The sequence below is a fragment of the Sorangium sp. So ce131 genome (assembly GCF_051519095.1).
Classification (GTDB): Bacteria; Myxococcota_A; Polyangia; order Polyangiales; family Polyangiaceae; genus Sorangium.
The window spans coordinates 6,387,501-6,502,843 of the sequence record NZ_CP150455.1; the positions used below are offsets into that span (position 1 = coordinate 6,387,501).

Here is a 115,343-nt window from a genome sequence, read left to right on the forward strand (position 1 = left end):
CAGCTTGCGTCCCCTACGGTCGAGCGGCGTCGTGTTGCCTTGGAGCCGTCCGCCTCCGCGCGGTTCGCTCGGGACACCTCGCGAGGCGTGGGACCGCCCGGCGGCGCCCTCTCGCGCCTCTGAAGCCCATATGCGGTCCGGCCCGACAGGCTTTCTCGATGAGCTCGGCTAATCCACAGGGCGCGGCGCACAACGCGCCGCCTGCAAGCCGCGCTTGCGCGCGAGGACGAACGTCATGACGAACCGCTCCGGATTCCAGAAGGCGACGCTCGGGCGGACAGGGCTGCGCGTCAGCCGCCTCGGGCTCGCGTCGAACGGCGTCTGCCGCAGGGACGTCGAGTGGGCAGTCGACCAGGGCATCAACTACCTCTACTGGGGCTCGCTGCGCCGCCCCGACTTCGGCGCGGCCGTGCGCCACCTCGCGCGATCCAGGCGGGCCGAGCTGGTCGTGGTCGTCCAGACGTACACGCGCGTGGCCGCGCTGGTGCGCCCCTCGGTGGAGGTCGCGCTGCGCCGGCTCGGCCTCGACCACGCCGACGTGCTGCTCCTCGGCTGGTGGAACGAGCCCCCGGACGCGCGCATCCTCGACGCGGCCCGGCGCGTCTGCGAGGCGGGCAAGGCGCGGCACCTCATGATCTCCTGCCACCAGCGGGCGACGTTCCAGCGCTACATCGCCGATCCGACCTACGGCGCCATCATGGTGCGGTACAACGCCGCTCACCCCGGGGCGGAGGCCGAGGTCTTCCCGCACCTCGGCGCCGGCGCGGCGCGCAGCGGCGCCGGCGTCAGCGCCCTCCTGCGGCCCGGCGTGGTCGCGTACACCGCGACGCGCTGGGGGGCGCTGCTCGATCCGCGGCTCATCCCGCCCGGCGAGCGCGCTCCGCGAGGCTCGGATTGTTACCGCTTCGCGCTCACCCACCCCGCCGTGGACATCGCGCTGTGCGGCGCGAAGACGACCGACGAGCTGCGCGAGGCCCTCGCGGCGCTCGAGCGCGGCCCCATGTCCGCCGAGGAGCTCGCGTGGATGAAGCGCGTCGGCGCCGGGGTGCGCACGGCGTCCGCGAGCCGATCGGGCAACCCGCTCATCTACCTCCTCGATCGATGGACGCGCGCGGAAGGCCCGGGCGGCCCCGCCGCGCCAGAGCCGCACGAGACGCTGAGCGACGAGGACCGGCGGGCCATGAACGGCGTCCCCGTGAACGGCATGCACGACTGATCGGTCGGCGGGCGCATCGGCACCCGCGGCGGCGGGCGCGGCTCCGCGCTCACCGGACGCGGCACGTGACGTGAGCGCGCCGGCCCGCGCCGGCCGCCGCACCTGAGCGCGCCCGCGCGTGTCGGCCACCCACACGTGTCGCGGGCGCGCCGGCGCGGGCCAGCCGGCGGCGCGCCCCGGCGCGGTCAGGCGCGCGTGTCCTTGCCGACGATCACGCGCGGCGACATCTCCGTCAACGTCGCGCCGCCCTTCACGCCGAAGTCGAGCGTGCGGACCGGGAACGGGATCGTGATGTCGTTCGCGTCGAACGCCTCCTTGACGCGCATGACGAGATCGCTCCGCGCGCGGAGGTAATCGTCCTGCGTCCGGAAAGGGATCCAGATGCGGAGGGTGAAGTTGATCGAGCTGTCGCCGAACGCCTCGTAGAAGAGCTCGACGTCCCGCGTCGTGTCGCGCCCCTCGACCTGCCGCGCGGCGTCCAGGGCCACGCGTCGCACCTTCTCCAGGTCGTCGCCGTACGAGACCCCCACGGCGAGATCCACGCGGCGCGCCCCCGTGTCGGTATAATTGATGAGCTTGGTCGTGAAGATCTCCTTGTTGGGGATCATCACCGCCTGCCCCTCCAGCGTGCGGATGGTCGTGGTGCGGATCCGGATCCGCTCGGCGATCCCGAGGGTATCGTTCGTCTCGATGAGATCCCCCTCGCGGAAGGGGAAACGCACGGCGAGGTAAACGCCGGCGATGAAGTTCGCGGCGAGGTCCTGGAAAGCGAAGCCGAGCGCGAGGCCGACGATGCCGGCGCCGGCGAGGAGCGACGTCGCGGTCTTCTCGAGGTCGAGGATGCCAAGGGCGATCATGAGGCCGCCCGCGATGACCGCCATGCTGGCGAGCCAGGAGACGAGAGAGCTCACGCTGTGGGGCGTGTGCAGGCGCCCGAGCGCCCCGTAGACGAGCCGCCGGGCGACCCGCGAAAGACCCCAGGCGACGGTCACCACCACGAGGGCGACGACCATGTTGGGGAACATGACGATCAGCGCGTCGACCCACTGCGACACCTTCGTCACGAGCCTCGCCGAGATGTCCGAGAGATCGGCCGTCGTCCGCGTCACGAGCACGAGGGCGACGCATACGCCCAGGGAGTGACGACGTCGAGCCCCTCGCGCAGCGCGGCGCGGCGCGGCGCGGGCCGCGCTGGTCTACGATGACGGATGTCTACGCGGAAGTGCTCCGGCGGATCGCGCCGCCGTGACGGCCGGGTCTTGGGGCGCCCGTCGCCTCGCCCCGGGGCGCCCGTCGCCTCGCCCCGGCTACTTTACCTGCGGAAGCCTGCGCTTCGCCGGCCCCATCCTGCGACGGTTGAGCCTCCGTTTCCGGCGCTCTCGGCAGCGAGACACCGCCGCGACGTCAGGCAGCCTACAAGGCTTCCAGCCGGGCAGCAAAACCACGGGAAGAAGAGAATTCGTATGGGACGGAGATTTTTCATACGTCCTGTGACGATTCAGTAACAAGTCAGAAGCACTCGGCTGGTAACGTGCGTGTCGTGCAGGGGGAGGCCGTAGAACGTGAGTGAGCTTGTTCATCTAGCGCCGTTGCCGACACCACTTCACTGGGAGGTGCCGCCCAGGAGCTGGAGCGCCGCCAAAGCATCGAGCCTGACCGTCACGACGGGCGCCAAGACGGACCTCTTCCTCGATCCGGAGGGCGCCACGGCGGCGCTGAACGCGCCGCGCCTGCTCGGGACCCCGCACGGAGATTTCCTCGCCAGCGCGCGGGTGACCGTGGGCTTCTCGGCGCCGTACGACGCCGGCGTGCTGCTGCTCTGGGCGCACGAGCGCGCGTGGGCCAAGCTCTGCTTCGAGCTCTCCCCGGAGGGCGAGCCCACGGTCGTCGCGGTGGTGACCCGCGGCCTGTCGAACGACCGCCACGTCCTCTCCGTCGACGGCGACCACGCGTGGCTGCGCGTCTCCCGGCTCGGGCGGGTCTGCGCGTTTCACGCCTCCACCGACGGATCGACGTGGCATCTCCTCCGCTGCTTCTCGCTCGGCAGCGCAACGGAGCTCGCCGTCGGCTTCTCGGCCCAGTCGCCGATCGGCGACGGGTGCACCGCGGTCTTCGACGACATCCGCTTCGCGCCGCGCCGCGTCGGCGACCTCCGCAGCGGAGACGCCGCGAGCGACCTCCCGCCGCGCCGGCACGGCGCCCCCCATGACGAGGACGCGGTCGCCGAGCGCGTGCTGGCGCGCGCCAGTCAGATCCCGCCGTTGACCGGGATCACCTTGCCGCTCACGTAGGTGTTGTGGAGGGCGAGCCAGGTGATGGCGCGCGCCGCCTCGTCCGGCTTGCCCAGGCGGCGCAACGCCGAGAACGCGAGGTAGTCCTTGCGAAGGTCGTCGCCGAGCGCCGACGACAGCCCGGCGTCGAGCAGGCCGAGCGCCACCATGTTGACCCGGACCTTCGCGGGGCCCAGCTCCTTCGCGAGCGCCATGGCCGTCGCCGCGATCATCCCCTGGCTCGCCGCGAACGCGACCGGGACCGGCAGCGACTGGGCGCGGTCGAGCCCCCCGACGAGCACGATCTCCCCGCCGCCGCGCCGCGCCATGAACGCGCCGAGCTCACGCGCGACCAGGAAGGCGGCGCGGGCGTTCGCCGCGTAGGACCGATCCCACGCCTCGTCCGAGAGCTCCAGCGCCGGCGTGGCGTCGAGCGTGCCCGCGCACTGGATCGCCGCGGCGGGGGCCGGCTCCTCCGCGCCCATCCGGCCGACGAACGCGCGGAGCGCGGCGGCGTCGGTGAGGTCGAGGCGCGCGGCGCGGAAGCCGAGCTCGCGCGAGAGCTCGGCGGCGCGCTCCTCGCGACGGAAGTAGGTGAACGTGGCGCTCGCGCCGCGCGCGGCGAGCGCGCGCAGCACCGCGGCGCCGACCGCGCCCGTACCCCCGAAGACGACGGCGTGTCTCATGTGAGGCCCTCCACGTACGCGAACGCCTCGGCGGTGGCGTCGACGAACCGGTCGAGCGTCTCGCGCGGGATGTCGAACCGGGGCTGCAAGCGGAAGATCCTCCAGTCGTGGCCGCAGGTGAAGCAGAAGAAGCCGCGGCGATAAAGGCGGTGGCACACGAGCGGCGACGCCACCGACTGGTGCGCGAGATCGGGGAAGCCGAAGTGCTCGAAGGAGAGCCACGGGTGGTCCGGCGGGTTCAGCTGGACGCCGAGCATGAGGCCGGCGCCGCGCACCTCGCGGAACAGCGGGCTCGACCCGAGCGCCGCCTCCAGGCGCTCGCGCAGGTACACGCCCGTCCGGCGGATGTACTCGATGAGCTCGCCCGTGATCAGGTCGAGCGCGGCGAGCCCCGCGACCATCGAGAGCGCGTTGTAGCCCATGGTGTTGTTGTGGCTCTCGCCCGCGGCGAACTCCCTGCCGTAGGCGCGCACGAACAGGTCGCGCTTCGTCATCATCGCCGAGAGCGGCAGGAGGCCGCCCCCGAGCTGCTTCGCCATGAGGACCACGTCCGGGCGGCGCGGCCACGCCTCGGTCGCGAGGAAGCCGCGCCCCGAGCGGCCGATGCCGGTCTGCACCTCGTCGGCGATGAGGAGCGCGCCGTGCTTCGCCGTGAGATCGCAGAGCGCCTCGACGAACGGCGGCGGCAGCTCGCGCACGCCGCCCTCGCCCTGGATCGGCTCCACGAGCACCGCGGCGACGTCGCCGCCGGCGAGCACCCGGGCGAGCGCGTCGACGTCGCCGAACGGGATCGACGTGGCGCCTTGCAGGAGGGGCACGAACGGGTCGCGGAGGTAGCCCTCCGCCATGAACGAGACGCTGCCGTAAGAGCAGCCGTGGTAGGCGCCGGCCAGACCGACGAGCACGGGCTTCCTGGTGAGCGCGCGCGCGAGCTTCAGCGACGCCTCCACGGCGTCGCTGCCGGTGCACCCGAAGAAGACGTTGTCGTAGTGCCCGGTCCGCTCGCAGAGGCGGCGCGCGAGGCGGCCCGCGAACGGGTTGACGCGCGACGGGTACCAGGAGGGCGCGTCCGAGTCGAGGAAGGCGCGCACGGCGCGGGCGACGGCCGGGTTCCTGTGGCCGAAGGCCTGGGTGCCGTGGAAGTCCTCGATCACGAGGCCCTCGCTGTCGACGAGCAGGCCGCCCTCGGCGCGCACGACCCGGATCGGCTCGCGCGCGAGCTTCGCCCGCTGGGCGATGAGCGGGTTCACGAAGGCGCGGTACTCGTCGAAGCCGTCGCGGAGGATGTCGTCGTAGGCGTCCACGTCAGAGCCCCCCGTCGGCGACGAGCTTGGCGGCGCTCATGAGGGCGCTCTCCTCGGACGAGAGGAACACCGCGAGCTCGGCGAGCTCGTCTACACGGCCGAGGCGCCGGAGGCCGGAGTGCGCGACGTACTCGGCCTGGCGGTGCTGCGGGAGGCCCTGCGCCATGCCCTCCTCGAGCAGGCCCGGGCCGAGGAGGTTCACGCGCACGCCGTGCCGGCCGACCTCGCGCGCGAGCGCCTCGGTGAGGCCGCGCAGCGCGGACTTCGAGGCGGCGTAGTGGACCGGCGCCTCGATCACGCGCTCGGACGCGAAGTTGCCGATGTTGAGGATGACCCCGCGCTTCTCGCGGATCATGAACCGCAGCGCGGCGCGGCTCATCAGGTAAGCGCCCTTCACGTTGACGTCCATGACGAGATCCCAGTCCTCCTCCTCGAGCAGGGAGATGGGCAGGACCTGGGTGACGCCGGCGTTGTTGACCAGGACGTCGATCCCGCCCCACGCGCGGTGCAGCGCGGCGAGGGTGTCCCGGGCGTGGGCGGCGTCGGCCACGGAGCCCTTGAAGACGAGCGGCGCGGCGCCCGCCGCGGCGATCTGGCGGGTCGCCTCCGCGGCGTCGGCGTCGTCGGTCGAGTAGGTGAACGCGACGCGCGCGCCGTGCCTGGCGAACGCGAGCGCGATCGCGCGGCCGAGCCCGCGCGAGCCGCCCGTGACGAGGCAGCGCGCGCCGTCGAGGAGCCGATCCGGGGCGCTCACGTCGCCTCCCGGCGGGGCGAGGGGGCGAGGAGCGGCAGGGCGCGCCTCCCGCCGGATCGATCCGACCACGTCCTGGGCGCGCTCATGAACCTCGGCTCCTTCTCGCGGTACAGCACGTTGTAGTTGCAGACGGGCACCGTTCGGCCGTCGGCGTAGCAGTTGCTGTCGCAGCACTGGTAGGCGCGCTCGACGTCGAACGTCTCCTCGTCCATGTGGGAGTGGACGTAGACCGCCTTGACCGCGCGCTCGCTGATCCGCAGGGCCTCCTCCCGGCGGAGCGGCTTCCTCGCCGGGAACAGCGCGCGCAGGAGGCCGTTCAAGAGGCCGAGGGCGCGCTCGTCGCCGCCGCGAGCCCAGAGCGCGTCGATCGCGTCCTGCATCGCGCGCTCGAGGCGCGCGCTCGGCTCCAGGTAGAGGTGGTCCCCGAGGCAGCCGTAGAGCGCCTCGCGGCTCATGAACCGGGTGAACGGGATCGGCGGGCCGCCGCCCGGGTCCATGAGCAGGTAGGCGATCTGGTAGCAGAGCGGGTGCGCGCACGGCGACGGGATGAAGTCCTCCGGCGACAGCAGCCCGGACGTGGTCTCGGCGATGCGCTCGAGGACCTCGATCGTCGAGATGCGGCCGCCGCGATCGAAGCCCGCGCCGCTCTGGCCGGTGAACGTCATCGTGTGGACCTCGAGGTGGCGGACGCAGCCGAGCCGGAGGCCGAGGTCGATGATGCGGCCGATCTCGTGGTCGTTGTGGCCGCGGGTCATCACCGGGATGAGCGTCGTGTCCACGCCGGCGGCGTCGAGCCGCTCGAGGCAGGCGAGCTTCTTGTCGACGCTCCGCACGCCGTTCAGGGCCTTGTCCGTGGCGTCCTCGAACGTGTCGAACGAGAGCGCGACGCGCGCGCCGAGCTCCGCGAGGCGCCGGAGCAGCGCGTCGTTCCTGAGCAGGCCGAAGCCGTGGCTGCAGATGCTCACGCGGTGGATGCCCGCGTCCCTGCACATCGCGACGAGCTCGGGCAGCTCAGGGTGGAGCGTCGGCTCGCCGCCCGTGAGGTTGATGAGGTCGAGGTCGCCCCCGGAGCCGGCGACCAGGTGGCGGAGCACGTCCCCGAACTCGGCCTTGCTCATGAAGAACGCGCCGTCGTTCTTGTTGTGCACGTAGCACATGGGGCAGTCGAGGTCGCAGGCGCTCGTGATCGTGACGACCGGCATCCTGACGCGCTGGGCGTGGCCCTCGCAGGGGCCGCAGTCGAACGGGCAGCCGTGCTCGATCGGGCGCCGCGGCGCGGCCGGCGGGGACGCGATCGGCACCGCAGCGCGCGTCGCCTCGTACCAGGCCGCGCTGGTCGAGATCCTGACGTCGCGCGGGCCGTGCTCGGGGCACGCCTTGCGCATCCAGACCTCGCCTGACGGCGTCGCGACGACCCGGGCGCCGACGGCGATCTTGCACGCCGGGCACAGGCTCGTGGTCTCATGGATCAGCCGGTCGGTCGCCATGAGGGGAGGAGGATATCAGGGCCGCCCGAGCTGGTAAGCTTTCGTGCATGGCAGGCGCGCCGGAAGAGATCGTGGCCGTCGAGTCGCTCACGAAGACCTTCGGCGGCGTCGCGGCGCTGTCGGACGTGAGCTTCCGCGTGCGGGGGCCCGGCCTCGTCGGCATCCTCGGGCCGAACGGCGCCGGCAAGACGACGCTGCTCGACATCCTCGAGGGGCTCAGCGAGCCCACGCGCGGCGCGGTCCGCGTCTTCGGCGCGCCCGTGCCCCCCTACCCGCGGCGGCGGGTCGGCGTGGTCATGCAGAAGGAAGTGCAGCTCGAGCGCTGCACGACGCGGGAGTACGCGGGCCTCTTCGCGGCGATCTACGGCGTCAGGGACGGCGAACGCCGGATCCTCGAGCGCGCGCGGCTCACCGCGCGCGCGGCCGCGCCGATGTCGCGCCTCTCGGGCGGGGAGGCGGCGCGCCTCTTCATCGCCACCGCGCTCGTGCACGAGCCCGAGCTGCTGCTGCTGGACGAGCCCACGGCGCCGCTCGATCCGGCCAGCAAGCAGGAGGTCGGCGAGATGCTGCGCGCCGTCTCGCGCGAGCGGACCGTGCTCATGACGACGCACGACCTGCGCGAGGCGGACGGCCTGTGCGACCACCTGCTGTTCCTCGTCGGCGGCAAGCTGCGGGCGAGCGGCCCGCGGGACGAGCTCGTCGCCGCGGTGCCCGAGGGCCGCCGCACCGGCCTCGGCGTCGAGGACGCGTTCTTCCACTTCTGCGCGGTCCGGATGCGCCACGGCGAGGCGGAGGAGGCACGGTGAACGCGTTCTGGGCGCTCGCGCGCCTCCGGCTGCTCGACGTGCTGCGCAGCCCGACCTCGAGCAGCTTCGTGCTGCTCTTTCCGGTCGTGCTCCTCGTCGTGGTGGGGCTCGTGTTCATGAACGGGCACCCGTTCGAGGAGCGGACGATCGCGGTCCTCGCGTCGCCCCCCGGCGACGACCGCGCGCTCGCGGCGCTCGGCGAGGAGGTCGCGTCGGCGCGGCGCGTGCACGTAGGGAGCGAGGCCGAGGGGCTCTCGCAGCTGCGCGCGCGCACCGCGAGCGCGGTCCTCGTGCTCCCTCGCGAGGGCGCGGCGTGCCGCGTGATCGTGGGGCCGCGCGACCGGCTGTTCGGGCGCGGCATCGCCGCGTCGGCCGGCGCGCGGGCCGAGCTCTCCGTCGTGGAGCTCCCGCGCTGGGGGTACGTGCACTACCTCTTCCCGGGGATCCTCACGTTCAGCGTCATGGTCGCGGGCCTGTTCGCGACCGGCTACACGATGGTGCTCTACCGCCAGAACCGTTTCCTGAAGAAGCTCGCGACGACGCCCATGCCCAGGGTGACGTTCGTCGGGGCGCAGATCGCGGCGCGGTCCGTCCTCGTCCTCGCGCAGATCACGCTCGTCGCCGCGGCCGGGGCGCTGCTCTTCGACGTGCCGTTCACCGCGGCGTCGGCCCTCTGGGCGGCCTTCGTGTCGCTGCTCGGCCTGCTCGCGTTCATGGGGGCGGGCTTCGTGCTCGCCTGCGTCATCAAGACCGAGGACCTGGTGGTCGACATCGTGAGCGCGGTGAACTTCCCGGTCGTCTTCCTCTCGGAGATCTTCTTCCCGCTCGACGCCTTGCCGCGCCCGCTCGCCGTCGTGGGAGCCGCCCTGCCGAGCACGCAGATGGTGCGCCTCATCCGGGAGACGTTGCTCTTCGGCGTCACCGATCCCGGCCAGCTCGCCGGCGGCATCGCCGTCCTCGCCGGATGGACGGTGGCGACATTCGCGCTCAGCCTGTGGCTGTTCCGGTGGCACCGCTGAGGGCGCGGCGGCCGATAGCCGAGGTGCGCCGGCGCTCGCGCGGCCTCCATTTTTGCTGCTGCTTCAGAATTGCGCTCAGCGCGCTCTGACGCGCGTGTCGGTCGGCAACTTCGGGGGAAAAAACGCCGACTTGTGATTGGTTGGAGGGCGACGCCAACACAGGGAGACGGCCGTGCTCACCTTCGTCGCGCACGCCCGTTGTTCCGATCTCGTCGCTTGGAGGAAACGCATGTTGATGCAGTCGAGCGTTCGATCTGCCGCTTGCAGGATGGCCGCCCTCGTGTCGTGGGTGGCGCTGTTCACCGTCGCTTGCAGCGCCGACCCGGCGACGTCCGGGCTCGGCGGCGGCACGGGGACGGGCGGCGCGGGAGGCGCCGGCGGCGCGGGCGGGAGCGCGCAGCCTTCGGCGGGAGGCGCGGGCGGCGCGGGCGGCGCGAGCGCGGGGAGCGGCGCGCCCGCCGGCGCGACGGGATCGGCGGCGTCGACGGGATCCGCCGGCGCGGGCGGAGATCCGGGGGGCGGCGGCGCCGGGGCGGGCGGCGCGGGGCCGCTTCCGGACATCACGATCTGGATCGCGGGGGACTCGACGGTCGCCAATGGCCAGACCCCCTGCCCTGCTGGCTGGGGTGGTCAGCTCGACGCGCTCTTCGACGAGCGCGTCACGGTGGTGAACAGCGCCGTCGGCGGTCGCAGCGTGCGCACCTGGCTCTATCACGTGCAGACCACCATGGATGACACGGGCGAGTGCGCGCTCACCCGCGACTCGAGCGGCGAGCCCCTGCTCCAGGACAGGTGGGTTCAGATGCTCGGCGGCATGAAGCCGGGCGACTACCTGTTCATCCAGTTCGGCATCAATGACGGGTCGCGCACCTGTGATCGGCACGTGGGGCTCGACGCATTCAAGGCGAGTTATGGGATGATGGCTCTCGCGGCCCAGGAGCGAGGCGCCCAGCCCGTGTTCGTGACGCCCGTGAGCGCGATCGCCTGCAATGGCAGCACGGCCCGCGGGACGCGCGGCGGTTATGTAGACGCGACCCACGAAGCGGGCGCGGAGCACGGCGTGCCGGTGATTGATCTCCACGAGCTGAGCGTCGCGCTGTACAACTCCCTGAGCTTCTGTCCGGTACCTGGAGGCGATGTGAGCGCGACGACCGCGGGACCCGTCGGCGAGTTTTTCTGCGACGATCACACGCATTTTGCGCGCCCCGGCGCGGAGCAGATCGCCAGGCTCGTGGCCGGAGCCATTCGCGCTCAAGGGCTCGGCCTGGCTGCGTACCTCGAGTGAAGCCGCGCCGGCGCATGCGCGGGGCGGGGCCCGAAGCGCGCGCCGCGCGCTGGTATGATGTCGTCCTGGCCCGCCGGGTCCCCTGCCGGGAGGCGCGCGGGCGACCCACCGACGAGGCAGCGGGACGGTCGGCGGTCGCCGCCGGGACCTAGGTCGGGCGGAGCGCGCGGCCGTCGCGCCGCGGACTGCGATGAAGCTGGCGCCCTCGCGTCGTCAAATGATATCACCGGTACACGGCTCGCTTTGTAGCTAGGCTCGACCGTCCCAGCACCAAGGCATCAGCGCAGCATCGCACCTCTTCGCACCTGGTGTCTTGACGGAGACCGGAGATCGCTTGTTCACCCGCCGCGAGAGGCCTGGAGCGGGCGCGCCGAGGACCGCCACTTCTGGCCTCTTTGCAAGGACGTGATGGACAACCGGCTCACCTCGGTCTCGTGTACGACGCTGCTGAACGGCACGCCCATGCCTCTGGCGCTGCTCTCCGGCACGGGTGAGGTGGTCGCCAGCAACCCAGCCTGGGACGAATGCGTGGGTCCGCCCGGACCTCTGCTCGATCGCGTGCACGAGGACGATCGCGGCGAGCTGACGGCCCAGATCAAGGCCGCGCGCGCCGGCGCGGGCAGCGTCTCCGCAACGGCGCGCGTGGTGGACGCCCGCGGCAAGGCGCTCCCGCTGCGATGGACGTTGTGGCGGGCCGACGACACGGGGCTCTGGGCCGCCGTGAAGCCCGATCGCGAGGCGTGGGAGACGCAGGCGCGCGTCCTCGTCGACGTGTTCCAGACCATGGACGCGGTGATCTGGGCCTGCGACCAGGCGGGCACGCTCCGCGTCTCCGACGGCAACGGGCTCGCGCACTTCGGGATCAAGCCCGGCCAGATCGTCGGAATGAACATGCGCGATCTCTACGGCGAGGGCTCGCAGGTCCTCGAGCTGTGCAGGCGCGTGCTCGCCGGCGAGACGGTCCGCACGGACACCGTGGCCGACGGCGTGCACTGGATCGTGCACTATGCGCCGCGCCGCGGCGAGGACGGCGAGATCGACGGCGTCCAGACGTTCGGGATCAACCTGGCCGACCACGTCACCCTCGCCGCGCAGGCGGAGCTGCTCCGCACGTGCATCGACAGCATGCCGATCATCATCTGGGCGTTCGACAAGGACGGCATCTGCATGGTGGCGCAGGGCGGGGCGCTCGCGCAGGTCGGCGCCATCGAGCGGAACGGGATAGGCAAACACATGCTCGAGCTCTGCGGCGACGCGGACGACGTGCGCGAGGCCTTCCAGCGCGCCCTCTCCGGAGAGATCGCGCACGCCGAGCAGCGCCGGCACGACAGGATCTGGCGAACCAGGTTCGTCCCCCAGAAGGACGTCCTCGGCACGATCATCGGCGTCGGCGCCATCAGCGAGGACGTCACGCAGCAGCGCCGCGTCGAGCAGCAGCTGCGGGAGCAGCTGCGGCTCACCCAGGATCAGCAGGAGTCGATCGCGCGGCTGTCGAGCCCGATCATCGAGGTCTGGCAGGACGTGCTCATCGTCCCGCTGATCGGCGCGGTCGACGCGGATCGCGCGTCGATGGTGATGGATTCGCTGCTCGCGAGCGTCGTGGAGCGGCAGGCGTCGTTCGCGATCCTCGACCTAACCGGGATCGATTCCGTCGACACGACGACGGCGCAGCACCTGATCAAGATCGTCAATGGATTGACCCTGCTCGGCTGCCGGAGCGTGGTCACCGGCATCCGCCCGCCGGTGGCGCAGACGATGGTCGGGCTGGGCTTCGATCTGTCGCAGGTGTGCACGCTGCGCAGCCTGAAGGAGGCGCTCCGCTGGTGCATGCGCGAGGCGCGGCGCGGCTGAAGGCCCGCGCCGCGCCGGCCGCGCCCCGCGGCGGGGCGCGGCGCTCGCTCACCCGGGGCTCGACGGATCCGCGGGATCCGTGCCGGCGTCGCGCTCGTCGCCGTCGCGGACTCCATCGCTGTCGCGGTCGACGCCGCACCGCGCCCCCGAGCCGGGCGGCATGCACGTGTAGGTCACCGGCTGCCCGGTGAGGACGGAGAACCAGCGCAGCCCGAGATCGCTCACCGGCGGGGCCGCGCTGCGATCCGTGGTGAACTGGCCACCTCCCACGTAGAGCAGGCCGACCTCCTCGAAGAGGAACGGGAGCTTCGCCACGAGGTCGCACTCCTCGGCCTCGGCGCGCTCGACGAGGAGGTCGATCCGCGGCCAGGCCGCCGCCGCGTTGCGCGCGCCGAGCGTGACCTGCTGCCCGACGATCGGCGCGAGGTTCGAGTCGAACGCGAGCATGAAATCCACGGCCTGCCGGCGCAGGATCTCCCCGGAGGCGTCGAGCGGGAAGCCGTTCGGCGTGAAGCCGCTCTCCTCGAACCCGATCGCTTGGTGGAAGCGGAAGAGCGTGTCCATCACGCCGTCGTGCATGAACCCGAAGCCGCGGATCTGGTCGCCCATGAAACCGTTGTCCCCGGGGTGGAAGAGGCTCGGGACCGCGGCCATGCCGAACATGCCGATCTTCTGGTACAGGTTGCGCAGGTGGGGGTTCTTGAAGCTCTGGCCGTTCTCCTGTCCGACGCTCCCGCCGTCGGTGCCGAAGAAGCCGGGGAAAGGCTCGCCGGCGTCGGCGTTCGCCTCGGGATCGAGGCTGTGGCAGGACGCGCACGAGAACGTGCCGTCGACGCCCTCGCGGACGAAGTGGTCGCGCCCGGCCTGCTGATCGGGGGTGAGGGAGTTATCGAGGCTCCGGATCGGGTTCGGCGGATACGTGAGCTGGAGGATGAAGTCGGTGAACGCCTCCATGTCGTCGCCGGGGATGGGCGCGTGCCGGCCGAGCAGGTTCGTGAAGCCGACCTGGAATCGCCTGAACGCCGCGCGCTCGTCGAAGGCGCCGCTGTCCGGCTGCGCGGTGGGCTCGTCGTTGCCGCCCGTGCGGTCGCCGCGCCAGTGCATCGGCCCGTGGTTGGCCAGGCCGCGCAGGCTCTGGGTCGTCATCGGCCCCTTCATGGGCTTCAGCGTGGTGTCGGCGGGGAACGGCGGGTTGATGCTCGTGAACGGCCCGGGGTTCGTCTGGGTGATGTCGTCCGGATTGCCGAGGTCCCACGCCAGGCTGTCGAGGTCGCCGAAGACGTGGCAGCTCGCGCACGACGAGTCGCCGTGGCTCGACGTGAAGCTCGCGTCGTGGAGGAACACCCGCCCGCGGACCACGCTCTCCGGCTCGGGGTTGTGGAGCGGGAGGTGCGCGACCTCGGCGCGCGCGGCGGTGTTGATGATCGAGATGGAGTTGTCGAAGCGCGTGAGCACGTACAGCCGGCCGCGCGGCGGATCGAGCGCGAGCCCGCTCGGCCCGCCGCCGCTCACCGGGATCTGGCTCGCGAGGCTCGGCGTGAAGGTGTCGCTCTCCAGCTCGGCCGTCTTGAAGACCCCGATCTTGCTCGATCCGAACGCGGCGACGTAGAGCTTCGAGCCGTCCGGGGTCACCGCCATATCGAGCGGCGTGGCCAGGCTCTTCGCGTTCTCCGGGTTGGGCACGGGAGCGCAGCACGTCGCGTAGTCGATGTGTTTGTTCAGGTGCCGCGGCTGGGCCGAGCCGCCGCCCAGCACGGTGATCCGGCTCTCGTGCAGGTGTCCTCGGACGCTCGACCCGGCGAAGGTCCCCGGGCCCTCGAAGCGATCGAGGTTGAACGCCTCGGTGTTGGAGACATAGACCTTCCCGTTCACCGGGTTGACGACCATGTTGTAGAGGACGGTCCCCACGCCGGTGAAGAAGCCGGCGCCGCCGGGGCGCTGGCGCGGCGGGTTGGCCGCGGCGTCGATGGCGAAGACGTCCTTGTCGGGCAGCGAGAACCTGATCGCGTCGTCCCAGGTGCGGCCCGCGACGTCGACCCAGTGGGCGCCGTCGTGTTGCACGATGAGCGACGTGTTCGGCTGCGGCTCGCCGAGGAAGTTGGTGAGCGGCGGCGGCAGCCCGCCGCCCTCCTCCACGAGCACGCGGTGCACGGCGGTCGTGCGGTTGCCGGTGTGGAAGCCGGCGGCGTACACCGTGGCCCCGTCCGGGCTGACCGCGAGCGCCCTCGGGGTGTCGGTGAAGAGGGTGAGGATCGTGAGCGGCGCCCCGCCGAGCGAGGTGTCGTTCACGACGGCGTTCGCGTCGAACACCCAGACGTCCGCGCGGCCGATCCCGGGCGTCGTCAGCTGCGGATCGAAGGGCGCGTTCTGGCCCCGGTGGGCGGCGGTGATGAACGCGCGCGAGCGCCCGGGACCACCGAAGACGATATCGCGCGGCTCGTCCCCGACGAGGAGCGTGCGCACGACCCGCGGGCGCGAGGGGAACGAGACGTCGACGACGCTGACGCTGTCGGAGAGGTGATTGACGACCCAGACCTCGCTGTCGCTGCGCGCGGCGACGGCGACGGGCTCCAGGCCCACGCTCACGGAGGAGAGGTGCGAGAGGCCGCCCGGCGTGGCGCGGAATACCTCCAGGCGGTTGTCGGGTGTATTGGCCGCGAAGAGCAGCGCGCGGTTCGGCGAGAGCGCGAGCGGCCTTACCTGGCCGCTCTCGAAGAGGGTATACGAAGGCGCCGCCTCCGCTCCTCGCCCGGCGAAGAGGGTCACGAGGACGGCGGTGGCGATGAGAATGGCACGGGGAGCGCGTGGATGACGATGTGGGAGCATCCTGACCTCCTTAAGAACGGGGTAGAATGAAGTATCCCTTCAGCATAGAACCGCATAGCGGCGCCCGGGAATCAAGTATTTCGTGGATTCATCGAGACGCGAATGAATGGCAGCGCACGTTTCGCGGCGAGGAGGTGCTCGCGCCGCTCGTGTTGGTTGCTTGAGCCCCGGCGCGGCCCCGCACAGATCGAGGCCATCCGCTGCCGCTGGATCACCCCAGCATGCCCGCGGCCGCGTTCTCTATGCGCCGCCTGCCAGCGCAATTCGGTGGACCCCAGGCAGACGGCCCCAGTACGCTGATGGCATCCTTCCCAGGTGTCCGTGCCGCCTCAGCAACGCACCCTTGAGTTCATCAGCGTGCCAGCAGCTGCGGGCGGTCCTGCTGGGCTCCGCGCCTACAAGATCCGCATCGATGGCCCTGGCTATACGCCGCTGACCATCGACTGGGATCAGAGGCCCCTCAACATGCTCGCGGCCCTGCAGAGGCTCCCGCCCGATCCGAACATCGTGGCGGAGGTCGGCGCTGTCCTCGCTTCGCTCCTGAAGCCGGCCGGCTGGGATGCCCTCGCGGCGATGATTTGCCAGGCGCACTACGACAAGCAGCGCTTCTGCCTGACCATCGAGTCCGACGCGCCCGAGATCTACGCGCTCCCGTGGGAGCTCATGACGATGGGGACAGGCCAGCACCTCGCCGAGCTGCCTTCCGTGCTTGTTCGCCGTGAGTTGCCCGGAGGGTCCACGCCGCCGCCGCGGCCGGATCCGATGGAAGAGGAGGGCCGGATCGTGCTCGCCTGGTCGTCCGCCGGGGGCAGCGTCCCCCTCGAGGAGCACCGTGAGGCCATCCAGAGGGCATGTCGCTTCGGGCAGCCCGCGTTCGATCCCGGGCGCGACGTGGTGGAGCTCGTCTCCACGGAGACGCTCGCGCGAGTCCTCCGCGACGGCGGACGCGGCGCGACGCCGCCGGTGCGCGTGCTCCACGTGCTCTGTCACGGCGCACGCCTCCCGGACACGACGCACGGGTTCGGTCTCCTGTGGGGCCGGGCCCGCGCCGGTGAGGATGGGATCCTCGTGAGCGCCGGCGTCATGCGGCACATCCTCGGCGATCACGTGAGCCAGGTGCGCCTCGCGGTGCTCTGCGCCTGCTACGGCGGCCACACGGACAGGCCGAGCAGCCCGCTCGGGAGCGTCGCCCACGAGCTCCACCGCGCCGGGATCGCGAGCGTGATCGCGCCCTCCGCGCCGCTCTCGATGGACGGATCGACGCGCCTCGCCGAGATCTTCTACGAGGCGCTCGTCGGCGAGCCTGCCTCGGTCGAAGAGGCGTTCCTGCGCGCGCGCGCGGCGCTGTCTGTGCGCGACCAGCCGCTCGACTGGGCCTTCCTCCAGTACTTCGCGCGTCAGCGCGACGGCGACGACAGCCGGCCGCTTGCGATCTGCCCCTTCCGCGGGCTCCGCTCGTTCGACGAGCGCCACGCGCGATTCTACGTCGATCTCGGCGGCCGCCTCCCTGCTCTGAAGGGCCGCATCGAGGAGGCGTGGAACGGCCGCCGCCCGCGGCTTCAGGTGCTCGCGGGCGGCTCTGGCACAGGGAAATCCTCGCTGGTCCGCGCCGGGCTGATCCCGGTTTTGAAGGCGGCGGGATGGACGCTCGCAGGCATCCACAGGCCTGTCATCGAGGCGGCGGACCCGACGATCGCCGGCAGCCACAGGCCTGCGCCGCCGTTCATCGAGGCGCTCCACGCGCTCGCGAACGCGGCGGAGCGCGCGGAGAAGTCGGACGCCGCGGGAGCTGGTGCGGCGCTGCACGGTGCGCAGCAGACGCCCGAGGCTCCCGCGCGGTCGCTGCTGTTCATCGACCAGTTCGAAGAGGTCTTCACGGTCTTCCAGAGCCCGACGGATCGTCAGCGCTCTCTTGACCTGCTCGTCACGCTGTCGAAGCGACACGTCGTGCTGCTCGCGTTCCGGCTCGATTACGTCACGCCTTGCCAGCACCTCCGCGTCGAGGGGGCGCGCCGCCTCGATCAGGTGATCCTCGACGAGCGCCACACATCGTTCTTGACGTCGTCCGGGGTCGAGGGGCTCGAGAACGTCGTCGTGGAGCCGGCGCTCAAGGTCGGCTTCTTCCCCGAGCCAGGGCTCGTCACCCACCTGCGCGAGGCGGCCGCCGAGGAGCCAGGGGCGCTCCCGTTGATGGAGTACGCGCTCCTACGGCTCTGGGAGCAACGACAGGGCCGGCAGCTCACCTTGAACGCGTACTTCCATCTGAGCGGCGGCCCTGCGCCGGGCGGCGACACGCCGCGAGCAGGCCTGGCAGCGATCCTCATCGCCTCCGCGGACTCGTTGTTCGACGCCCTGCCTCCCGATCAGCAGAAGATCTGCCGGCGCCTGTTCGTGCAGCTGGTGAACCGTGGCGACACGCCGTCCCATCACGCCCGCCGCAGGATCCGGCGCGCGGACTGGGAGCCGGCCGATGCGGCGGCGCGCCGCGCGTTCGACGAGGTCGTGCGCCGCCTCGTGACGGAGCGGCGGCTCGTCGTCGCCGGCGCCGATGAGCGCGGGGCGTGGCTCGAGGTCGCGCACGAGGCGCTCCTGCAGCGCTGGACGAGGCTCCACGGCTGGCTCCAAGAGGACAGGGACGTGCTCGGCGTACTGCACGAGGTCCGTCGCCGGCAGGCCCTAGCAGAGCCGCTCACCGGCGCGCTCCGGCGCAAAGCGGTCGCCATCACGAGCGAGCGCCCCGAGGACGTGGAGCCCTCGCTGCAGGCGTACATACGCCGGAGCCGCTGGCTCGCGCTCGCGCAGGCGGCGGCGGGCGCTCTCTTGCTCGTTGGCGTGGCCCTCTCCGCCCAGCGGCTCTGGACCGAGCTCGACAAGAGCCGGCGCCTCAACCGCGACGCCGCTTATGTGGCGGCCGCTGTCCGCGCAGACCCCCCGGAGGGCGACGTGGATCCGGAGGCCGCGGCGCTCTTCCTGATGGAGATCGCGGATCCGGCGTCGGTGCCCGAGTGGCTCCAGGGGGCCTGGCGGCTCGTGAAGGCGCCGCTCGCGGTCGATCTCGTGACGGAGGACGAGCTGCCAGGATGGTACCAGCCGTCCGAGTTCGGGTTGTCGTTGAAGATCGAGATCAGGCCGGACAAGAGCGCGGTGATCAGGCGAGTTGGTTCTCCTGACTACGTGGTTCACCAGTGCGATCTGCCGCTTGTCACAGAAGGGCGAAGCCTCCTGAGGCTCCTGCACGGTGGCGACGATCGTCTGCAGCTCCTGCGTTGCAGGCGTGATGACGCACAGTGGGAGCTGCGCTTCGTCGATCTTTTGGAGCCCAGGCGCGAGAAGAGCCTCGGCGTCTTCGCCGATCCCCTCCCGATGGCCATCTCGGCGAACGGCGCCTGGATCGTCGGCGAGGTGAAGGAGGTAGGGCAGGAGAAGGACACAAACCGGCTCTATGTCTTCGATACACGCGCCGGGGAGACGGTGCAGCTCGACGGCGCCCCCGAAGCGGTCAAGATGGTCACGCTGAGCGCGGGCGGGGGCCATGTCCTCGCCGTTGACGCCACGAAGAGCGCGATGCATGTGTGGCCACTCCCGAGCAAGCCGGGCGAGCGCCGCGAGATCGAGGTTCCACAAGGGGCGACGGTGGAGAACGCAGCGCTCTCTCCTGACGGAACGGCAGTCGCCTTCGCGACGAACCGGGGAGCAGTGTGGCTCAGCCGAGCCGAGCGTTCGAAGCCCATCCGTATCCGGAGCGACGCTCCCGAGCCGCTGGGTGTGAGGCACCGTGTGGACATCGAGTTCGTGCAGGGAGGGACGCGTCTCGTGGCGCTCACGCATCAAGGTTCTTACGAGGCAGTGGACCCGGCGATCACGGTCTGGGACGTCGCCCGGCCCGGCCGGTACATCTTGCTCGGTGAGAGCGAGCGAGCGGGCATGCTGGCGACGAGCGAGCGAGGCCGTTACGTCGCAGCCCTCATGGGCGACCGCATCAACATCTGGGACATCCGGGATGTCGAGATGACGGGGGATAAGAGCGAGCATCGTCCCGCGCAACGACTCCGAACATGCGCTGACTGGAACAGAGCATTCAATACTCCTCTCCAGTGGTCGCCAGACGGCTCCTCGCTCTGGATGTATTGCGGGACCAGCGAGCAGCGATTGAATCGACGACCCTACGCGCGCGTCTGGTCCGTCGAGCGGCCGTCCGTGCTCTCGTTTGCAGATGCCTCGGTGAGCGGGCCCGGGCCGACGGTCGTCACCGCATCGCGCGCAGGCACGATCGAGCGCTGGATTGGCGGCAGCGGTAGAGCCATCGAGACGCTCTCAGGTCCGGCGGGGGAGGCGCGCCGAGTCGCCGTGAGCGAGGATGGCGAAAAGATCATCGCGCTCGTCCGCGCGGGCGATCACCACGAGATCTGGGGCTTCGAAAATGAGGCGTTGCAAGGCGCTCGGCTTGCTGAGCTCCCAGCGGTGGATGAGTCAACCGCCGTTCTTAACATCAACGATGGATGGGTGGGCGCGTGCTCCGAGGATCGCCGCCGTGTGCACGTGCTCCACCTTCCTGCTCGACCCAGCCTCGGGCCGATCGAGCTCAATGAAAAGAGGTGCGAGGGGGTCGAGCTCTCGTCTGGAGGCGGCTGGCTCTCCGTCCGAGTCCGCGACGGCGACGGCGACGGCGACACTTTCTCCGAGCATGCCGTTCGAGCATTCTCGACGGCGCGCCTCCTCGAGAACAGGCCTGGCGCCCCGGATATCGAGGCGGCGAGCGTGACGTTCGGCGCCGCCGATGATCCGGTCGCCGGGGTGACCCTCGACGGGGGCGTCTCTATCTGGTCGGCGTCGGATCCGTCGAACCCGACGCGGCTCGCCTCGCCCGTGGCCGCAAGAGACGACGGTCGCACGGACATGATCACCGCAGTCCTGAGTCCGAATGGAAAGTGGGTCGCCGCCACATCCGGAAGAGCGGGGGTGGCCGCACGCTCCAAGACGTCGCTCTTCGTCTGGAAGGCGGATGAGCCGTCTGCGCCTCCCGCGACGCTCGGGAGCGTGCACGATCAGGATGCCGCCGGGCGCGCCATGTTCACCCCTGACAGCAAGTTCGTCCTCCTCAGCGGCGAGGAGACGATGGTCTGGAGCCTATCCGATGTATCCACCGGAGGAACGGAGCTCGACGGTGCCCTCATGGGAGTCACGGCGTCGCCCTGGGATGACGGGAGGCACTGGGTCGTGACGTACCGCTACCGGGCGCCCATGGGCTCAGGAGAGCGGTTCTTCGCGGTGTCGAGCCTCGGCGGCGAGCCGTTCACCGCCGAGCGGGTCTTGAAGCTGGGGGACGCGTCCGTCCGCGTAAACATTCTCTCCGCAAACGGCGTCGTACAGACCCCCGCGGGTCCGTGGCTCATCGCCGGCGAATCGGGCGATCGCATCCTGTTCCCCCTGTCGAGCGCAGGCATCCCTTTCGTGAAGGAGAACATCGCGGCATCGACCAGCGCGTGCCTGCTGCCTCGCCAGCGCATCGACTACCTCGGCCAGGAGGAGGGCGCCGCCAACCGGGCGTACGCCGAGTGCCGAGCGCGCCCTATCCCGCGCCCGTGGCTCCGGTGAGCCACGCCGGCGCCTCGTGTTTCCCGGCAGAGGACCGACGCTCGATGGACTTGAATCTTTTTCTGGCCCACGCCGAGGACGGGGCTCAGGTATTCAGCGCGGAGCTCCCTCCCGAAGCGCTGCCGCCGGTGGACGCGATCGACGTCCGTCCCCGCCGCGCACGGCCTCCCATCGACGGCTACCTGGGCGAGCTGGAGGCCCCGCCCGACTCGCTGTCGGCGCAGCGCTGGGGCGTGATCCTGGCGGAGGGGCGCGCCGGCGACCTCCACCTCGACGCGCTCGCGCCCCTCATCGAGCTCCGGCAAGCAGCCCAGAAGGAGCCTGTCCGCATCTTTCGCGTGCCGTCAGGGACCGAAGGGAAAGCTGCGCTGGACTGGGTGAAAGATACGTACCAGACCCGGGCCATCGACGAGGAGGAGCGCCCGCGCTACCTGCTCCTCGCGGGCGATCTCGCGCAGATCTCGCTTGACCTCCAGCAAATCCTGGCGACGGTCGCCTTCCCGGGCAGGATCGCGTTTCCATGCTCGGCGCAGTACCGGGCCTACGCCGGCAAGGTGGTGCGGTGGGAGCACCCCGATGCGGCAGCGGAGAGCCCGCAGGCGCTCTTCGCGCTGCCGGCCGACGGGACGCCTGCGACCAGCGTCGGCTTGATCCACCTCCTCCGGCCGTGCCTGAGCAGCGCGATGGCCGCCTGGAGAGGGGGGCGCTTCGCGCAGCGCGAGCCGCGCGAGATCACGGGTATCGGCGAAGATCTGCGCGATGAGCTGCTCGAGGCGGCGAGCGCGCGGCTCGCGGGCGTCCTCGTCTCGGTGAGCCACGGGAGCGGCCCACCGCGCGACGGCTCCTGGCCGTCGCCCGAGGCGCAGCGGCGCGAGCAAGGCGCGCTCAGCCTCGGGCACGGCGTGCGCCTCGGGGCGGCCGACGTCGCGAGCGGGCCTTTCTTGCCGGGAGGGCTCTGGCTGATGTTCGCCTGCTTCGGCGCCGGGACACCGCCGCGGAGCGCCTATCACCACTGGCTCACGATGCGGCACGAGGCGGGCGCCTGCAACTCCCGGGATCTCGAGCGCGTGCGCGCGGTGCTCGCCGGCGCGGGGGAGCACGGGTTCCTCTCGGCGCTCGCGCTCTCGGCGCTGTCGAACCCCGAAGGGCCCCTGGCGGTGATCGGTCACATGGATCTCGCATGGACCAACAGCTTCCTCGACCCGACGACCGGAAGGAGCCGGAGCGGGCCGTTCTGGAACGCGGCTCGCGCGATGCTCAAGGGCAGCCGCGCAGGCGTGGCGCTAGACGCGCTGACGCGCGCGTGGCAAGCGGTGAACGACGAGCTCGCCGACATGGTCGACGCACAGAGGCGCGCGAAAGCGGCCGGGGCCGACGCTCCCTTGAACCCTGTCGCCTACGCCGACCGTTGGCTCGCGCGCAACGACCTGCGCTCCTTCGTCCTGTTGGGCGACCCCGCGGCGCGGCTCGCGCTCCGGTCGCCGGTCGTCCCGTAGAGCGACCTCGCGGCCCCGCGTGGCGCTGGCGGCCCTAGGCTCCTCGCTGCCGCTCGAGCCGCTCGCGCATCACGTTGGGGATCCTCCCCGCGGCCTCGATCGCCCTCTCGAGCGCGGCCTTCGCCTCCGCGTGGCGGCCGCGCCGGGCGAGGGCGCGCGCGCGCGCCTCGATGACCTCGATCTGCTCCTGCCCCACGGAGAAGCGCGCCGACCGCTCCTCGAGCTCGTCCCACGCCTCGTCGGTCGCGTCGCGCGTGGCCAGATCGATCATCGACCACTGCACCTCTTCCGAGGGGGGCATCTCCACGCCTTCACGCCCTGCCGCGACGGCCTTCGCCTGCTGGATGCGTATGGCCTCGATGATCTCCCGCGCCTTGCCCTCCTCGCCCCGGTAGAGGAGCAGCCGCGCGAGGAGGAGCTCCACCAGCGGCCGCGCCTCGTCCCCCCGCTGATGGCGCTCCAGGACCACGGCCCGCTCCACGTGCGGCATCGCTGCGTCGAGGTTGCCCATCAGATAGAGGTACTCGCCGAGGTTGAACTCCCCCACGAGCTCCAGCAACCCGAGCCCCAGCTCGCGCGAGATGGTGAGGAGGCGGCACAGGTCGAGGATCATCCCCTCGATGTCTCCCCGGCACGCGCGGAGGAGCGCCCGGCTGTTGATCGCCGGCCCGAGGTGCAAGAGATCGCCTCGCTCCTCGCACATGCGGATCGCCCGATCCAGCACCGCGCCCGCCTCGTCCAGCTTACTCAGGCCCTGATAGATGAAGCCCAGCAGGAACAGCGACACCACCAGCGTCTCGTAGCCCTCGTCGCCCAGCCCCTCTGCCTGCGCCGCCGCTCGCTCGAACTGCTGCGCCGCCTCCTCCTCGCGGCTCTCGCGGTGCAGCGAGCGCGCCACCCCCATCGAGAGGCGCGCCGCGAGCGCCGGAGGCAATCCGCTTGGCGCGAGCGCCCCCGCCTCCTCCACCCGCTGCTTGGATCGCCCGTAGTCGTTCATCCAGTCGAGCGCCGTGGCCTCGTCGAGCAGGATCTCGATCTGCTCGATCACGTCGCCCTCCTCGACCGCCATCGCGCGCGCGCGATCGAGATCCCCGAGCGCGTCGTGGTAGCGGCCCAGCCGGTAGCGCATCAGCCCCCGGCCCCGGTACGCCGTCCTCCGCCGCACCCCGCGCTCCGGGGCCGGCTGCGCGAGCGCGCGGCTGTAGTGGAGCTCCGCCTCCACGTAGGCGTGCCGAGCCCGCGCCCGCTCGGCGAGCTCCAGGTACACCTCCTCCGCGACGTCCGCGAGCCCCGCCTCGGCCGCGTGGTGCGCGATCTTGAACCACCGCTGCTCCCGGCCCTCGTGGGTCGCCGCGCGGTGGTGCTCGTACGCCGCGAGGTGGATCTGCCGCCGCTCGGACTCGGCGACGTCGTGCGCGACGGCCTCCCGCACCAGCGCGTGCCGGAAGCGCAGCACGCCCTTCCGATCGCCGACCAGCACGCCCGCCTTGAGCAACCGCTCGGTCCCGACGCGCGCGTCGAGCGGGAAGGCCGCGCCGTCGCCGCGGAGATCCAGCTGGTGCAGCACGCCCGCGATCTCGTCGACCGACACCTCGGCGCCGAGCAGCGAGACGAGCCGCGCGTGCGCCCCGAGCGCCGGCCCAAGCGCCGCGATCTCGCCCTGCGCCAGCGGATCCAGCGCCGGCAAGGAAGGGAGGCGGTCGAGCTCGTCGGTCGCCAGGTACCACGCGTCGCCCCGCCGGTGCCGGCGCAGGATCCCCTCGCGCTTGAGCCCGTGCACGAGCTCCACAAGGAGCAACGGCACCCGCTGCGAGCGCTCGAGCAGGCGATCGATCGCCGGCTCCGGCACGTCCCGCGCGGGCAGGAGGAGCCGCCGGCAGAGCGCCCGCGCGCTCTCGTCGTCCAGCGGATCGAGCCGCAAGGCCTCGCGCCGGGCGGCGCGCTCACCCCAGGAAGGGTGCGCCTCGGCGAACGCCGGGCGCGCCATCGCGCAGATCCAGAGCGGCGCCGCCCCGTCCGCGAGCGCCGCGTACTCGAGCGCCGCGAGCGTCGCGTCATGAGCGAAGTGCGCGTCGTCGAGGAGGACGACCACGGGCGACGCGGCCGCGCGCCGGCGCAGGCACTCGCCCGCCGCCCGGACGCGCGCCGAGCGCAGCGCGCCGGGCGCGGCCCTGAGCGCCTCGAGCTCGGGGAAGACCTGGACGCCGCTCTGCTCGTCCACCCATCCGAGCACCATCGCGAGCCCCGGGCCGAGCTCCTCGCCGAGCCCGGGGCCGAGCCGCTCCGCGAGCGCCGCACGGACGCCGCTCTCCGGAGGTTCCTCGGGCACGCCGAGCGCCTCGCGCACGAGCTCGAGAAGCGTCGCGTCGGAGGCGGCGCTCGTCGGCTCCCGCCCGCGCAGCTCGATGATCTGGGCGTGCGGCAGGCGCTCCCGGAGCTGCTTGCCGAGCTCGATGAAGAGGCAGCTCTTCCCGTGGCCGGGCCCGCCCGTCACGGAGACGACGGCGGGCTGCTTCAGGCCGAGCGCCTCCTCGGCGCTCTTCAGGAGCTGGTCGAGGATCTCGCGACGGCCGACGAACGCGCCGGGGTTCGTCGCGTCGCGCGGCTCGTCCTCGACGCCCGGCGGGAGCTCGTCGGCCGCGGCGGCGGGCGACCGCTCCGGGAGCGCGGCCGACGCCTCGGGCGTGAGGAACGGCCCCGTCGGCCCGGAGGCGGAGGGCCACCGCTCAGCGCGAGAGAACAGCGGGCTCAGGAACCGCTGCGCCCCGCCCGGGCGATGCTGCACCGACACGGGCGCGAGATCGATGAGGACCCGCTCGCAGAGCCCACCTCGCAGCAGCTCGTCGGCGGCCCGCTGCGCGCGGCGCGCGGGGCCCGCCGCGCCCTCCTGGCCGAAGACGCCCACGTAACGCGCGCCGGAGGCGTGCGCGAGCTCGCCGCCGAGCGCCCGGAGCCTGCGCTGCACGGCGATCCGATCGGCCGCGCTCTCGAAGAAGAGGAGCCCCATCGCGCGGCGCTCGATGCCGGCCACGGAGCGCGGCGCCTCGCGCTCGCTCGCCATGAGCTCGTCCCCGAGCGCGCGCTCGAGCGCGACGCGGAGCTCGGTCGCGCTCGCGAACCGCTCGCTCCGCTCCTTGGCCAGGCAGCGGTGCACCACCTCCTCGAGCGCCCGGGGCACGGCCGCGCGGGCCGACAAGCGCGGCGGCCTGCGGCTCCGGTGGTCCTCCAGCACCGCCGCGCGCGGCCCCCAGAACGGGGGCCGGCCCGCGAAGAGCTCGTACAGGATGACGCCCATCGCGTAGATGTCCGCGCGCGCGTCGAGATCCGCCCTCCCGGCGGACTGCTCCGGCGCCATGTACTCCGCCGTCCCGACGGCGAGGTCCTCGTCCTGCCCGTCGTACCGCCGCCCCACGACGCGGGCGATGCCGAAGTCGATGAGGGTCGCCTTGTCCTGATCGACGAGGATGTTCTCGGGCTTGAGGTCGCAGTGCACGTAGCCACGCGCGTGCACGGTCTCGAGGGTGGAGAGCGTCGCGAGCGCGAGCCGGGCGGCCTCGTCGAGCTCGGGCGCGGGGCGCGCCGCGAGGCGGGCGGCGAGCGTGGGCGCGGCGATGTGCTCGATCACGACGTAGGGCGAGCCGTCGTCCAGCGTCCCCCGCGCGTGCACGGCCGGCACGTGCGGGGGCCCGATGGCCGAGAGCGCCTCGATCTCGCCCTGGAGGCGCTGGCCCGCGCCGCGGCGCGCGGCGCGCGCGAGCTTGATGGCCACGCGCGCCCCGCCGCCCTCGGGCTCGGCCTCGAACACGACGCCGAAGCCGCCCTGCCCCAGCGTCCTGCGGGTCCAGTAGCCGGGGAAGCGAGGCAGGGCGACCGGGACGACGTCCGTGATGTCCGGCGGGATCGACGACGGGCCGGAGGTAGGCCGAGCGGACTGCGTGCACTCGGGGCACGCGCCCTGGTTCCGTCGCCCGCACGCCGGACAGCGCCCCGCTTGCGGGGTAGCGCGCTCCGGCTCCTTGCCTCGCAGGGCCTCCGAGCCCATTCACGCTCCTACGGGGCGGCCGGCAAGAACGAGGTCATCACGACGTCCGTGCGCACCCAGGGCGAGACCGAAGGATTCTCGAGACACCCCCTATAGTAGCCGGCCACGGCGTCCGTGTTGTTACAAAGCGCGTCGCAGGAGCCCGCGATCACCATCGCGCCGCACTGCTGGACGGTCGTGGCCCCGGTCGTCGGGTCGACGCTGAGGTGACCGGCCGCACAGTCGCGCTGCAGCTGGCGCGCGCGCGCGACGCCTGTTGGTGAGTAGCAGGCCCGCAGAAAGGGTGCCTGCGTCGTGGAGAACACGTTGCCCCAGAACGCGCCTTCCCTCACCGGAAAGCTCGTGCGCTCCGTCGGGGTCGAGGGCATCTCGTTGTTGCGCAGGGAGATCCTCACCGAGACACCGTACCAGTTCATCCGCGCGGCGAGGCAGGCCGTGATCTGGCTCTGAACATATGTGTTGTTGCCGAGGGGCGTGGTCGCCCACCAGCCCGCATATCCGAGCTCGCCGCGGTAGACCTCCGAGCGGACGACCCCGCTGCTGTCGGTCCATGAGAACGAGAACGTCTGGTCAGAGCGCAGCGCACAGCCCACGGTGTAGCGCAGGAGCTCCCTCGACAGAGCGCCACTTGGCCCCGGATCCTTGATGGCCGCCAGCGCGCCCGGGTTCAGCGCGCCCGGGTTCAGCGCGTTCGGGGTCATCGCGTTCGGGGTCATCGCGTTCGGGGTCATCGCGTTCGGGGTCATCGCGTTCGGGAGTTGACCGTTCTCGGTATCGAGCGCGCTCTCGGCCTCCCCGAGCAGCGCTTCCGGATCAGAATCAAGCTCGGCGCCGATGCAGGCGGTGGTAACCAGAGGTACGACGAGGATTGCAGCGAGACGCGTACAGCAAGGTTCCATGACGGTCTCCCCCTTTCATCGCTGGGTTCTTGAGACAAGGTCGAGCTATGGGAAAGTTTAAGTTACCATCTGGAAACGCTCCTGTATATGCCTTCGTAAGGCTTCATAAAGAAAACCTTGTCACTCCACCACAAAACTATTCCTAGGTTGAACCCACGCGGCGCACGCGGCTCGGCGCGCGCGGGACACGCGGGACACGGCGGACACGGCGGACACGAGACAGAACGCACGCAACGCGCGCGCAGGTGGTACGATGCCGACACACCATACGAAGAGGCGGTATGACCGACGAAGAGGACAAGACCAGGACCTTCGTGTATTCTGAAAGGTTCTCCGCGCGCGGCGAGCTCCCGCCGGGCACCATGGCCGGCGAGTACATCCTTGAGGAGTTCATCGCGCGGGGCGGCTGCGGCGCGGTCTATTCGGCGCGGCACCTCCGCTCGGGGAGGCGGGCCGCCGTCAAGGTGCTGGACGAGGCGGTGGTCCATGCGCACCGCGTGCTCGAGCGGTTCGCGCGCGAGATCGAGGCCTTGCGCAGGATCTCCCACCCGAACATCGTCGAGATCTACGAGGTCGGCGAGCTCGAAGATCACCGGCCCTTCTATGCGATGGAGCGCCTCGAGGGCCAGACGCTCGACGCCCTCATCAAGGCCGAGAAGCGGCTCCCGCTCCGCGATGTGCTGGCGCTGATGGATCCTGTTTGCGCGGCGCTGGGGGCGGCCCACGCAGCAGGGATCATCCACCGGGATGTCAAGGCCAGCAACATCTTCATCTGCTCGGATCCGCCGCGCACCGTGAAGCTGCTCGATTTCGGCATCGCCAAGATGATGGCTCCCGAGGAGAGCTCAACCTGGTTCACCACGGCCGGGCGTATGCCCGGGACACCCTCGATCATGGCCCCGGAGCAGATCCTGGGCGGACACATCGACGCGCGGGTGGATATCTATGCTCTTGGAGTACTTCTCCATCGCATGTTGGTGGGCCGATTACCATTCCATACCCACGACGCGGACGAGATGGTACGGATGCACCTCGAGGAGACGCCGCTGCCCCCGAGCGCGCGGGTCCCGCTGCCGCCCGAGCTCGACACGGTGGTGCTGCGGTGTATGGAGAAGCGGCGGGAGCGGCGGTTCGGCTCGGTCGGCGAGCTGATGAGCGCGCTCCGGGACGCCATCGGCACGCCCTCGTCGGGGGTGCAGATTGGCCCAGATCCGACGCAGCAGGCGGTGGCGGTGTACGTGGAGGTCCGGACGCGCGGCCGATCCGACGAGTTCGACGAGGCGCTGGCCGTCGACATCGGGCAGGTGCTCGACATCGCCGAGGCGCAGCTCTCGGGCGCGGGGTTCATCCTGGTGTCGATCACCGGCAACGAGGTGCTCGGCGTCCGCCTGCTCCCGGCGACGGCGGACGAGGAGCGGCGGGAGCGGCGCGCGGCGCTCGAGGTCGCGGCGGCGGCGCACGAGGCGCTCGCCCGGCGCACAGGGGCAGACCCCCGCGTGCACGTCAACGTGTGCGTGCACGTGGGCGAGGTGCAGGCGCGCTCGGCGGAGCAGCCCGAGATCACGGGCGGCGCGCTCCTGTGCGCGGGGCAGTGGGCGCCGGCGGCCGAGGTGCAAGGGGTGTTCGCGACGCCGAACGCGACCGAGGGCCTCGCCCCCCTGCCCTGACGCGGCGCGTCTGCGCCGGGCGCGGGCAGCGGGCCATCGAGGGAGGCGGCGCGCGCTCGATTTACCTCGGATTACCTCGGACTACTTCTGATTGCTCCTGATTGTTTCGGATTGCTTCTGAGCTCCGACGCCCGCGGCCATGCACGACTTGAGGCCTTCCTGCAGGTCGCGCAGCGTGGTGATGCGGCCGAGGTCCATGCCGAGCGACACGACGGTCTGAGCCACCGCGGGGCGGATGCCGGTCACGACCAGGCGCGCCCCGAGCAGCTCCACCGCCCGCACGATCCGGATCAGGTGATCGGCGGTGCTCGTGTCCACCGCGTCCACCGCGGTGAGGTCCAGGATGACATGCCGCGTCTGGCCGCCGACGATGGCGCCGAGCAGCCGCTCCATCAGCGCGGACGCGCGCTGGCTGTCGAGCCCTCCCATGACCGGGACCGTCAGCACGCCGTCCCACACCTGGATGATCGGCGCGACCATCGCGCAGAGCGCCGTCTCCTGCTGCTGGATGAGCTGCAGCTTCTCGCGCAGCGCCGCCTCGGTCCTCTCCCGCTCGGCGACCTCCTTCTTCAGCGCCGCAAGCGCCGCCGCGAGATCCGTGGCCGTGGCCCGCCCCTCCTCGAGCAGCTCGGCGAGCCGCGCCTCGGCCGTCTTGTCGGTCGGGCGGACCAGGAGCTCGTCGTACTCCGAGCCGTTCGTCTCGAAGGCCGTCTGTTCAGCCCAGCAAGGGACGCCGAACAGGCGCTCGGTCATGCCGGCCATCTTGCCGGCCGTCATGGCACACCCCCAGCTGACCCCGAGCGAGCGCTGGTAAATCGATTCCCAGTTGTTGTAGACGCGATACCGCGCCTCGCGGCGCTCGCGGTCCAGCGCCACGATGTCCCAGCGTCCCCAGCCGGCCGGCAACGAAATCTTGTTCACCAGCCGGAACCCCTCCTCGAAGCTCGACTGCGTGCTGAGGATGGACCAGTCGCCATCGACGCTTTGCCGCCCGCCGAGCTGGAGGCACAGGTTGAAGCGCTCGACGCCGACCATCGCCACCATGCCCGACATCAGGCCGGCCACCGAGCTCGGGATCCACATGCTCAGCGTCGGCATACCGGCCCACAGGTTCAGGCCCTTGTCTAGATCCCACTCGATGTCGAAGCCCGCGATCGTTATTTTGGGATTTTGCATACGTTCCGTCGTCGTGTCGCCAGCATGGCACACACGGCCCTGCCTGTTCCACGGTCGGTGATCGCGCCGCGCGGCCCCGCGCTCGAGGGGCGCCTCGGCATGGCGTCCGGGAGACGCGCGGCCGCTGCTCGAGCTCCCACCGAGTCCGCTCAGGTGAGCGAGCATACCGGCCGATCGATGACGCACGTGGCGCTGGCACCGACGCGGCGTCGTGCAGCTGTGATCCAGCAGCTCCACGCAGCGGCTTCGGCGGGGACGGTCGCCGCGACTGACATTCTGGCCGCGCCGTGTGGCGCACCGTGGCACAGGGGTTCGCGGAAGCACGCGGATACCGCTGCTTGCTCGTCAAATCGTCTGGCACTGCACTTGCTGATGCCGGCGTCCATGACTACTTTGGCGCGATTTGGGATGATTTTCGCCGCCATGTGGATGGCGGCGTGCGGGGCAGAAGACGGGACGGAGCGCGGGCTCGACGGGAGCTCGAGCCCTGAGCCCTCCGGCGGGGCGAGCTCGCCTGACGGCACGGCAAACGACAGCGGCAATCCAGCGCAGGCCGCATCGTCGGAGCTCCGTCTCCGCGTCCCCGACGGGACCCGCGTGACCCTCGACAGCGTGCGCGTGAGCTCGGGATCCCCGGCAGTCATGGACGTCGAGAGCGCGACGGGTCCGACCATCGTGGTGCCTCGCGTCGGCGCAGCGCTCGTGTCCGTGGTGGCCGTGGACGAGGACGGCGAGGTGCTCGACGCGAGCACGAGCGGAGCCGGGTGCGCCGTCCCGGCGCTCGGCGAGGAGCGTGTGCTCGTGGTGCCGGACGCCTACGCGAGCATCCAGGAGGCCATCGACGCCGCCGCCTACGGCGATACCGTCTTCGTCCAGCCGGGAGAATACCACGAGCACCTCCGCCTGCGCTCGGGCGTGAGGCTGGTCGGCGCGGGCGCGGCGGCGACGGTGCTCGACGGACAGGGGCTGGGCGAGAACCTCATCGATTACACGGGCGCCCAGAACGTGGTCGTTCGAGGCTTCACGCTGCGAAACGTGGGACGGACCGAGGGCTGCGCGCAGGGCGACGCGCTGGTCTGCAGCGGCGACTGGTACGCCGCCGCCGTCTACGCCGACGGCCACACCACGCCCTCGAACGACTGCGATCGTCCGTCGCTGCTCCTCACGCAGAACGTGATCGAGGACAACGAGATCGGCGTGATGCTCTACCATCACGCGCTCGCCGTGGTCCGGAACAACGTGTTCCTCCACAACGCGGACGCCTTCGTGGCGAATCACCTGCAGGATCACGCCGTCGTGGCCCAGAACGCGTTTTACGGGAACAGCGCACACGCGCTCGCCGCGGACGCCGCGGAGCTCGACGTCCTCAACAACGTGATCGTCGCGAACGGCGTCGCGCTCGATCAGGAGCACGTGCAGCGCGGGCGCGTGCGGTGCAACGTGCTCTTCGACAACGACAACACGGGCAACGTGATCGTGCCCGGCGAGGACGGGAACCTCCTCGTGGATCCGCGGATCTCGGGTCTGCTCGACGGCGACTTCCACCCGGCGGCCGGCTCGCCGGCGCTGACGGCCGGCTGCCTCGGCGAGGAGGGGGACCAGGGCGTCGCTGCGGGCGCGCACGGGGGGGCGCTAGGGGTCTGGTGAGGTGAGCGGACGACCGGTGTCCTTCTCCCCTCCTCCTTCGCCGCCATTCTTCCTCGCTGCCCCTCCCTTCATGCTGCCGGTACGCTGTGTGCCGTCCTGACCTTCACCACCACCAAGGAGCTCCGTTCATGAATCTGCTACGACCTCGCGCTCTCCTGCCCGCGCTGGTCATGCTCGCCTTGCCCGCCTGCGCGGACGACCCTCCGAGCGAGACCGGGCTGTCCTGCGGCCCCGGTACCAAGGAGGTCGCCGGCGCGTGTGTGCCGGCGGCGACGAGCCCAGGCCTCACCTGCGGCGAAGGCACGGCGGACGTCGACGGGCAGTGCGTCCCGACGGCGACGACCCCGGGGCTCGCCTGCGGCGAGGGCACGGCGGACGTCGACGGGCAGTGTGTCCCGACGGCGCTCGAGCCCGGCCACTTCCTGAGCCCGATGGTCCAGCTCCAGAACCTGCACGAGGTCGGGAGCCACACGGACGAGGTGCACATCCGCGAGGACAACCTGCTCCTCAACTGCAGCTACACGTTCAACGTCATCGACGCCGAGGACCCCGCCAATATGGAGGTGCTCGCGGGGGGTCTCAGGCACACCATCCCCGGCGACACCCGCACCCCCGGGTGCAAGCACCTCGCGTGGGATGGCGACCTCGTCTTCACGACGCACCTCGGCAACATCCGGAACCCGGCCTTCCTCAGCGGCTGGGACATCAGCGATCCCGAGGCGCCGGTGCAGCTCCCGGTCCTGCAGGAGGCGGGGATCAGCTACGAGGGCGTCGACGTCGCCAACCACCACATCTTCGTGGGGCTGCACGGGAGTGGCCTCGGCGTTTACAGCTACGACAGCGCGACCGGGTTCACGCGCGTCGGCAGCCTGGGCGGCTTCACCAACGCGTGGGGCATCGCCGCACGCGACAACCATGTGTTCGTCGCCGACGGCGTGGACGGGCTCGTCACGGTCGACGCGACGGACCCCGCGAATCCGGTCGAGCTCGGCCGAGTGGCCACCGGCGGCCAGGCCAAAGGCGTCGTCGTGGAGGGCGACTTCGCCTACGTGGCGGCGGGCTCGGCGGGCGTCGCCGTGGTGGACATCTCGGATCTCGAGAGTCCGGTCGTGGTCGGCCGCGCCGAGATGCCCGGGACCCCGCTCCGCCTCGCCTACTCCGAGGGACGCCTCTTCGTCGCCGCGTGGAACGACGTGCGCGTCTACGACGTCTCCACGCCCGAAAGCCCGGAGTTCATCGCGGCCGTGCGCATCCCGAGGGAGTTCGAGTACGACGACCCGAACCGCGAGCTCCCGACCATGCGCACCTTCGGCGTCGCCGCCCGGGGGCAGGACGTGTTCATCGGCACGTGGGAGAACCCGTATTCCTACCGCCTCGAGCCGGACCGCCTCGCACCCAACATCCGCCTGCCGGAGGCCGCTGCCCGGATCGACTTCGGCCCGGTCGCCGCCGGGAAGACGAAGACCCTGCCGTTCGAGGTCACCAACCAGGGGACCGCGCCGCTCACGCTGGTGGACACCTGGGTCAGCAGCCCGGCGTTCAGCGTCGCGCCGCGCCAGGCCCGGATCGAGCCCGGCAAGACGCTCGAGCTCAGCCTGACCTACCGCGCCTCGGCGGCGGAGCAGGAGATCGGCTATCTCCACATCGCCTCGGACGACCCCGCGGCCCCGGTGCGCAAGGCCTACCTCGTCGGCAACGCGCCCGGCGTGAGCGTCGGCGCGCCCCTGCCCGCGACCACGGGCACGATGCTGGACGGCACCACGTGGACCTCGGAGGACTCGGAGGGGAGCGTGCTCTTGCTCACCTACTTTGCCACCTTCTGCCCGGTCTGCGCCAACCACCTGCCGGACACCGAGGAGCGGTTCTGGCAGAAGTACAAGGACCAGGGGCTGCACATCGTGGCGCTGAATCCGAGGGAGTCGGTCGATCAGATCGGCCAGGTGCAGACGTACTGCGACAACATCAAGGTCACCTTCCCGGTCGGGCTCGAGGAGACCGCGAGCACGTACAGCGCGGTGACGTCCAACTTCCCCGGACCCAACCCCTTCCCGGTCGACGTGATCGTCGGGAAGGACGGCATCGTCCGGTACGCCACCCACGAGTACGATCCGGATGCGATGACGGCGGTCATCGAGCAGGCGCTGGCCGAATGATGAACCGCGCTTTGCTCCTGACGGTCGCGCTCATCACGTCCGCGTGCGACGACGGCGGCTCCACGAGCGGGACGGGGCACGCCGGCGGGGGCGACGGCGGCGCGGGGGGCGACGGCGGCGCGGCAGCAGGAACAGGCGGCGGCGCCGGGGGCGAGGCAGCAGCAACGGGCGGCGGCGCCGGGGGCGACGGCGCGGCGGGGGGCCCTGGCTCAGGAGCGGCTCCGGCGGGGCTGGGCGTGACCGGCGTGCTCGCGGACGAGGCGGGGCAGCCGATCGGCGGCGCCCCGGTGCTGCTGTGCAACACCACGGTCTGCTACACGGACAGCTCGGGGGCGGACGGCCGCTTCACCTTCCGGTTCGACGCGAAGCTGCCGGTCGACTTCGTGGTGAAGTCGATGGAGGACGTGGGGACGGCGCCGCGCCGGGGCGTGACCCTGCGCCCGCTGCGCTTCGTGGATGCGGTCACCGTCGACGCAGGGTCGCTCTTCGTGCCGGAGCTGCCCGCGGGCGCCGTCCCTGACCCGCGCCGCAGCGAGCCGCAGACCCTGGAGGTCGGCGACGGCCTCCGGCTCACCGCGCGGTGCGCCGACCTCCTCGCGCCGCTCGGCGCGTCGCTCCACGACATCGCGGCCCGGAAGATCCCGCCGGAGCGTGTTCCGCCCCTCGCCGAGCTCGGCGGAGAGGAGCTCGTGGCGGTCTACGCGCTGTACCCGTTCGGGACGAGCAGCGGCTCGCCCATCGAGGTTGAGGCGCCCTCGGATCTCGCGCCGGGGACGCCTGTGCGCTTCCGGAGCATGAGCAAGTACGACGGCAAGCTCTCGGCGGCTGTCGCCGGGGAGGCCGACGGCGCGGTCGTCAAGACGGCGCCGCTCTCCGGCATCGACGAGCTGACCTGGCTCGTGATCTCCAGATAGCCGCCTGCGGGCTCGCCGCCTGACCCACCGACCTCCACCGATCGCCGGCCCGGCCCGGCCGGGCTCTCCGACGTCCACGCCGGCGACCGAGCGGGCCCCTCAATGCGGGCGCGGCTTGCTCCTGCGGCGCGCCATGAGGCCGCCGCAGGTGACGCTGGTGATGAAGAGCAGCGGCCCGAGCGCGGAGCGCGACGAGGTCGCCGCCTGGCCCGGCGCACGGCAGGTGCAGCCGGAGACGACCAGGTCTTCGTAGGTCGGGTCGCCTGCGCCCCCGTCGCCGGCTCCCCCGGCGCCGCCGGTGCCGGCCGGGTCGGCCGGCTCCCAGAGGAGACGCGCGTGCGCCCGGCGCGCACCGTAGGGTTTCTGCGCGACGAAGCGCGTATAAGCGCTGAGGACCCTGCCCTCGTCGTTCGCGGCGAGGACGGCGAACCCCTCCATCTCGCGCTCCTGCGAGATGACGAACGGGGGCCCCGCGACCCCGGACGGGCTCACCGCCGCGCCGAAGAGATCCATCGAGCTCGGTCGGTCGGGGACCTCCATGGACCGCCACGCGACGAGGAAGTTTTTCCCATCGAACGCGACCGACTGGCACGCTCTGCCGGAGTAGATCGGCCCGCAGCAACCCGCCCAGTCACAGCCGCCCGCGACCGTCGCGATCAGGAACCCTTCCGGGTCCAGGCTCCGGCCGGCGGGATCGAGCCGGATGCCGAAGAGCCCGGTCTGAGCGTGCCAGATGACGAGGTGGTTGTCCCCGCCAGAGCCCAACGCCCCCGAGTAGGTGACGCTCCCGGGCGGCGTGATCAGCGTGGGCGCGCTGTCGAGCGGGAGCCCTCCGGCGCCCACCCGCCGCACGTGCAGGCCTTCGTAGGTTTGCAAGAGGACAAGGTAGCTCGCGCCGCTCCACGCGACGCTCGCGTCGACGACGCCGTCGCGGTCGACGACGCCGTCGCGGTCGGCGTCGGGTACGAACGCCGTCGCGGGGCTCACGGCCGCGCCCCGCTGGTCGAGGAGCACGCCCGTGAGCGCGCCGCGATCGCAGCCGTTGCCCACGAGGAGCGTGTGTGTCCCGTCGGAGGCCGCGCGCGGCATCAGGTAGTCCCGGCCCTGGTGGCAGAGGGGGAGCTCGATGGGCGCCCGGTCGAGCACCACCCCGCCCGGGCTCACGCGCGCGCCGCGGAGACGATTGAGGCTGTCCTCGAACTTGCGCGCCCAGAACACGAGGAAATTTGCCCCGTCGTGGACGACGTTCATGACGTCCGCCCGCTCGCGCGTGATCTGGATGCCCGCCGGATCGAGGACCGTCCCGTCCGCGGTGACGCGCGCGCCGTAGATGCCCCTGCCGTCCGTGGCAGGCGATCGGGCGTCGCTCCAGAGCACGAAGAAGATCTGCCCGTCCGAGGCGACGGCGCGCACCTCCTCGGCGTTCGCGTGCGTGGAGATCGTGATGCTGTCCGGGTCGACCGCCGCGCCCCGCGCGTCCAGGCGGATGCCCGCGACCCAATCGAAGAGCTCGTCCGGCTTGTGCTCCGCGGCCGTCCACGTGACGAGGACGCCCGCGCCGTTCGAGGCGAGGGCGGTCTCCGCGCCCGTGTCCAGCGGGGCGGCCGGTGGGATCGAGACGACGCCGCTTGGATCGATCCGCGCGAGGTTCACCCGACCGAAGTACCCGCTACCGGAGTCGGCGCTCCAGGCCACGGTGGTGCCGGAGCCGTCGAACGCGGCGCCGATCCCGTTGATGCGCTCGGATCCCGAAGTGGACTCGGGGACGACGATCGGCGCGGGGTCGAGCACGTTGCCCTCGGGCGTCACGCGCGCGCCGCGGATCGACGTCACGAGCCGGCCGTCGACCTCGGGCGAGTCAGACCACAACACCACGTGATTGCTGCCGTCGAAGCTCGCCGCGACGGTCTGCTCGCCGCACGCTGACGCGAGGGGGGGAGAGATCGGGAAGCCGGACGGGTCGAGCACCACCCCCGCGGGGCTGACGCGGGCGCCGTAGATGGCGGGTCCCGCGCTGCCCTGCGCGCCGCTCCAGGTGAGCAGGTGGCTCGTGCCGTCGAAGTCGACGGCCAGAGCGCCGCAGACAGGGCCCTCGACCGCAAGCGACCCGCCCGGGTCGAGGACAGCGCCGCCCGGGGTGACCCTCGCGGTGTAGATGCCGTCGGGGGCGAGGTCGGTGTCCCCGGCGCGGGGCCACGCGACGAGGTAGTTCTTCCCGTCGAAGGCGACCTCGGGGGCGCCGATGCCCGCGTCCACGGCCGAGATCGCGAAGCCGGTCGGGTCGAGCACCACGCCGCCCGGGTCTACGCGCACGCCGCGGACCTGCCCGCCGCGCGTGATGACCACGAGGAAGTCGTCTCCATCGGAGGCGACCGCGGGCATGGGGAAGGGCTCGAGGAGCCACTCCGTGGCGAGGTCGTCGAGGAGGACGATGCCGTAAGGATCGAGGACGGCACCGTCCCGCGCGAGGCGGGCGCCGTAGAGGCTGGGTCTCGGGGCGCGCTGGTCGATCCAGGCGACGAGGTGCGACGTCCCGTTGAACGCGGCGGCGGGCGCGGCGCCGGGCGCGGGGCTCAGCACGGGCGCGTCGAGCGCGAACTCCGGCGAGATCACCGGCTCGAGCACGACAGGGTCACCGGGGTCGTCGAGCGCGTTCGCCGGCGGGCCCCGGAGCGCGCCGGCCGGCTCCGCGGCCGGCGTGCACGAGGTGAACAAACCGGCGAGGGAAAGCAGGAATCCGGCAACAGGACGGGTAGACACCCCCGGGCGCGGACCGCGAGGCGCATGCTGGAACGCTGGACGCATGGGGCCGATGATACGCGAGGGTCGCCGGGGGACTCAGGGCCGGAGCGACCTGCTACGCCGCCTTGGGACGAGCATCGTCTGCCGACAAAGTGAGCACATGCCGGTCGCCTCGAGGAAAGCCGCGCGCCAGAAGGGAGGACGCGGAGCGACTGAGCTCCGGACCTGACGATCAGGTGATGGCGACGAGGACATGCGGCCACGTAGCTCCCTGGAGTCACCTCGGAGGTACCGGATGCGATCATGGACGTGGTTTTCACTCCTCGCTGTCCCTGCGCTCACGGCATGCGCGGCGGTCGCTGACGAGCCCCCGAGCGCGCGCGGCGGTGAGGAGGCAAGCGGGGACGGCGGTGGCGGCGGGGACGGCGGCAGCGACCTGCCCCGTTCCTGCGGCGCCCTCGAGCTCACGGAGCCCTCGCTGCGCCTCGCGGAGAGGGACACGAACCTGCTCGACCCGCAGTGGGTGATCGGGGCCGGGGCGGACGCCCCGCTCTATCTCTACGCCGCGGCCATGACGCCGTCCTCTGGTCGGGTCCTCCAGCGCGCCACCCTGGATCCCTGGTCCGAGCAGCCCGCCGCCTTCGGCGAGCCCACGCTGGTGCTGGACGGCAGCGGCGCGCCCGTCCTCGGCGACGCCTTCGCGGTGGCGCCGCTACAACCTCAGTACGATTCCAACTACGAATCCATCCTCTTTTACCGCGAGCGCAACAAACAGAAGCAGATAGACTACCTGCCGCCGATCTTCCAGTTCAGGGCAACGCCCGGCTGGAGCGACGGCGGCCCGCCAGCCGCGCCGGCCTGGATGCACGCCATCGGTGAGTATCCCGGAGATCGCGTCGTGACGCTGCGTCCGAACGATTCGGGGACGGCCCACCTCGCGATCTTCGAGCAAGAGGAGCCTGGCCCGCGGTACTCGCTGATGCGCACCCTCCTCACGAACACGGTGCACCACTCGAGCACGATTTTCACCCTCGGGTGCGCAACAACGCCCATCGCGTTCGACGCGGCATGGGATCAAGGTGGCTGGCTCTTCGGCGCGGCGCTGGGAGCGCCCACGGCGTGGGAGTCCGGGTGGCGGCCGTGCGATGAGAGATATCCGGCGGTGGGACCGGCAAAGACCATCTACCTGGGACGGCACCTCCGGGACGAGAGCGGCTCCGGCGTGATCACCTCGAACGAGGCGATCTCCGAGGCTGCGCCTGTCGCGCGCCTCCGCGTGGCCCCCCGGCCGGACGGCGCGTGGCTCGCCTGGAGCCTCGCGCCGGTCGGGGACGCGCCGGGCGCGCTGCGCGTCGCGCGCATGACCCCTTCGGCCAGCGTCGCGCTACCTCCCGTCACGGTTCCGTCGTGCTTCGCGCTCGTCCCGGGGTCGCTGGCCGCCGAGCAGGTGGAGGGAGATCTGGTGGTCGCGGTCGTCGAGACGTCCACCGATGGCAGCGACGCGATCGTGCTCCGCCGGCTCAACGCGAGCGGCGAGCTGACCTGGCTGCACACCGTGTACCCGACCGGGAAGGTGGAAGGCAGCCTGTCGATGGTCGCGCAGGGCGGCCGGGGGCTCCTGCTCGCGTGGGCGGAGCGGTCGTCGAGCACGTCCGCGTCGCAGCTGCGGGCGGCGCGCTTCGACTGTGCGGAGGAGTCTGGCACCGTTTCTGCTTGCGACGTCGAGGCGCCCGTCCCTCATTGACGGCGGAAACCGACCCAGGTTGAGCCTGCGACCCGCGGACCGACCCAGGTTGAGCCTGCGACCCGCGACCCGCGGACCGACCCAGGTTGCGGACCGACCCAGGTTGCGACCCGCGAACCGACCCAGGTTGAGCCTGCGCCGCGGCAACCCGACCCAGGTTGAGCCTGCGCCGGCAACCCGACCCAGGTTGAGCCTGCGCCGGCAACCCGACCCAGGTTGAGCCTGCGCCGCCAGCGGCAACCCGACCGAGGTTGAGGCTGGGCTCAGGTTGAGGCTGGGCTCAGGTTGAGGCTGGGCTCAGGTTGAGGCTGGGCTACCCAGGTTGAGGCTGGGCTAGTTACGTGCCTCACAAATCTGGCCAGGGATCCCGGGCTGAGCAACCTCAGCATGAGAGGGCGGCGGGCTCGATCGCAGGGCGAGATCGGTGCTGCGCGCCGTCACGGCGCGCGCCCCCCGCGCAGCGCGCGCCCGATGCAGTGCTTGAGGCCCGCCTGGAGGTCGGAGAGCGTCGTGATCTCGGCGAGGTCGAGCCCGAGCGAGACCATCGTCTGGGCGACGCTCGGCCGGATCCCCGTGATGATGCCCTCCGCGCCGAGGAGCCGGATCGCGCGGACGAGCTCGACGAGATAACTCGCGGTCTTCGTGTCGACGGCCTCGACCCCGGTCAGGTCGAGGAGCGCGTAGCGGGCCTGCGTGCGCACGACCGCCTGGAGAAGGCTGTCCATCACGTCCGCGGTCCTCGCGCTGTCGACCACGCCGATCATCGGGAGCGCCAGCACGCCGTTCCAGACCTGGAGGATGGGCGTCGAGAGCTGGCGGATGATTTGCTGCTGCCGCTCGATGAGCGCCAGCCGCTCCCGGAGTTCCAGCGCCGCGCGCCGCGACTCGGTGAGATCGAGGGTGATGCCGATCACCACGTCCACCTCGCCGCGCTCATCCCGGATCGGGATGAACCAGTTCTCGATGGGCCTGCCGTGGCCCTCCGAGACGTTGTGGACCTGCTCCCCGCGAAGGGCGCGGCGCAACCCCACGGTCTCGTGCTCGTTGAAGAGGTCGAAATTGTTCAGCCCGACGAACTGGCCCGGCTTCACGCCGGACGACGCGAGGCCCTTGCCGTCCAGGTAGGTGAACACGCCGTGGCGGTCGGAGGCCCAGACGATGATATCGAGGTTGTCGACGAGGGCGCGGAGGATCTGCTGCTGCTCCACGTGGCGCCGGGACGCCTCGACCTCGGCCGTCACGTCGCGGCCGATGCAGAGCACGCCGGCCGCCTCGCCCCGGGGATCGAGCACGCGGTGGTGAGCCCACGCGCACGTCACGCGGCCCCCGTCGCCCCGCGGATGACGCAAGCGCCGCTCCCCGCTGTCCTCCGCGAGCAGCCGCCGCCACACCCCCTCGTCCTCGGGCGTGGGGAGCAGCTCGGCGATGGACCGGCCGAGCGCTTCCTGCCCCGGGACGCCGAGCTGCCGCGCGGCGCCCTCATTCCACGCCGTGATCGCGAGATCCAGCCCGTACTCGACCACTGCGAGCGGCGATCGCGCGAGAGTGTCCACGTGTTCCCTCATGTTCAGGAGCGCCGCCCGCGGGCGCCGGCGGTCGTCCGGCGACGAGCGTACAATGCAGGGCCGGGGGGCGCTCGGCATCGACGGAGGTCGTCATGGCGGCCGAGCGGACCCAGGGGCGATGGAAAGCAAAACGATTCCAAGATGTCAAGGAATCGCAGCGGCGCTCCGGAGCCCGTGCCGCCGGACGAAGCGTCCGGTGAATCGTGGTCGTCGACGACGTCGCGTCACCGCTTCAATTGCAGGTACTCGAAGGCGCGACCGCCCGGGTGGCGCACGACGAACGCGCGACCGGAAGGCACCTCGGTCCGCGGCGAGAGAACGGTGGTCCGCGGCGAGAGGCGCTCCCAGAACGCGTCGAGATCGTCGACGACGAAGATGCCCGCGACCTGCCGGGGAACGGCGAGCGCCGCCTCGTCCGGAGCGCTGAGGACGACGATCGGCCCAAGCCATGTCAGGTGGAAGCCGGCGTGGTCGAACACCCTCTTCACGGAGAGGCCGAGCACCTCCCGGTAATGAGCGACGGTTGCGTCGTGATCTTCGGCGACAATGGGCGTAATCACATCGAGGATCTTCATGCCGCAGAGTCTAGCGACCGCTCTCGCCGGGACGTATACTCACTCGGGAGTGAGCGCGGCCGAGGATGCATGGCGGTGACACGCAAGACGACGTCGTCCAACTTCCAGAACCAGCAGGCGCTCGCCGGCGCATGCACCCTGAATGACACGCTGTATCGCGTCGGGATGCGGTGGAAGATGCAGGTCCTGTTCTTCATCCACGCCGGCGAGGGCAGCTTCGGGGCGCTGAAGAAGCGGCTGCCGAGCATCTCGGATCAGGTCCTCGGCAAGCGGCTGCGCGAGCTCACGGCCGAGGGGCTCGTCCTCAAGCTGGAGACGATGGATGCGGGCCCGGGCGCGCGCGCCAGCGCGAAGGGCTCGCCGCGGACGAGGTACGCCGTGACCCGGAGAGGCGCGGCGCTGCTGCGGATCATGGAGAGCCTCTGCGTGTGGGAGGCCGAGGGCTCCAAGCGTCGCTGACCCGCCGGGCCATCGGCGCCGCCGGCGCGGGACGCGAGGCGGCCGGCGCTCCTCGGCCCTGAGGTCTCGAGAGGTACTGGCGAGCGGATGGGCCCCACGGCTCCGGCGCCACGGCGAGGCGGTCACGCCGCCGCGCGGATAAGCGGCGAGCGGCGCGCGGCGCCCTGGGACCGGCTGCGGCGGCGGAACGCGCCCGGCGCCTCCCCGGTGTGCCGCTTGAAGGCGCGGCTGAACGCGAACTCCGAGTCGTACCCGACCTCGGCCGCGATGGCGGCCAGCGAGCCGTCGCCGCCGGCGAGCAGCTCGGCCGCGCGCTGCATGCGGAGCTCCGCGAGGTAACGGAGCGGCGGGACGGCGAGCTCGGCGAGGAAACGCCGCGCGAACGCCGCGCGGGAGAGGCCCGCCGCCCTCGCGAGCGCCTCGATGGTCCAGCGCTCCGCCGGCCTCTCCTGCATGAGCTGGAGCGCCCGGGTCACGCGCCGATCGAGGGCGCGCGCCGCGTGTCCCTCGCGCGCGCGCTCGTGGCAGTGCAGCGCGTAGGCGAGCAGCGGATCGAGCAGCGAGCGCGCCAGCCGCTCCTGGCCCGCGGAAGGGTCCTCGAGCGCTGCGCGCAGGAGGCTCACGACGGCCGAGAGGCCCTGCGCGCGCCGCGCGTCGGCGGCGGGGAGGTGCACCACGGGCGCGAGGGCGGCGAGCGGCCCGTCGGGCGCGGCGGCGTAGGAGGCGGAGAGCAGCTCGGCCGGCGCGGGGACGGCGCCGGGCGGCGGCGCGACGCAGCGGAGGCTCTGCTCGCGGGGTCCGGCGCCGCGCGGGCCGCCCCCGAGGAGAACGAGGTCGCCGGGCTCGAGATCGACGTCGCGCGCCCCGGCCTGGGAGAGGAGAAAGGCGCCTTGCACGACGACGTGGAGGCTCGGCGGATCGCCCGCGACCACACGCCAGGGCGGCGCCCCATGACGCCGGGAGACCGCCACGCCCCGAGGAAGCTGCCGCTCCGTCTCGTCCGCCATGGCGCATCGTGGCCCGGGCCGCGGCCGCTCGTCCAGCGCTCGCTCGCGGATCGAGACGCGCGGGCATGACTCCGCGCTTCGCGGTCATGGCGCGCGGGCGGGAGCGGCCGGAAGCTCGGGACCATGATGCGCTTCGATTCGAGCCCGAATGACGAACAGTTGCTCCCGCGCGCGTTGCCTGGACGGGTCCACAGCAGCCTCCTGAAGAGCCGGACGGTCCTCATCTTCGGGGAGATCACGAGCGAGCTGGCGCAGGCGACGACGGCGCAGCTGCTCGCCCTGGCGAGCGAGAGCGAGGAGCCGATCCGGGTCGTGATCCACTCGCCGGGAGGGCACGTCGAGTCGGGGGATACGATCCACGACGTGATTCGCTTCATCCGTCCCGAGGTCAAGATGATCGGCACCGGCTGGGTCGCCAGCGCGGGCGCGCTGATCTTCGTCGCCGCGCGGCGGGAGAACCGGTTCGCGCTGCCGAACACGCGCTTCCTCTTGCACCAGCCGCTCGGGGGCGTGCGCGGTCCGGCGTCGGACATCGAGATCGAGGCGGCCCAGATCATGGCCGCGCGCGAGCGGCTCAACCGCATCTTCGCCGAGGCGACCGGCCAGGATCCCGCGAAGATCGCGCAGGAGACCGAGCGCAACCTGTGGATGACGGCGCACCAGGCCCAGGAGTACGGACTCGTGCACCGCGTGATCGAGAGCGCGCTGGACGTCTGAGGGCCCGCGCGGGGGTCGGCGGTGAATTTGTAGTGTAAAATTACAGACTCCCGAGCTGGGTCGGGTTCGGCAACCTGGGTCGGGTTCGGCAACCTGGGTCGGGGTTCGGCAACCTGGGTCGGGGTTCGGCAACCTGGGTCGGGGTTCGGCAACCTGGGTCGGGGTTCGGCAACCTGGGTCGCAACCTGGGTCGGGGTTCGGCAACCTGGGTCGCAACCTGGGTCGGGTTCCGCCGGGTTCCGCAACCTGGGTCGGGTTCCGCAACCTGGGTCGGGTCGGGTCCCCCGTCCGCACGGGCGCGTGATAGATCGACATCGTGGTAACCAATCGGTGTAGCGTGGGGCCTCAACCTCCCGGCGCTCTCGGGGGGAGGCGACCATGCGCCTGAGCCTGATGGGCTTCCAGTGGCTCGATGTCCGGTGGTGGTGGGAGGAACCGCCCGCAGGGACACCGGTGCACCTGCGGGATCCGCTCGCCGCGCGCTCCTTCCTCCACCGGCTCGCCGCCGAGCCGGCGCACCTGGCCGCGTTGCGGCGCTTCGTGGCCGCCGGCGCTCCTCCGCTGTCGGCGCCGCCAGAGGACGGCCAGGTTCTGGACCAGCTCGCGCGCGCCGTGGCGGCGGGCAGGGTGCGGCTCACGGCGCTCCAGGCTACGCCGCACGCGAGCTGGGGCAAGATGGTCGAGGAGGAGCCGGCCACGCCGGCGGCCCAGCCGGCGCGCGCGCCAGCGCCGGAGCAGGAGGACGTCTGCTGGCCCTGTCTCCAGCGCGCGGCCGCCTCGGCGCAGACGCTCCGGGAGGCCGCCGCGAACGGCGTACCGTTCATCGCCGCGGGGTGACCCTCGGCCGAGGAGCCTTCAATGAATCCGCCCTCAGTGGAGCGCCTGCTCGATGCGCTGTTCGCCCTGCCGGAGGACAGCAGCCCCGCGCCCTCCGTCTACGCAGTGCTCGACGGCGCGCGCGACAGCCGCATCTATCGCGCGGTTTACGACAGCCGGCTCGAGCACGAGTGCCTCTTCGCCGGCGACATCCCCTACGACCTCGCCGAGGCCGCGCCGTACCTGGTCCAACTCGACCGAAAGGCGCGGTTCACCCGCTGGATCCTCGAGCAGGGCTGGGGCCGCAGCGTGGGGATCTTCGCGTGGAGCCGGGCGGATCTGGAGGCGCTCCGCCGCCACTTCCGGCGCCTCCTGCGCGTGAAGGACGAGGCGGGGAGAGCGCTCTATTTCCGGTACTACGATCCGCGGGTGCTGCGCGTCTACCTGCCAACCTGCACGGCAGGGGAGCTGCGGGAGATCTTCGGACCGGTGGGGCGGCTGCTGGTCGAGGGAGCCGAGGGGCAGCTGCTGAGTTACGCGCCGGGCGGGAAGCCGCTGCAGGTCCGGGAGCTGGTGACGCCGTGAGCGCGCGCTGCGTGTCCTCTACACCTGCTCTGCCAGACGCTTGCGCAGCCTCGCGAGCATCTCGGATCAGCGCAGCCGAAGGGAGGCGGTCGCCATGGCCCCACAGCGCCGCGCGCCGGCGCTCACGCCGACCGCGAACTTCCACGCCGATTCACGTTAGATAGATTACATAAACCGGCCTGGTTCGGTGTCGGGGCGCTCCGACGGATCACTCGACCTGGGTCGGGCGGATCGCTCCGAAAAATCGTCGCGGCGATGTCGAGGGAGGGACGGCGGCTCCGACATCCCTGTGTGGCGCCGGGAGCGGCGGCACATCACGAGGACGAGGACACCATGAACACCACCATCGAAGCCCTCCAAGGATCACTCACGGTCACGACCGCGCCCGCCCGGGGTTGGACCGCGCTCCGCAGCGTCGGCGCCGTGCTCGGCGGGCTCGTGTCGACCTTCATCGTCACCACGGCCGTGGACCTGGCGTTGCACGCCACGGGCGTCTTCCCGCCGCACGGCGAGCGGATGGCCGACGCGCTGTTCGTCCTGGCCCTCGCCTACCGGATCGTCTTCAACGCCGCCGGCTGCTACGTCGCGGCCCGGCTCGCTCCGGCGCGCCCGACGCGCCACGCGCTCGCGCTCGGCGTCGTGGGCGTCGCCGTCAGCACCCTCGGCGCCGTCCTGATGTGGGAGTTCGGGCCCGCCTGGTACTCGCTCGCGAACATCGCGATCGCGCTGCCGTGCGCCTGGGTCGGCGCGCGGCTTCGAGGCGCTCGCTCCTGAGGAGAGGGCGCTCAGAGAGCGGGACGCCTCGTGGGCACGGACGCGACCCTCATTCGAGTACAAGGGGAGCGCGCTCGGAGGTAAACAAACGGAAGACGAACAGGTGAGGAGCACCGGCGTGACGAGCAGATGGAGCGATGGTCTCGGGCTGTGTTGCGCAGCGGCCCTGGCCTTGGCGGCGGGTCAGGCGGACGCGGCGGATCCGCCGCCTGGATCCGCGCCGCAGGTCTCGCCAGCGCCGCAGCCGCGGCCCGCTCCGGCGGCCCCGACCGCGCCGGTGGCGGACGTGACGCTGCCGCCTCGGTCCGATCCGGCGGCCTCGACCGCGGCGCCGTCGCCCGCGGCGCCGCTTGCAGCGCCGTCACCCGCGGCGCCGCTTGCAGCGCCGTCGCCCGTGGCGCCGCTTGCGACGCCGTCGCCCGCGGCGCCGCTTGCGGCGCCGTCGCCCGTGGCGCCGCTTGCGCAGCCCGCGGGCGAGGCGGCGGGCGTGCCTTCGCCGACCCCGGCCGGCGCGGCGGGTTATCCGCCGCCCGGGTATCCCCCGCAGCCCTACAGCTGGCGCCCTGGCCCGTGGCAGCCCGGGAGCGAAGGCACAGGCGCGATGCTCAAGGGGCAGCGCGCCTGGTACGGATGGCAGCACATCGTCGTGCTCGGCGGGAGCGGCCTGCTCGTGCCCCTGACCGTCGTCCTCGACGCCCCGCCGCTCCTCCTGGCGAGCTTCGGCGGCTTCGCGCTCGGCGGCCCGATCATCCACTGGGGCCACGGCAACATCGGTAAAGGTTTTGCTAGCCTCGGCATCAACTTCGGGGGCGCGTTGGCCGGCGGCGCGCTCGGCGCAGCGCTCGCGAGCGGAGCCGAAGTCGGCCGCCACGTCGAGCCCGTCGCCGTCGGCTTTTTCTTCGGCGGCTGCGCTGGCCTGCTCGCAGCCAACATCGTCGACATCGCCGTCCTCGCGTACGAGGAGCACAAGCCGGAGAGCTACGATTACATCCGCCTCCGGCTCGCGCCCCAGGTCGGCTTCGCGCCCGGCGGCGCCACCTTCGGCCTCGGCGGCGCCTTCTGAGCTCGAGCGACCGGAGCTCGAACGAACATCGTTCAGCCGACGTGGGGAGTCCGATCCGTGGATCGGCCGGGCGCCGCCCCCTCGCAGCCAGGGTGCTCCAGGAGACCCGCTCCAATGAAGCCACGCTCGTGGTGGCGCCGGCGTCGCCGTCGGCGTTCGCCCGCGATGAGCACGATAGGATGAACACAATGCAAGGATCGCTCAAGAGGCCCTGGAAGGCCCGTCCGCCGACGGACCGCTCGGCTCGAGGTTCAATGCACCGTCTCTGGACGCTGGCGGTCGTCTGGAGTGCCGCGCTGGCGACGCTGCTCGGCTGCAGCGACGTCGCCGACCCGCTCGACGCGCGCGCCCTGCGGCGGCACTTCCCCGAGCAGGCGGACGCCATCCTTCAAGGGCCGGTCGCCTTCACCGTGGCGGGCGACGTGTTCGAGGCGATGCGGCCTGCAGATGCGCTCGCCGCTCCGGCCGGCGCGGCCGGGCTGCGCGCTCGTTTCCCGAGCGATGGCGCCGACGCCCTCCGCTTTCCCTTGCCGGACGGCTCCGAGGCGCAGGTGCGGGAGCTCGGCGCCGCGGGAGACGGCGAGGTCGCGGAGCGCGCGATGGCCTACCCGCGGGCGGGCGGGACCTCGTTCTGGACCGCCCTGGAGGACGGCTACGAGGAATGGCTGCTGCTCGATCCGAGCGCGGTGCGGCGCGACGCGCCCGCCGCCGCCTGGCTGGTCGACGGCGCGACGCTGCGCCAGGACGGCGAGGCCGTGGAGGTGGCCGACGCGCGCGGGGCAGCCCAGCTCCGCGTGACGGCGCCGGAGGCGTACGCGGCGGGCGGGAGGCCGATCGGGACACGCCTCGTCGCGCGCGGAGAGCAGATCGAGCTGTGGCTGGACGCCGAGGGCGAGACGGCGCTGGTGGACCCGCGCTGGAAGCTCAAGCGGAGGATGAGCACGCGCCGCGCCGGGTCCACCGCCACGCTGCTGCGGGACGGGAGGGTGCTCGTCGCCGGCGGGTTTGGCCCTGACGGACCGAACGCGAGCTCCGAGGTGTTCGACCCGGAGTCCGACACATGGTCGCCGCCCACCCCCATGATCACCGGCCGTTTCCGCCACACCGCGACGGCGCTCAACGACGGACGGGTGCTCGTCGCCGGCGGCGTCGAGCGTTCCATCCACGGCCCCGCGCTGAGCAGCGCCGAGGTGTTCGACCCAGTCTCCGGAACGTGGTCGCAGGTCCGTCCCATGTCCACCGACCGCTACGCCCATACCGCGACGCGGCTGCTGGACGGACGGGTGGTCGTCGCTGGTGGGGTTAACGTGTCTGACGCTGCCGACAACGATGGTCCTGAGGACAGCGGGAGCCCCGCTCCTGGTGAGAGGAGGACGCTCGACGCTGTCGAGGTGTTCGATCCGGTCTCAGGCGCATGGTCGGCGCTCGATCCCATGCCCACTGCCCGCCACGCGCACAGCGCCACGCTGCTGCGGGACGGGCGGGTGCTCGCCGCCGGCGGGTACAACGATGTAAACTCGCTCGACGCCGCCGAGGTGTTCGACCCGGTCTCGGGCGCGTGGTCGGCGCTTGACGCCATGCCCGGCGCCCGCAGTTTTCACACCGCGACGCGGCTGCGGGACGGACGCGTGCTCGTCATCGGCGGCTATGGCGATACGGGGCTGCTCGGCACGGCCGACGTGTTCGACCCGACCGGCGACTCGTGGTCGCCGATCGAGGCCACCATGGCGGTCGCGCGCACCGAGCATTCCGCCACACGGCTGCGGGATGGACGCGTGCTCGTCACCGGCGGCAATGACGGCACGGGACCGGTCTCCACCGCCGAGGTGTTCGATCCGGCCGAGGGGTCGTGGAAGCTGACCGGTCCCACGGTCGTCGCGCGTTTCCAGGCCGCCGCGGTGTCGCTGCGAGACGGACGGGTGCTCGTCGCCGGCGGCGCAGGCCAGCAAGTGGGGCTCGACAGCGCGGAGGTGTACGACCCGGCGTCCAGCACGTGGCTCTCCGCCGATCCCATGATCACCGCCCGCTCCCATCACTCCGCCACGCCGCTGCGGGATGGGCGGGTGCTCGTCGCGGGCGGGATGGGCGAGACCGACAGCGAGGAGATCCTCAGGAACGCCGAGGTGTTCGACCCGGTCTCCAGCGCGTGGGCCCCCGTCGCGTCCATGAGCACCGCCCGGTACGGGCATATCGTGGCGTCGCTGCCGGACGGGCGGCTGCTCGTCGCCGGCGGCGCCCGCACGTGGCAGGAGGCCGAGACGATAGAAAACACCACCGAGGTGTTCGACCCGGCCTCCGGCGCGTGGCAATCCGCCGCGCCCATGAAAACCGCCCGGGTCGGGCACCGCGTGACGCCGCTTCCGGACGGGCGGCTGATCGTCACCGGAGGGCATGGCCATGACGGGCCGCTCGACAGCAGCGAGCTATTCGACCCGAGCTCCGGCGAATGGCGTTACCTCCCGCACATGGCGAGCGCACGCTACGAGCATATCGCGGCGGCGCTGCCGGACGGACGGCTGCTCGTCGCCGGGGGTTATGGCGTCGAAGGCTCGAACGGCAGCAGCGAGGTACTCGACCTGGCGTCCGACACATGGCTGCCCTTCGGACGTATGGTCGCGGGCCGTGGTGAGGGCAGCGTGACGCCGCTGCCGGACGGACGGCTGCTCGTCGCCGGAGGTTTTGGCCTCGAAGGAGTGCTCGCCAGCGTCGAGGCGCTCGATCCTGCCTTCGGCACATGGCTGCCCCTCGCGCCCATGCCCATCACGCGCACAGCACACACCGCGACGCCGCTCGCCGGCGGCTGGGTGCTCGTCGCCGGCGGAGCAAGCGTGCTCGACGTGGATCCCATCCAGGTCGACAACGCCGAGACGTTCGACCCGGCCTCCGGCAGGTGGTCGCCCATGGAGTCCATGCACACGCCGCGTTACCGGCACACCGCCACGCCGCTGGCGGACGGGCGGATCCTCGTCGCCGGCGGCGTCGGCACTGGCTCGACGGTTCAACGTGCGGCCGAGCTGTTCCAGCAAATGCCAGACGGCAGCGCCTGCGCGACGGCGGCGGAATGTCGGAGCGGCTTCTGCGCCGATGGTGTCTGCTGCGACCGGCCCTGCACTATCTATCTCTGCGAGGCGTGCGCAGATCACCGGGGCGCCTCCGCGGATGGCGTCTGCACGCCGCTGCACCCCGATTACCCGCCTTACGCCTGCTCGCCTGGGACCGGGCAGCAGATGAGGCCCTGCAAATCGGTCCAGAGCTGCGTCGAAGGGTTCGTCTGCAATGAGGCGGGCGATTGCGTGCCGCCGCCCCCCAACGGGGGTTACCTCGACGCGGGCGGCTGCCGCCTCGCGCCCCGCGCGGCAGCGCAGCCGGGTGCGCGGGGCCCGCTGGAGGTCGGCGCGCTGGCGCTCGCGGTCCTCGCCGCCGCGCTGCGTCGGCGCCGCCGGATCCAGGCGCCGCCGGCGCGGCGAGCCGCTCCGGCCCGCCCGGTCACCGCGCGGGACCCGGGGGCGCGTGGCCCTGCGCTCCGCTCCTCTTGAAGAGCATCGAGACGTTCGCGGCGTTGAGCGCGGAGACGAACGCCTGCATCTCGGTCGCGTCGAGGTAGGTCACGAGCCGGCAGATCCGGCCGCCTCGCGCCTCGCACACGGTGGCGCCGCGCACGTGGAACACCTCCTGGTTGACGGTGTTGATGGTGCGCATCTCGCATATCGCGACCTCGCCCTGCTCCAGCAGATGGCCGATCTCGTGCTGCGTGCGCAGCCCGGCCGAGAGCATCCCCTCCAGCGCGCCCTTGATGGTGGCGGCGGTGCCGGTCACCTCGATGCCCGGGAAGTGGGCCTCGGCGTCGTCGGTGAAGAGCTCCTCGAGGAGCGCCGGGTTCGGCTCATCCATGGCTCGGTAAAAGATGCGGAGCAGCTCTGCGGGTGTCCTCGTCGTTGTGTCCACGCGATCCTCCACCTGGCGCCAGCGCGCGCGGTGAATGTAGCCCACGACGCGTGTCCTGGTCGAGGAGGGTCATCTCCTGTCGGGTCCGCCATCCCGGTCGGCGCCGCGCGAGCTGCCCCCGCATGCTCCACGATGCGCGCCGCGCGCGCGTCACTGCCGCCGCCGAGTCCCACCTTCCCTCGCCTCCGGCCGCAGGATCCGATGAGCCCGGTGGTCGGCAATCCGCGAAATACCCGCCCGGATTGCCGGACGCTGCTCTCGCAGCGCTGATCGCGGCCCCCGCCCAGGGCGAAGCGACCCCGGGGCGCCGGCGGCCGGACCGCTCGCCGGCGTAGCATCCGCGCGGCAACCTGGGTACGGAGGGCCATGCCGCGAATCCTCTCTCCCGGGCAGAACGTATGGTGCGAGCGGCCGGTGCGGTGCGCCGGCCTGCTCATCGACGGCGCCGATTACTACCGCGCCTTCTACGACGCGGCGCTCAAGGCGCGCCGCTACATCCTGCTGTCAGGCTGGCAGTTCGACAGCGACGCTTGCCTGCTCCGCGGGGAGGAGGCGGAAGGCGCGCCCGCGCCGGTGACGCTGCTCAAGTTCCTCGACAGCCTCTGCGAGAGGACGCCCGAGCTCCAGATCTACATCCTCGCCTGGGATTTCCACGTGGTCTTCGCGATCGAGCGCGAGTGGCTCCAGAAGATCGTCTTCGAATGGACGACGAACGAGCGGCTGCGCTTCCGCTTCGACAGCAGCCACGTCGACAAGGGATGTCATCACCAGAAGTTCGTCGTCATCGACGGCGAGCTCTCATTTCTCGGAGGGCTGGATCTCTGCAACGACCGCTGGGACACCCGGCGCCATCTGGAGGAGAACCCGCTCCGGCTGAGCCGCGGCGAGCCGCACAAGCCGTTCCACGACGTCCAGGCCTACCTCCAGGGCCGCGAGGTGAGCGGCAGCCTCGCGGAGCTCTTCACGGCGCGCTGGAGCGCCGCCTGCGGTGAGCCGATCGAGCTCCCGGAGCCCGGGGGCGCGACGTTCGGCGACGACTACGCGCCGGAGAGCGCGATCCGGCTCGCGTCCGGGCGGGTGGCGCTGAGCAGGACCGACCCGCGGGGCGCGCCCACCGGGACCGAGGGCTGCCGGGAGGTCTGCGACCTCTACGTGGATGCGATCGCCCGCGCGGAGCGGTCGATCTACATCGAGACGCAGTACTTCAGCTCGCGCGAGGTGAGCGAGGCGTTGATCCGGCGCTTGCAGAGGGGCGGTGGGGCGCCGCTGCAGGTCGTCATCGTGCTCAATATGCGCGCCGAGACGCTGAAGGAAGAGGTGGCGGTCGGGCTCGCGCAGGCGAAGGTCATCGACGACCTGCGCAAGGCGGCGGCGGGCACGGGCCATGCGCTCGGCATCTACTACACGGTTCCGGCGCACGAGGGCGAGGGCGAGCCGCCGCGCGCAACCTACATCCACTCCAAGGTGATGATCGTCGACGACCGCTTCCTCAACGTGGGTTCGGCCAACCTCACGAACCGGAGTTGCGCGATCGACACGGAGCTCAACGCCTCCTTCGAGACGGAGGATCCAGGCGACGCGCTCGGCCGCTCGATCTGCACAGCCCGGCTCGGACTGATGGCCGAGCACCTCGGCGTGGACGATCTCCACTGCGGCGCGGACCTGGTCGCCGAGTTCGACGACCGCGCGGCCCGGCGCGACGGGCGGCTCAGGATCCACCCGTCCCCGGACGAGAAACAGCGCGCGGCCCTGGCGGTCGTCGATCCGCAGGCGCTGCCGTTTGACCCGAACGCCGTCGAGGACGAGGAAGATCATCGATCGATCTTCACCCACGGGCTCGGCGCCCTGTGGCGGAGGCTCGTGAGCGACCGCGACGATAGGAAGTGACCAGAGTCACCCGAGGCAGCCGACCCAGGTTGATTAGGCACCCGAGGCAGCCGACCCAGGTTGATTAGGAGAGCAGCCGGCCCGACCCAGGTTGATTCGGCGGCAGAGCAGAGCCGGCCCGACCCAGGTTGATTCGGCAGAGCGGCAGAGCAGAGCCGGCCCGACCCAGGCTGATTAAAAAGTACACCCGGGCTGGAAACCCGACCCGAGTTGCGGCAACGGCCCGCGGCACCCCCGACTCGGCCCTGGTTGATCCGAATCCGGAATCCGCGACCCAAGCCGGATCTGAGTTACCAGGATCACACCTGACCCGGGTTGCGGCCCGTTCAGCAATCAGGACCGCCCGTCCTCGCGGCCCCGTCACTGACCTTCTCGCTGTTGCGCTCCCGCACGTGACCTACATGGCGAGCACCACATCGTTCACGCTGGCACCGTGAAATGTGCGCATCCACCAAGTCCCCGACGGGAATACCGCATTACGCAAGCCAGCACACCATTGTTCGAGCGACGCGCGGTACGAAGCGCGAAACGCTCGCACGGCGGACGCAGCGGTTCGCCATGCGCCCCCCTGCTCACGACCCACAGCGAACGTCGGATTGCGTTCACGCAGCGCCTCGAAGCTCGTGGCTCGCTGGTACGGCGAGATCTTGCTGACTCGCTCGGCCCCTAAGAAGCGGCCCCCCTGCCGGTTCACATCCGCATGCGCCCGCGCCTCCAGCCGCTCCAGCTCGGCGGCTACCTGACCGCGAAAGCCATCGGCGTTGCCTTGTTCGGCGTTGCCTTGTTCGGCGTTGCCCTGTTCTACAGCAGGTGGCAGCGCAATCGCGAGCGTCATTTCCTCGCTCCACTGCGGATTTTTCGGGTTGAAATATACCGAGGGTCGCGCCGCATGCAGCGCGCCACGTCCGATCTCATCTACATCCACCTTGACGCCAGGCCATTCCCTCGCACGCCGGACGAGACCAGCGGCCACTGGATTCGCGAGCACGTAGGCGATCTTCTCCACCACCGCCGCGTGCGTCAGGAGCCGTACCACGCTGGTGGTCTCGTGGTCCCATACCGCCCCTTCCCACTTGCGCAGCACCTTCGTACCGAGCGCGACGATGCGATGAAAGAACTGCAAGAAGCGCGGCAGGACGCCTTGCGCATCCGTCACCACGAGGTGCAGGTGCGTCGACATCGCGCAAAGGGCATGGATCTGAACGCCGTAACGGCGGGCTGAGACAGCAAGGACATAGATCAAGAGCTGGTTGATCGCCGCATCGGGCCGGAACAGGAGGTGCCGGCGCACGACGCGACGGGTGATGAGGTAGGTGGCGCCTGGAACGATCTCGCGAGGTTGGCTCATGGCCGGAGCACATAGACAAGCACTGTGCCGTGGGCTGGCGCGAACGATTTCGCATAGTTGCCCGCGCCCCCTGGGTGGCGGACGCGGATTTCCGCCGATTTCCGCCATGCTCACCAATCTGCGTTGGGTTGCCGAGCCCACAGCCGCAATCTGGGTCAGGTCGCTCGCGACGACGAACCTCGGTCGGGTCGCCCCGGGTCGGGTCGCCCCAAAACCTGGGTCGGGTCGCAACCTCGGTCGGGTTACCCCGCAACCTCGGTCGCGGTTACCCCGGGCCCCCCGAAACCTGGGTCGGGTCGCAACCTCGGTCGGGTTACCCGGTCGCCGCAACCTCGGTCGGGTTACCCCGGGCCCCCCGAAACCTGGGTCGGGCGCAACCTCGGTCGGGTTACCCGCCGGGTTGCCGCCGCCCTACGCGGCGCCGAGCGCCGGATAGTCGATGTATCCTTTCGGCCCCGGCGTGTAGAACGTCGCGCGGTCCGGGGTCGCGAGCGGCGCCCGCCTGCGAAAGCGCTCCGGCAGATCGGGGTTCGCGACGAACGAGGCCCCGAACACGACCGCGTCCGCCCCCCCTCGCGCGAGCATCGCCTCGGCGCTCTCCTGCGAGAACCCGGCCCCGGCGAGGTAGGCGCCCGCGAAGAGAGGCCTCAGCCTCTCATGGTAATCCTTCGTCGGATCCACGACCGCCACGTGCAGGTACGAAAGGCCCATCGACGAGATCACCCGGACGAGCTCCGTGTACGTCTCGACGGGCGAATCGTCCATGATGTCGTTGAACCCCATCTCGGGCGCGATCTTGATGCCGACCCGCCCCGCTCCGCGGACGGACGCCATCGCCTCGAGCGCCTCCAGCGTGAACCTCAGTCGATTCTCGAGCGAGCCCCCGTACCGGTCGCTCCGCCGGTTCGTCCCCGAGGACAGGAACTGCTCCGGCAGGTACCCCGACCCGGCGTGCAGCTCGACCCCGTCGAAACCCGCGGCGAACGCGCGCTCCGTCGCCCGGGCGTACTCGTCGACCACCCCTTCAACCTCGGCCGTGTCGAGCGCGCGGGGCATCACGAACGGCCTCATCCCTTCGTCCGTGTACGACGCGCCCTTCGGCTGCACCGCGCTCGGCGCGACGGGCGCCGCCGATCCGGGCAAGAACGACGGGTCCGAGATGCGGCCGGCGTGCATGATCTGCGCGTAGATGCGCCCGCCTCGCGCGTGCACCACGTCGGTCACGCGCCTCCAGGCGGCGGCCTGCGCGTCCGTCGCGAGGCCCGGCGTGCGGATATAGCCTTTGCCCATCGCCGAGGGGAAGATCCCCTCGCTGATGATGAGCCCTGCGCTCGCGCGCTGCGCGTAGTACGTGGCCGTGATCTCGCCGACGACGCCCGCGTCGTCCGCGCGGGAGCGCGTCATCGGCGCCATGATCACCCGGTTCGAGAGATCGATCGCGCCGAGAGGCAGGGGGCTGAGCAGGTGAGTCATTACGGTCTCCTTTCGTCTTCGAGGAGCAACCTGCATCGTTCACCGCCAGATAACAATTCGCGATTGAATGAACTTAGTTTTTCCTCCCGGGAAACAAACCCGCGTCAACGCACCGCCCAGTCGGCCTCTGCGAAGCGCTCGCGAAGAAAGTCGACCAGCGCCCGCACCTTCGGGGAAAGGTACCTGGACCGCTGGTGCACCGCGTACACGAACAGCGCGCGCGGCTCGTACGAGGCGAGCACGGCGCGCAGCTTCCCGCTTTGCAGGTCGGGCTCGACATAGAAGGAGGGCAGCAGCGCCAGGCCTGTCCCGCCGAGGAGCGCCTCGCGGATCGCCAGGCTGTTGTTGGTCACGAGCCTGCCCGACACCTTCACGGTCCTCGCCCCGTCCGGGCCGACGAACTGCCACTCTCCGCGCGGTCGCGCCACGGCGTAGACGATGCAGTCGTGCCCGGCGAGGTCCTCGAGCGTCTTCGGCACGCCGCGCCGCCGCAGGTAGGCCGGCGACGCGCACACCACGTGCCGCGCGCGCGCGAGGCGCTGCGCGGTGAGCGTCGCGGAATCCGGCAGCGCGGACGTGATCCTGATGACGACGTCGACGCCCTCCTTGACGACGTCGACGAAGCGGTCCGTGAACGAGAGCTCCAGCTCGATCTCCGGAAAGCGGCGGAGGAAGTCGGGGAGCAGCGGCGCGATGTGCATCACGCCGAACCCCGTCGGCGCGTTCACGCGGAGCGTGCCCGTCGCCGCGGCCTCGGCGCCGGAGAGCGACTGCTCGGTCTCCTCCAGCTCGTCGAGGAGGCGCACGCACCGCTCGTAGTACGCGGCGCCCGCGCTCGTCAGCGACACGCTCCGGGTCGTGCGGTTCAGCAGCCTCGTGCGGAGCCGCTCCTCCAGCGCCGCCACTTGCTTGCTCACCGCGGCGCTGGAGAGCCCTCGATCGCGCGCCGCGGCGGAGAAGCTCCGCAGCTCGACGACGCGCCGGAACACCTGCATGGCGTGGAGGAGGTCCATCGTTGCTCGCCCTCGCGCTGGCATCCTAGCGCGACGCGCCGGCCGCAGCCCGGCGGACGCAGGCCGCCGCGCCCTCGGCAGGAACGTAGCTGGCGGCGAGCGCACGCGATCGCCGCCCCGACGAGCTCCGTCCTGGCCCACCTCTTCATGACCTGCCTGCGGGCGTCAAAGGTCCTCGATGACGACGACCAGCCGCTCCCCGTCGCCGGGCGCGGCATAGCTGATGTAACCCGAGCGGTTCCGCTCCGTGTCCCACACGATCACATCGCCTTCGTACTCGGCGGAGGTGTCCTTGTCCTCGTAGGTGGGCCAGAAGGTGCCGTCCGGGCGCGGCTCGTAGGACAACATCACCTGCTTGCGGATCGCACCATCCGGCGCCTGTTTGTACACGGTGGCGCGGTAGAGCTGGGCGGCGGAGATCTCGCCGGCGTGCGCTGCCTGCTGGGTGGGATCGGTGAAGCCCTCGGCGTGGTTGATGGACAGCCCATAAAGCAGCTTATCGGGGTTGACGTAGGGCTCCGGGCCGCACCCCGCGCCCATGGGCTTGCGGAAGTTGCCGCCCGGCGAGTCGGCCTCCCACGCGTCCGCCTCCCACATCGGCTGGCCCTTCAGACCCCAGTAGATGTGCCCCGACGTCATGATGCTCCCCTCGCCGGGCAGGAACGTGTTCCCGAGATAATAATCCTCGTCCCCAGGGAACTGCGTGCGCGTCTCGGAGACGAGATCGCTCGACAGGTTGATGAGCACACACGTCGACGCGGCGTCCCAAGTCGGGCGGGCGAGGGCCACGCCCTTGGGCACGTAGACGCGGCCCGCTGCGTCGACCTGGAACCCGAAGAGGTTCTCGTCGAAGCTCCAGGGCCAACGGAACCTCGGCCACGCGAAGCCATACCTGTCGGGGTCGTCGAGGTCGATCGTGAACAGCTCATACCCGCCGTCGTCCTGGCGCTGCCAGAGCCACGCCGGACGGAAGGCCGTCTCCGCGCCGCCCATCGCGTCTCGCGTGTCGACGAAGTAGCCGTACTCGTGCGCTGGCAGCACGTGGTAAAGCAGCGGGAGCCCTCCAGCCGCGATGACGCGGGCCTCCACGTCGTTGGTCTCGCCGGTCGCCCACCCGAGGTTTTTTTGCCCGGGATAACGGATGAGATCGTCCGTGACGCCTGGGATGTAGGGAAAGTCGAAATCGCTCTCCACCACGTAGTGCGTGTCGGTCTCCGTGAACGGGTGATCCTTCGGCGTGTTGACGTAGCGCTCGTGCACGGCGCTGGACACGCGGTAGGTCGACCCCTGGAACTCGACCTGGCCATACGTCCTGATCGAGTAGCCCCCGTCCATGTAGGGTGGCGTGCTCGGACCGCTCCCGCCCCCGCCGCCGGCGCCCCCCGTGCCCCCGCTGTGGGCGCCTGTGCCGCCGCCGGCGCCCCCATCGCCGCCAGCCCCGGCAGTCATCGATCCACCAGCGCAGGAGGCGAGCAGCACGATCGATACCCGAGCGCCGAGACCGCGGATAACGCCCTCGATATGGCGAAGCATGTTTGACGTACAGTCTAGCCGAAACCGCGGATCTCAGCGTCGAAATCGGGCGCCGTCGGCCTCCGTGGCCGACTACCCCCGACTACCCCAACCTGGATCGAGTTGCCGCCCCCTTGCTCAACCTGGGTCGGGTTGCTGCGTCACGTCGGGGGCGCGTGGCGTCACCGGAGCCCCGGCCCCCGGTAATAGGCAATGAGCTGAAGCCATCGCTCATAGAGCGCCCGGTCGGCGCTCAGGCGCTGCTGCCACGCGCGGTCGGCCGCGAGCCAGGCGTCCTCGCCCGCGATGCCTTGCTGCGCGAGCACCTCGGCGCTCCTCGCCGGCTCGACAACGCGCCGGGCCGAGATCCACGCGTGCTGCTCGAGCGTGAGCGTCGGCGCGGCGGGCACCGGCGCCCTGAACGGCAACCCGCCGAGGGACTGCCTCGCATCCGCTCCTGAGGGTACGGAGGGCGCCGCCGCCTTGAACGGCAACCCGCCTTGAGGTGGCCTCACATCCGCGCCCGCGGGTACGGCGGGCGCCGCCGCCTTGAACGGCAACCCGCCTTGAGGCGGACTCACATCCGCGCTCGCGGGTACGGCGGGCGCCGCCGCCTTGAACGGCAACCCGCCGAGGGACTGCCTCACATCCGCGCCTGCGGGCGCCGGTTCGGCGGCAGCAGACCTCTTGAACGGCAGGACGTCGCGCTGCGCAGGCGGCGCGCCGCCCGACATCGGCGGCGCCAGCTCTTCTTCCCTTGGCGGCAGCACCCCGACGCGCGTCGTGGCGAAGGACGGCGCGTCGCCGGCAGCTGGAACCGAGGAGCGAGCGCCGGACACGGACGGAGGCGCCGGCGGGAGCGCCCCCTCCGCCGGCGCCACGAAAGGCGAGGCGGCCTGCGCCGAAGGCGGCGGAGACGGCAACCGCGAGGAAGGCGGCGGCGCGGGCGACGAGGACGCGGGCGGCGCCGGCAGCGGCGGCACGAACGGCAGCGCGCGGTCGTCGGTCGGCCGCACGGACGACGGCGCGCGCGGGGGCGCCGCGCCCGGCGGCGGGGCGAACGGCAGCGCTCCCGCCGGCGCCGCCGGTATGTGGAGCGCCATCGTCGAGGAGAACGGCAGCTTCGGCACGGGCGCGGCGGGAGGCGGGGGCAGGCTGCTGCGCGTCAGCCCGAACGCCCACCGGCCCGCAGGGAAACCCTCGGCGCTCACGCGCTCGCGGAGCTCCGCCAGGTGGGCGCGCTGCCGCTCGACCCAGTCGTCGGGCGAGAACGCAGAGACCATCCCCGTCGCGATCCAGAGCTCGAGCACAGCCTCGTGGCGGCGCGGCGGCGGCGTCGACCTCGCCTCGAGCTCGTCGACGATCGACAGCACCGTGAACGGCCTCCCGCCGCGCATGCGCACCTCCGGATCGAACCGGCGCGCGTTGCGCCGCAGGTGCGCCTCCCACCGCGCGGGGTCGGTGACGACCTTCTCGACCTTGCGCACGGGGATCGGCAGCGCCTCGGCCTCGACCGCCGCCTCGACCTCGGGAGGCAGCTCCACCTCCCACGGCTCCTCGACCGTCTCGCGCAGCCCCGCGCCCGTGATCCGCTCGAGCGCCTCGGCCGCCGCCTCCACGAGCGGCTCGTCGCCGGAGCCGAGCAGGCTCACCAAGAAGCCGAGCGCGCCGACGTGCCCGAAGCGCCCGAGGCCGCGCACGAGCTGCGCGCTCGGCGCCGCGGCCACGCCGGCGAGCAGCGGCCCGAGGTCGTCCCCGTGCCCGCCGAGGCACAGGAGCCACGCGGCGCCCGCGGCGCGCGCCGGGCTCGCCCGGTCCGAAAGCGTCGCGCGCAGGAGCGAGCGCGCCGGGCCGTGCCCGCGCCGCATCGCCGCCTCGGCGGCGGCGAGGAACACGGCGTCGCTGCCCGTGCGCGCGAGCACACCCTCGATCACCTCGACGGCGCCGTCGCGCGGGCCCGCCGCGGCGAGCGCGCGGACCGCGCGCTCCGCGAGCTCGGGCCGCTCCGACCACGCGAGCCGCGACGCCAGGTCGAACGGCACCGCCTGCCGGAGCGCGAGCACCTCGAGCGCCACGGCGGCGAGCGGCGCGCGCGGGCCCGTCGCGAGCTCGACCATCGCCGCGTCGATCTCGGGGTTCGGCGCGAGCCAGAGGCCCTCGATCCACCCCGGGTACGTCTCCGGCGCGCTGTGCTTCAGCGTGGCCACCGCCGCGTCGACCGTGTCGCGGCCCTCGATCGCGCCGAGCGTCAGCGCCACGGCGAACGCGCGCCCCGGATCCGGCGTCTTCGCCTCCGCGAAGTAGAGCGACACGAGCGGCAGCGCCGCGGCGCCCACGCTGGCGAAGCAGTCGAGGTTGTCGAGCAGACGCTGCTCGAAGGGCTCCTGGTCCAGCCACGTCTCGATGGCGTTCGGCTTGCGCAGATCGCGGTGGATGGCGATGTCCTCGAGGCAGTCGCGCCCGAGGCGCCGGAGCATCTCCGCCTCCTCGATCGCGGGCTCGTGCACGAAGCGGGGCGGCTCCTCGGCGGGCGGCTCCGGCGCGCGGTCCTCGCCCTCGCCGCCCTCGCCGGCCTCGCCGAGCTTCTTCTCTAGCTCGCCCGTCGCGGCCGCCGCCGCGAACGCCTTGAGCGCGTCGAGCGTCGCGGGCGGCTTCAGCTTGCGCGGCGGCGGCTGCGCCTCGCGCAGCGGGACGACCGGGTCGAGCGAGAGCTCCGGGACGAGCGGGCGCCGCGCGAACGCGTGCAGCGACGGGGTGCCCTGGCTCGCGCGGAAGGGCCGCTCGCGCGGCGGCTCGCTCGACCGGGGGCCGCCGCCCGTGAGCTCGCTCCGGCGCGCGAGCTGGATCTGCGCCACGGCGGTCGCGCCCAGCGCGAGCGCCGACGCGGCCAGATCGAGCCCGCCGATCGCCCGGTCGAGCGCCGGCGCCTCGCGGCGATCCCCAGCCTGCGCGAGCAGCGCGCGCGCCTCGCGCACGAGCGCCGCCGCCTCGGTCAGCCCGTCGTGGTGGACCGGCGCCAGCACGTCGCTGTCGAGCACCGCGTAACCGCACTGCACGGCCCGGCGCAGCCGCTCGCCGACGCCGGCGCGGTCCATCTGGAACGGGATCTCCGGCACCAGGGCGAGCGCGTCCTCCACCGCCCGCTGGGCCAGCACGGCCGCGTTCTTCCCGGGCTCGGCGGGCGGGGGCGCGCTCGAGGAGCTCATCGGGCCGGCTCGAGGCTGGCGAGGAGCGCGCCGCGCTCGGGCCCCTCGGAGTGGGCGCCGATGAGCACGCAGTCGCCCGGCGCGCAGCGCGTACCCCACCGGACCGTGGCCATCGCGAGCATGACCGGCGCGCTGGCGGCGCCGAGATCGCCGGTCTTGAGGAGCGGTTGCTCGCAGATCACGTCGGGCGTGAAGGCCTCGAAGGCCCGCGCCATGACGTAGCTCCACTCGTCGACGCGGTGCCGCTCGTTCACGACGTCGTTCATCACCCACGGGATCCGCCGCGCCTTCGGGCCGAGGGCCGCGGCCGCCCGCTTGACGGCCGACGTGATGCCGAGGGCGAGGCACGGCTCGTCCGACCCGTACGGCCGCGGCTCGGCCGCGACCGCGGCGGCGAGCACCTGCCCGAGGCGCGGCAGGGAGCCCGCGCGCCCGCGGGCCGCGAGCACGACGAAGCCCGCCCCCTCGCCCGGGATGAAGCCGTTCTCCGTGCGCATCGAGTGCAGGCGCAGCTCGCCGTCGAGCCACTCGAGCGCGTCGGGGTCGAAGAAGCTGTCGACCCCGCCCACCGCCACCGCGTCGTGCTCGCCGGCGCCGAGGCGCTCGAGCGCGATCTCGAAGGCCTGCGCCGCGCTGCCGCGGCACCCGAGCACCAGGGCCGAGCGCGCGTGGTCGATGGGCACCTGCGAGCGCGCCTCGAGGCCGGCGAGGAGCTGCGACTCGATGCGCGGGTCGAAGCCGGGGCGGCTCCTCGGCGGCAGCGCCACGATGACCGGCAGCGGGCGCGCCGCCCGCCGCCGCTGCCGCTCGGCCGACAGCCACGGAAAGGCGGCCTGCGTGAGCGCGGGGCCGCCGAGGGCGACGAGCCGATCGAGCCCGGTCACGTGGTCGCCGATCGACGGCAGGCGGCAGGTCACCATGGGCTCGCCGGCGCGATCGACCATGTGCGACTCGCGCGGATCCATCTTGAGCGCGCGTACGCTCATCGTCACCTGGAGCGCGGTGAGCCCGTTCGGCGCGCGCGCCCCGGCGCCGACGATCACCGCCTCGGCGGCCGGGAGCGCCGGGAGCGGCGCGAGCGGCGCGCGCGCCGGGGGCGCCGAGGGCCGCGCGTCAGGCGTGTTCGATGTCATGGCTCGCTCCCCTCCGCGGCTCGCTCCTGCGCCCGCGGCGCGCCGCCGCGGGCGCGCCGCGCGGGATCCGCGTCACTCGAGCGGCTCGGACCACCTGCCCAGGTCGAGCTTGCGATGCCCCTTGAGGGCGCGCGCGTCCTCGGGGTTCTTGTCCGGATCGAACGGGACGACCTCGAAGAGGTGCGCGAGGTAGACGTCGACGCCGGGGTAAGCGAGGCGGATCTCGGGCGGATCCGTGCGCATCTCGAGCACCGGGTACTCGCCCGCCGCGTCGGGCTCGCCGACGTAGAGGATGTCGCGCGACTCGCCGTCCTGCGCGCCGAGGAGGTAAGCCTCCCCGGGCAGCGCCTCCTCGATGCCCTCGAACATGGCCGCGAGCATCGGGTCGAGCTCGTCCGCCGCGATCTGCCGGAGCGTCCTCGGCGAGAACCGGGGCGACGCCGGATCCTTGAACAGCCGGAGGAAGCTCGCGTCGAACTCGAGGAACGCCGCGAGGCCCGGCGACAGCCGCTTCTTGGAGGGGAACGTGAGCTTCTTGAGCTTCGCCGCGGGGACCGGCTGCGGGTCCGGGATCGCGGCCGTGCCCGCGATCGCCTCGATCACCTTCTCGACGAGCGCGCGCCCGCGGAGCGGCGCGGCCTGCCCCTTCGCGGCCGGCTTCTTCTTCGCGCCGCCGCCCGCGCGTTTCATCGCCGAGAGCACCTTCGTGGCCGACGGCAGGTCGTCCCACCCGAGCGCCGCCTCCCCGGCGGCCATCGCCTCGATGAGCGGCGCGTGGTCCGTGCGGCCGAGCTTGACGAGGGCGCGCGCCGCGTAGAGCACGACGTCCCGGCTCGGATCGAGGAGCATCGCGGCGAGCGGCTCGGCCTCGCCGCGCTCGACGCACGCGTCGGCGAACCCGAACCGCTCCTCCGACTCGTCCCCGAACTGCCCGTCCTGCTTGCGCGCGAGCTCGTCGACGGCGCCCCGCCCCGCGCCCAGCGACGTGATCGCCGCCTCGCGCGCCTTGGCCCAGGCGCGGGCGACGCGCCCGTCGATCGGCGAGTCGTCCGTGACCCACTTCGGCGCCTGACGCGTGGCGAACAGCGCGTAGTCGTGCCGGCCGCGGGCGAGGCAGGCGACCGCGTGCGCCCGCCGCTGCTCCTCGCCCTCGGTGAACGGGTTCAGCGCGTTCACCGCGCAGAAGCGCAGCCACGCGTCGTCCGACAGCGCGGGGACCTTCGCGAGGTCCGGCGCGTACGGCTGTGCCTTGTCCCCCTCCCCGCCGAGCGCGCCGGTCAGCGCGCGGAGGAACCCCTCCGAGTAGCCCGAGGACGTGAGGTACCCGAGGACGCCGCCCGCGCGGCCGCGATCGCCCGCCTTGGCCAGCGCCACGCCGAGCGTCAGGAGCGCCTCCGGGTTGGTGGGATCCCACTCGAGCGCGCGCTCGGCGAAGCGCACGGCCTCCTCGAAGCGGCCGAGGTGCACGAGATCGTCGGCGACGGCATCGAGCACGCGATAGACCGACGTGGGGTGCCACCGCGGCGTGAGGCGCAGCGCGGTCAGGTGGACGCGGAGCGCGTCGTCGTACCGGCCCTGGCGCGTGAACGCCGTCCCGACCAGGCCCTGCAGGAGCACGAACGAGTCCCACGCGACGACCGTCTCCGCGAGCTTGTCGGCGGCCGCGCGCGCGTCCTGGCCCTCCCCGGAGAGCGCCACGTGCACCGTGCGCGAGAGCGGCGCCTCGCCGAGCAGCCGGCGGCGGCTCGTCGCCGCGCCGAACGCCTGCACGGTGACGTCGTTCGCCAGAAAATCGCGCCAGGCGGCCTCGACGCCCGCAGCGTCCGCCGTGTTCACGAGCGCCATCCCACGCTCCTCCTCCTCGCCCCTCGTCCCGGTCCCGACGGCATCCCACGCGGCCCGCGGCGTTCACACCACCCGCTTATGGACCACATGGACCCACTCTAACATCTCGTACTTCCTGGGCAAAGGAATCGCCGCGCGCCACGTGAGCTCGACGCGCATCGCGTCGGCGTCGATCAGCACGGTATCGAGGTGCGTGCGGTGCTCGGCGCGGGCGCCGAGCGCGAAGCTCGTGAACCCGAGGTGCACGCGCGGCAGCGCGAACGCCCACCGGCCGCCCGGGGTCGCGCCGGTGATCTCGATCGGCTCATCGCCCCGCAGCGGCGCCGGCGACCACTGGTCCTCGGGCACGCAGACGTGGAATCGATTGTCGAAGTCATCCGGCAGGAGCGGCATCTTCGTCTCCATCCATTCCGCGCCGTACGTCCCCGCATACGAGGCGCGAGGCTGCCAGTGGCGATGGATGGCGCCGAGGCCGGCCGGCACGTTGTGGCGGCCCCCGATCGGGTGCGCCGGATCCTCGATCTGCGCGGCCGGCTGATCGACGAGCGAGCGCGCGTCGCGCACGGCGCCGCGGCCGATGGTGTTCCTCGGCTCCCCGAACGGCCGCTCCGGGTCGGAGAGATCGAGGCCGCCCCACGCGAGCTCGTACAGCAGCGGGACCGGCTCGACGATGGGCTGCGCCGGCCCCGGCGTGAGCCCGCCCATCGCGCCGAGGCTCCACGCGCGCTGGCCGAACGCGCGGACCGTCTTCGCGATGGGGCCCATCCGCAGCGACACGTCGACGTGTTTCACCTGCCCCGGAGAGCGCGCGTGGGCGTGCCCGATCAGCAGCACGTCGGTCCCGGGCTTCTCGTCGAACAGATCGGACGGCTTCCGGATGCTCGCCTTGGCCGCGTCCGGGCCGTTGAACTCGTCGGCCAGGTACGGCGCGGGCCCCTCCGGATCGATCGCCACGCCGCCGCGCGCGTCCACGCGGAACGTGATCTTGACGATCACCGCGAGCCGATCGCGCCCCTCCTTCGTCTTGACCGGGACCGCGAGGTGCTGGCCCGGGGTCTGGTTGATGATGCGGATCATGGCCCGGAGGCGACCTCGAAGCGGCGGAGCCAGCGCTCGATCGAGCCCTCGTCCCAGGGCGCGAAGAACGGCAGATCGGCGCCGCTCGCGGCGCGGAGCGGGCGCACCAGCGCGTCGACCTCCCGGTAGGCCGGCGGCACCTGTCGCCGGTTCACGTCGCCGCGCTCGGGCGCGCCGCCCGCCTGGATCAACACCCCGTCGCCCGAGGCCACCCAGGTCGACAGGCGCGGCGCCCCGAGGCCGCCCCGGGCCCGCAGCTCGTCGAGCATCGAGGGCCCGAGCCATGTAAGCCAGCTTACCGTTCGGATCCGCCGGTAGAACGCCTCGGTGAGCCGGACGTACTCCGCCACGTCATACCCCCAGTACCTGCGCGCGTGCGCGTAGATCGCGGCCGCCGGCGCCTGGGAGTTCTGCGCCTCGCAGTCGGAGAACGTGTATCCCGCGGCGCCCCAGCGGAGCCGGAGCTTCGCCGCGATGGCGCAGATCCGCGCGTGGAAGTCCGCGAGCGGCCACGTCTCCGGCACGGTCAGGTGCAGCACGGCGTGGGCCGGCAGGCTCCGCGCGTCCGAGCCCTCCGGCAGATCGCCGATCTCGGCCCAGAAGCGGTACGAGTACGGGGACGCCTCGAACGGGTCGCGCGCCCCGCTGCACACGACCGACATCTCGTCCCGCCCGAGCCGCACGAGGTGGGCGGAGATCTTCTGATCTTCCGGCCCCCCGCCGGGCACCGGGGCGACCCCGAGGTTCGCGCAATGGGTCGCGATGTAATCGAGGTGCGCGCGCCGGACGGGCTCGGGGCGCTCGGCGCACGAGAGCGACACGTGCGCCAGCGCGGGGCCGATCCAGCCCCACACCAGGTCGTTCACCTCGTCGAGCCGCGCCTCGTCCTCCGCGGCGAGCCGCTCGAGGTGGAAGACCGCGCCGAGCGCCCCGTAGACGATCGGCGTCCTGTCGGCGAGCCGCGCGAGCGGCTCCGGAGCTGCGTCGTGGCTCATAGGTGCAGCGCGACGCGCGCGATGGGCGCGACGGTCCGGTGGAAGCGGTAAAGGAGGTTCTCCAGGATCGCGCGCGCCGGAGCGCGCTTGTAGAGGAACTCGGCGTAATGGGCCCGGAACTCGGTGCGGCTCGATCCGAACATGGGCAACGTCTTCGATGGATTCATGACGACCTCGAGCCCGTCCTCCGAGACGTAGTTCCGGATGCAGTTGAGCCACCACACGCTCGTCGCCTCGAGCTCGCTGCGGATCGCGGGGGTGATCGCGGCGGCGAGCTCGACGCGCAGGTTGGCGACGTGATCGGCCGGCTCGACGTTCACCGGGAACTCGCGGTGAGGCCACGCCTCGAGGTACGTCGAGCGGTCGTCGAGCCACGAGCGCACGAGCCCCTCGCGGACCGACATCGCGCTGCCGTCGAGCGGCAGCGACCCGAGGAGGCTCATCCGCGTCACCGGGCGGTCCGCGCCCGCGCGCCGGAGCTCCTCGACCATGTTGCGGAGGAAGAGCGGCGCGACGCCGGCGACGCGCAGCGTCCAGCGGTACGACGGACCGAGGACGCCGCCGTCGTCCCAGGGCCCGGCGACGCGCTCGGCCGCGCCGAGCAGGGGATCGAAGACAGCCCCGCCCGCGGCGCCGCGGTTGATCGCCTCGATCAGCGCGCGGAGCGACGCGACCGACATCGGGAACTCGGCCGTGCCCTCCGTCGCCACCTCGATGAGGAGCTCCTGCGGCTCGGGGCTCGCGCGGTACGCGACGAGCAACCCGCCCGCGGCGAACTCCATGTCATAGAGAACTGGCACCGTTACCTCTCGCGTGGCGGATCTCGATCGCGGCGCTCACCCCGTCAAGGGCCGGCCAGGCCGCCCCTCGGGCCCCGGGCGCCGCGGCCGCGTCATTTGCATCCCCCGTTGGCGGTCTTCTTGTTCACGCAGTTGGCCGGAGCACACGACTCGCAGCTCGGCACGATCGGCGGGTCGGGCCTGCTGAACGCCTGATAGTCCTTCGCTTGTCCCTTGCTCATCGTGTCGCCAGGGCCCTTGATCTCGATCACCTGCCGGCCGATGAGCCCGTCCGGGAACTTCACCCGGACGCCCCGGTTCATAAGCCGGAAGAGCGCGAACTTGAGGCGGTCGTACAGCGGCGCGCCCCGGCGCAGGCCCTCCATCGCGGCGAGGCCGAGGATCCCCCACGGGCCGGCCGGGATGCGGGGGTTCGCGAGCGCGCCGGTCACCGCGGTCGCGCCGGGCCCCGCCAGGGCGCGCACGCCCGACTGGTGCGCGGCGAGGACCGCGTTCGCCGCGGCCCCGGCCGGGCCGGGCGCGTTCGTCAGGTTCGCCGCGAGCTGGCCGGTCGACCCGGCGGCCCCGCCGAACACGACGGGCACCTCGCGCTGGATGCGGCCCGCCAGCTCGGGATTGCGGCGCCGGAGCTTGTCGTAGAACTTGTTGTTGAACGACCCGCGCTCCCCCTTCGGCTTCGAGCAATGCTCGTCGACCGCCTCGCGGAACGCCTGGCAGATCACGTCCTTGAGGCCCGACGCCGCGAGCCCGCCGCCGCCGTGGACGAGCTGCTCAGGGGTCTGAACGGCCATCTCAGATGTTCCCGTTCGACTTGTCGCCGGTCCGCACGACGCCGCCGCCCTCGGCCTCCACGTCGGTCGACGCCATCAGGATGGCGACCATCCCCATGATCTTGTTGCTGACGACGCCCAGCGCGACGCCCGGCTGATCCCCGTTGGAGAGCGCGCTCTTCCCCTTCTTCGTCCACATCGGCGTGGCGATGCTGAGCGTCTTCGTCGTGTAACCCGGGCCCATCGTCGAGGAGACGGCCACGTTCGGGTACGGCATGGGGACGGGGCCGCCGGGCGTCGGTGTCTTGCAGATGTCGAGCGGCCCCGACGCGACCGAGGTGTGGACCGAGGCGACGCTCGCGCACATCTTGTTCTGGTTCAAGAGAGGCATCTTCGTTCGAGGTCCGTGCGAGGGCGCGGCGGAGGCCTCACCGCTACTTGTCCGCCACCATGGGGGCAAGCTCGGGCTGAGGTCCGGTCGCGGTGAGCTTGATCGTGGATGATTTGATGACGACCGAGCCGGCGGAGATCGTCACGTTGGATCCGCCGACCTTGAGCGCGATGGAGGCGGCGTTCATCGACAGCGCGCCGCCGACGGTGATGTTGAGCGTCGAGCCGCTCGAGATGGCGATATCGCCGCCGGCCTGCGCCGCCCACACGCCGCCGACGGTCGTGGCCTTGGCGCCGCCGACGTTGATCGCGACGTCCTTGCCGCTCGCCGAGATGAACGCGCCCCCCACGGTGGTCGCGTGCGCGCCGAGCGTGAACGAGCTCGCGCCGGTCGCGCACGCCGCGATCTCGGCGCCGCCCACGGTGACGCTGGTGACGCCGGCGACGGCCATCCCCACCCCGAGCGCGGCCGCCTCGATGGCGCTGCCGCCGACCGTCTCGCTGAACGACGCCGGCGTGCTCGCGCTGACCGACATGGGCGTCATCGTCGTGTGGCTGCCGCCGATCGTGAGCGAGCGCGATCCCTTGATGTCCACCTTCTCGTCGCTGCTCACGGCCTCGGTCCGCGACCCGCCGACCGCGATCGTCTGCGATCCGCCGATCTCGACGTCCTCCTGCGCGCCGACGTCGAACGTGGCGTTCGCGCCCACCGTCTGCTTGTGGTTCGAGCCCACGCCGAGCGTCGCGACGTTCGCGACCTTCTCCGTCTTGTTGTTCGCGACGACGACGTTGAGATCCTTCTCCGCGTGGACATGGACGTGCTCGCCGCCCCCGCCGTCCTCCATGCGGATCTCGTTGTGACCCCCGCCGCCGGGGCTCGAGGATGACTGCAGCGCCGATTGCGTCTTGCTGTCGGGCAGCTTGTACGGCGGGCCGTACCTGCCGTTGTAGACGCGGCCGACGACGATCGGCCGGTCCGGGTCGCCGCCCTCGAAATCGACGACGACCTCCCAGCCGACGCGCGGGATCGCCACCGATCCGCTCGAGTGCATCTGCGCGACGCGCACCCAGCACGAGCTCTTCTCGTCGCCGTTGCCGCGCCGGTCCCAGGGGAACTGCACCTTGACCCGCCCGAACGTGTCGGTGTGGATCTCCTCCCCCGCCGGGCCGGTCACGGTCGCGAGTTGCGGCCCCGGCACGTCGCACTCCGGCGCCGACGCGGGCGGCCGGAACGCGAGGTCCTTCGGCAGGAGGTGGAACTGGTTCCTGTAGGAGCCCGTCTCGGGCGAGGGGCCCGCCGCGGGCGTGTCCTCCCAGACGTGCTCGATCTCGCGGACGACCCACTCGCCCTCGAGCGCCTGCTCCGGCACGCCCGTGATCTCCACGGTGTGGCCCGGCGCCAGCGAGGTCACGGTGCTCGCGCCCCGCGCGCCCTGCGACGCGGCCTCGAGCGCCTCGAGGCGGATCCTCGCGCGCCGCGCGCCCTCCGCGGGATCGACGTAGCGGCCGGGGTAGTCGTAATGCTCGCGGCCGAGCGGCGCCTTGCCGCTCGCCGTGGCCTCGAGATCGAGCGCGGGCCGCTTGAAGTCGTGATCCCGGAGCGTCACCTTGGCCGGGCGGACGCGCTCGAACAGCGCGAGGGCGGTGACGGCGTAGCCCGAGGTGAGCCCGCTCTCCTGCCGGAACGGCACCTCCGCGGACGGCTGCGTCTTGCTGTAGGCCGCGCTCGAGTCGCCGAAGACGACGATCGCGCCGTCGTCGCCGTGCTCGTGGAAATAGAAGATGCCGTCCTCCTCGAGGACGCGCGAGACGAAGGTGAACGTGTCCTCGCCGAACTGCGTGCACACCTCGCGCTTCGGGTAGCTGCCCGAGAGCCGCCAGCGGCAGCGCGACGCGTCGAGGCCCCGCTCCTCGAGCAGCGTCGTCACGATCTCCTGCGTCGTCTGCTCCTGGAAGATGCGGTGATCCGTGGTCCACCGGAGGACCGCGAGCGGCGACTCGAGCGTGACCGCGATCCGGTGCGCCTCGCTGCGGCTCGCCCGCTCGCGCACGCGCGTCACGACGCCGCAGAAGAGCCGCGGCGCGCCGCCCTCGCCGGGCGCGACGATCGCCGTCGCGCCCGCGCCGATCCAGCCGCCGGGATCGACGTCCGGCGCGGAGAGCTCGAGCTCGACCTCGATCTGGTACGAGAAGCTCAGCCCCTCGTGGGCGACGATGCTGCGCACGCGCGCGAGCTCCGGCGGCAGCCCGTCGGTCGCGAAGAACGCCTGGTGGAGGGAGATCGCGTCGCTCATCCGTTGTGCTCGATCTTCGAGGCCTTCTTCGTGATCGTCGCGCCGGGCGCGGCGATCGCGGGCGCCTTGACCTCGACGCTCGACGGCTTGATCGTGAGCGACGCCCCCCCGACGCGGACCGAGATCTCGCTCTCGGCCTCGACCTCGATCGTCGGCGCGTTGGCCAGCATCGCGCCGCCGACCGTGAAGGCGAGCCGCGACGTCGCGCTCTCGCCCACGTTCGCCCCGGCGGCGATCACGTAGGCGCCGCCGACCGTCTCGGCGGCCGCGCCCTTCACCGAGACGGCGCACCCGGCGGCGCCCGCGTTGATCTTGGCGCCGCCGACCGTCTCGGCGCACGCGCCGCCCGTCAGGTAGGCGAGCCCCGTCGCCGCGGCGCTGACCCACGCGCCGCCCACGGTGACGTTCGCGGTGCCGAGCACGAGGCGGTTCACGCCGAGCGCGGAGATCGCCATCATCGTCCCGCCGATCGACACCGTGCGGCCCCCCTTCGCGTCGAGGCTCGACCCCATGATCGCGGTGACGCTGCGCGAGGCGCCCACCGTCGTCGTCTCGGAGCCGCCGACGACCACCGACCTGCCGCCCGACACCGTGAGCGACTCCGCGCCCCCGATGGTCACGTCCTGGTTCGTCTTGACGCCGACCTTGCGGTTCGAGCCGACCTTGGCGTCCAGGTTCGCGCCGATCGTCTCCTCCAGATCGACGCCGACCTTCTCCATCTTGTTGTCGCCGACGACGACGTTCATGTCCTTCGACGCGTTGATGAAGATCTCCTCGCTGCCCTTCTTGTCCTCGAACCGGATCTCGTTCGACGAGCCGCCGCCCGGCGTGGTCGCGGTCTGCCACGCGGTCCGCGTCTTGTTCTCGGGCAGGCTGTACGGGACGGGGAACTGCCCGTCGTAGAGGTGCCCGCTCACGTAGGGGAAATCGATGTCGCCCTCGACGTGGTGCGCGAGCACGTCCCAGCCGACGCGCGGCAGGACCATCGAGCCGCCGAGCGCGAACTGGCCGACGCGCATCCACGTCGACGCCTTGTCGTCGCGCTGGCCCTCGCGATCCCAGTAGAACTGCACGCGGACGCGGCCGGATTTGTCGGGGTAGATCTCCTCCCCCGGCGCGCCCACGACGACGCCGGTCTCCGGGCCGGCCGGATCGCGCGTGACCGGCCCGCGGCGCGGCGCGCGGTACGGCGTCGCCTTCGGGATCGCGACCCACGAGAGGCGGACCGGCTCGTTCTCGCCCGCGGACACGCCGCGCTGGTCCGAGACGATGTAGGTGACGCGCTCGACGAGGTAGCTGCCGTCGAGCCCCTCCACCGGGTGCTCCGCGAGATCGAAGGTGCGGCCGACGCGCAGCCGCGTCGTCGACGTCTCGCCCGCGACGACGACGCGGCGCGCGCGCAGCTCCTCCAGCCGGACCTGCGCGCGGCGCTTGCCGTCGCTCGGCACGCCGAACCGCCCGGGGAAGTCGTAGAGCTCGCGCGCGCCGCTGCCGGCCTTCTCGTCGAGGCGGAGGCGCGGCTTCTCGAAGTTGTAATCGCGGAGGCGCACCGCCTCGTGGGCCACGGCGGCGCGCTTCGTCACCCGGTACACCGCGCCCTCGGTCTCGACCAGCAGCGCGTCGTCCCGGAACGAGAGCTCCGCGCCGCCGTCGATCGGCGCCGCCGAGGTCGAGTCGTCGCCGAGGACGAGCTTCGTCGCGCCGCCCTCGTGCTCGAACCAGTAATAGATGCCCTCCTCCTCGAGGAGCCGCTCGACGAAGTCCCAGTCGCTCTCCCGGTATTGCGCGGTGTACGGCCGCGTCGCGTACGACGCGCTCGTGCGCCATTCGACGTCGGCCACCTCGCCGCGCTCGAGGACCTTCTTGACGATATCGACGACGGTCATCTCCTGGAACACGCGGCTGTCGCGCCCGACCGTGAGCGGCGCGACGGGCGAGCCCAGCGTGAGCTCGATCCGCGCGCCCCCCACGAGGTCGCCGACGTGGCGGACGGCGGAGAGGACCACGCCGCGGACGGGCAGCGCCGCGCCGAAGCCGTCGGTGAGCACGAGCTCGTAGGGCTTGCCCAGGAGATCGCCGGGGAGCGGCGCGCCGTCGCGGGTGGACACCTCGGCCGAGAGCTCGTAGGGGCAGGAGAGCGCGATGGTGCCCACGAGCCGCGCGACCTCGAGCGCGGCGCCGTCCACCGAGAGCTCGACGACGCGCGCCATCAGCCCACCAGGTTGGGGTTGCCGGAGATCTTGATGCTCCCCGAGGCGTCGAGGGTGATGAGGCCCGCGAAGCTCGCCGAGGCGGGCGTCAGCGTCAGCACGCCGCCGCCGCCGAGCAGGTTCGCCACCCCGCCGACGAGGATGTTGATCTTCTTCGCGTTGATCGCGACCTTGCCCGCGGCGTTCATCGCGGCCAGGCCGCCGACGGTCACCGCCGCGGGGCCCTTCGTGCCGCCGACCCGGTTCGCGGCCGCGGCGTGCACACACGCGCCGCCGACCGTCGCAGCGTAGGCGCCGACGACGGACTCGGTGACGGAGCTGCCCGACGCGGTGATCTTCGCGCCGCCGACCGTCTCGGATTTGGCGCCCGCCACCGCGACCGACACGCCCATTCCGGCCGCGGAGATCATCGAGCCGCCGACCGTGAGCGCGTAGCTCGACGTGGCCGTCTTGTCGATGCCGAGCGCGGCGAGCGTCGTGTGGCTGCCGCCCGTCGTCTCGGTGTCGCTGCCCGCGATGAGCTGGCTGATGTTGCCGCTCACCGACACGCTCTCGGACGCCCCGATCGACACCGTGCGATCGCTCTTGATCTGGATGCCCTGGTCGGCCCCCACGGTGGCGGTCTGGTTCGCGCCGATCGACACGGTCTGGCTCGCGCCGATCGTGATCTCCTCGTCGACGCCCACCTCCACCTGCTCGTCGACGCCCACCTTCTCGGTCTTGTTGTTGTTCGTCTGCCCGTCGAAGTCCTTCGACGCGTTGACGAAGAACTCCTGCCCGCCGCCGCCGTCCTCCATCCGGATCTCGTTGGATTTGCCGCTCGCCGGGCTCGACGCGGTCTGGAGCGCCATCCGCGTCTTCGCGGCCGGATAGCCGTAGGGCGACGTCTTCTCGGCGTTGTACATCCGGCTCACCGCGATGGGCCGGTCGGGATCGCCGTCGAAATAGACGATCGACATCTCCCAGGTCATCCGCGCGAGGGCCATGGACCCGCCGATGGGGAGCTGGGCGACGCGCATCCAGCACGAGCTCGTGTCGTCGTCCTTCCCGAGGCGGTCCCAGAAGAACTTGCCCTTCATGCGGCCGAGCTTGTCGGTGTGGATCTCGCCGCCGGGCCCCGTGGTGACCGCGGAATGCGCGCCCCTGAGCCGCGGGCGCGCGGCGGTCCGCGGCACGCGGAACGTGGTCGCGTGCGGGATGGCGGTGAAGCGGTTCTGGTAAGAGCGCCTGTCGTCGCCGTCGAGCCCGCGGCCGACGATCTCGTGCCGCACGGCGGTGAGCAGGTATTTCTGCGACAGGTGCGCGCCGGCCGTGCCCTCGAGCTCGAACCACGAGCCGGCGCGGAACGTCCAGCGATCGCTGTGGCCGGTGCCGACGCGGGCCCGGGCGAGGAGCTCCTCGCACCGGATCTTCGCGAGCGCCGCGCCCTCGTCCGGCGTCCTGTGGCCGGCGGCGTACTCGAAGCGCTCCCCGCGCGGCGACGCCGCGCCGGCGTGCGAGGACGTGAGCTCGATCTGCGGCGTCTCGAAGTTGTAATCCCCGACGGCCGCCGATTCCGGCGTCGCGACCGTCTCCAGCTCGAAATCGAGCACCCCGGCGCCGTGCTCCCGCCCCTCGACGATGGGCCATAACGCTACCCCCTCGATGGGCGGGAAGCTCGATTGCGCGTCGGCGAAGGTGACATGTGTGCCGCCGCCGTCGTCGTGGATGAAGTAATGAATGCCCTCGTGCTCGAGCAGCCGCGAGGCGAAGTTCAGGTCCGTCTCGCGGTACTGGACGCAATACGTGCGCTTGCCGGGCGTGCGTTGCAGCGACCACGCCACGTCGCCGTCGGGGATGCCGGCGCCCACGAGCACCTCGGACACGATCTCCTTCGCGTCCTTCTCCTGGAACATGCGCACGTCGCTGCGCAGGGACAGGAGCCATAACTCGTGGACGAGCTCGACGGAATAGCGCCGCGTGTGGCCGTGCTGCACGCCGTCGAGCCGCACCGCGGACACGACGAGGTGGAAATGGCGCACCGGAGCGCCGTCGATGGAGAGGGCGAGGTGGGCCTTTTCGCCGACGGGCCGCTCGAGGTCGAGGTCGTCGGGGCCGACGAGCTCGACGGTGGCGTGCGTCGGCTGCGAGATGGACTCGACGACGACCGCGGCGGTCGCGGCGAGGCCGGCCGGGATCGCGCTGCACTCGAGGGAGAGCGAGAGGAGCTGCTCCACGGCCTTCCTCAGTTGAGCCGGATGATGCGGCCGACGATCTTGTGGATGCCCGAGGCCCGCGCCGTGATGTCGTGCGCGATGGTCTCGATGAGCCCCTGGGCGCGGACGACGAGGCTCGCCGCGCCGCTCGCGATCGCAAACTCGTGCTCCGCGGCGACGAGCACGCGGCGCGCCTTGATGAGGAACTCGTCCCCCTCGTCGACGCCAGGCGTGGGCGCGGTGCGCAGGGCGCCGAGCACGACCCAGCCCTCGCCCTCGCGCTGCACCACGAGCCGCTCGCCGCGGACCAGCGCCGTGGCGAGCACGGCCGGCGAGAGCGCGCCGTCGAGCGCCGCCTCGATCTCGGCGCCGCCGAGCGAGAGCCGCGCCGTGCGGCCCTGCGCGTCGAAGGCGACGAGCCGCGCGGCCACGAGCCCGGCGGCCGCCGGCTGCTCCTGCGACGCGGGAGGCGGGTCCGCGGCCGGCTCGCCCGCCACCGCGGCCGGCGGCCGAGGAGGAACGTCGATAACTCGCACCGTCGCCGCCCGCTTCGCTTGCCCCGTCATGCGGTCCTCCCGAGTCCTGAAGACGCCTCGCCCCCGGCTCTACCCACCCGAGGATACACGAGGCGCGCGCCGCCACGCACCCCTCGAACGAAGCGCAGGACGCCGGCAGCGGTACGTTTCATCCCGAAACATTTCCAGGGCGGCGCGACGCCACAGGCGGATGGTGGACGCCGGTTTCCCGTGTTCCCCCGCGCCGTTACAATTCGGCCGAGGCCGGGGGCGCAGGGCGCGCCCCGCGGCAATCGACCTGGAACCACGGCAGGCGCTACCATCGATGGTCGCCATGGGCCACATCGTCCGCCGCGCGCTCTGGGGAGTCATCGATCTCGATACCCGAACCGGACACATCTTCGTGCAGGAAGAGTGGCGTTATGTCTGGCAGATCGACCCCGGGGCCCGGCCGTGGACCCTGCGGGAACGGCGGCGGTTCCACGATACCGTCGACAGGCACGTCTGGGGCACGTGGAGCCGTCGCGTCCGGGTCCGGCCGACGGGCGCGCACCCGCTCGCCAATCCATCGCGCGACCTTCCCGTCGAGTTCGACGTCCGGTGGGTCCTCTCCGGGGGGCACTGGACAGTCAACGTAAGGAAGGTCCCACCAGGGACCCCCTCGCCGCGGAGCTGGGTCGATTTCGGCGCGCGCCAGATCCACCTCGATCACCTCGACGGCATCCCGCACGCGGTCGGGAACGCCGCGAATCAAGCGAGGAACCGGTTCTACACCATACCGCACGAGTTCGGGCACACGCTGCCGACGGGCGCCGGCAGCGCGGTGCCGGTGGACGATGAATACAATGCGGGCCACGCGCACCTGCCCGACACCGACAGCCTGATGAACATCGGCCGTCAGGTGCGCGGCCGCCATATCCAGGTCGTCCTCGACGAGCTCAACGCCATGTCGCCCGATCTGCAGTTCACGGTGGCGCCCTGAGCGCGTCGGCGCGGACGGCGCCGCTCCCGCGGGCTGGACAGGGGCCGTGAGGGCGGCGACGATGCCCGGGTGCCGGCGCAAGGCAGGGACGAGGACGACCAGCAGACGGCGGAGCGCGGCGCGCCGCACGGCGTGACGCTGTTCGATCACGCGCAGATCTCCGCCGAGATCGCCGAGGGCGACCGCGCGCTCGCGCGCGTGCTCGAGGCGCGCGGGCTCACGGAAGCGCAGTGGAACGAGGTGACGCTCTACTGGGTGCAGCGCATGGGCGACGACGTGATGGACCACGCCGAGCGCGCGCGTATCCCCCTCGTCTACTCGGACGCCTTCTCGAAGGCGCAGGACGCGCTCAAGCCGCTGCCGGCCATGGACGTCGAGGGCTACGCGGCGCTGGTCGCCGCCGTCCAGGCGGCCGGCTCGCCGGCGCCGCCGCTCGCGGCGCGCGGGCTGTCCACCGCCGATTACCTCCGCCTCTCCCGCCATTTCGCGCGCGCGATGGCGGCCGACCCGGAGCAGGCCAGGCGGTTCTTCGAGGTGCTGCAGGCGCTCTCGCCGCCGGCGGAGGAGGTCGAGGTCTGACGGACGCGGCCGGTGAGCGCCGCGCCGGCCCCCGCGCGGCGGCCGCGGCTTACCTGGGCGCGTCCGGCGCGGGCCGCGCCGCGGCCACCATCGCGCGGTAGGTCCGCGCGAGCGCCGGGTCGGCCGCGAGGCGCGCCGTCCAGGCGCGCTGAAGCCGGGCGTAGGCGGCGAGCGAGAGCCCGGCGCCCGCGAGCACGACGCCGGGAGGCTCGCCCGCCTCGATGCGCGCCGCGAGGCGGGCGTAGTCCTCGAGCGGCCTCGTCGGCTCCGACGGGCCGAGCGCCGCCTGCGCCGCGGCGTAGGCACGGTCGAGCTCCTGCCCGAGCGAGAGATCCCCCTGCATCGCGGCGGTCGCGACGCGGAGGAGCCACGTCGTCTCGACGTCCATCCAGCGGATCTCGTCGAGCCCGTGCGAGGAGAGCACGCGGGCCCTCTCGGCGGGCGCCTCGGCGAGCTCGGCGGAGACGCGGGCGTAGGCGGCGAGATCCACGCCCTCCACCGGGGATCGCGGCACCGGCTGCGTCGGATCGGGGCCGCCGGGGAGCTGCGGCACGGGGGGTCGTTCGGGGGGTCGCTCGCCGGGCATCGGGCCGCCTCTCACGCCTCCGCGGGCGGCGCGGGGGCCGCGAGCCGCCGCGCCGCCACGATGCAGATCGCCTCGACGGTGATCAGCGAGAACAGCTGCCGCGGCGTCACCCGCGCCCTGTCCTCCACCGCCGCGAGCGCCGGGAGCCAGCCCTCGAGCCGGCTCACCACCGCCTCCGTGAGGAAGCCCTCCTTCATCACCTCGGGCGACGAGAAATCGAGGCGCGTGATGAAGTTGAACTCGCTCTCTCGCGCGCGGATGTTGAGCTCGTGGTCGACCATGAACACGATGTCGACGAAATCGAGCGAGTCGGCGCCGAGGTCGTCGATGAGGCGGCTCTCGAGCGCGACCCCGCCGGGGTCCACGGCGAGGCTCTCCACGATGCAGCGCTTCACTGCCTCGACCACGTGGGGCGGGATGTCCACCCTGGCTGCGTCCGTCATCGAATCCACCTCGTGACCTTGCTCCCGGCCTTGCGCTCCGTGGGCCTCGGCTCGCCGGCCGCGTAGCCGAGCGCCACGAGCGCGACGATACCCCAGCTCGCGGGCACGCCGAGGATCTCCTTGAGCCGCCGCGCGGCGAGCAGCGGCCCGGTCATCGCCGACGCGCCCAGGCCGGCGTCGTGCGCCGCGAGCAGCAAGCTCATCAGCGCGAGCGACGCCCCGACGAGCCCCGAGTCGCGCTCCAGGGCCACCACCGCCTCGTGGAGCTCCGCCGGCAGCGACGGCGCGACCAGGTTGGAGAGGACCGTGTGCCCCCGGAAGATCGGCGCGATCACGACCGGCGCCCCCTCGAACCGCGTGAAGTAGTCGCCGTAGGCCGCGAAGGCCTCCTGGCTGTCCGGCGGCACGTGCTCCGCCACCGTCGCCGCCGCCTCGCGCACGGCGCCCGCCATCGCCGCGATCACCTCCGGCCGCTTCACGACCACGAACCGCCACGGCTGCTTGTTGCTCGCCGACGGCGCGGTCACGGCGAGCTCGATCAGCCGCTCGACGACCTCGTCCGGCGGCGGATCGGGGCGGAAGCTGCGCACGCTGCGGCGGGAGCGCAGGAGCTCGTCGAGCGTCATCCGACCTCGTAGCCCCCGTCGACCGTCGCCACCGCGCCGGTGACGTACGCCGCGCGGTCGCTCAGCAGGAACGCCGCGTACCCCGCGACCTCGTCCGGCGCCGCGATCCGCCGCTGCGGCACGCGGGCGACGACCTCCTCGCCGGCGAGCGCGCGCGTCGCGGCCAGCATGTCGGTGTCGATCGCGCCGGGCCGCAGGCAGGCCACGCGCACGCCCTTCCTCGCGTACTCGACCGCGAGCGCGCGCGTGAGCGCCTCGATCCCCCCCTTCGCCGCCGCATACGCCGCCTGGCCGCGGGCGGGGCGCGCCGCCGCGACCGAGCTCACGTTGAGCAGGACGCCGCGCCGCCGCCGCATCATGCCCGGCAGCACGGCGCGGGCGCACACCATCGGGCCGAGCAGGTTCGTCTCGAGCTGCGCCCGGAGCTGCTCCACGTCGCTCGCCACGAGCAGCCCCGGCAGGACGGCCCCGGCGTTGTTCACCCAGCCGTCGATCGGGCCCACCTCGGCCTCGAACCGCTCGACCGCCGCCGCGACCGCCGCCGCGTCCGCCACATCGAAGCCGAGCGCGAGCGCGCGCCCGCCGCGCTGCGCTTCGACCACGCGCGCGACCTCCTCCGCCTCGCCCGCCCGCGCCCGGTACCCGATCCCGACGCCCGCCGCGCCCTCCCGCGCGCACGCGATCGCGATCGCCCGGCCCAGCCCGCGGCTCGCGCCCGTCACCACGACACGTTTGCCCTCGAGCAGCGGGCTCACGCGCGGATCGCCTCCGGGTGGCGGAGCACGATCGCCGCGTTGTGCCCGCCGAACCCGTACGAGCTCGAGAGCACGTGGCGCTGGCGGTGCTCGCGCGCCTCGTTCGGCACGTAGTCGAGGTCGCACTCCGGGTCCGGCTCGTGGAGGTTGATCGTCGGGTGGACCGCGCCGCGGAGCATGCACACGATCGCGGCCGCCGCCTCGACCGCGCCGGAGGCCGAGATCAGGTGGCCGATCATCGACTTGGTCGCGGAGACCGGGACGCGGCGCGCCCGCTCGCCCAGGAGCCGCTTGATCGCGAGCGTCTCGGCGGGATCGTTCTTCGGCGTGCCCGTCCCGTGGGCGTTGATCGCGTCGACCTCGTCCGGGCCGATCCCCGCGTCGGCGAGCGCGCGCGACATGGCCAGGAACGCGCCGCGCCCCTCGGGGTGCGGATCGCTGATCTTGTACGCGTCGAAGCTGCTCCCGTACCCCGCGACCTCCGCGAGCACCCGCGCGCCGCGGGCCCGCGCGTCCTCGAGCCGCTCGAGCACGAGCACGGCCGCCCCCTCCCCCATCACGAACCCGTCGCGCGTCCGGTCGAACGGGCGCGACGCGGTCTCGGGCCGGTCGTTGCGAATGCTCGTGGCCTGCAGGGCGCAGAACCCCGCGACGCCGAGCGGGTTGATCATCGAGTCGGTGCCGCCCGCGAGCGCGACGCGGCGGCGCCCCGTCGCCACGAGCCGGTACGCCGCGCCCACCGCGTCGGTCCCCGCGGCGCAGGCCGAGACGTGCACGAGCGGCGGCGCTGCGAGCCCGAACCGGTGGCTGATCGCGTGCACGCACACCTCCGCCGGCGTCTGCATGAACCCGAGCCGCGCGGCGGTGCCCTCCGGCAGCGCGAACCCCGGGCGCCGGGCCGCCGCGAGGTGGTCCATGTTGAAGAGCTCGAGGCCGACCCCCATGCTGACGCCCGCGTCCGCGCGCGGCGCGCCGCCGTCGAGGGGCAGCCCCGACGCCTCGACCGCGCTCCGCGCCGCCGCGAGCGCGAACGCGATCTTGCGGTCGCCGAGCGGCACCTCGGCCGGCAGCGGCGCCTGCCCGGCGATGCGCGTCGGCAACGTCGACGCGTCGAACAAAGTGATTTGACTTACGCCGCTCTTTCCGGCGAGCAGCGCGTCTCCGAACGTGTCGACGTGGTCGCCGAGCGGCGACACGAGGCCGATGCCCGTCACGACCACGGTGTGGCGCGCGGTCACGACGCCCTCCGGATCCAGCGGCTCTCGGCGGTGATGCCGTCGCGCCCCTCGAGGTGGTGGACGAGCTCGACGGCGCCGCCCTGCCACGCGCGCGCGAGCGCGACGAGGGGCGACGCGGGCCCGAGCTCCACGTCGATCGGCGCCGCGGGCCCGAGCTCCGCGTCGCTCGGCGCCGCCGGATCGAGCGCCCCGCCCGCCTCTCCTGCCGCGGCGCCGCCCCCGGTCGATGCGCGCGCGAGCGCGACGGTCTCCCGCTTCGCCGGCGCGCCGGCGAGCGGATTGAACGGCGTGTACCCGACCGCGAGCGACGCGAGCTCGCCCATCCCCCTCGCCCCTCGCAGCGCCGCGTGGTCCTCGCGCTCCAGGACGACCGCGGCCGACGCGTCGAACAGCTGATCGGGCGGGACCGGCCCGTCGATGCGCCGCATGTGGTGCTCGACCAGGTAGTTGCGCTGGTGCGCCACCCCGACGACGAGCGCCACGTCGACCTCGCCCCGCGCGAGCGCCTGCACCGCCTCCTCGAGCGCGAGGTAGAGCTGCCCCGCGCTCGGGTAGAGCACGGCGTACGGCCCCTCCACGCCGAAGTTCGCGGCGACGTGGTAGGCCGGCATGTTGGGCAGGCAGCGGAACGCGAGCAGCGGGTGCGCGCGCGTGTACCCCTCGGCGCCGAAGCGCGCGGGGCTGAAGTCGCCGCGCTCGTCGAGCGACCCCTCGAGCACCGGCGCGATGTCGCGCTCCAGGAACGGGATGTACCCCACCGCGAGGTAGAGCCCCGTGCGTTCGCCTGGCAGCGCGGCCGGCGAGGCCGGCAACGCGCTCGACGCGCTCGGCGCGCTCGACGCGCTCGGCGCCCCCGGCAGCGCGCCCGCGAGGCCCGCCGACGCGAGCGCCCGCCCCGCGCTCACCACCGCGAGCGCGTCCTGGAGCCCGAGGTACTTCTTGCTCTTCTTCTCGCGGAGGAACGGCGCCGGGTCACACGGCTCGCCGGGCGCGAGCACGACGGACGCCAGGCCGGTCACGAGCGTCGTCACGGCAGCCACACCTTCTCCGGCAGCTCGCGCGTCCAGAGCGCGTAGAGGTAGCGGCGCTGCGCGTGCACCCGCTCCGACGCGACCGCCTTCAGCACGAACGTCAGCGTCGCCCGCATGCACCGCTCCCCGCGGACGTCCGCGCCGACCGAGAGCTTCGCCGCGGCGTCGAGCGACTGCGACAGCTCCGCGAAGAGCTCCACGCTGTCCCCGGGCTGCGCCGCGCGGTAGAACTTCGCCCGGTCGATCTGCGCGAGCAGCGCCCGCCGCGGCTCCTCGGACGGTTTGTTCTCCGTCACCTCGACGAGGAACCCCGCGAGCTGCGCCGCCGCCTCGACGAGCAGCGCCCCCGGGTAGATCGGGTAGTCGGGGAAATGGTCGTGCAGGACCTCGTCGGTCAACGTCACGGCCTTGAGCCCGCGCGCGATGCGGCCGGGCTCGACGAAGGTGATCCGGTCGAGGAGGATGTAACGCATCAGGGGGTGCTGGCCCTCCCGGCCATGTCGCCCGCGGCGGCCCGGCGCGGCGGCCGGAGCCACGCGGCGAGCGCGCGGTCCACGGCGAAGAACGTGAGCGCCGACCCGGCGAGCATCAGGGCGAAGTACTGGTCGTAGCGCGGGAACGTCGCCTCCCAGCCCGCCCACACGCGGTGGGCGAGGTTCACGTTCGGCCCGGGGGGCGTCACCGCGCGCGTCAGCGCGACGAGGGCGAGCATCGCCGCCGTCGCCTTCAGCCAGGCGAGCCGCGGCAGCCCGAGCTCCCGCACCGCGAGCGCGGCGACGATCGGGCAGAGCACGTGCGGCAGGAACGTCGTCAGGATGACGCCGCTGCCCGTCGCCACGTCGAGCGCCCACATCGGCGTGCCGAACGCGAGCCACAGCGCCGCGACCGCGGCGAGCCCCGGCCGCGCGAGGAAGCAGCCGGCGGCGAGCAGCAGCGGCGCGACGTTGCACATCCAGAGCAGGTCGTACGGCGAGCCCCGCCGCACGTGGTTCCCCCCGTGCACGAGGAACGCGACCGCGGCGAGGCCGCCCAGCACCGTGAGCCGCGCCGGGGGCGCCGCCATCAGAGCCCCCCGTCGACCACCAGGGTCTGGCCGGTCACGTAGGTGTTCTCGAGCGCGAGCCACGCGGCGAGCGCCGCCACCTCGTCGACCTTGCCGAGGCGACGCAGGCCGCAGTGCTTCAGGTACTCGCGGCGCAGATCGTCCGGCAGCGTGCGCGACGCGCCCGCCTCGAGCACGCCGGGCGCGACCAGGTTCACGCGCACCCCGCGCTCGCCGAGCGGCTTGGCGAGGCTGAGCGCGAGCCCGGAGAGCGCCGCCTTCGAGACCGCGTAGGGGACCGGCGACCGCACCGGCTTGATCCCGTCGACCGACCCGAACAGGACGACGTTCCCGCCGCGATCGAAGTGCGGCAGCAGGCTCCGCGCGGCCGCGAAGGCGCTGGTCACGTTCACCGCGAGCACGCCGGCGAACCCGTCCAGCGAGACGCCCTCGAGCGCCTCGAACGCCGGCGGCTCGAGCGAGGACGACCGCACCGCGCAGTGCACGAACGCGTCCACGCCCCCGAGCCTGCGCGCGAGCCCGTCCGCGGCCTCCGCCGCCGCGCGCGGATCTGCGAGGTCGACCTCGACCGCGGTCACCCCCGGGTGGGTTCGCGTCAATTCCTCAGCAATTTCGCGCCCTTGCCGGTACGTGAACGCCACGCGCGCCCCCGCGCGCGCGAGCTCCGCGACGAGCGCGCGCCCGACCGTGCCCGAGCCGCCGAAGACCACGCATCGGCGCGGCCGCTCCGCCGCGGCGCCGGCCGTCACACGCCCCCGTCGGCCAGCACCGTGGCGCCGGTCATGTAGCCGTTGCGATCGGACACGAGGAACGCGGCGAGCTCGGCGACCTCGCGCAAGGTGCCGACGCGGCCGAGCGCGTTGTGCTTCAGGTAGTCGGCCAGGCGGTGCTCGGGCAGGTTGCGGCCGACGCCGTCCTCGAGCAGCCCGGGCGCGAGGCAGAGCACGCGGATCCCGTGGCGCGCGACCTCCTTGGCCATCGCCTCGGTCATCCCCTTCAGGCCGGCCTTGCTCGCGCAGTAGTGGATGGGCGCGTCGATCATCCGCACGCCGGCGAGCGACCCGATGTTGAGCACGACCCCGCGCTTCTTGCGGATCATCGACCGGAGCACCTCGCGCGCGGTGAGGTACGCGCCCTTGAGGTTCAGGTCGAGCACGTGATCGAAGTCCTGCTCCTCGAGCAGCGCGAGCGGCAGGTTCTGCGATATGCCCGCGTTGTTCACGAGCACGTCGACCCCGCCCCACGCCTCCTCGACCGCGCGCACCACCACGCGCGTCTCGCCCGCGTCGAGCACGCTCGCGCGGAACGCGCGCGCCTCCGCGCCGGCCGCCGCGAGCTCCTCGCAGAGGCGCCGCGCGCCCTCCTCGCTCTTCGTGTAGGTGAAGGCCACCCGGGCCCCGTGGCGCGCGAACGTCGCGCAGATCTCCCGGCCGAGGCCGCGCCCGCCGCCGGTCACGATCACGCGTTTCCCGGCGAGCAGCCCGCTCACGTCTTGCCCCAGATCTGCGGCTCGCCGACCGGCCCGGTGTAGCGAGGGTCCCGGTCGCGGTAGAGGTTGTTGTACGCGCAGCCGGGCATGAGCCGCCCGTCGGGGAGCGCGTAGTGGGTGCAGCACTTCTTGATGCGGTCGACCTCGAAGGTGTGCACGTCCATGAAGGCGTGGATGAAGACGGTCTTCACCAGCCCCTCGCCGATGTGCAGCCGCTCCTCTAGCTCGAGGGCGCGCTCCTCGGGGTACATGAGGAAGATCGCCTTGCGCAGCACGCCGAGGATCCGGTCGCAGTCGGGCACCTGGCCGGAGCTCGTCCACATCTGGTCGATCGCGTCGCGCAGGGCGCCCTCGAACTGGTCGTCGGGGCGGATGGTGCCGCGGTTCGCCAGGAGCTCGAGGTAGCGGTCGAGCTCGAGGAACCTCGGGAACGGGATGAACTCGCCGTCGACCTTGAGCAGGTAGGTGAGCGCGAAGCAGCTCGGGTGGGAGCACGGCAGCGGCAGGAAGTCGCTCTTCTTGAGCAGCCCGGTCTGCTCCTCGGCCGCGCGGACGACGTCGGGGATGGTCATGACGTCGAGCGGATCGTGCGGGGCGAAGTGGGCGCCGCCGTACCCGGTGTAGGCCGCGGGCTGGAACGTCAGCGACAGGATGAAGTCGTTCTCGTAGAGCAGCCGGATGCAGTCGCCGATGCGGTCGTCGTTCACGCCGCGGGCCACGGTCGACACGAGCGTGGTGCGCACGCCGGCCCGCTTCAGGTTGGCGAGCGCCTTCTCCCGCGCGGCGGCCTGGTCCCCGCCGCCGCGCAGCACGCGCAGGGCCGGGTTGCTGAGCGCGTCGAGCTGGAGGCTCACGTACACCTTGCGCCGGGCGAGCTCCTCGCAGAACGCGTAGTCGCTCGCGCAGCGGAGGCCGTTCGTCGAGATGGAGACCCGCGCGATCTCGGTCTTCGCCCGGGCCATGTCGAGCAGCTCGAGGAACTCGGGGTGGAGCGTCGGCTCGCCGCCGGAGAGGTTGATCGTCTCGAGCGTCCCCTCCTTGGCCACGATGCCGTCGAGCACGCGCCCGAACTCCTCGCGCGTCATGTTGTAGTTGTGCCGGTTCTGCACGATGCAGATGGGGCACTCGAGGTTGCAATGGTTCGTGATCTCGATGATCGGCAGGCAGGAGTGCTGCTCGTGGTCCGGGCAGAGGCCGCAGTCGTCCGGGCAGCCGCGCTCGACCGCCGTCGCGTACTGGAGCGGCCGCGAGCCCTCCTTCACGTAGGTGAGCGACCGGAGGAACCAGTCCGCGTCGCCGGAGATGAGCGCCTCGCTCTGCCCGTGCTGCGGGCACTGCTTGCGCAGGTACACCTTGCCGCCGCGCAGGATCCTCACCCCGTCGACGGCCCGCTTGCACTGCGGGCACAGCCCCCGCGAGAAGGAGTGGAAGACCTCGCGGTCCTGCGCGCCCGGTGTGAACGTGAACCTGCGGTCGACCAGGGGGAGCTTCGTGGTCATGACGGCACCTTGAGGAGCGGGAGGGAGCGCTTGCCGGCCGGCGTCGGGTCCGGCGCGAGCAGCGGGTGCGGCGCCGTCCGCCCCATGCGGGCGAGCATGTCGGGGTCGGCGAAGCGCGCGTCGTTCTCGCGGTAAAGCACGTTGTACGAGCAGGTCGGGATGTTGCTGCCGTCGACCTCCGGCACGCCGATGCTGCACTTCATCACGCGGGCGACGTCGAAGCTCTCCTCGTCCATGTGCGAGTGGATGTAGATCGCCTTGGTCGCGCGCTCGGCGATCTTCTGGCGCTGCTCCATGGCCAGGGGCTTGCCCGGCGGGAACATCTCCTTGAGCAGGCGCCGCAGCGTCCGGAGCAGCGCCTCGCTCTCGGGCAGCCGGTCCGGATCGGCCCAGAGCTCGTCCATGGCGGTGCGCAGCGCCTCCTCGACCTCCTCGCGCGGCTGGATGTAGAGGGACTCCCCGAGCAGCTCGAAGAGCTTCGCCCTGCCGATGAAGCGCGCGAACGGCACGAACCCGCCGCCGTCGAGCGCGAGCAGGTAGCAGATCGAATAGCAGTGCGGGTGGGCGAGCGGCGACGGCACGAAGTCGCGCGCCGCGATGGCGCCGCCGGTGTGCTCCTCGAGCAGCCGGTGCAGATCCGGCGTGGTGATGCGCGCCGTGCGGTCGAACCCGGCGCCGCCCTGGCCCGTGAACGTGAGCGTGTGGAGCTCGAGCGACACGATGTTCGGCTTCGCCATCATCCGGTCGAAGAGCTTGCCCACGTCCTTGTCGTTCAGGCCGGCCGCGACCGCGGGCAGGAGCGTCGTCGTGACGTCGTGCTTCTCCAGGAGGTCGAGCGCCTCGAGCTTGGCCCTCACCGTGTTGGCGCCGAGCATCCGCTGGTCGACCTCGGGATCGAAGGTGTCGAGCGACAGGACGATGCGCGCCCGGGCGGCGGCGAGCTCGCGCACGTAGTCCTCGTTCCTCAGCCGGAGGCCGTTGGTCGAGATGGTGAGGCGCCGGATGCCCGCCTCGGACGCCATCCGGAGCAGCCGCGGGAGCTCGGGGTGCATCGTCGGCTCGCCGCCCGTGAAATTGATGATGTCGATCTCGTCGTGCTGCGCGCGGAGGTGGCCGAGGATCGCGGCGAACTCGCCCTCGGTCAGCTGGTGCGCCCCCTCGTTCTTGTTCACCGTGTAGCAGATGGGGCAGTCGAGGTTGCACGCCGACGTGATCGGGACGACCGGCATGTACACCTTCTGCTGGTGCGAGGCGCACGGCCCGCAGTCGAAGGGACAGCCGCTCTTCACGGCGTGGATCTCGCCGCGCGGCGGCGTGTGCGGCGCCACGAACGAGAGCGCGTCGAGGTACCACTCGACGCTGGAGGAGACGAGCACCCGCTGGTGGCCGTGCTCGCGACAGAACTTGTCGAAGTACACCGCCCCGCCCGCAAACTGGATCTTCGCGTCGACCGCCTGCTTGCACGTCTTGCAGAGGCTCTTCGTGGTCGAATAGTAGACGTGCTCCGTCGGCTGTCGCTCCTTCGCGCCCGCCGTCGCCGTCGCCAACCCGGCCCCCGCCCCCGTCCCGCAGATCGCCACGGTCGACATGGCGACCAGAAGTACCTGGCCTGGTCGGGCGGCGCAACGTTTCGTCGGGGCCCGCCGCCGGCGCGGCGGCCGCCGTCGGGAGAGGCGCCGCCCGGAGACCGCCAGAGCGCGTCTCGGGATCCTCTGTCACGATACGATGGTGTGATGATGGTACGACGATGCGCAGGCCTGTCCGCGCTCGCGCTGCTCTCGGCCGCGGCGTGCGGAAACGAAGAGGCACAGGGGTACCCCGATCCCCCCGCTCCCCCCGCGGGCTCCTGCCAGGAGGGCGACGTGAGGCTCGAGCTCGATGTGGACTTCCACGTGTGCTTGAGGTCGTGCGGCGCGCCCGGCGACTGCCCCGCCGGCTACGCGTGCGAGGACACCGGCGGCGGCGTGACGGCCTGTGCCCGCTCGTGCAACGTCGACTGGGAATGCCTGGGGCTCGGCGCGTGCAACACCACGCTGGGCTTCTGCACGTTGCCCGGCTCGAGCTGCGGCGAGGGGCTCAACAGCGAGGAGTACGGGTCTGGGGACTGCACGGGCCAAGGCGGAGGAGCGGGTTGCCTCACGGTGAGCTGCGAGGACGCGGCGGGCAGCGAGGCGGGCATCTACTGCGCGGACCGCGGCGACGAGCCGTTATGCCTCGATGACCCCGACGTGGCCTGCGCGGCCGCGCTGGCGGGGACGGGGTCGATCGCGGGCGACACGAAGCTCGGCAAGAACACATCCTCGGCCCCGTGCGGCGACGGCGCGACGGGAGCGGGGCGGGAACAACTCTACGTGTACACCGCGCCCGTCGAGCGCTCCGGGCAGCCGAGCAGGCTCGCTCTCCGGCTCCGGCCGCGCGAGGGCCACCTCGTGTACGTCCGGAGACAATGCACCTCCCAGACGCTCGCCTGCTCCGCGCTCGAGGCCGGCGAGCTCGACGTCCCCCTCGCCGCGGGAGAGTCGTTGATCGTCTTCGTCGATGCCGTGAGCAGCGGCGATGAAGGACCCTACTGGCTGGATTTCACATTCACGACGGACATCTTCTGAGCGCCGAGCGACGGAGCGCCGAGCGACGCCGGCCCCTGCGCGCTCGGCCGTTCCTGCGTCGCTCCGCGGGGCGCGGGCGCGCTGGCCGGAGGCGCCCCCTCAGTGTTTGTAGTGGATGCCGAGGCCCGGGGTGATCGCCAGCAGGAAGCGGCCGGCGAGCGTCTCGCCGGAGAAGTACGCCCCTGCGTCCGTCGAGGTGCTGACTTGATGGGCGGCGTCCCAGCGCGGGCGGGACACGCTGAAGAGCAGCAGCGTCTCGACGCCCACGCTCAGCTCGGCGCGGGGGTGCAGGGAGACGCCGAGTCGGAGCTCGGGAGCCAGGTAGAAGAAAGGGGCAGACGACGTCACCTCCGCCGGTCCGACCTGGTACTCCTGCTGACCGAGGAACGCCCCCGTCCTCCTGTCGGAGACCGAGCCGAGGAGCGCGCCGGCGCCGAGGCGGAGGTGGATCGGGAAGTCGGCGCCGACCGCCAGCCCGGCGAAGGCGCCGGCGAGCACGCCCCGAAGCGACAGCGCGTCGTCGGCGGTGCCTTGATCGGCCAGCAGCTGCCGGGTCCGCCGCGCGGAGGTGCGCCGGCCGGCCATCGTCTGTCCGCCGCCCAGGTAGCCGAGCGACAGGCCGAGCTCGAGGCCGGACTCGAGCAGATAACCGCCGCGGGCGACGGCGAGGCCGCCGAGACCGACGCCCTCGTCGCAGCGCCCGAAGCAGGAGCCGGCGACGTCGCCGCCGAGGCTCGGCGTGAACCAGAGCCCTGCGCCGAGCTCGGCCGCGAGCTGGCCCGGCCGCCGCGCCCGGTGGAGCCGCCAGCGCGGCGCCTCCAGATCCAGCTCGAGCGCGACACGGACGACGTGGCGCTTGCCCTCGGTGAGGTGCACGTTCAGCTTCCTGGTCACGAACCCGGGCGCCGACACCTCGATGTCGTGCTCCCCGGGGCGGAGCCGCCCCTCCCACGCGCCGTCCGCGAGGACCGCCGCGTCGACCGCCACGCTCGCTTCGTCGGGCGCGGCCTCGATCCGGAGGAACGCCGACACGTCCTCCGCCGACGGCGTCACCGCGCTGAGCCGGTCGCGCTGCACGTTCACCCGGATCGGCTCCGTCCCGGCGTCGCCGTCGCCTCGGAGCACGACCGTGTGCTCGCCGACCTCGACCTCGCCTTCCCAGGGCGTCCTGCCGACCAGGTTGCCGTCGACGAGCACGTCCATCTCCTGTCCGTACCGCTCGGCCACGCGGAGGCGCCCCAGCGCGCGGCGTCGCGGCGCGATGGCGCGCATCCGCGCCGCGACGCGCGCGGTCCGTCCGCCGGCGACGTCGACGCGGATCTGCAGCGGCTCGAAGCCGTCCTTGTCGACGTGCACGACGTGGCTGCCCGCCGGGACCCGGAGCGGCGCGAGCAGCGGATAGTCCCCGCGGCGCTGCCCGCCGACCGAGATGGACGCGCCCGGCTCCGCGTGCTCGATCTCGATGGTGCCGACGAGGCCGCGCAGCTCCAGCACCTCGCGCTGGGCCGCGGTCTTGGCGTCGGCCGGCAGCGTGTCCGCGAAGTCGCGCAGGAGGATCTCGAACAGCTCGAGCGCCTCGTCGAAGCGCTGGAGCTTCTTGAGGCACGCGGCGGCCCCGGAGGTCGCGCTGCGGTTCGGGTAGAGCTCCCTCGACGCGAGGAACTCGGCGAGGGCGGGGCCGAAGGCGCCCACTTCGTAAAGCTTCCTTCCTTTGTAAAAGCGCGCCTCCGCCTCGGCCCTCCGGTCGGGCGCGCCCTCGCCGGCAGCGGGCGCGCCCTCGCCGGCGGCGGGCGCGCTCTCGCCGGCAGCGGGCGCGCTCGGCGCGGGCACGGCGGGCGCCGCGGGTTCTGCGGGCGCCGCGGTGTCCGCGGGCTGGCCGAGCGCGTCCCCGGCCCTCGAGACGAGCGCGAGCGCGACGAGCAAAGCCGCGGGCCGTCGCGCGGTCATCCAGTCCATCGCACGAGCGTAAATCAAGAGCCCTGACCGCACTTCGTGCGCCCAAGCTAGAGCGCCGATCCTGTTGATAGAGCGAGAAATGAAACGCCAAGGCGCCAAGGACGCCAAGGCGCCAAGATACTTTGTCTTCTTCTTGGCGCCCTTGGCGTCCTTGGCGCCTTGGCGTTTCGAAATTCTGCCCGTTTCAGGCGGGTTCAACCCGTTGGTCGCTCTAGTTGAACTTCTCGGGGACCAGCGGGTCGCCCGCGGCGGTGCGCGCCGGCGAGGGCGTCGGCGCCGGCGCCGGGGCTTTCGGCTTCGGCGCCGCGGTCGCCTTGACGCCCGGCTTGCTCGCGGGCCCGGCCGTCGCCGCGGCGAGCTCCATCCGGGGAGGCGAAGCGCCGGCCGCGGTCACGTGCACCACGCCCGAAAGCTCGCTCTTCCCTTTGAAGATCCTGACGCGGTGCGCGCTCCCGAGCGCGCCCACGATCTCCACTTCCCCGCCCTCGACCCGCGCCGGCCAGCCGTCGACCTCGACCGACGCGTCCCTGGGCACCACGGCGACCTTGACGCGCCGGACAGCGGGCGCGCCGGCGAGCTCCGACGCCGCGCTCGCGGACGGCGCAGGGGCCGGCGCGGCGCCGCTGGCCGCGCTCGCCGCGATCGCCGCCGGCGCGCCGGTCGAGCCCGTCGCCGGCGCGCTGCTCGCGCTCGCCGGCTGCGCGCTCGCCGCGCTCGCCTCCGGCGCGCTGGCCTGCGCGGTCTCCCGCGGCACCGACATCGCGTAAAGGCCGAAGGCGCCGAGCCCGAGCGCGCCCGCGACCGCCGCGATCGCGGGCGCGCCGAGGCGCCCGCGGCTCGGGCGCTCTCCCGCCCCCCGCGCCTCGGGCGCCGCGAGGCCGCGATCGCGGGTGCTCATGGCGACGGCCGTGCGCCCGGTCGTCGCGGGCCCGCTCGCGGCGGCGTCGCTCTCGGCCACGTGATCCGGATAGGACGCGGGCGCCTCCGCCGTGGTCTCGTTCCCGTCGACCTGCTGCGCGTCCGCGGCGACACGCACGATCCGCCGGCCCGGGTCGCTCGCGGAGCTCGCCGTCGCGAGCTTCGGCGCGATCGTGGCGCGGGTCGACTCGCGGACGGGGACGAGCAGCTCCTCGCGCAAGTCCGCGCCGCCGGGCAAAAGCGACCGGATCGCCTCCAGCATGGCCGCGGCGCTGGCGAAACGCGCGCCGACGTCGAGCCGGAGGGCGCCGTGGACCACGGCCGCCACCTCCGGCTGCACCCAGGGCGCGACCTCCTGGAGGGGGCGCGGGACCTCCGTGCAGATGGCCATGATCAGCTCGCCGAACGCGTCGATGTCCTCGTGCGGGGCCTTGCCCGCAAGGGCGCGGTAAAGCACCACGCCGAGCGACCAGAGGTCGGTGTGGAAGTCGACGTCCTTCAGGCCCCGCGCTTGCTCGGGGGACATGTAGAGCGGCGACCCGAGCAGCCCGCCGCTGCGGGTGAGGCCCGTGGTGATGTGGCCGCCCTGCGACGGGTCGGGCTTGATCTTGGCGATGCCGAAGTCGAGGAGCTTGACCAGGATCTCGCCCCCGTCGCGGCGGGCGAGGAAGATGTTGGCGGGCTTGATGTCCCGGTGGATGACGCGCGCCTCGTGCGCCTTCTGCAGGCCGAGGCATACCTGCGCCGCGATGCGTAAAGCGGCGTCCGGGTCGAGGACGCCGACCCGGGTCAGGAGCTGCTGGAGGTCCTCCCCCTCGAGGAGCTCCATGACGAGGTACGGTGCCTTCGTCGCCGGGTCGGTCTGCGCGTCGAGCACCCGGACGATGTGCTCGGTATCGATCGTTCCCGTCGCCTTTGCCTCGCGCTGGAAGCGGACAACGCCGTTGCTGCCCCGGTGCAGGGCGCCCGCGTCGATGCACTTGATCGCGACGCGCTCGCCGGAGCCGAGCCGCTCGGCCTCGTAGACGGATCCCATGCCGCCCTGGCCGAGCAGGCGGAGGAGCCGGTAGTTCCCGCCGAGGATCTCTCCGATCAAGGAGCGATCAGACTAGAGGAGCGGGCCGCGCGGTCGCAACATCGACCGCGGCGGGCTCGTCGGCCGCGGCGCGGGCTCGCCGGGGAATTTCCCCCGCGCGCGTTTCCTGACTAGCCTCGCGTCATGTCTCGCCTCACCGCTCTCTTCCTCGTCATCGCTCTCCCTGGCTGCGGCGGGGCCGCGCGCGAGCCTGAGCCGGTCGACCCAAAGCCGGCGCCGGTCGCGACGCAGCCCGAGCCCGAGCCCGAGGCGCCGCTCGACGACGCGCCGATGCTCGACGTGACCTCCGCGCAGCCGACCGAGATCCTGCTCGACGGCAAGCCCATCGGCACGACGCCGATCACCGGCCGCAAGGTCGCGCCAGGGCTGCACGAGGTGACCTTCGTGGACCCGGAGCGCGGCAACCGGACCATGATGGTCACCCTCGAGCCAGGCGACGCGAAGACGGTCCAGTCGGACCCGCCACCCTCCATCGTGGAGATGGGCGGCGGCGACAAGGACAAGGACAAGGCAGGCGACAAGAAGAAGTAGCCTCATCGCCGCGTCGGAATGCGCCTCCGCTGGCGCCCCTGTCCGGACGTGCAAAGCTCCGCCGCGTTCGACAAGGAGGTCTCCGTGGCAAGGTTGTTCGAGTCGCTTCGCTTGAAGGACGTCACGCTGAAGAACCGCGTGGTCGTCTCGCCGATGTGCCAGTACTCCTCTGTGAACGGGTATGCCACCGACTGGCACCTCGTTCATCTGGGCTCGATGGCGAGGGGTGGAGTCGGCCTCGCCATCGCCGAGGCGACGGCGGTGTCCCCGGAGGGCCGCATCAGCCCGCGGGACGCCGGCCTGTGGGAAGATGGGCAGATCGAGCCCCTCAAGCGGATCGTCTCGTTCGTCAAGGAGCAGGGCGCGGTCCCGGGGATCCAGCTCGCCCACGCCGGGAAGAAGGCGAGCGCGAACCGCCCCTGGGAGGGCGACGATCATCTCACGCAGGAGGAGGGCGCCTGGGAGACGCTGGCGCCCTCGGCGAAGGCCTTCGGCGCGAACCTCCCCAAGGTGCCGAAGGAGATGTCGAAGACCGATATCGCGCGGGTGAGGGGCGATTTCGTCGCCGCCGCCCGCCGGGCCGTGGAAGCAGGTTATGAGTGGCTCGAGCTGCATTACGCGCACGGCTACCTGGCGCACAGCTTCTACTCGCCGCTCTCGAACGAGCGCACCGACGAGTATGGCGGGAGCTTCGAGAACCGGACTCGCTTCCTGGTCGAGACGTTCGAGGCCGTGCGGGAGGTCTGGCCGGAGCGCCTGCCGCTGACGGTCCGGCTCTCGATCACGGACTGGGTGGACGGCGGCGTCACGGTCGAGGAGTCGATCGAGCTGACGAGGCGGCTCAAGGCGTCCGGCCTCGACCTGCTCGACGTGAGCCACGGCTTCGTGGTGCCCGACGGCAAGATCCCGTGGGGCCCTGGCTTCTTGCTCCCGTACGCGGGGCGCATCCGCAAGGAGGCGGATATTCCGGTCGCGGCCGGGTGGTTCATCAACGAGCCCGAGCAGGCCGAGGCGGCGCTGAAGGAGGGCCAGGCGGACCTCATCGTGCTGGCGCACGCCCTGCTCGACGATCCGCACTGGGCTTACCACGCGGCGAAGAAGCTCGGTGTGGAGCAGCCGAGCCGCGTGCTCCCGCCGCCGTACGGGCACTGGCTGAAGCGCTGATACGGATCCATCGCCCCACGAGCAGACACCAACCAGTTCTCCTCGGTCTTGGAGCATCGTCCACACCATGCTGGCGGGGGCGGGGCTGCGACGCAGGCGGCCGCCCCCGCAGCCCGGCCCTGTTCCGAGATGGATGACCGCGCAGATGCCGCTCGGCCCCCCGGGAGCTCCGATCCTGGTCGAGCGAGCGGGCCACGGTCGCCTCGACCTTTTGTGTTGCACGACATAGTCCTGCTGCCCCCGTCGATGCAGGCAGGGTCTTCAGATGAGCTCGCGGAGCAGGCGTTCAAGGTCAGGGCAACGTTTCAAAACCTGGGCTCGCCGAGCCTCATTCGGAGAAATCTGATCGCGAAGGAGATCCTCGTCATCCCGTCCCTTCTTGTAATTACGGTTCTCGATCGCCTGGAACACGTTATCCATGCAGCTGTCCGTCTTCCGATAGCGGAGAATGAAATCCGCATCCGCCAGCATAGTCGGGCGAGGGTTGCACGCATCCAAGAGCGACTGGAGCTGGTCCCGGCGCTTGTGCTTGTCAGCATAGTCGACGAGCGCATCCGGGCTCGCCACGAGTAGACTCTCCTTGTTCCAGCGAAGACAGATCACTCGCAACCGCGCTGTAGACTCGGCGTGGAGGTGGGCTTCACGAACCAGAAAATCCCACCATGACTTCTCGAGTTCGAACACCCATCGATCCAGGGCGTCGTTGTCGTCGCTGGAGGGCGCGACCGGCGCATCAGGAGCGAGGTTCTGCGGCCTGTCAGCGTCTGCGAGGCACACGAGACGATCCGGCGGAAGCTTGGTTTGCTTGAGCGGCGTCCGAAGGAGCTTCGCCACGTCGTTGATGAAGCCGCCGGTACCCTGGACGGACCTCGATTCGAGGCAGATCCCGGGTAGGCCGTTGTCGTTGCGCAAGCGCTTGATGAAGCGGTGCAGCTCCTCGCAGTACTTGTCCTCGTAAGCGATGACGATCGACCTCATGATGAAGGCTCCCCCTCGGCGGCGGGAGCCTCCAGCATGTCGTGCGCACGAAGCTCCGACATCGTGTAGTCCTTGAGCCATGCGTCGAGCAGATCGGCGTCGAGCTGCTCGACCCGGACTCCCGTCGCGCTCGAGAACTGCGTGACGCGGAGCGCGTCAGCTGGCTTTTCTAGATAATCCAGCAAACGATCAGAGTGTGTCGCCACGACGATCGAAGTATGTTCGGCCCGCGACTCCATCACCTTGACGATCCGGCGGATCGCACGAGGATGAAGGCTCCTTTCAGGCTCATCAAAGGCGATCAGCGCGGGGTGGTCCGGAGCGTGGAGCGCCGCGAGCAGCGCGAGATAGACACGCATCCCCTCGCTCATATCGTCGAGATACAAAGTCGCCCCAGAACGGTCATCGTACCATGTGAGCGTGATCAGACCCCTGCCGGGTCCCGGAGGGAACCGCATCGACTGGCACCAGGGAAAGACCGCGCGGAGGTCCGTGAGCAACGACTCCCACTCCCTCGTGTGCTCCTGCGACAGCGTATGGAGGGCGTTGAGAAGATCACGCCCCGTACTCTTGATTCGTCGCGTCATCTCGACGGGCCGTGCACCGATCGAGTCGTGCACGCCTTCGCCGCCGTCCGGCGCCGCGCCCAGCGCAAACGACGGATAGAACGCAATGGCTTGAAGGGCTTCTTTGACATGCATGGGCGTCGGATACCGCGCTTCGTCTGAAATCGCGGCCAGGACGGAGTTCGTCACGATCGATCCGTCCGAGGCGGCTGGAGCCGCCGGGTCTTTGCCTTTCGTCTGCACGTTGCTCGCCCAGCGTTCTGCCCCCCCTTTCAGCACGACGAGGGGCTTCTTGTCGGGTCCGTGCTTGTAGATCCGCACCTCCTCGTCGAGGATGGTCGGGATCGACCGCGTGCTACCAAGACGCACCATGTACTCGACAGGAGCCCCCTCTTTCTGAAAAATGGGCGATTCGTCGGAGAAGCGGACCATCAGCTCGATATCGCTGCTCGTCCCGAGCCACGCGACCGCTTCCCACCCACCGCGGTCGAGGATCGCCCGCCCAACCCGGCCGTTCGCGACAGCACAGATCATCGAGATCGCGTCAAGGATTGTGCTCTTGCCGGTGGCGTTTTCGCCGATGAGCACCAGCGGTTGCCGTGGAGGTAAAGCGAGCTCGAAGTCCTTGAGCGCGCGATAGCCCTTGATGCGGATCTTCTGCAGCATTGGGATTGTGAAGAGCTACCCCAGAGGGGTAAGAAACTCAAGCGAGAGGGGCGAGGGCTGCGAGAGAGGCGGACCGCTGCTCGTCGGGCGCGCTCAGCCGCTGCCGACGCGCGCTCGAGCTCTGGTCTGGGGGCGCCAGCCAGCTTGCCAGGAACCCAACGCCGATGCGGGATGCACGGGTTTTCTGGGTCTCCATCGCTCCCCGGGGCGCTCCGCGCCGAGCGGCCGGATCTCTGATCCATGCGGGCTCGTCGTCGACCGCCATCTCGAACCGACATCTACATGACGCGCCGGCGCTCACGGCGCCCGCTGGAGGCGCCGCGTGAGCGCCTCGACGAGGAAGTCGCGGAACGCGGCGACACGGTGGGGCAGGTAGCGCGCCGAGGGATACACGAGGTGCAACGGCGCCCCCGAGGCGACGTGCGACGGGAGCACGCGCACGAGGCGGCCTCGCGCGACATCGCGGGCGCACAGGAAGGTCGGCAGGAGGCCGACGCCGACGCCCGCCAGCACCGCGCGCCGCGCGAAGCCGAGCTCATCGACCGAGAGCGGCCCCTCGACCTCCACCGTCTCTTCCCCCGCGGGCCCCTGCAGCGTCCACGCGGCGCGGCCGCGCGTCGCGCGGAAGAGGACACATCGGTGTGAGATCAGGTCGCCGAGGCGCTCGGGGACCCCGGCGCGCTCGAGGTACCGGGGCGAGGCGTAGAGCGCGTCCTCCAGGTGCCCGATCTTCCGCGCGATGAGCGAGACGTCGCGGAGCGGACCGGCCCTGAGCGCCAGGTCGAAGCCTTCCTCCACGAGATCGACGACGCGCCCCGTGAGCACGACGTCGAAGCGGACCGCCGGGTGGCGCCGCACGAAGCGCGCCACCACGGGCTCGAGCAGCGCGATGCCGGCGTCGGCGGGCGCCGTGATGCGGATGGTGCCGCGCACCACGGCCTCCAGATCGGCGACCAGCGCGGCGGCCTCCTCGAGGCTCGCGACGCCCGCTCGTAGAACGCCGCGCCGGCCTCCGTGAGCCGCACGCTGCGCGTCGAGCGGTGCAGGAGCCGCGCCCCGAGCGCCTCCTCGAGCAGCGCGACCGAGCGGCTGACCGAGGACTTCGGCAGCCCGAGCGCCCTGGCCGCCGCGGTGAAGCCCTGCTCGTCGACGACGCGCACGAAGACGGCGATGCGGTTGTAGTCCATTGTTCGCCCCAGGAGAACAGCCCGTTCTCCAACGCCAGTCTAGTGCGTCTGCGAAGAACGAACCATGGTCTCTCCTGTGACACACGGCCCGCGCGCCCCGGAACACCGGGGTTCGGCGAGCCCCCCACCCTCTCCCGAGAAGGACAACGAGCCATGGACACCACGACCAGCACCAGCACCCCCAGCGCGATCCCTTCCCAGGCTGCCCGGTGGACGATCGACGCGAGCCACACGACCGTCTCGTTCTCCGTCCGTCACATGATGATCTCGAACGTGCGCGGCGAGTTCGCGGGCGTCGCCGGCGAGGTCACCTACGATCCGCGGCGCCCCGAGGCGTCGAAGGTCTCCGTCACGATCGACGTCGCGTCGATCCACACGCGGGACGACAAGCGCGACGCGCACCTCCGGAGCGCCGACTTCTTCGACGTCGAGGCGTACCCGACGATGACCTTCGTCGCGAAGAGCGCCCTCCGCCGCGGCGACGGGCTCGAGATCCTCGGCGACCTGACGATCCGCGGCGTCTCGCGCGAGGTGACGCTCGCGGTCAGCGAGATCTCGGGCGAGCACGCGGATCCGTGGGGCAACCGCCGGCTGGGCGCGACCGCCGCGACGAAGATCCGGAGGAGCGATTTCGGGATGAACTTCAACGCCATCCTCGAGACCGGCGGCGTCCTCGTGGGCGACGAGATCGCGATCCACCTCGACGTGGAGCTGATCAAGCAGGCGTGACGCCGCGTTATCGAGCCGCCGCCGCGGCGCCGGGGAGGGCGGGGAGCCGGCTGCACCAGTCGAGCACCTCGGCGAACCGGCGATCGACGAGGGCGCCGAAGAGCGGGTCGCGCGCGAGCTTGGCCTGGGTGGTCGCCGGGCTCGCGAGGCCGCAGAGGAAGCGCGCCGCCTGGCGAGGGTGACCCAGGGCGCCCCCGTGCGCCGCGCGCAGCGCCGTGAACGCGGCGACGTCGAGCCCCGCCGGCATCGGCGGCGCGCGCGGCGGCTCCGGCAGCCTCAGGGCGACCCGGGTGCGGCAGAAGGTGCAACGCCCGCACGCGGCGTCGAGGCGCTCGCCGAAGTACTCGGCGAGCGCGGCGGCGTGGCAGCGCGCCGAGGTGAACAGCTCGATCACCTGCCGCACGCGCGCGATCTCCGCGTCCTCGCGCCGCGCGAACCGCCCGAGGAGCTCGCCGACGAGGGCGCCCGCGTCGTCCGGCGGCGCGACCCGCACGAAGCGGTGCCGGAGGTCCGACGCCTTGAGCTCCGCGAGCCCCTGCCGCTCGAGGTACTCGAGCGCGCGCACCACCCGCTCGCGCGGGTGCCCCAGCGCGTCGGCGGCGGCGGCCGGGTCGATCGCGTACAGGACTCGCCCCTTCTTGGCGTGGGCGAAGAGCGCCTCGAGGAACCGCGCCGGCTCGCCCTTCACCGTCGCGACGACCTCCTCGAGCTTGCGGTGGAGCCGCACCTCGTAGCCGGCGTAGAACGGCGTCAGCTGCCGGACCGCGCCCATCAGCTCCAGGTAGGTCAGCGCGGTGCGGAGCACGAGCGGCCGGACGTCGTGGCGCGTCGACAGCGCCTGCAGGCCGAGCTCCACCTGGGGCGCGTCGAGCACGGCGCCGACCACCCCGTGGAGCGCCTCCGCGGTCGGCGTGTCGCCGTAGGCGAAGTTCTCGAGGACCGGAAGATCCTCGCCGCACACGAAGAGCTCGACCACCGACGGCGCCTGATCCCTGCCGGCGCGGCCGATCTCCTGGCTATAACTCTCGAGGCTCTTCGGGAGGTTGTAATGGTCGACATAACGCACGTCGGCCTTGTCGATCCCCATCCCGAACGCAATGGTGGCGACCACGACGCCGCGGTCGCTCTGCATCCATTCGTCCTGCACGCGCGCGCGCTCCTCCGCGTCCATTCCGGCGTGGTACGCGCGCGCCGGCAGCCCCGCCGAAGCGAGCTGCTTGGCCACGTGCTCGGCGGTCTTCTGGAGCGTGACATAGACGATGGTGGAGCCGGGCGGCCGGGATCTCAGGCGCTCGATCAGGATCCGGTCGCGCGCGGGCGCGCTCGCCGCCGTGGCGCGGAGCTCGAGGTTCGGCCGGTAGAAGCCGGTGACGACCGCGTGCTCCTCGCGGATGCCGAACGTGGCGCAGACGTCGCGCACGACCCCGGGCGTCGCGGTGGCCGTCAGCGCGAGCACACGCGGCACGCCGAGCGCCCGGGCGGTGTCCGCGAGCCTCAAGTAGTCAGGGCGGAAGTTGTGCCCCCACTCCGAGATGCAGTGGGCCTCGTCCACCGCGAACAGGGAGATCTTGAGCTCTTTCAGCAGCGCCGTGAACCGCTCGTTCACGAACCGCTCGGGGGCGACATAGAGCAGCTTCGTCTTGCCCGAGCGCAGGTCCCTGCGCGCCTCCGCCGCGTCGTCGGTCGACAGCGACGAGTCGAGCCGGACCGCGGCGATGCCGCGCGCCGTGAGGAAATCGATCTGATCCTTCATCAGCGCGATCAGCGGAGAGACGACGATGGTGACCCCGTCGAAGAGGAGCGCGGGGAGCTGGTAGCAGAGCGATTTGCCGCCGCCGGTCGGGAAGACCGCGAGCGCGCTGTGGCCCGCGAGCAAGGCATCCATGACCGCGCGCTGGCCCGGGCGGAGCTCGCGGAACCCGAACCGCGCCTCGAGGACGTCGAGCAGATCCGGGCGGGGGAGCGTCGGCTGGTTCAAGGGCGGCATCCTACACATCCTTCGCGCCGAGGGGGCGGCTCGTCTATCCTCCCCGCCATGACCAAGCGCAGCAGGAGCGGGCGCCTCGCGCCGGCGGACGACCTCTTCGCCGCGAGGAAGCGGAGGCCGGTCCCGCACGAGTTCGTGCTCGAGGCCCTCGCGCCGCTCGGCCCCGTGACGCGGCCGCTGTTCGGGTGCGTGGCGGTCTACGTGGAGGAGAAGATCGTCCTCGCCCTGCGCGACAAGCCCGAGCCTTCCCCGGACAACGGCGTCTGGCTCGCCACGACGGCGGAGCACCACGCGGCCCTGCGCCCGGAGTTCCCGAGCATGCGATCCATCGAGGTGCTCGGGGCCGCCGTGACCGGCTGGCAGGTGCTCCCGGCCGACGCGCCCGACTTCGAGGAGGCCGCGCTGCGGGCCTGCGCGCTCATCCGGGCGGGCGATCCGCGCATCGGGAAGGTGCCGGGAGAGCGGCGGACGCGGGGCGCCGCGGCGGCGGGCGGGGCCAGGGCGGCGGCGGCGAGGAAGGCGGGGACTGTGGCCGCCAGGAAGCCGGGGACTGTGGCCGCCAAGAAGCCCGGGAACGCGGCAGCGAAGAAGAGAAGCTGAACGGCAACTCGGTCTCTCGCGTCGGCCCTGCGTCGATGTGCAGGCGCATCGCCCTCGCGTGTGGACCGACGTGTACGCTCGGCGAGGAGGTTATCGAATGCTCGGAGCGCTCATGGGGACCATCGCTGCTGCGGTCGCCGGCTGTGTAGCAGGCGCCCACGACGACGCCGCGGACGAGCCGCTCGTCGAGGCGGTCCTCGCCGCGGCGCGGGAGCCGCCCCCTCCCCCGTCGCCAGCCATGGTCCGCCGCGCTAAGGTGCGCGCCATGGGAAGCGCCGCCGTCCGCCAGCGCATGAGCGCCGCAGAGTACCTCGCGTGGGAGCGCGAGCAGCCCGAGAAGCACGAGTACCACCTCGGCGACGTCTTCGCGATGGCCGGCGGCAGCCCGCGGCATAACTTCCTGTCGAACGCCGCCGGCGCAGAGCTCCGCGCCGGCGTGCGCGGCATGGGGTGCCACGTGCTCTCGTCCGAACAACGCATCTCCGCCAGCCAGGGGGAGCGCTACGTCTATGGGGATGTGGTGGTGGTGTGCGGCGGCGTGCAGACGGAGCCAGGCGCCATCGACGTCCTCTCGAACCCCACCGCCATCGTGGAGGTCCTCTCGCGCAGCACCGAGGCCTTCGACCGCGGCGCGAAGTGGGAACTATACCAGCGCCTCGCGTCGCTGACCGATTACCTGCTCGTCTCCCCGTGGCAGGTGCGTATCGAGCACTACCAGCGCGAGGCGGACGGCTCCTGGCGGTATCGCGTGCTCGAGCGCGGCGACACGATCGCGCTGGCGAACGGCGCGCAGGTCTCGGTCGACGCCATCTATGACGGCGCCTTCGGCCTGGAGGCGGACTGACGGCGCAGCGGGAGGCCACGGGCCTCACGTCCGCGAGGCTGGGCCGCTCGCCGCGGCGCCGCAGATTGGCTCAAAAACGTACAGCGCAGCTGTACGCCGGGACGTCCTCCACAAGGTCATGGAAGAGGTCCAGCTGCGAGCCTACCCGCAGCCGGCCCGGCGCGTCGAATCACGTTGCATGGATTTGCACGCCCACGACGCGCTGCGCGACCATGGCCTATCGAGCGCACGAACGAGGACGCGCGCGGCCGACGGTTCGCGACTGACGACGGACGATCGACGACCGACGCCCGACGCCCAACCGGTTGTAATGAGAAATGCGCTCGCCGCGCCGCCAGCCAGCAGCACACTCCCGTGTCATAGACATCACACTTTATTCTCTTGCGAAAGGGACCGACGATGACCGATAAGGGAAATAGCGTCCCTTGGGGGGAAGAGGAGCTGGCTGCGATGGCGTTCACTCTCCCTTGCATCGAGGCCTCGGACTGGAGAAGGTTCGAGCTGCTCCAGCTCGTCATCGACACCATCCCCGATCCAATCTTTGTCAAAGATCGGCAACACCGCTGGATCGCCTGCAACCAGGGCTTCTGCGCCCTGATCGGGCAACGTTATGAAGATCTGATCGGCCGCAGTGACCCGGATTACTGGCCGAAGGAACAGGCCGAGATCTTCTGGCGCTACGACGATGTGGTCTTCAATAGCGGCGAGCCGAACGAAAACGAGGAGACCGCCACGGGGGCGGACGGGGTGACACGCACGATCTGGACGCGCAAGTTCCCGATGAGGAACACGCAGCGCGAGATCGTCGGTCTGTGCGGGTTCATCACCGACATCACCGACCTGAAGCAGCGGCACCTCGACGCCGAGCGGATCGCGGCGGAGAACCGGGAGCAGCGCGCGCTCATCGACGCGCAGGCGGCGCTGCTCGGCCGCATGGCGATGCCGGTCCTCCAGGTCTGGCAGGGGATCCTGCTCATGCCGTTCGTCGGGGAGATCAACGATCGGCGCGCCGCCCAGGCGCTCGAGAGCTTGCTCGCGGCCATCGTGGACCGGGGCGCGGAGTTCGTGATCCTCGACGTCACCGGCGTGCCGGTGATCGACGCCGCGGTGGCGCGCCACCTGGTGCGCGCCGCGCAGGCGGCGGATCTCCTCGGCTGCCGGAGCGTGATGGTGGGCATCAGCCCGGAGACCGCCAGGATGCTGGTCGGCCTCGAGGTCGACCTCAGCCGGATCACCACGCAGGGCTCGCTCCAGAGCGGGCTCGCGTACGCGATGGCGCGCCTCGGCGCGCAGCGCCCGGCCGTTCAGGGCCGCCCGCGCGCGTAGCCGCGGGGGCTCGGGCGCGCCTCAGCGCCCGCCCTGGATCCACGCCGCGATGGCCTCGCGGTCCGCCTCGGAGAAGTCGAACCCCGGCGGCGGCATGTCGCGCTCGACGATCACCCGCTGCTGGATCGCCGTCCGGCGCGACACCCACGCCGCGTAGGTGGACAGATCGATCCCCGCCGGCCCTCCCGGCTGGTGGCACCGGCTGCACGCCGCCTCCATGATCGGCCGGATCCGCTGCTCCCAGAGCGCGCCCTCGTCGCCCTGCGGCGCGTCGGCCGAGAAGCGCAGGAGCTCGCCCCCGGCGATGGCCCACACGTCGCCCGTGCTCGCCGCGGTGAGCCGGGCATCCAGCGGGAGCCCGAGCCCGGCCGATCGGACCACCACGCCGGCCGAGAGCAGGCCGAGCTCGGGGCCGACGGCCAGCCACACGCGGTCGCCGGACGTGACCAGCCCGTGGATCGAGGCGCCCGCCTCCTCGACCTCGTAGAGGAGCACGAGCGCGCCGTCCTGGTCCTCGCCGTACAGCGAGCTCGCGGTCGAGGCCAGGAGCCGGCCCTCCGGATCGAAGGCGACGTGGGCCGCGCCGGGCAGCGCGAAGGTCGTCACCTGGCCGGCGGCGAGGTCGAAGGCCTGGACGACGCCGGCGCCCGCCATGGCGACGCGGCCGTCCTCGCTCCCGGCCAGGCTCTCGAACGGCGCCATCGCGTAACGCGTGACCTTCTCGCCGTCCGCGACCGCCACGCCCTCGGCGAGCCCGAACACCGCGCTCCCGCCGCTCGTCGCGGCGGCGAGCACGACGTCGCGCTCGAGCCCGTACCGCGCCGAGATGCCCTCGACCCCGACCCGCGGCTGGACCCGGTACACGCCGCCCTCGGCGTCGATCCCGACGGTCCAGCGGCCGCCGCCGCCGTCGCCCGCGGGGATCACCGCGGACGTGCGCCAGGCGACCTTCGTGGGATCGGCGCTCGCGACCTCGCCGTGCTCGAGCACCACGGCGCCCTTGCTCCCGAGGACCACGACCGTCTCGCTGCCGTCGACGACGCTCGCGACCTCCCCGACCTCCGCGTCCGCCCGGTTCCAGACGACCGGCTGGACCACGAGCGCCCCGCCGGGCGCGCCGGGATCCGGGCCCTCACCGGGATCCGGGTCGTCACCGGGATCCGGATCGGCCTCGTGGTCCTGGTCCTCCGGCGCGGGGGCGCCCGGCTCGCGCCCGCCGCACGCCGCCGCGAGCAGCACGCCGAGGGGCACGCCGAGGAGCAGCCGCCAGCGGGCCGCGCTCATGTCGCCAGGAGCTCGGGCATGATCTCCCCGTCGCGCAGGTACTTGCTCGGCTCGATGCCGAAGGCGCCGAGGAACGTCGCGAGCACGTCCGCGGGGCTGATCGGCCGCTCGCCGTCGGAGAACGCCCGCGTCGTTTCGGGCAGGAGCTGCTCCTCGTCGCTCTTGCCCACGAGGGAGCCGCCCTTGAACCGGGGCGAGAGGATGAGCGCCGAGTTGTTCGGGTAGTGGTCGCGCCCGCCCGCGGAGTTCATCATCGGCCCGCGGCAGAACTCGCTGATCACGAGGATGTGTGTGTGATCCGAGAGCCGCTCGCCGTCGAGCGTCGGGTGCGGCGACGCGTCGAGCGCCTGCACGAGCGCCGCGATGAGGTCGAACGCCTCCTGGAGCATGAGCGCGTGGTTCTGGTAGTTGCCCGTGTGTGTGTCGAAGCCCTGGAGGCCGAAGCTCGCGCACCGCACCACGTCGCGCTTCAGCGCCTCGACCGCGAACGCCGCGCTGACCGCCTCGGCGCCGTGGAACCTGCCGCCGTAGTCGAACGCCGGCTGCGCGCGCCGGAGCTCGCTCGCCGTGAACACGTCGCGCAGGTCGTTCGCGAGGATCCGCCGCAGCGACTCGTACTGCAGGGTCAGGCCCTCGTAGACCTCGGGGTAATACGCCATGCCCGCGAGATCCCTGGCCTCCTGGACGAGGAGCTCGGAGATCGCGTCGCGCTCCTCGGCGCGGTCGTACCGGGTCGATCGCGTCAGCGACTTGCCGATCGCGCCGATCGAGTCGACGAGCACCGGCGTCGCGCGGCGGTCGAGGTTCTCGCCGACGAACCACGACGGGAAGCGCGCCGAGACGAGCGGGAAGCGATCCCCGAGGCCGAGCTCGCTCGCGAGGATCGTGTCGATGCTCGGCGACACCGCGCGGCTGCCGACCAGGTGCTGGCCCGTCGCCGAGAACACGGTGCCGTCGGGGTGGCTGACCGTGTTCATGGCGATGCCGTTCACGAGGGTGAGCCGGTCGTGGAGATCCGCGAGCGCGCCGATCGCGGGGCCGAAGACGAGGTTGCTGCCCCGCGGCCGGACGGGCTCGAAGGTGGACGCGCCCGCCTCGAGGGGCCGGTTGACCCAGCGGCGGAGGCCCTCGGTCCGCAGGTTCTCGGTGCTGGGCGGGTCGACGAGGCCCCGCCGCTCGTTGCGTGGATCGGACCAGAGGAGCACGTCCCAGCCGCCGGCGATGTCGATGAAGATGAAGTACTCGTGCTCTCCGGCCGGGGGCGCGGCGAGCGCGCGCAGCACCGGAGCGCCGGCGGCCGCGAGCGCCGCGGCGCCGGTCATCGCCTTGAGGAACGTCCTGCGGTTCGAGCAGCATGCCATGGTCGGCTCCTCAGTAGAGGACGAACTCCGGATGACGGACGAGCCCGTAACAGACGGCGGCCCACGCCGCCTGCTGCGGGCTGAAGCGCGAGGCCGGCGCCCCGGTCTGGGTGCGCCGCGCGAGGATGTCGCGGAAGACCACGCGGAAGCGGCTCGTGCGATCGGTCGGGGCGAGGGCCGCCGGGTAGCCGAGGAAGGTCCGGTGCAGGACGTCGAAGCGCTCGGCGAACTCCGCGTCCGTCGGCGGCGCGGGCGTCATGTCGAAGGCGAACACGCGGCGCGCCGCGATGGCCGGCGGCGGCGGGCTGCTCCGGAGCTCGACCTCGGCCTTGCGGACGCAGAGGGCGACGCCGAGCCGCTCGAAGGTCGCGAGCATCAGCGTGTTCGTTTGCGCCTGGCGGCTCACGTCGAGCTTGTAGTCGGGCAGGCCGAGCGAGCTCTGGTAGTCCGCCCAGCGATCGAACACCGAGCCGGCGTCGTCGCCGCGCGCGATCGCCTCGACCTCGAGGGGCGTGAGATCGTCGCCGAAGAACCGCAGGTAGCTCTGCAGGAACACCTCCGCCGGCACCACGCGCGGCCCCTGCTTCGGCGTGTGGTCCTGGAGATCGGCGTGGCCGGGGATGGCCGCCGCGGGCACGCCCACGATCGGCTCCTCGGCCGGCGCCTGGGTCGGCGTGGCGGTCGGCGTGGTCGGCGTGGTGGTCGGCGCGGGGGGCTCGGTCCCCGCGGGCTCCGGCTTGCTGGTCGAGCAGCCCGCGAGCAGGGCGAGCGCCGCGGCGAGCGACAGGATCGCGGCGGTCATTGCGCGCCCCCGTTGCGCCAGGCGGCCGGCGCGAGGTTGTTCGCGTCCTTGTAGGCGGCCGCGCGCACGAGCGCGCGCACCAGCGGCTTCATGTGGTAATCGCCGCCCACGAACGCCTGCTCGACCTGGGCGAGCAGCGCCGCGTCGTCGCCGGTGACGGGCCGGCCGAGGAACGACGACGTGACCTTCTCCGCGACGCAGGGGGCGAAGCGCTCGGAGCTCACGATGTGCCGGCCGAGCCCCGCCGGCCCCTCCTCCGCGTGCTCGTGCGACCCGTACGCGCCGCGCAGGCTGGCCGAGGTCTGGCTGGTGAACGCCGGATCGTAGAAGTTGTCGCAGCCGCGCTGGGCCGCGCCGCCGGCGGGCGCGCCGCACTTGTCGCTCTCCAGGGGGAAACGCGCGCCGGGCAGGAAGGTCCAGTCGCTCTCGACGACGCGGCTGAAGTAGGCGGCGAGCGGCTCGAGCGAGACGTGGCAGCCCGAGCAGCCGGGTCGGATCATGAGGTTCGACTCGTTGGAGGGCGGCAGCTTCGTCTCGGTCGAGACGAACTCGCTGCAGAGAAAGACGTTGTAGAGCGCGTGCGCCCGGCCGCGGCGCGAGCCGTACTTGGTCAGGAAGATGGGCATGGTCATGAGGCCCGACGCGAGCGGCCCGCGGTCCTCGACCTTGACCCAGGTCGCGGTGTCGTGGGGCAGGAGGTCCCGCGGCGCGCGGTCCGGCTCGAAGAGCGAGACCGGGTTGACGTAGCCGAAGAGCTGCCCGCTCAGGTAATCGGCGCTGCCGAACTCGCCGCCGCAGCAGGTGGAGGGCGCGATCCACTGGTAGAACTGCGAGAGCGGGCCGTTCACGTACGTGTACTTCGCCGTGAGCACCTCCCGGAAGTCGCGGTCCTCGGCGACGACGCGCTCCAGGAACTGCACGGCCTCCTGGCCCCACCAGAAGCGCGACCACGCGCCGGTGAACTCGGGATCGACCACGGTGGGCCGCTCGGCGCCGATCGGCGCGGCGAGCGGCACGGTGAACCCGCGCCGCTCGAGGAACGGGCCTGCGGTGGGCAAGCAGCGCTCGAGGCCGGGGCCGCAGCCGCACTCGTGGGCGAGGGTGACGGAGGTGCCGCTCAGGCAGTCGATCGGCTCGTTCGGGTGCGCGCGCGCGTATTCGGTGTCGTACGGCAGGGGGAGGATCCGGTCGTAGGGCGGCGGCGTCCCGAGCGGCTGGGGCCTGCGCCCGGTGACGAAGACGGTGCCGCGCAGCGCGGTCTGCGCCTCTTCCCGGCAGACGCGCACGGCCTCGACGGGCGTCGTGCCGTCCGGCTCGAAGAGCAGCTCGTTCGTCGGGGTGAAGTTCGGGTAGAGGCGCGACCAGGCCGCCGGGTCATACCGGTCGATCGGCTCGGGCGAGCGGTAGTCGCGGTAGAGCCACCAGGGCCTCACGAGGACGGTGTTCCGGTCGAGCACCTCCTGCGAGACGGGGACGGCCGTTCCGACGCCGTTCGCATACTTGGGGAACTGGAGCCCCGTCTCGGCCTTGGTGAAGCAGAAGTCGCCGTCGGTCTCCGGGCGCTGGCGCCGCTGGAGCAGGCGGAAGTAGACGAACATCGGCTTGCCGTCGGGCCCCAGGATCTCGTGGCGGCGGAGGAGCGACGCCTTGGGCACGAACTGGAACGAGGGACCGACGTCGAGGCGCAGGAGATCCATGTAGATGCGGCGGATCCGCTCGGCGTAGGCGCGCTGATCGAGGCGCGCGTCGATCCACGCGTCGAGATCGAACCCCGGCGACTCGAGCGCGGCGATCTCCTCGCGGGTCGGCATCCTCCCCTGGAGATCGATGGACAGGGCCCGGAAGTAGCGATAGTCGCCCAGGCTCGGCGCCGCCGCCGCGCTCCTGCCGAGGAGGGCCACGGGGAGCAGGAGGGCCGCGGTTCGGCTGGCTCGTCGCATGGAGTGCTCCTAAGTGACCGGATTAAAAGGAGAATTTGCCCGCACACGAGGGCTTGTGTGGGGCCGAGATCCGTCCGTCGCTCGCGCTCGCCGCATCGAACCACGTGGGATGCCTTCTCCCCACAGGAGGCGCGAGCTCTCCCCCGTCGCGTCGCGATTCGCTGCCTTGTCCTTAAAATACGACCGTTTTCCGGTAATCGTCAAGCGCCCTCTGCGTAAACATCTCTCCTCAATGCCCATCCTGCGACGACGGATCGGCGGTATGTCTCTGTGCAGTTCGTTCGTTGTGCCTCGGATGTGCTGCGGCGGCGCGTCGGAATGTCCGGACGGGCAGGCGTGGGGTGAGACGCCGGGGCCGGTGTGGGTTATGGGAGGCCGTGTGCCGGCGCGTTCGGAGGGGGCGTATATCCATGATGATCTGCGCGGGGCGCTCGTGAGAGGGGAGTCTTCGCCCCTGGCGCTGACGCTCGAGCTCGCGCGCACCGAGGACGCGGGGGATCCGTACGCCTTCCGCTTCCAGGCGCAGACGTACAACGTGCGCTGGGAGAATGGCACTTACGCGGAAGCCGAGCTCAGGTGGGACGACGCGCTGCTCGCGGATCTCGCCGCGCTCCAGCGGACGCGGCCGGATCCTGCCGCGCGCGCCCGGGTTGGCGAGCTCTTGCGTATGTTCCTCGGCAGGGCCGGGTGGCAGACGCGCGAGGAGGAGATCGCCTCGGCGGTGGAGGGCGGTCGCGCCGTCCATTTGACGATCCGCGCCGCGGCCGCCGAGCTGTATGCCCTGCCCTGGGAGCTGCTCTGCCTGCGCGCGACGGGCGAGCACCTCGGCGAGCTGAACCGCTGCCTCTTGCGGTACGAGTGGCCCGGCACCGAGACGGCGACGCCTGTGCCGGATCCGCCGGCGGAAGGAGGGCGCATCCTGTTCGCCTGGTCCGCCGCGGGCGGGGACGTGCCGGCCGCCGCGCACCTCGGCGCGATTCGTCGCGCTGCGGCCAGGGGGCATCATGCGTTCGACGAGGGGCGCGACGTCGTGGCCGGCGTGTCGACGTCGCGCCTGCGCGAGGCGCTCGCCGGATCGCCGGTGGCCGTGTTGCACCTGCTCTGTCATGGGGGGCGGCTCGCGTCGGACACGGAGGCGTACGGCCTCGTCTGGAGCGGGGCGGAGCCTGGGGACGCGCCGGAGGTGATCGACGCGGCTGCCCTGCGCAGGCTGCTCAAGCCGCACGTGGGCGCGCTGCGGCTGGTGGTGTTGATGGCCTGTCACGGGGCGAACACGGGGGAGCCGGGCAACGCGCTCGGCGGGGTGGCTCAGGCGCTGCACCGGATCGGGATCCCCGCGGTGGTGGCGTCGCGGCGGCCGGTGTCGGTCGAGGGATCGGTCGTGCTGACGGAAGTGCTCTACGAGCGGCTGCTCGTGCAGCTCGCGGCGCTGGAGGAGGCGTTCCTCTGCACGCGCGAGGAGCTCGCGGAGGACCATGCAAGCGGAGATTGGGCGTCTGTCCAGCTCTACGCCCGCGCGGCAGATGGGCCGGACCATCGGCCCTTCATCGTCCGGCCGTACCGGGGCCTGCTCGCGTTCCATGACGAGCACGCGCGCTGCTTCTTCGGGCGGCAGCGCGAGGTCGACGAGGCGGTGGGCAAGCTGTCGGAGCTCATCGAGGGGGACGCCGCCGGCAAGCCGCGCTTCGTGCTCGTCACCGGCGCGTCGGGGACGGGGAAATCGTCGCTGGTCCTCGCCGGCGTCGCGCCGGCGCTGCAAGCGAAGGACGGGGGCCGATGGCGCGTGGTGCCCATGCGGCCGCGCAATGGCATGGCGGCGATCGAGGCCGCGCTCGCGTCGCGGGGACACGCGCCGCTGCTGCTCATCGTCGATCAATTCGAGGAGATCTTCACCGATATCGCCGATCCGGCAGCGCGCGTCGCCTTCGTGCAGAGGCTCTGGGCGCTCGCGGGCGATCCCGCCTCGGAGGTCAGCGTGATCGCCACGCTGCGCGTCGACTTCCTCGGTCGCTGCGGCGAGATCCAGCTCGGCGAGGGTGAGCGCGACCTCGAGGAGGTGGCGTACGACGAGGCGCACCGGGTCTTCGTGCGCCGGATGAAGCGGGACTGCCTGCGCGAGATCATCCTGGAGCCGTCCGCGCAAGTGGGCCTCCGGTTCGACGAGGGGCTCGTCACGCAGGTGCTGAAGGACGCGGGCGACGAGCCCGGGGCGCTGCCGCTCGTCGAGTACACGCTCGATCAGATGTGGCAGAAGCGCGTGCGGGAGGGCTCACGCTACCGGCTCACGTGGGAGAAGTACAACGCGCTCGGCCGCGTGACCGGGACGCTGGCGAAGAAGGCGGACGAGATCATCGCCGGGTTCGACGAGCTGTGCCGGCGGGCCGCGCGGCGGCTCCTGGTGCAGTTCGTCGATACGCGGGAGGACGCGCTCCTCGATACGCGCCGCCGGCTGCGAAAGGACGCGCTGCGACCGGGACCGGTGGCGGAGGCGGCCGTCTTCAGCGAGGTGCTTGAGGCGCTGGCGCGCGAGCGGCTCGTGGTGGTGAGCGAGGACGAGGCGAGCAGGGCTGCGGGCGAGAGGGCGGAACGGGCGACGATGGTCGAAATCGCCCATGAGCAGCTCATCCGGAGTTGGGGCCAGCTGCGCGCGTGGGTGGATGAAGACCGACGGATGCTCGCGGAGCTCAAAGAGCTCGATACATGGGTCGGGGAGGCGAGGCGGTACGAGCAGCTGCTCGAAGGCAAGAAGCTCACGGTTGCGCGGGAGCTTCTCAGAAAATACGAACCGGAGATCAGGCCTGACGCGCGTGAGCTCATCCGGCGGAGCGAGGAGGAAGGGGAGAGGAAGGCGCGTGAAGCAGAGACGCTGCATCAGCGCGAGTTGGCTCACGCACGACGACTGCGTGACGCCTTGTTAATGGCCGGCACCCGCGAGCTCCTCGCGCGCAAAAATCCCACGATGGCGAGCAGGCTTCTCCTCGAAGTCTCCGACCCGGATGGAGCACCCGGATGGCTGGAGCTCATCCATGACGTCTTGACCTCGGGGGTGTGCAGAGCCGCGTTGCGCGGGCACGAGGCACCGGTCCGATTCGCGGCGTTCAGCCCGGATGGTCGGCGCGTCCTCACTGCGTCCGACGATAATACCGCCAGGCTGTGGAACGCCGACGATGGGATCCAAATCGCGCTAATGGAAGGACACAAGCGTCCAGTCAGATCCTTGGCGTTCAGTCCGGATGGCCGGCGCGTCCTCACCGCATCCTACGATAACACTGCCAGGCTGTGGAACGCCGACGACGGACGCGAGCTCGCGCTCTTCAAAGAACACGAGGCGCCGGTAATATTCTCGTCATTCAGCCCGGATGGCCGACGCCTCCTCACCGCGTCCTATGATAAGACAGCCCGGCTGTGGAACGCGGACGATGGACGCCAACTCGCGCTACTCGCGGGACACACTGGTCGCATCAAATCCGCGTCATTCAGCCCCGATGGCCGGCGCGTCGTCACAACGTCCTTCGACAAGACCGCCCGACTGTGGAACGCGGACGACGGACGCCAACTCGCGCTACTCAAAGGACACCAATCACTGGTAAGGTTCGCATCGTTCAGCCCGGATGGCCAGCGTGTCCTCACCTCGTCCGACGACACGACCGCTCGCGTATGGAACGCCGACGACGGGAGCCAACGCACACTCCTCAAGGGGCACCAATATACGGTTTACTCCGCGGTATTCAGCCCCAATGGCCGGCGTATCCTCACCGCATCCTTCGATAAAACCGCCCGGATGTGGGATGCCGCTGATGGACAACAGCTAGCGCTCCTCGGGGGACACGAAGCACCAGTACTCTTCGCGGTGTTTAGCCCAGGTGGCCGACGCGTCCTCACCGCCTCCGAGGATAAGACCGCCAGGGTGTGGAACGCCGACAACGGGAGTCAACTCGCGCTCCTCGCTGGACACGAGGCGCCGGTGCTGTTGGCGACGTTCAGCCCGGATGGATCGCGCGTCCTCACCGCCTCCGAGGATAAGACCGCCAGGGTGTGGAACGTCGCCTTCGAAAGCCAGATCACGCTCCTCAAAGGACATGAGGCACCGGTCACATCCGCGGCGTTCAGCCCGGATGGCGTGCGCGTCCTCACCGCTTCCAAGGATAAGTCTGCCCGGGTGTGGGACGCCGCCGATGGATGGCAGATCGCTCTCCTCAAGGGACATGAGGCATCGGTCAATTTCGCGGCGTTCAGCCCGGATGGCCAGCACGTCGTCACCGCCTCTGAGGACAAGACCGCCCGCGTGTGGAACACCGCCGACGGGAATCAGATCGCGCTCCTCAAGGGACACGGCCGCCGCGTCAATTTCGCATCATTCAGCCCGGACGGCCGGTACGTCGTCACCGCGTCGGAGGATACCACCGCCCGGGTGTGGAGCACCGCCGATGGGAATCAGATCGCGCTCCTCAAGGGGCACAGCAGTCGGATCAACTTCGCATCGTTCAGCCCGGATGGTCTGCACGTTATCACCGCGTCCAGCGATAAAACCGCCCGCATATGGAACGCAGCAGATGGCAGACAGCTAGCAATACTCAATAGACACCGTCGCACGGTCTACTCGGCGATATTCAGCCCGGATGGCCAGCGCATTGTCACTGCGTCCTACGACAACACCGCTCGCGTGTGGAGCGCCTCTGATGGAAAGCAGCTAGCGGTCCGCAAGACACGCGATTATTTGGTCGAGTTGGCGGCGTTCAGCTCGGATGGTCGGCGTATCGTCCCCGCGCCCGACGATGTCGCCAACCACGCGTGGAACGCCGCTGATGGCAGGCAGCCAATGGTCTTCGGGAGACACGACGTCTGGGCCCGGTCGGCGTCGTTCAGCCCGGATAGCCAGCGCGTCGTCACCGTTTCTAGAGATGGAAGCGCGCGGGTGTGGGCCGTCTCCGGTCCGCCGCTCCGGAAGATCCTCGCGGAGGCAACCACGGAGTGCCTCTCCCCGGAGCTGCGCAAGGCATACCTCGGCGAAACCGAGGCCGAGGCGCGCGCCGCGTACGAGGCCTGCGAGCGCAGCCACGGCCGGCTCCCCACCCCGCCGCGTTGACCACCCGCTCCAGCGAGAGCCATCCACGGAGACCTCCGCCGCGAAGACGAGGCGCCCGCGCGCGGTCGCGTATTCGCAGCTACCGCGCCCGGGCGCGCCCTGCCCGGTCCGCCGCCTCTCCTCAGCCCTTGATGAACGCCAGCACCTCGGCGTTGAACTCCCCCGCCCGCGTCTGCGCGAGGCCGTGGTCGGCGCCCGCAAACACCTTCAGCGTCGCCTTCGGCGCGAGCTTCGCCGCCTTCACCGCCGACGCCTGGATCGGCACGATCTGGTCGTCGTCCCCGTGGACGATCAGCGTCGGTACGTCGATCTTCTTCAGGTCCTCGCTGTAGTCGACCTCCGAGAACTCGCGGATGCAGTCGAGCCTCGCCGCGTCGTCCGCCGGGCTCCTCCGATTGGGCGCGGGCAGCGGACCGCCGGAGATCCGGTGAGCGGCTGTGCTCGGGCGCCAGAACGAACACGATCCGGGCGGCAGCCGCAAGCAAAGAACCACACGCGCTCGCCCTCCTCGGCGACAAGGCTCGTGTGCTTTAGCGATTCCCTCATTCGGCGGCCCGCTCGCCTGCGGCGCGCCTATCCCGACGCTGGAGGGAGGGGATGGTGCCCCAAGGGGAACGATGGTAGTTTCCGCGGCCCGTGCCGGCTGCGTCGCCCGCGCTCTCCCTCCGCGCTGCCCGAGCGGCCGCGAGCGCGGTCGCCTGCGCGCTCCTCGCGCTCCCGGCGGCGGCGGACGAGCCTCGCGCCGCCCGCAGGCCGGTGCTCGTCCTCACCGCCTTCCCGAGCGCTGACAGCATCGACAAGCGCGCCGTCGACCTCGTCGCGGCCCATATCCGGCCGCTCGGCGTCCGCCTGCAGGTCGTCCGTCCGGGCGCGCCGAGGCGGGCGCCGCAAAGGCTCCTCCCCGACGCCCGCGCGCTCGCCGAGGCGTGGGACGCGCGGGGCGTGCTCTGGATCGACGCCGGGTCGAGGCACGAGATCGCCTTGTACGTGGTCGAGCGCGACGGCGATCGGGTCTACCGCCGCCGCATCCCCGTCCCGCCCGGGCAGACCGCGACGGCCCTCGAGTCGCTCGCGAACATCGCGGGCGCCGTCGCCGAGGAGCTCCGCGAGGGGCGCGTCACCGCGCTCGCCGAGGTGGACGTCGCCGTGGCCGGATCGGCCCCAGCGGCTCCGCCTGCGCCCTCGACCGCCCCGGCGCCCGCCACGCCCCCTGCTGCGGCCGCGGACGCGGCGCATCGCCCGCCGGCGCCTGCGGTCGCGGGCTCGCCGGGCGCCCGCCCCGCGCCGACCCGGCTGCCCGCGGTCGGCGTCCTCGTCGGTTATGCCGGCTCGAGCTTCAGCCGAGAGGCGCCCTGGCAGAGCGCCGCCGCCCTCCGCGCCACCTGGGCGCCGGTCGATCCCGTCACCGTCGGACTGGGCTACGAGCTCATGCCCTCGGTCTCCCTCGGCGACGAGCAGCTCGCGTTCGACCTCGCGCGCCACCCGGTGTTCGCGACCGGCCAGGTCCGGCTCCGCATCCCGCTCGGCTTCGACCTGCAGCTCGGCGCCCGCGCCAGCGTCGATGTCGTCGAGCGCATCCCGCAGCGCAGCGCGTCGCCGCCCCCGTACCTGCCCCCGCCCCGGCTGCCGTGGGCCCACGCGCCGCCGCCCCCGTGGCGGCGCGGCCACGTGCGCCTG

The 115,343-nt window shown here is 71.9% G+C and carries 84 protein-coding genes and 2 pseudogenes (1 of these 86 only partly in view); 32 read left to right on the forward strand and 54 right to left on the reverse strand.

Annotation, left to right across the window (positions count from 1 at the left end; translation table 11 throughout):
- The first annotated feature begins 235 nt into the window (after positions 1–235).
- Positions 236–1,216 carry a hypothetical protein gene (locus WMF43_RS23305; RefSeq protein ID WP_437683324.1) on the forward strand — a complete coding sequence of 327 codons (981 nt, stop codon included), beginning with the start codon at positions 236–238 and terminating at the stop codon, positions 1,214–1,216.
- A 185-nt stretch (positions 1,217–1,401) separates the two neighbouring features.
- Here the strand turns inward: WMF43_RS23305 and WMF43_RS23310 are convergent, their stop codons facing one another.
- Positions 1,402–2,331, reverse strand: coding sequence for a mechanosensitive ion channel family protein (locus tag WMF43_RS23310; protein WP_437683325.1), 930 nt, complete (start codon positions 2,329–2,331; stop codon positions 1,402–1,404).
- Between the two features lie 474 nt (positions 2,332–2,805).
- On the opposite strand from WMF43_RS23310, the gene WMF43_RS23315 reads away from it, so the two are divergent.
- On the forward strand, positions 2,806–3,507 hold the full coding sequence (locus WMF43_RS23315; RefSeq protein WP_437683326.1) for a DUF1349 domain-containing protein: 702 nt from the start codon (positions 2,806–2,808) through the stop codon (positions 3,505–3,507).
- On the opposite strand, the gene WMF43_RS23320 is transcribed toward WMF43_RS23315, so the two are convergent.
- The 4 genes from WMF43_RS23320 to WMF43_RS23335 are packed head-to-tail and all read right to left on the reverse strand — an operon-like array spanning position 3,465 to position 7,717.
- A complete protein-coding gene (locus tag WMF43_RS23320) occupies positions 3,465–4,172 on the reverse strand; it encodes an SDR family oxidoreductase (RefSeq protein WP_437683327.1) in 708 nt (235 codons plus the stop codon). The two genes, WMF43_RS23315 and WMF43_RS23320, sit on opposite strands and share 43 nt — an antisense overlap.
- The gene (locus tag WMF43_RS23325; protein WP_437683328.1) at positions 4,169–5,476 is read right to left on the reverse strand and encodes a class-III pyridoxal-phosphate-dependent aminotransferase; all 1,308 of its coding nucleotides are present in this window, start codon (positions 5,474–5,476) and stop codon (positions 4,169–4,171) included. The genes WMF43_RS23320 and WMF43_RS23325 overlap by 4 nt, the downstream gene beginning before the upstream one ends.
- Before the next feature lies 1 nt (position 5,477).
- On the reverse strand, positions 5,478–6,230 hold the full coding sequence (locus WMF43_RS23330; protein WP_437683329.1) for an SDR family NAD(P)-dependent oxidoreductase: 753 nt from the start codon (positions 6,228–6,230) through the stop codon (positions 5,478–5,480).
- Positions 6,227–7,717: a radical SAM protein gene (locus WMF43_RS23335; protein WP_437683330.1), complete on the reverse strand. Its 1,491-nt coding sequence runs from the start codon at positions 7,715–7,717 to the stop codon at positions 6,227–6,229. Before WMF43_RS23335 ends, WMF43_RS23330 begins: the two co-directional genes overlap by 4 nt.
- Positions 7,718–7,764: 47 nt before the next feature.
- On the opposite strand from WMF43_RS23335, the gene WMF43_RS23340 reads away from it, so the two are divergent.
- The 4 genes from WMF43_RS23340 (at position 7,765) to WMF43_RS23355 (ending at position 12,678) form a co-directional block, all read left to right on the forward strand.
- The gene (locus WMF43_RS23340; protein WP_437683331.1) at positions 7,765–8,523 is read left to right on the forward strand and encodes an ABC transporter ATP-binding protein; all 759 of its coding nucleotides are present in this window, start codon (positions 7,765–7,767) and stop codon (positions 8,521–8,523) included.
- Positions 8,520–9,542, forward strand: a complete 1,023-nt coding sequence (locus WMF43_RS23345; protein ID WP_437683332.1) for an ABC transporter permease — start codon at positions 8,520–8,522, stop codon at positions 9,540–9,542. Before WMF43_RS23340 ends, WMF43_RS23345 begins: the two co-directional genes overlap by 4 nt.
- 229 nt (positions 9,543–9,771) lie before the next feature.
- On the forward strand, positions 9,772–10,827 hold the full coding sequence (locus tag WMF43_RS23350; RefSeq protein WP_437683333.1) for a GDSL-type esterase/lipase family protein: 1,056 nt from the start codon (positions 9,772–9,774) through the stop codon (positions 10,825–10,827).
- A gap of 408 nt (positions 10,828–11,235) precedes the next feature.
- Positions 11,236–12,678 (forward strand): PAS domain-containing protein, encoded by a 1,443-nt coding sequence (locus tag WMF43_RS23355; protein WP_437683334.1) that lies wholly within the window; start codon positions 11,236–11,238, stop codon positions 12,676–12,678.
- A gap of 48 nt (positions 12,679–12,726) precedes the next feature.
- Here the strand turns inward: WMF43_RS23355 and WMF43_RS23360 are convergent, their stop codons facing one another.
- Positions 12,727–15,504 (reverse strand): YncE family protein, encoded by a 2,778-nt coding sequence (locus WMF43_RS23360; RefSeq protein WP_437683335.1) that lies wholly within the window; start codon positions 15,502–15,504, stop codon positions 12,727–12,729.
- 321 nt (positions 15,505–15,825) lie between these two features.
- Between WMF43_RS23360 and WMF43_RS23365 the strand changes: the two genes are divergently transcribed.
- A complete protein-coding gene (locus WMF43_RS23365; RefSeq protein WP_437683336.1) occupies positions 15,826–21,099 on the forward strand; it encodes an nSTAND1 domain-containing NTPase in 5,274 nt (1,757 codons plus the stop codon).
- Between the two features lie 44 nt (positions 21,100–21,143).
- Complete coding sequence (locus WMF43_RS23370; RefSeq protein WP_437683337.1) at positions 21,144–22,595, forward strand: hypothetical protein; 1,452 nt, start codon at positions 21,144–21,146, stop codon at positions 22,593–22,595.
- Positions 22,596–22,629: 34 nt separating this feature from the next.
- Here the strand turns inward: WMF43_RS23370 and WMF43_RS23375 are convergent, their stop codons facing one another.
- Both WMF43_RS23375 and WMF43_RS23380 read right to left on the reverse strand, forming a co-directional pair.
- On the reverse strand, positions 22,630–26,637 hold the full coding sequence (locus WMF43_RS23375) for a serine/threonine-protein kinase (RefSeq protein ID WP_437683338.1): 4,008 nt from the start codon (positions 26,635–26,637) through the stop codon (positions 22,630–22,632).
- Positions 26,638–26,645: 8 nt separating this feature from the next.
- Positions 26,646–27,536 (reverse strand): hypothetical protein, encoded by an 891-nt coding sequence (locus WMF43_RS23380; RefSeq protein ID WP_437683339.1) that lies wholly within the window; start codon positions 27,534–27,536, stop codon positions 26,646–26,648.
- Between the two features lie 281 nt (positions 27,537–27,817).
- Between WMF43_RS23380 and WMF43_RS23385 the strand changes: the two genes are divergently transcribed.
- Positions 27,818–29,203: a serine/threonine protein kinase gene (locus WMF43_RS23385; protein ID WP_437683340.1), complete on the forward strand. Its 1,386-nt coding sequence runs from the start codon at positions 27,818–27,820 to the stop codon at positions 29,201–29,203.
- 81 nt (positions 29,204–29,284) lie between these two features.
- Here the strand turns inward: WMF43_RS23385 and WMF43_RS23390 are convergent, their stop codons facing one another.
- Positions 29,285–30,379: an STAS domain-containing protein gene (locus WMF43_RS23390; RefSeq protein ID WP_437683341.1), complete on the reverse strand. Its 1,095-nt coding sequence runs from the start codon at positions 30,377–30,379 to the stop codon at positions 29,285–29,287.
- A gap of 408 nt (positions 30,380–30,787) precedes the next feature.
- Between WMF43_RS23390 and WMF43_RS23395 the strand changes: the two genes are divergently transcribed.
- From WMF43_RS23395 to WMF43_RS23405, 3 genes are all read left to right on the forward strand, one after another.
- Positions 30,788–32,026, forward strand: a complete 1,239-nt coding sequence (locus tag WMF43_RS23395; protein WP_437683342.1) for a NosD domain-containing protein — start codon at positions 30,788–30,790, stop codon at positions 32,024–32,026.
- Positions 32,027–32,154: 128 nt separating this feature from the next.
- A complete protein-coding gene (locus WMF43_RS23400) occupies positions 32,155–34,179 on the forward strand; it encodes a redoxin domain-containing protein (RefSeq protein WP_437683343.1) in 2,025 nt (674 codons plus the stop codon).
- Positions 34,176–35,093, forward strand: a complete 918-nt coding sequence (locus tag WMF43_RS23405; protein ID WP_437683344.1) for a hypothetical protein — start codon at positions 34,176–34,178, stop codon at positions 35,091–35,093. The genes WMF43_RS23400 and WMF43_RS23405 overlap by 4 nt, the downstream gene beginning before the upstream one ends.
- A 99-nt stretch (positions 35,094–35,192) precedes the next feature.
- Here WMF43_RS23405 and WMF43_RS23410 read toward each other — a convergent pair whose 3' ends face one another.
- Positions 35,193–37,808, reverse strand: a complete 2,616-nt coding sequence (locus tag WMF43_RS23410; RefSeq protein ID WP_437683345.1) for a hypothetical protein — start codon at positions 37,806–37,808, stop codon at positions 35,193–35,195.
- 322 nt (positions 37,809–38,130) lie between these two features.
- Here WMF43_RS23410 and WMF43_RS23415 point away from each other — a divergent pair, with 322 nt between their 5' ends.
- On the forward strand, positions 38,131–39,579 hold the full coding sequence (locus WMF43_RS23415) for a hypothetical protein (protein ID WP_437683346.1): 1,449 nt from the start codon (positions 38,131–38,133) through the stop codon (positions 39,577–39,579).
- 437 nt (positions 39,580–40,016) lie between these two features.
- Here WMF43_RS23415 and WMF43_RS23420 read toward each other — a convergent pair whose 3' ends face one another.
- Both WMF43_RS23420 and WMF43_RS23425 read right to left on the reverse strand, forming a co-directional pair.
- Positions 40,017–41,132: a PAS domain-containing protein gene (locus tag WMF43_RS23420; protein ID WP_437683347.1), complete on the reverse strand. Its 1,116-nt coding sequence runs from the start codon at positions 41,130–41,132 to the stop codon at positions 40,017–40,019.
- A gap of 236 nt (positions 41,133–41,368) precedes the next feature.
- Positions 41,369–41,719 carry a VOC family protein gene (locus tag WMF43_RS23425; protein WP_437683348.1) on the reverse strand — a complete coding sequence of 117 codons (351 nt, stop codon included), beginning with the start codon at positions 41,717–41,719 and terminating at the stop codon, positions 41,369–41,371.
- Positions 41,720–41,794: 75 nt separating this feature from the next.
- On the opposite strand from WMF43_RS23425, the gene WMF43_RS23430 reads away from it, so the two are divergent.
- Entirely contained in the window at positions 41,795–42,178 is a 384-nt protein-coding gene (locus WMF43_RS23430) for a winged helix-turn-helix transcriptional regulator (protein WP_437683349.1), read from the forward strand.
- 122 nt (positions 42,179–42,300) lie between these two features.
- On the opposite strand, the gene WMF43_RS23435 is transcribed toward WMF43_RS23430, so the two are convergent.
- Entirely contained in the window at positions 42,301–43,185 is an 885-nt protein-coding gene (locus tag WMF43_RS23435) for a helix-turn-helix domain-containing protein (protein WP_437683350.1), read from the reverse strand.
- A gap of 123 nt (positions 43,186–43,308) precedes the next feature.
- On the opposite strand from WMF43_RS23435, the gene WMF43_RS23440 reads away from it, so the two are divergent.
- The 6 genes from WMF43_RS23440 to WMF43_RS23465 all read left to right on the forward strand — a co-directional run bounded on the left by WMF43_RS23440 (position 43,309) and on the right by WMF43_RS23465 (position 50,676).
- Positions 43,309–43,902 carry an ATP-dependent Clp protease proteolytic subunit gene (locus tag WMF43_RS23440; protein WP_437683351.1) on the forward strand — a complete coding sequence of 198 codons (594 nt, stop codon included), beginning with the start codon at positions 43,309–43,311 and terminating at the stop codon, positions 43,900–43,902.
- 378 nt (positions 43,903–44,280) lie between these two features.
- Positions 44,281–44,739 (forward strand): hypothetical protein, encoded by a 459-nt coding sequence (locus tag WMF43_RS23445; RefSeq protein WP_437683352.1) that lies wholly within the window; start codon positions 44,281–44,283, stop codon positions 44,737–44,739.
- A 21-nt stretch (positions 44,740–44,760) separates the two neighbouring features.
- Entirely contained in the window at positions 44,761–45,303 is a 543-nt protein-coding gene (locus tag WMF43_RS23450; RefSeq protein ID WP_437683353.1) for a DUF4123 domain-containing protein, read from the forward strand.
- Positions 45,304–45,636: 333 nt separating this feature from the next.
- Positions 45,637–46,077 carry a hypothetical protein gene (locus tag WMF43_RS23455; protein WP_437683354.1) on the forward strand — a complete coding sequence of 147 codons (441 nt, stop codon included), beginning with the start codon at positions 45,637–45,639 and terminating at the stop codon, positions 46,075–46,077.
- A gap of 487 nt (positions 46,078–46,564) precedes the next feature.
- A complete protein-coding gene (locus tag WMF43_RS23460) occupies positions 46,565–47,140 on the forward strand; it encodes a hypothetical protein (RefSeq protein WP_437683355.1) in 576 nt (191 codons plus the stop codon).
- A 254-nt stretch (positions 47,141–47,394) separates the two neighbouring features.
- The gene (locus WMF43_RS23465) at positions 47,395–50,676 is read left to right on the forward strand and encodes a Kelch repeat-containing protein (RefSeq protein ID WP_437683356.1); all 3,282 of its coding nucleotides are present in this window, start codon (positions 47,395–47,397) and stop codon (positions 50,674–50,676) included.
- Here the strand turns inward: WMF43_RS23465 and WMF43_RS23470 are convergent.
- Positions 50,627–51,085, reverse strand: coding sequence for a nuclear transport factor 2 family protein (locus tag WMF43_RS23470; RefSeq protein WP_437683357.1), 459 nt, complete (start codon positions 51,083–51,085; stop codon positions 50,627–50,629). The two genes, WMF43_RS23465 and WMF43_RS23470, sit on opposite strands and share 50 nt — an antisense overlap.
- Before the next feature lie 366 nt (positions 51,086–51,451).
- Between WMF43_RS23470 and WMF43_RS23475 the strand changes: the two genes are divergently transcribed.
- A complete protein-coding gene (locus tag WMF43_RS23475) occupies positions 51,452–52,972 on the forward strand; it encodes a phospholipase D-like domain-containing protein (RefSeq protein ID WP_437683358.1) in 1,521 nt (506 codons plus the stop codon).
- A 397-nt stretch (positions 52,973–53,369) separates the two neighbouring features.
- On the opposite strand, the gene WMF43_RS23480 is transcribed toward WMF43_RS23475, so the two are convergent.
- From WMF43_RS23480 to WMF43_RS23555, 16 genes are all read right to left on the reverse strand, one after another.
- Positions 53,370–54,320 carry a transposase gene (locus WMF43_RS23480; RefSeq protein WP_437683359.1) on the reverse strand — a complete coding sequence of 317 codons (951 nt, stop codon included), beginning with the start codon at positions 54,318–54,320 and terminating at the stop codon, positions 53,370–53,372.
- A 411-nt stretch (positions 54,321–54,731) separates the two neighbouring features.
- The gene (locus WMF43_RS23485; RefSeq protein WP_437683360.1) at positions 54,732–55,793 is read right to left on the reverse strand and encodes an alkene reductase; all 1,062 of its coding nucleotides are present in this window, start codon (positions 55,791–55,793) and stop codon (positions 54,732–54,734) included.
- 104 nt (positions 55,794–55,897) lie between these two features.
- Positions 55,898–56,806: a LysR family transcriptional regulator gene (locus WMF43_RS23490; RefSeq protein WP_437683361.1), complete on the reverse strand. Its 909-nt coding sequence runs from the start codon at positions 56,804–56,806 to the stop codon at positions 55,898–55,900.
- A 165-nt stretch (positions 56,807–56,971) separates the two neighbouring features.
- Complete coding sequence (locus WMF43_RS23495; RefSeq protein ID WP_437683362.1) at positions 56,972–58,255, reverse strand: hypothetical protein; 1,284 nt, start codon at positions 58,253–58,255, stop codon at positions 56,972–56,974.
- A 245-nt stretch (positions 58,256–58,500) separates the two neighbouring features.
- Entirely contained in the window at positions 58,501–61,524 is a 3,024-nt protein-coding gene (locus WMF43_RS23500) for a hypothetical protein (RefSeq protein ID WP_437683363.1), read from the reverse strand.
- A complete protein-coding gene (locus WMF43_RS23505) occupies positions 61,521–62,657 on the reverse strand; it encodes a hypothetical protein (protein WP_437683364.1) in 1,137 nt (378 codons plus the stop codon). Before WMF43_RS23505 ends, WMF43_RS23500 begins: the two co-directional genes overlap by 4 nt.
- Before the next feature lie 72 nt (positions 62,658–62,729).
- Positions 62,730–64,502, reverse strand: a complete 1,773-nt coding sequence (locus WMF43_RS23510; RefSeq protein WP_437683365.1) for a tetratricopeptide repeat protein — start codon at positions 64,500–64,502, stop codon at positions 62,730–62,732.
- Positions 64,503–64,565: 63 nt separating this feature from the next.
- The gene (locus tag WMF43_RS23515; protein WP_437683366.1) at positions 64,566–65,579 is read right to left on the reverse strand and encodes a DUF2169 family type VI secretion system accessory protein; all 1,014 of its coding nucleotides are present in this window, start codon (positions 65,577–65,579) and stop codon (positions 64,566–64,568) included.
- Entirely contained in the window at positions 65,576–66,574 is a 999-nt protein-coding gene (locus tag WMF43_RS23520) for a type VI immunity family protein (protein WP_437683367.1), read from the reverse strand. The genes WMF43_RS23515 and WMF43_RS23520 overlap by 4 nt, the downstream gene beginning before the upstream one ends.
- The gene (locus tag WMF43_RS23525) at positions 66,571–67,374 is read right to left on the reverse strand and encodes a hypothetical protein (RefSeq protein ID WP_437683368.1); all 804 of its coding nucleotides are present in this window, start codon (positions 67,372–67,374) and stop codon (positions 66,571–66,573) included. Before WMF43_RS23525 ends, WMF43_RS23520 begins: the two co-directional genes overlap by 4 nt.
- A 92-nt stretch (positions 67,375–67,466) precedes the next feature.
- A complete protein-coding gene (locus WMF43_RS23530; RefSeq protein WP_437683369.1) occupies positions 67,467–68,165 on the reverse strand; it encodes a hypothetical protein in 699 nt (232 codons plus the stop codon).
- Between the two features lies 1 nt (position 68,166).
- Positions 68,167–68,526 (reverse strand): PAAR-like domain-containing protein, encoded by a 360-nt coding sequence (locus WMF43_RS23535; protein WP_437683370.1) that lies wholly within the window; start codon positions 68,524–68,526, stop codon positions 68,167–68,169.
- Positions 68,527–68,578: 52 nt separating this feature from the next.
- A complete protein-coding gene (locus tag WMF43_RS23540) occupies positions 68,579–70,828 on the reverse strand; it encodes a type VI secretion system Vgr family protein (protein WP_437683371.1) in 2,250 nt (749 codons plus the stop codon).
- The gene (locus tag WMF43_RS23545) at positions 70,825–73,038 is read right to left on the reverse strand and encodes a type VI secretion system Vgr family protein (RefSeq protein WP_437683372.1); all 2,214 of its coding nucleotides are present in this window, start codon (positions 73,036–73,038) and stop codon (positions 70,825–70,827) included. Before WMF43_RS23545 ends, WMF43_RS23540 begins: the two co-directional genes overlap by 4 nt.
- Positions 73,038–75,254 (reverse strand): type VI secretion system Vgr family protein, encoded by a 2,217-nt coding sequence (locus WMF43_RS23550; protein WP_437683373.1) that lies wholly within the window; start codon positions 75,252–75,254, stop codon positions 73,038–73,040. Before WMF43_RS23550 ends, WMF43_RS23545 begins: the two co-directional genes overlap by 1 nt.
- An 8-nt stretch (positions 75,255–75,262) precedes the next feature.
- Positions 75,263–75,799, reverse strand: a complete 537-nt coding sequence (locus WMF43_RS23555) for a hypothetical protein (protein WP_437683374.1) — start codon at positions 75,797–75,799, stop codon at positions 75,263–75,265.
- Positions 75,800–76,082: 283 nt separating this feature from the next.
- Between WMF43_RS23555 and WMF43_RS23560 the strand changes: the two genes are divergently transcribed.
- Both WMF43_RS23560 and WMF43_RS23565 read left to right on the forward strand, forming a co-directional pair.
- On the forward strand, positions 76,083–76,730 hold the full coding sequence (locus WMF43_RS23560; protein ID WP_437683375.1) for a hypothetical protein: 648 nt from the start codon (positions 76,083–76,085) through the stop codon (positions 76,728–76,730).
- 69 nt (positions 76,731–76,799) lie between these two features.
- Complete coding sequence (locus WMF43_RS23565) at positions 76,800–77,309, forward strand: hypothetical protein (RefSeq protein ID WP_437683376.1); 510 nt, start codon at positions 76,800–76,802, stop codon at positions 77,307–77,309.
- Between the two features lie 49 nt (positions 77,310–77,358).
- Here WMF43_RS23565 and WMF43_RS23570 read toward each other — a convergent pair whose 3' ends face one another.
- From WMF43_RS23570 to WMF43_RS23625, 12 genes are read right to left on the reverse strand one after another with little or no spacing between them, the layout of a single operon-like run.
- Positions 77,359–77,862: a hypothetical protein gene (locus WMF43_RS23570; RefSeq protein WP_437683377.1), complete on the reverse strand. Its 504-nt coding sequence runs from the start codon at positions 77,860–77,862 to the stop codon at positions 77,359–77,361.
- Between the two features lie 44 nt (positions 77,863–77,906).
- On the reverse strand, positions 77,907–78,338 hold the full coding sequence (locus WMF43_RS23575) for a phosphopantetheine-binding protein (RefSeq protein WP_437683378.1): 432 nt from the start codon (positions 78,336–78,338) through the stop codon (positions 77,907–77,909).
- Positions 78,335–78,964 carry a nitroreductase family protein gene (locus WMF43_RS23580; RefSeq protein ID WP_437683379.1) on the reverse strand — a complete coding sequence of 210 codons (630 nt, stop codon included), beginning with the start codon at positions 78,962–78,964 and terminating at the stop codon, positions 78,335–78,337. Before WMF43_RS23580 ends, WMF43_RS23575 begins: the two co-directional genes overlap by 4 nt.
- A complete protein-coding gene (locus WMF43_RS23585; RefSeq protein WP_437683380.1) occupies positions 78,961–79,719 on the reverse strand; it encodes an SDR family NAD(P)-dependent oxidoreductase in 759 nt (252 codons plus the stop codon). The genes WMF43_RS23580 and WMF43_RS23585 overlap by 4 nt, the downstream gene beginning before the upstream one ends.
- Positions 79,716–80,957 carry a beta-ketoacyl-[acyl-carrier-protein] synthase family protein gene (locus tag WMF43_RS23590; protein ID WP_437683381.1) on the reverse strand — a complete coding sequence of 414 codons (1,242 nt, stop codon included), beginning with the start codon at positions 80,955–80,957 and terminating at the stop codon, positions 79,716–79,718. The genes WMF43_RS23585 and WMF43_RS23590 overlap by 4 nt, the downstream gene beginning before the upstream one ends.
- On the reverse strand, positions 80,954–81,988 hold the full coding sequence (locus WMF43_RS23595) for a beta-ketoacyl synthase N-terminal-like domain-containing protein (protein ID WP_437683382.1): 1,035 nt from the start codon (positions 81,986–81,988) through the stop codon (positions 80,954–80,956). The genes WMF43_RS23590 and WMF43_RS23595 overlap by 4 nt, the downstream gene beginning before the upstream one ends.
- The gene (locus tag WMF43_RS23600; RefSeq protein ID WP_437683383.1) at positions 81,985–82,461 is read right to left on the reverse strand and encodes a 3-hydroxyacyl-ACP dehydratase FabZ family protein; all 477 of its coding nucleotides are present in this window, start codon (positions 82,459–82,461) and stop codon (positions 81,985–81,987) included. Before WMF43_RS23600 ends, WMF43_RS23595 begins: the two co-directional genes overlap by 4 nt.
- A complete protein-coding gene (locus WMF43_RS23605) occupies positions 82,461–83,051 on the reverse strand; it encodes a hypothetical protein (protein WP_437683384.1) in 591 nt (196 codons plus the stop codon). The genes WMF43_RS23600 and WMF43_RS23605 overlap by 1 nt, the downstream gene beginning before the upstream one ends.
- Positions 83,051–83,800 carry an SDR family NAD(P)-dependent oxidoreductase gene (locus tag WMF43_RS23610; RefSeq protein WP_437683385.1) on the reverse strand — a complete coding sequence of 250 codons (750 nt, stop codon included), beginning with the start codon at positions 83,798–83,800 and terminating at the stop codon, positions 83,051–83,053. The genes WMF43_RS23605 and WMF43_RS23610 overlap by 1 nt, the downstream gene beginning before the upstream one ends.
- Positions 83,797–84,540, reverse strand: coding sequence for an SDR family NAD(P)-dependent oxidoreductase (locus WMF43_RS23615; RefSeq protein ID WP_437683386.1), 744 nt, complete (start codon positions 84,538–84,540; stop codon positions 83,797–83,799). The genes WMF43_RS23610 and WMF43_RS23615 overlap by 4 nt, the downstream gene beginning before the upstream one ends.
- Positions 84,537–86,039: a radical SAM protein gene (locus tag WMF43_RS23620; RefSeq protein WP_437683387.1), complete on the reverse strand. Its 1,503-nt coding sequence runs from the start codon at positions 86,037–86,039 to the stop codon at positions 84,537–84,539. The genes WMF43_RS23615 and WMF43_RS23620 overlap by 4 nt, the downstream gene beginning before the upstream one ends.
- The gene (locus WMF43_RS23625) at positions 86,036–87,628 is read right to left on the reverse strand and encodes a radical SAM protein (RefSeq protein WP_437683388.1); all 1,593 of its coding nucleotides are present in this window, start codon (positions 87,626–87,628) and stop codon (positions 86,036–86,038) included. Before WMF43_RS23625 ends, WMF43_RS23620 begins: the two co-directional genes overlap by 4 nt.
- Positions 87,629–87,772: 144 nt before the next feature.
- Between WMF43_RS23625 and WMF43_RS23630 the strand changes: the two genes are divergently transcribed.
- The gene (locus WMF43_RS23630) at positions 87,773–88,645 is read left to right on the forward strand and encodes a hypothetical protein (protein WP_437683389.1); all 873 of its coding nucleotides are present in this window, start codon (positions 87,773–87,775) and stop codon (positions 88,643–88,645) included.
- Between the two features lie 99 nt (positions 88,646–88,744).
- On the opposite strand, the gene WMF43_RS23635 is transcribed toward WMF43_RS23630, so the two are convergent.
- The gene (locus WMF43_RS23635; RefSeq protein WP_437683390.1) at positions 88,745–90,601 is read right to left on the reverse strand and encodes a PEGA domain-containing protein; all 1,857 of its coding nucleotides are present in this window, start codon (positions 90,599–90,601) and stop codon (positions 88,745–88,747) included.
- Between the two features lie 211 nt (positions 90,602–90,812).
- Positions 90,813–92,615 (reverse strand): protein kinase domain-containing protein, encoded by a 1,803-nt coding sequence (locus WMF43_RS23640; protein ID WP_437683391.1) that lies wholly within the window; start codon positions 92,613–92,615, stop codon positions 90,813–90,815.
- A 123-nt stretch (positions 92,616–92,738) separates the two neighbouring features.
- Between WMF43_RS23640 and WMF43_RS23645 the strand changes: the two genes are divergently transcribed.
- A complete protein-coding gene (locus WMF43_RS23645; protein WP_437683392.1) occupies positions 92,739–93,146 on the forward strand; it encodes a PEGA domain-containing protein in 408 nt (135 codons plus the stop codon).
- 84 nt (positions 93,147–93,230) lie between these two features.
- The gene (locus tag WMF43_RS23650; RefSeq protein ID WP_437683393.1) at positions 93,231–94,310 is read left to right on the forward strand and encodes an NADH:flavin oxidoreductase/NADH oxidase; all 1,080 of its coding nucleotides are present in this window, start codon (positions 93,231–93,233) and stop codon (positions 94,308–94,310) included.
- Between the two features lie 261 nt (positions 94,311–94,571).
- On the opposite strand, the gene WMF43_RS23655 is transcribed toward WMF43_RS23650, so the two are convergent.
- The 4 genes and pseudogenes from WMF43_RS23655 to WMF43_RS23670 form a co-directional block, all read right to left on the reverse strand.
- Positions 94,572–95,288: a hypothetical protein gene (locus WMF43_RS23655; RefSeq protein WP_437683394.1), complete on the reverse strand. Its 717-nt coding sequence runs from the start codon at positions 95,286–95,288 to the stop codon at positions 94,572–94,574.
- Positions 95,285–96,520 (reverse strand): AAA family ATPase, encoded by a 1,236-nt coding sequence (locus tag WMF43_RS23660; RefSeq protein WP_437683395.1) that lies wholly within the window; start codon positions 96,518–96,520, stop codon positions 95,285–95,287. Before WMF43_RS23660 ends, WMF43_RS23655 begins: the two co-directional genes overlap by 4 nt.
- Before the next feature lie 297 nt (positions 96,521–96,817).
- Positions 96,818–97,453, reverse strand: a complete 636-nt coding sequence (locus tag WMF43_RS23665) for a substrate binding domain-containing protein (protein WP_437683396.1) — start codon at positions 97,451–97,453, stop codon at positions 96,818–96,820.
- A 131-nt stretch (positions 97,454–97,584) separates the two neighbouring features.
- Positions 97,585–97,707, reverse strand: a pseudogene (locus WMF43_RS23670) (LysR family transcriptional regulator); the annotation flags it as partial.
- Positions 97,708–97,860: 153 nt separating this feature from the next.
- Between WMF43_RS23670 and WMF43_RS23675 the strand changes: the two are divergent.
- A complete protein-coding gene (locus tag WMF43_RS23675; protein WP_437683397.1) occupies positions 97,861–98,436 on the forward strand; it encodes a YceI family protein in 576 nt (191 codons plus the stop codon).
- Between the two features lie 7 nt (positions 98,437–98,443).
- On the opposite strand, the gene WMF43_RS23680 is transcribed toward WMF43_RS23675, so the two are convergent.
- On the reverse strand, positions 98,444–100,423 hold the full coding sequence (locus tag WMF43_RS23680) for a RecQ family ATP-dependent DNA helicase (protein WP_437683398.1): 1,980 nt from the start codon (positions 100,421–100,423) through the stop codon (positions 98,444–98,446).
- 48 nt (positions 100,424–100,471) lie between these two features.
- Here WMF43_RS23680 and WMF43_RS23685 point away from each other — a divergent pair, with 48 nt between their 5' ends.
- The 3 genes from WMF43_RS23685 (at position 100,472) to WMF43_RS23695 (ending at position 103,193) form a co-directional block, all read left to right on the forward strand.
- Positions 100,472–101,023 carry a hypothetical protein gene (locus WMF43_RS23685; protein ID WP_437683399.1) on the forward strand — a complete coding sequence of 184 codons (552 nt, stop codon included), beginning with the start codon at positions 100,472–100,474 and terminating at the stop codon, positions 101,021–101,023.
- Positions 101,024–101,120: 97 nt separating this feature from the next.
- Positions 101,121–101,867: a Uma2 family endonuclease gene (locus WMF43_RS23690; RefSeq protein WP_437683400.1), complete on the forward strand. Its 747-nt coding sequence runs from the start codon at positions 101,121–101,123 to the stop codon at positions 101,865–101,867.
- Between the two features lie 450 nt (positions 101,868–102,317).
- Complete coding sequence (locus WMF43_RS23695) at positions 102,318–103,193, forward strand: PAS domain-containing protein (RefSeq protein ID WP_437683401.1); 876 nt, start codon at positions 102,318–102,320, stop codon at positions 103,191–103,193.
- 21 nt (positions 103,194–103,214) lie between these two features.
- Here the strand turns inward: WMF43_RS23695 and WMF43_RS23700 are convergent, their stop codons facing one another.
- Genes WMF43_RS23700 through WMF43_RS23715 form a run of 4 tightly spaced genes read right to left on the reverse strand, consistent with a single transcriptional unit; the run spans position 103,215 to position 108,580 of the window.
- Positions 103,215–104,477 carry a c-type cytochrome gene (locus WMF43_RS23700; RefSeq protein WP_437683402.1) on the reverse strand — a complete coding sequence of 421 codons (1,263 nt, stop codon included), beginning with the start codon at positions 104,475–104,477 and terminating at the stop codon, positions 103,215–103,217.
- Positions 104,474–105,838, reverse strand: a complete 1,365-nt coding sequence (locus tag WMF43_RS23705) for a DUF1501 domain-containing protein (RefSeq protein WP_437683403.1) — start codon at positions 105,836–105,838, stop codon at positions 104,474–104,476. The genes WMF43_RS23700 and WMF43_RS23705 overlap by 4 nt, the downstream gene beginning before the upstream one ends.
- A 10-nt stretch (positions 105,839–105,848) precedes the next feature.
- Positions 105,849–106,640, reverse strand: coding sequence for a hypothetical protein (locus WMF43_RS23710; RefSeq protein ID WP_437683404.1), 792 nt, complete (start codon positions 106,638–106,640; stop codon positions 105,849–105,851).
- Positions 106,637–108,580: a DUF1585 domain-containing protein gene (locus tag WMF43_RS23715; RefSeq protein ID WP_437683405.1), complete on the reverse strand. Its 1,944-nt coding sequence runs from the start codon at positions 108,578–108,580 to the stop codon at positions 106,637–106,639. Before WMF43_RS23715 ends, WMF43_RS23710 begins: the two co-directional genes overlap by 4 nt.
- A 379-nt stretch (positions 108,581–108,959) precedes the next feature.
- On the opposite strand from WMF43_RS23715, the gene WMF43_RS23720 reads away from it, so the two are divergent.
- A complete protein-coding gene (locus WMF43_RS23720) occupies positions 108,960–113,666 on the forward strand; it encodes an nSTAND1 domain-containing NTPase (protein ID WP_437683406.1) in 4,707 nt (1,568 codons plus the stop codon).
- Positions 113,667–113,787: 121 nt separating this feature from the next.
- Here WMF43_RS23720 and WMF43_RS23725 read toward each other — a convergent pair.
- Positions 113,788–114,027: pseudogene (locus WMF43_RS23725) on the reverse strand (alpha/beta fold hydrolase); the annotation flags it as partial.
- Between the two features lie 275 nt (positions 114,028–114,302).
- Here WMF43_RS23725 and WMF43_RS23730 point away from each other — a divergent pair.
- Positions 114,303–115,343 carry the 5' portion of a hypothetical protein gene (locus WMF43_RS23730; protein ID WP_437683407.1) on the forward strand. It continues 411 nt past the right edge of the window, so the window shows 1,041 of its 1,452 coding nt (coding positions 1–1,041); its start codon is at positions 114,303–114,305; its stop codon lies beyond the right edge, outside the window.

Bases quoted from the DNA above. Each gene is read 5' to 3' on its own strand.
- WMF43_RS23455 (WP_437683354.1), top strand. From the start codon at position 45,637: ATGAACACCACCATCGAAGCCCTCCAAGGATCACTCACGGTCACGACC.
- WMF43_RS23305 (WP_437683324.1), top strand. From the start codon at position 236: ATGACGAACCGCTCCGGATTCCAGAAGGCGACGCTCGGGCGGACAGGG.
- WMF43_RS23555 (WP_437683374.1), bottom strand. From the start codon at position 75,799: ATGACGGGGCAAGCGAAGCGGGCGGCGACGGTGCGAGTTATCGACGTT.
- WMF43_RS23320 (WP_437683327.1), bottom strand. From the start codon at position 4,172: ATGAGACACGCCGTCGTCTTCGGGGGTACGGGCGCGGTCGGCGCCGCG.
- WMF43_RS23440 (WP_437683351.1), top strand. From the start codon at position 43,309: ATGATGCGCTTCGATTCGAGCCCGAATGACGAACAGTTGCTCCCGCGC.
- WMF43_RS23700 (WP_437683402.1), bottom strand. From the start codon at position 104,477: ATGAGCGCGGCCCGCTGGCGGCTGCTCCTCGGCGTGCCCCTCGGCGTG.
- WMF43_RS23405 (WP_437683344.1), top strand. From the start codon at position 34,176: ATGATGAACCGCGCTTTGCTCCTGACGGTCGCGCTCATCACGTCCGCG.
- WMF43_RS23380 (WP_437683339.1), bottom strand. From the start codon at position 27,536: ATGGAACCTTGCTGTACGCGTCTCGCTGCAATCCTCGTCGTACCTCTG.
- WMF43_RS23335 (WP_437683330.1), bottom strand. From the start codon at position 7,717: ATGGCGACCGACCGGCTGATCCATGAGACCACGAGCCTGTGCCCGGCG.
- WMF43_RS23675 (WP_437683397.1), top strand. From the start codon at position 97,861: ATGGACACCACGACCAGCACCAGCACCCCCAGCGCGATCCCTTCCCAG.
- WMF43_RS23500 (WP_437683363.1), bottom strand. From the start codon at position 61,524: ATGAGCTCCTCGAGCGCGCCCCCGCCCGCCGAGCCCGGGAAGAACGCG.
- WMF43_RS23340 (WP_437683331.1), top strand. From the start codon at position 7,765: ATGGCAGGCGCGCCGGAAGAGATCGTGGCCGTCGAGTCGCTCACGAAG.
- WMF43_RS23350 (WP_437683333.1), top strand. From the start codon at position 9,772: ATGTTGATGCAGTCGAGCGTTCGATCTGCCGCTTGCAGGATGGCCGCC.
- WMF43_RS23645 (WP_437683392.1), top strand. From the start codon at position 92,739: ATGTCTCGCCTCACCGCTCTCTTCCTCGTCATCGCTCTCCCTGGCTGC.
- WMF43_RS23560 (WP_437683375.1), top strand. From the start codon at position 76,083: ATGGGCCACATCGTCCGCCGCGCGCTCTGGGGAGTCATCGATCTCGAT.
- WMF43_RS23375 (WP_437683338.1), bottom strand. From the start codon at position 26,637: ATGGGCTCGGAGGCCCTGCGAGGCAAGGAGCCGGAGCGCGCTACCCCG.
- WMF43_RS23660 (WP_437683395.1), bottom strand. From the start codon at position 96,520: ATGCTGCAGAAGATCCGCATCAAGGGCTATCGCGCGCTCAAGGACTTC.
- WMF43_RS23510 (WP_437683365.1), bottom strand. From the start codon at position 64,502: ATGGCGCTCGTGAACACGGCGGACGCTGCGGGCGTCGAGGCCGCCTGG.
- WMF43_RS23710 (WP_437683404.1), bottom strand. From the start codon at position 106,640: ATGACCGCCGCGATCCTGTCGCTCGCCGCGGCGCTCGCCCTGCTCGCG.
- WMF43_RS23690 (WP_437683400.1), top strand. From the start codon at position 101,121: ATGCTCGGAGCGCTCATGGGGACCATCGCTGCTGCGGTCGCCGGCTGT.
- WMF43_RS23385 (WP_437683340.1), top strand. From the start codon at position 27,818: ATGACCGACGAAGAGGACAAGACCAGGACCTTCGTGTATTCTGAAAGG.
- WMF43_RS23390 (WP_437683341.1), bottom strand. From the start codon at position 30,379: ATGCAAAATCCCAAAATAACGATCGCGGGCTTCGACATCGAGTGGGAT.
- WMF43_RS23540 (WP_437683371.1), bottom strand. From the start codon at position 70,828: ATGAGCGACGCGATCTCCCTCCACCAGGCGTTCTTCGCGACCGACGGG.
- WMF43_RS23545 (WP_437683372.1), bottom strand. From the start codon at position 73,038: ATGGCGCGCGTCGTCGAGCTCTCGGTGGACGGCGCCGCGCTCGAGGTC.
- WMF43_RS23655 (WP_437683394.1), bottom strand. From the start codon at position 95,288: ATGAGGTCGATCGTCATCGCTTACGAGGACAAGTACTGCGAGGAGCTG.
- WMF43_RS23630 (WP_437683389.1), top strand. From the start codon at position 87,773: ATGATGGTACGACGATGCGCAGGCCTGTCCGCGCTCGCGCTGCTCTCG.
- WMF43_RS23695 (WP_437683401.1), top strand. From the start codon at position 102,318: ATGGCGTTCACTCTCCCTTGCATCGAGGCCTCGGACTGGAGAAGGTTC.
- WMF43_RS23605 (WP_437683384.1), bottom strand. From the start codon at position 83,051: ATGGCGGCGCCCCCGGCGCGGCTCACGGTGCTGGGCGGCCTCGCCGCG.
- WMF43_RS23490 (WP_437683361.1), bottom strand. From the start codon at position 56,806: ATGGACCTCCTCCACGCCATGCAGGTGTTCCGGCGCGTCGTCGAGCTG.
- WMF43_RS23360 (WP_437683335.1), bottom strand. From the start codon at position 15,504: ATGCTCCCACATCGTCATCCACGCGCTCCCCGTGCCATTCTCATCGCC.
- WMF43_RS23495 (WP_437683362.1), bottom strand. From the start codon at position 58,255: ATGACTGCCGGGGCTGGCGGCGATGGGGGCGCCGGCGGCGGCACAGGC.
- WMF43_RS23435 (WP_437683350.1), bottom strand. From the start codon at position 43,185: ATGGCGGACGAGACGGAGCGGCAGCTTCCTCGGGGCGTGGCGGTCTCC.
- WMF43_RS23520 (WP_437683367.1), bottom strand. From the start codon at position 66,574: ATGAGCCACGACGCAGCTCCGGAGCCGCTCGCGCGGCTCGCCGACAGG.
- WMF43_RS23620 (WP_437683387.1), bottom strand. From the start codon at position 86,039: ATGACCACGAAGCTCCCCCTGGTCGACCGCAGGTTCACGTTCACACCG.
- WMF43_RS23635 (WP_437683390.1), bottom strand. From the start codon at position 90,601: ATGGACTGGATGACCGCGCGACGGCCCGCGGCTTTGCTCGTCGCGCTC.
- WMF43_RS23705 (WP_437683403.1), bottom strand. From the start codon at position 105,838: ATGGCATGCTGCTCGAACCGCAGGACGTTCCTCAAGGCGATGACCGGC.
- WMF43_RS23530 (WP_437683369.1), bottom strand. From the start codon at position 68,165: ATGGCCGTTCAGACCCCTGAGCAGCTCGTCCACGGCGGCGGCGGGCTC.
- WMF43_RS23625 (WP_437683388.1), bottom strand. From the start codon at position 87,628: ATGTCGACCGTGGCGATCTGCGGGACGGGGGCGGGGGCCGGGTTGGCG.
- WMF43_RS23425 (WP_437683348.1), bottom strand. From the start codon at position 41,719: ATGAAGATCCTCGATGTGATTACGCCCATTGTCGCCGAAGATCACGAC.
- WMF43_RS23475 (WP_437683358.1), top strand. From the start codon at position 51,452: ATGCCGCGAATCCTCTCTCCCGGGCAGAACGTATGGTGCGAGCGGCCG.
- WMF43_RS23485 (WP_437683360.1), bottom strand. From the start codon at position 55,793: ATGACTCACCTGCTCAGCCCCCTGCCTCTCGGCGCGATCGATCTCTCG.
- WMF43_RS23505 (WP_437683364.1), bottom strand. From the start codon at position 62,657: ATGACATCGAACACGCCTGACGCGCGGCCCTCGGCGCCCCCGGCGCGC.
- WMF43_RS23465 (WP_437683356.1), top strand. From the start codon at position 47,395: ATGCACCGTCTCTGGACGCTGGCGGTCGTCTGGAGTGCCGCGCTGGCG.
- WMF43_RS23680 (WP_437683398.1), bottom strand. From the start codon at position 100,423: ATGCCGCCCTTGAACCAGCCGACGCTCCCCCGCCCGGATCTGCTCGAC.
- WMF43_RS23715 (WP_437683405.1), bottom strand. From the start codon at position 108,580: ATGCGACGAGCCAGCCGAACCGCGGCCCTCCTGCTCCCCGTGGCCCTC.
- WMF43_RS23450 (WP_437683353.1), top strand. From the start codon at position 44,761: ATGAATCCGCCCTCAGTGGAGCGCCTGCTCGATGCGCTGTTCGCCCTG.
- WMF43_RS23685 (WP_437683399.1), top strand. From the start codon at position 100,472: ATGACCAAGCGCAGCAGGAGCGGGCGCCTCGCGCCGGCGGACGACCTC.
- WMF43_RS23515 (WP_437683366.1), bottom strand. From the start codon at position 65,579: ATGATCCGCATCATCAACCAGACCCCGGGCCAGCACCTCGCGGTCCCG.
- WMF43_RS23580 (WP_437683379.1), bottom strand. From the start codon at position 78,964: ATGACGCTCGACGAGCTCCTGCGCTCCCGCCGCAGCGTGCGCAGCTTC.
- WMF43_RS23445 (WP_437683352.1), top strand. From the start codon at position 44,281: ATGCGCCTGAGCCTGATGGGCTTCCAGTGGCTCGATGTCCGGTGGTGG.
- WMF43_RS23600 (WP_437683383.1), bottom strand. From the start codon at position 82,461: ATGCGTTACATCCTCCTCGACCGGATCACCTTCGTCGAGCCCGGCCGC.
- WMF43_RS23395 (WP_437683342.1), top strand. From the start codon at position 30,788: ATGATTTTCGCCGCCATGTGGATGGCGGCGTGCGGGGCAGAAGACGGG.
- WMF43_RS23480 (WP_437683359.1), bottom strand. From the start codon at position 54,320: ATGAGCCAACCTCGCGAGATCGTTCCAGGCGCCACCTACCTCATCACC.
- WMF43_RS23370 (WP_437683337.1), top strand. From the start codon at position 21,144: ATGGACTTGAATCTTTTTCTGGCCCACGCCGAGGACGGGGCTCAGGTA.
- WMF43_RS23355 (WP_437683334.1), top strand. From the start codon at position 11,236: ATGGACAACCGGCTCACCTCGGTCTCGTGTACGACGCTGCTGAACGGC.
- WMF43_RS23415 (WP_437683346.1), top strand. From the start codon at position 38,131: ATGCGATCATGGACGTGGTTTTCACTCCTCGCTGTCCCTGCGCTCACG.
- WMF43_RS23400 (WP_437683343.1), top strand. From the start codon at position 32,155: ATGAATCTGCTACGACCTCGCGCTCTCCTGCCCGCGCTGGTCATGCTC.
- WMF43_RS23575 (WP_437683378.1), bottom strand. From the start codon at position 78,338: ATGACGGACGCAGCCAGGGTGGACATCCCGCCCCACGTGGTCGAGGCA.